This is a genomic window from Herbidospora sakaeratensis (assembly GCF_001570525.1).
GTDB classification, from domain to species: Bacteria; Actinomycetota; Actinomycetes; order Streptosporangiales; family Streptosporangiaceae; genus Herbidospora; species Herbidospora sakaeratensis.
Map to the genome: position 1 here is coordinate 783,247 of NZ_BBXC01000008.1, position 114,620 is coordinate 897,866.

Sequence of the window (114,620 nt, forward strand, 5' to 3'; positions counted from 1 at the left end):
GGACCGTCCCGCGCTTCCACTGGCGCTCTTCGGCCGCTCCAGGCCCGATAGGTGTGCCAAGCGCTCCTTACCGGAACGCGGCGCGGTTCCGCGGGCGGTCTAGGGGAGGTAAATGCCGATGCAGGGCGGGATGTCCCGTCATACGCTGTTTGCGTGGACTTTGATCAGTTGACGGTGGAGCAGGCCCGGAAACGTGACGGGACCAAGTGGACTCAGGCCGAGGGTGACGTCATCCCCGCCTGGGTGGCCGACATGGACTTCCCCGTCGCCGGCCCCATCCGGGACGCGATCATGCACCGGGTCACCACCGACATGGGCTACCCCGACTGGCCCTGGGAGCAGCCGGGCCTCCCGCTGCCCGAGGTGTTCGCCGAGCGGATGGCCGCCCGTTACGGCTTCCATCCCGATCCCGTCCACGTCAGGACGTTCACCGATCTCAACCAGTCCCTCCAGGCCCTGCTCGACGTGCTCACCGAACCGGGTGAGGGGGTGCTCACCCATACGCCGACCTACAACGCCTTCCTGATGACGCTGGAGGCGATGAACCGGCCCCCGGTCCCGATTCCGCTGGTCCCCGACGGGGAGAGCTGGCGGGCGGAACTGCCGGCCGACCCGCGGGGCGCGCGGGTGCTGTTGCTGGTCAATCCGCACAATCCGACGGGGCGGTGCTTCACCCGTACAGAGCTGGAGGAGATCGCCGAATACGCCGATCGGCACGATCTCACGGTCATCTCCGACGAGATCCACTGCGATCTCGTGTTCGCGCCGCACGAGCACATCCCCTTCGGGCTGCTCCGTCCTAAGCGCACGGTGACGATCACTTCGGCCAGCAAGGCCTTCAACATGGGCGGGCTGCACTGCGCCATCGCGCACGTCGGCTCGGCGCGGGCCCGGGAGGCGCTGGCCACGCGGCCGCCGGCTCTCTACGGGCAGCCGAGTGTGCTCGGGGTCGCGGCCACGGTGGCGGCCTGGCGGGAGTGTGACGCCTGGCTCGACGGGGTCGTGGCCGTGCTCGACCGTAATCGCAAGACGCTGGCTCAGCGGTTGCCGGCCGGGTGGAGTTACCGGGTGCCGGAGGCGACTTATCTGGCCTGGATCGATACCGGCATTCCGGACGCCGCTGCCTTTCTGGAACGAGAAGCCCGGGTGAAGGTCGCGCCGGGGTCGATCTACGGCGCGTCCGACAGCTGGATCAGGCTTAATTTCGGCACGTCGGGGCCCATTCTGGAGGAGATTCTCGACAGAATACGAGGGTGACCGACGTTTCTCACTATCTCGGGCTTCTCGCGGACGAATGGCCGTCGTCCCACTGGGGCACCATCACCTGGATCTCCGGCCTCGAGCCCGAGACCGCCCTCGACGTTCTCGGCGGCGAGCCCGAATCCGAGCTCTCCCTTTCCTTCGAAGACTGCCATTCCGCGGCCTTCAAGCATTTCCAGCTGCGCGGCGACTCCGGCAGCGAGATCCTGCTCGACCGGGCCGGTCCGTGGCTGGTCTGCATCGAGCCCTGCGCGGACGGCGGCGCCATGACGGGCACGCTGCTGGAACTGTCGAGAAAGGGAACGGCTTTCTCGTTGCAATTCCATCCGCACGAATTCCACACCTTCAGCTATGCCTCCGACGGAGAGGCGCTGGTGGTCGTTCGCCGGATCGGCGAGCCCTCGGTCGAAGGGCCGATCTCCCTCGAAGAGGTCGCCGGGGAGCTGTCGTCACTGGGCGGCGACGTCGAGCCCGGCGCCTGGGCCGCGCACGCGCTGCACATCGCCGAACGGCTGACCGGGTTCCGCCTCACCGCCGAATGGCTGCGGGCCGAACACCCCTGTTTCATCAGCATGCGCCGAGCAGCGCGGGTTTGAGTTCGTCCCACGCTCTCACCTCCTCCGCCAGGTCGGCCGACTTCAGCAGGGGCAGGGCCGACCGCACGACGTGGATCTGGCTTCTCAGCCTCCGGGCGAGCCGGATCTCGTCCGGGGAGCGGCCGGCCAGGCCACGGGCCTCGTCCAGAGAAGGGCTCGCGGCCAGCCAGCGGGTCACGGCCTCGTCCATCCCCTCGGTTTCGGCTCTTTCCACCAGCGCGGCGATCAGGGTGACGGCGGCGAGGTCGGGGGCGTCGAGGCCGCGTTCGGCCGCCTGGCGGTCGAGGGTGAGGCGGAGCCGGAACCAGTCCGGGTCATCCGCGGGGTGGTGGGCGACCGTTCGGCGGAGGTGGCTCCACCAGTCCTGGTCCGCGACGGATTCGCGCCGGTCGAGCCAGGCTGCGATCTGCGTTTCGTCGCGGGTGAGCAGGTGCCGGGCGTGATCGGCGAACTCCTGGTCGCGGCCTTGGAACCGCAGGTAGACGTTGCGTCTCGTCGGTCCGAGGATCTTGAGGACGGTGCCGGGTGGTTCGTCCCACACCTCCGGGTCGAGCTGGACCAGGATGCCCATCCGCGCGGTCGGCTCCCAGTACTCCGCGGTGCCCTCGTTGATCGGAACGTCCTCGGTCAACGTGAACCCTCGCGCCTCCACGACCGCGCGGAGATCGGCGAAGTTCAGCCGGGTGGGGAAAGCGCCGTATCTCCCGGTCAGCGCCGGTTCGACGTCGCCGTGTTCGACGAGGTGGGGCAGGCGGTGGGCCTGAGGGCCGAAATAGACGCACTGCCACGGGTCGCGGCTCCGTCGACGCCACCACCCGAACTCGATCAGGCCGAAACTGTGGATCATGTCCTTCGGCCGGTCGAGCGCGGGCCCCTCCCCGAAGACCTCCTCCACCTCCGCCGGCGTGCTCGTGTGGTCCAGGCCCAGCACGGTTCCGGTCGTCACCAGGTCGGCGAAGAAATCAAGCCCGCTCATCGGTCCGGATTTCGCCGAGCGGGACGTCGGGGGTTCTCCTGCGGGGTCTTTCGGCCCATACCTCAACGATCCCAGCGCACCCCGAAGGCGGCCAACGGGTTATCCCGCTGACCGGCCGCGGGAAACGGCCGGTCAGCGGTCACCTCGTCAGCTGCAGGTGATCGGTGACGGCACCGCGTTGGCGCCGTTCCAGGTTCCGTTGAAGCCGAACGTCGTCGACCCGTTGGCCGCGATCGAACCGTTGTAGTTCAGGTTGTTCACCGTCACCTGGGCACCGGAGACGGTGTGCTGACCACTCCACAACTGGGTGATCGTCTGCCCGTTGGCGAAGTTCCACCGCACCGTCCACCGGCTGATCGCCGCCGACGACGGCCGCACGGTCACCTCACCCTGGAACCCGCCCGGGTACTGGTTGATGATCCGGTACGTCGCCACACACCCACCAGGAGACGGCGACGGCGACGGGGAGGGCGAAGGAGAAGGTGAAGGTGAAGGCGAGGGGGACGGCGAGGGCGACGGGCTGGGCGAGCCCGACGGCGACGGGGAGGGCGACGGCGTCGTGCCCGGCGGCACCGGGGCGATCAGGTAGGGGCTCAGGATGTTCTGCTTGGCCGTCTGGACCGTCACCCAGTCGTCCAGGACGATCCCGCCCGTGTCACCCGAGTTCGGGTTCCACGACCAGTACGTGAACGACATCCCGTTCACGCCCGTGCCCGTGTACTTCATCAGCTCCGTCAACCAGATCCGGTCGACGTTCGACGTCATCGTCGTGCCGAACTCGCCCATCATGATGGGCGCGATGTTCTGCTTGTACAGGTAGCCCCAGTACCGGTCCCAGATGGCCGGCATGTTGGCGGGGTAGGTCGGGTCGGAGAACCACGACTGGTTGTAGACGGACGTCGCGTACTCATGCGGCGAGTACACGAGCCGGTTGGCCACGTTGAGCCGAACCGGGAACTGTCCGGCCTTGGAGAGGTTGCCGCCCCACCATCCGCAGTCCTCGTCGTTGGACGTGTCGTTGTCCCACACGTTCGACAGGCCGCCCGACGGGCACGAGACGCCCTCGACGAAGATCAGCCAGTTGGGCTGGACGGCGAGGATGGCGTTCCCCGCGCGTTCGGCGGCCAGCCGCCAGTCGCGGGTATCGACGCCGCAGCCCCAGCAGGCGCCGGTGGCGTTGGGGTTGGTGCCGTCGGCGTGGGGTTCGTTGTGCAGGTCGGCGCCGATGACGGTGGTGTTGCCGGCGTACCGCTGGGCGAGCATGCGCCAGTCGGCGATCCAGGTCGCCTCCGAGACCGTGGACGTGTACCAGAGGGCCGACTGGCCGGCGCTGGTCGGGCGGTGGCGGTCGAGGATGACGCGCATGCCCTTCGAGCCGGCGTACTCGATGACCTTGTCGAGGATCTGCAGCGGTGACAGGCCGACGAGGTCGGGGTTGGTGAAGTCGTTGATGCCGGTCGCGACGGCGCCGGGCTTGAGCGCGTCGTTCGAGAACGGGATGCGCAGGGTGTTGTAGCCGAGCTGGGCCATGTGGTCGAGCTGGGAGCGCCACGTGACGCTGGCCCACAGGCCGTGGAAGGTCTTGTTGTCGGTCTCCATGCCGAACCAGTTGATGCCGGTCAGGCGGACCGTCGCGCCCGTGCTGTCGACGATCTTGTTGCCGTTGGTCCGCAGGTAGCCGGTGCCCGTGCCGGCCGCGTTGGCGGGGGTGCCGATCGCCACGAGTAATCCGGCGATCAGCGTGATCCCCGCCAACCAGGCGGTGATTCTGGACAAAGGTGCCTCCAAAGCGGGGGCACGCCTGGCCGTCGAGCCGGAACGGGTTCAGGCATGCCTCACCGAGGCATGCCCGGACCGCACGCCCGACGATGTTCGAGATATCGGCTCGGGCGTCAATGCTGCTCCTACGGCACGATGTTGACCAGCTTGGGGGCCCGCACGATGACCTTGCGGGGGGCCCCGTCGAGGTGGGCCTTGACCTTCTCGGAGCTCAGGGCCAGCACCTCCAGATCGGTGTCCGAAATGTCCGGTGAAACTTCCAGGCGGTCGCGCACCTTGCCGGCCACCTGGACGACCGCGGTCACCGACTCCCGCACCAGCAGCGCCGGGTCGGCGACCGGCCACGTGGCACGGGCGACCGACGGCTGGTGGCCCAGCCGCTCCCAGCCTTCCTCCGCCGTGTACGGCGCCACGATCGACAGCATGACCGCCAGCGCCTCGGCCGCCTCGCGCACGGCTGGGTCGGCGGCCCCGGGGCCCGAGTCGATCGCCTTGCGCGTGGCCGAGGTCAGCTCCATCAGGCGGGCGACCGCCACGTTGAAGCGGTGGGTCTCGACCAGCTTGGTGACCTCGTCGATGGTCCGGTGGACGACCTTGCGCAGCTCCGGGTCACCGGCGGCGACGTCGGTCCCGGCGCCGGACGCGTCGGTCATCACGCGCAGCGCGCGGGCCAGGAACTTCAGCGACGCGGCCGGCGAGACGTCGGCCCAGTCGATGTCGTCCTCCGGCGGACCGGCGAACACCATGGTCAGCCGGACCGCGTCGACGCCGAAGTTGTCGATCTGCACGCCCAGGTCGACGCCGTTGCCCAGCGTCTTGGACATCGCCTTGCCGCCGTTGATGACCTGACCCTGGTTCAGCAGCCGCAGGAACGGCTCGTCCCAGGTGATCATGCCCATGTCGTAGAGGACCTTGGTGAAGAACCGGCTGTACAGCAGGTGCAGCACCGCGTGCTCGACGCCGCCGACGTACTGGTCGATGGGGCCCCACTTCTCGGCCTTGGCCAGGTCGAAGGGGCCGTCGTCGAACTTCGGGTCCAGGTAGCGCAGGAAGTACCACGAGCTGTCGACGAAGGTGTCCATCGTGTCGGTGTCGCGCTTGGCGGGGCCGCCGCACGCGGGGCACGGCACGTTGACCCAGTCGGTGGCCGAGGCCAGCGGCGAGACGCCCTTGGGCGCCAGGGCCTCGCCGCGCAGGTCGGGCAGCACGACCGGCAGGTCCTCATCCGGTACGGGGACCTCGCCGCAGGCGCCGCAGTGGATGATCGGGATCGGGGTGCCCCAGAACCGCTGGCGGGACAGCAGCCAGTCGCGCAGGCGGAAGTTGACCGTCGCCTTGCCGGTGCCGCGCTCGGCCAGGATCTCGATGATCTTCTCGATGCCCTCGGCCTTGCTCAGGCCGTCGAGCGGGCCGGAGTTGACCAGCTTGCCCTCGCCGGGCGTCGCCTTGCCGGTCTCGCCCGGGTCGGCCATGCCGGTGTGCACGACCACCTTCACCGGCAGATCGAACTTCAGCGCGAAGTCGAGGTCGCGCTGGTCGTGGGCCGGCACGGCCATGATCGCGCCGTGCCCGTAGTCGGCCAGCACGTAGTCGGCGGCCCAGACCGGGATGCGCTCGCCGTTGACCGGGTTGATGGCGTGCACGCCCAGGAAGACGCCGGTCTTCTCCTTCTCGGTCGACATGCGCTCGATGTCCGACAGCTTGGCGACCTCGGCGCGGTAGGCCTCCAGGGCCGCCCGCCGCTCCTCGGTGACGATCTCGGCGGCCAGCGGGGCGTCGGCGGCGACGACGAAGAAGGTCGCGCCGTACAGGGTGTCGGGGCGGGTCGTGTAGACGGTGACCGGGTCCTTGCGGCCCTCGATCTCGAAGTCGACGTCGGCGCCGGTGCTGCGGCCGATCCAGTTGCGCTGCATGGTCAGCACACGGTCGGGCCAGCCGCCCTCCAGGCGGGCCATGTCGTCGACCAGGCGGTCGGCGTAGTCAGTGATCTTGAAGTACCACTGGGTCAGCTCGCGGCGCACGACGTCGGCGCCGCAGCGCTCGCACCTGCCCGCGACGACCTGCTCGTTGGCCAGCACCGTCTGGTCGTTGGGGCACCAGTTGACCAGGCCGCCCTTGCGGTAGGCCAGGCCGCGCTCGAAGAAGCGGGTGAACAGCCACTGGTTCCACTTGTAGTACTCGGCGTCGCTGGTGTGCAGGCGGCGGGTCCAGTCGAAGGAGATCGCGTAGCGCTGGAAGCTGGCGGCCTGCGTGTCGATGTTGCCGTACGTCCACTCGGCCGGGTGGGCGTTGCGCTTGATGGCCGCGTTCTCGGCGGGCAGGCCGAAGGAGTCCCACCCGATCGGGTGCAGGACGTTGTAGCCCTTCAGGAACCAGTAGCGGGCCACCACGTCGCCGATGGCGAACACCTCGGCGTGGCCCATGTGCAGGTCACCGGAGGGGTAGGGGAACATGTCGAGCATGTAGCGGCGCGGCCGAGGGTCGGCGTCGTCCTCCACGACGGCGAAGGGCTTCAGCTCCTCCCAGCGGGGCTGCCACTTGGCCTGGATCGCCTGGGGGTCGTATACCTGCTCGTCCACGTATGATCTCCTGAGTTCATCGACACCTGCCCATAAGAAAACCCCCCGGCGTGAAGCACGAGGGGCGGCCGCGTCGAGGCTGCTGTCAGCTCGCTCGACGCGGCCCGGTAAGAAGCAGGTTCGCGGCACGCATAGGCCAAGGGTAGCGCAGAACGCAAGGGGCTTAGACGAATAGGCGAGGATCTTACACCGAGAGTAAAGTGGTGATATCGGATGGTGATAGATCCATTGTGACCTCGGTTGTCCCTTTCGTTTACCCTCATCTCGTGAACCCTGTCGACCCGAGGCATGGCCCGGACTTCCCGCAGGCGGACCTTCCGATGCAGGATCCGCCGACCGACCCCACGGGCGAATCGTTCAGGGGGCTCTTCTCCAGTTTGGCTGCGCCGCCCCCCAGCCCGCATGAGATCATGCCAAGCACGTCTAATTCGGGCATGATCTCGGGAGGTTCCATGCCCTCGGAGCACAGCGATCCACGGCGCGGCCCGGCCTGGCCGGAAGTCCCGCCAGCCTGGCCCGAGGTGCCGCCGCCCGCCGCCTCGTACCCGCCGAATCCGGTCGCCGCACCCCACGGCCGGCCTGAACCCGGCCCCTTCGGCGGCCCCGGCCCCTCGCCCGGCGGGTCGTTCCCGCCCAGCCCGGTCGCCGCGCGGCACGAGCCCCGGTCCGACCACCAGACCGGCCCGCAGAGCCCGCCGATCCCCCAGGCCCCGTTCCAGGAGCACCCGCCGTTCCCGGTGCCGCCTCCGCCGCCGCCCCCGGTGAGCCCGTTCGGCCCGGCCGACGACTACCCCGCCTTCGGCGCCGCTCAGGCCCAGGAGTTCCCGCCCGTCCGGGCCGGCAGCGGGCCGGTGTTCCCCCCTCCGATGAACCCGCCGGGCTTCCCCGAGCCGCAGCAGCCCGCACGGCAGCCCGCCCGCGCGAACACCGGTCCCGGCTTCCCCGAGCTCCCTCCGGAGGAGGGGCCCTGGGCCTCGGCGCCCAACGTCTTCCCGCGCGCCGACGACCGTAACCCGTCGTTCCCGCCCCGCCCGGTCGAGCCCGCGCCGCAACAGCAGCAGCAGCCGTTCTCCTACCAGGAGCCGGCCACCACGTTCGGCACCCCGCGCGGCCCGTTCGACCCGCGTGTGCCCCAGCCGCCGATGGACCAGCAGCCGTTCCCGCCCGCCCAGGCCCAGGCCGCGCCCGCCACCGACCGCACGGTCACGATGGGCCCGCCCGGCCAGCCCGCGCCCCCGCAGCCGGCCCCGCCGATGAACCCGCCGATGAACCCGCCGATGAACCAGCCGGCGGCCCCGCAGCAGCCGCAACAGCCGCAGCACGGGTACGGCGGCCCCACCACGGGCGAGCACCTGGTGCAGCAGCTCCCCGGCGACGACCCCTACAAGCCGTTCGTCACGGCGGGCCAGATCAGCGGCCCGAAGACGCCCCCGGCGGCCCGGCAGCAGGAGCTGTGGGAGACCGTGTGGGGCGACGGTCAGCACACGACCGACGATGACGACGACGAGAAGGGCAAGCCGGTCTGGTTGTTCGCGCTCGTCGGCTCGGTGCTGGTCGCGCTGATCGTGGCGCTGCTGTGGGCGTTCCTGGCCGGGCCGCTCAGCTCGGCCGCCGAGACCACCGCCGCGCCGGCGGCCAAGCCCTCCGCCAAGCCGTCGGCCACCAAGCCGGCGGCGGCCGCGGCGTCGGGTGGCATCCCCGAGTACGACGGCGAGAAGTCGGCCGTCAAGGGGACCGTCACCGACGAGACCGCCGGGATCTCGGTCTCGCAGCTCGGCGGCCAGTGGAAGACCGACGCCGACACCCAGACGGTCATGTCGACCTACGGCTACTCGACCCGCCAGTTCGTCAGCGCCGGGCTCACCTCCAAGGGCAAGCCGTGGTTCGCGACGGTCATGACGGGCAAGCTGCCCGCCGACCTGGCCTCGCAGTACAAGTCGCCGACCGACATGCGGCCGGTGCTGAACGGCGTGGTCTTCAAGGCGCGGCAGACGATCTTCCCGAGGCCCAACAAGGTCTCGAAGGTCGGCGCGCAGAAGCTGCCCGACGGGCTCGGCCAGGCCGCCGCCTACAAGGTGACCGACGACGGCGGCGGGACCCTGGTCGTGGTGGCCGCGGTCAACACCGGCGCCGAGGTCCCGTCGATCGTCTACATGCAGGTTCCGGATCTGCGCGACGACCTGCTGCCCGACGTCAACACGATCCTCGACTCGATCAAGAAGTCCTAGAACTCGCAGGTCATGTGCTTGGTCCCGTTGATGAAGCTGGAGAACAGCCGCTCGGGTGAGCCGCCCTCGATGGCGGGCACCCGGGTGAGCAGTTCCCGGAACATGACGGTGATCTCGCGGCGGGCCAGGTGGGCCCCGAGGCAGAAGTGGGGCCCGGGGCCGCCGAACCCGACGTGCGGGTTGGGGTTGCGGCCGATGTCGAAGCGCAGCGGGTCGTCGAAGACGGCGGCGTCGCGGTTGGCCGACCAGTAGTAGAGGACGACCTTCTCGCCCTTCTTGTACTCGTTGCCGTTCATCACGTGGTCGCGGGTGACCTTGCGGCGCATGTAGTTGACCGGGCTGGCCAGCCGCACGATCTCCTCGACCGCGCCGGGCGCGAGGCCGTCGACGTCGGTGAGCCAGCGCGCCTTCTGGTCGGGGTTGGTCGTCAGCAGGCGCAGGCCGTACGAGATGGCGTTCCTGGTGGTCTCGTTGCCGGCCACCACGAGCAGGATGAAGAACGAGCCGAGCTCCTGCAGCGTGAGGCGCTCACCGTCGATGTTGGCGTTGACCAGCGACGAGATGAGGTCGTTGGTGGGGTTCTGCTCCCGGTGGGCGGCCAGTTCGCCGACCATCTGCTGCAGTTCGAGGCCGGCGGTGAGCAGCGCGGTGCCGACCGCCTCGATGTCGCCGACGTATTCGGGGTCCTGCGCGCCGAGGATCATGTTCGAGCGGTCGAAGACGAACCGGTAGTCCTTCTCCGGGATGCCCATCATGTCGCAGATGATCTTCAGGGGCAGCCGGGCGGCGACCTCCTCGACGAAGTCGCAGCCGGGGCCCTTCTCCAGCAGGTCGTCGACGATCTTGGTGGCGGCGAGCGCCACGTCGTCCTCGAACTGCTTGATCATCTTGGGCGTGAAGGCCCGGGAGACGATGCGGCGCAGGCGGGCGTGCCGGGGGTCGTCCATGCTGATCATCGAGCCGAAGTACTCGACGAACTCCGGCGGCATGTCCACGATGTTGGTCGCGCCGCCGTCACCCGAGCAGAAGACCTCGGGGGTGCGGCTGGCCTCCAGGATGTCCGCGTGCTTCACCAGCGCGTGGTAGCCCATGCCCTGGCTGGCGAAGGAGACCTGCGGCTCCTCGTAGAAGGCGGGTTTGTCGAGGTCGCGCAGCAACTGGAAGGAGTGTTCCCGGTCGGCCATCGGCCGCTTCCAGAACTCCCAGTCGGACAGGTCGACATCGGCGGCCGAGGCGATCGGCGGCATCGTCATGATGGAGCCTCCGGGGGAGGAAAACCAGAATGGTATTCGGTATCAATGCTGCCATATCAACTCTGCCGCGCGCTCGGCGATCATGACAACGGGGGCGTGGGTGTGGCCGCGGTTCAGCGTCGGCATGACCGACGCGTCGACCACCCGCAGCCCCTCGACGCCGCGCACCCGCAGTTCCGGGTCGACGACCGACTCCTCGTCGGCGCCCATCCGGCAGGTCCCGGCCGGGTGGTAGAGCGTCTCCGACTTGTCGCGCACCCACTGGGCCATCTCGTCGTCGGTCTTCGGATCGGTGTACGGCTCGATCGTCCCGTCGACATAGGGCCCTAACGCCTCGGCGGCGCCGACGCGCAGGCACGCCTTGAGCCCGTCGACGAGCCGGCACAGGTCGGCGGGCGCGGTCAGATAGCCGGGGTCGATGACCGGGTCGCGGCCGTCGAGCGTCACCCGGCCCCGCGACTCCGGCTGGAGCAGCACCGCCGCGACCGTCAGGCCGTGCCCGGCGGGTGGGGTGCGGCCGTGGTCGACGAACACGGCCGGCGCGAAGATGAGCTCGACGTCGGGCGCCGGTTCGGCGTCGGAGGTCCTGATGAAGGCGACCGCCTCGGCCACGTTCGAGGTCAGCATGCCCTTGCGGCCGACCAGGTAGCTGAGCAGGTTCGGCACCGTCTCGGCGCCGCTCATCGTGATGGGCTTCGGGCAGCGGAAGTAGGCGCCGGTGGCCAGGTGGTCCATCAGGTTGGCGCCGACGTTCGGCGAGGCGTGCACCAGCGTCACGTCGTTGCGGGCCAGCACGTCGGGGTCGCCGATGCCCGACAGCATCAGCAGGTGCGGCGAGCCGACCGCGCCCGCCGACAGGATCACCTCTTTGCGGGCGGCGACCCGCTCCCCCGAGCCGTATTCGACCGCGACCGCGCGGCCGTCCTCGACCACGATCCGGTGCACGTGCGCGGCGGTCAGCACGGTGAGGTTGCCGCGCGACAGGGCCGGGCGGAGGTAGGCGTCGGCGCAGCTCCAGCGGTGTCCCCGGTCCTGGGTGACGGGGGTCGGGCCGTAGCCCTCGGTGGCGCCGCCGTTGAGCTCGTCGAGCCGTGTCATGCCGAGTTCGGCGCACGCCTTCAGGAACGCGCCGGTCGCCTCGTTGGGCGAGCGCAGCTCCGACACGTGGATCGGGCCGCTGGTGCCGTAGACGCCGCCGGCGTTGGAGCCGACGCGGTGCTCGGCCCGGCGGAAGTAGGGTTCGACCTCGTCGTACGACCAGCCCGGCAGGTCCCACTGGTCGTAGTCGAGCGGGTTGCCGCGCAGCCACATCATGGCGTTCATCGACGAGCTGCCGCCGAGCATGCGGCCCCTCGGCCAGTAGATCTCGCGGCCCGCCAGGCCCGGCTGGGCCGCGGTGGTGAAGTTCCAGTCGTAGCTGGTGCCGAACAGTTTGCTGAAGGCCGCCGGCATGCGGACCTCCAGCTTGCGGTCGCTGCCGCCGGCCTCGATCAGGGCGACGGTGACCGACGCGTGCTCCGACAACCGGGCGGCCAGCACACAACCGGCCGAACCCGCTCCGACGATGACATAGTCGAACTCCATCCCTCGTACTTACTCCTCCCATTCCGGCCCGTCCAGGTTTTAAGGTGACCTACGTACCGGTAGGTATGTCGATCCCCCAAAAGCGAGACGCGGACGGCCGAAGGCCGGCTGCGGCTCGCGCCGGGAATCTGCCCCCAAACAAGGAGTGGGCCATGCTCAACCTGTCGATCGTGCTGGAGGACAGCGCCCGCGAGGCGCCCGACCGCACCGCCGTCGTCTTCGGTGATCTGCGGTTGTCCTACTCGTTCGTCAACACCGTGGCCAACCAGGTGGCCAACCTGCTGGTGTCGCGCGGCGTCGGGCGGGGTGACAAGGTCGCCCTCGCGTGCCCGAACTCGCCCTACTTCCCTTTCGTCTACTTCGGCATCCTGAAGGCGGGCGCGACGGTCGTCCCGCTGAACGTGCTGCTGCAGGGCCGCGAGATCGCCTACCACCTCGACGACTCGCAGGCCAAGGCGTTCTTCTGCTTCGAGGGCACCCCCGAGTTGCCCCTCGGCGAGCGCGGCAGGGCCGGGTTCGAGGCGTCCGGCGCCGAGATGTTCTTCGTGCTGCCGGCGACGCCGCTGGCCACCGAGTCGGAGTTCGGCGAGACGCTCTGGGCCGCCCTCGGCGGGATGAGCGGCGAGTTCGAGCCGGTGCAGACCGACCCGTCGGACACCGCGGTCATCCTCTACACGAGCGGCACCACCGGGCAGCCCAAGGGCGCCGAGCTCAGCCACCAGAACATGCTGCTCAACGCCATGGTGTCCGACACGATGTTCCCCTCGGCGGGTGAGGACGTCTACCTGGCGACGCTGCCGCTGTTCCACTCGTTCGGCCAGACCGTCGTCATGAACGGCGGCTTCCGGCGGCGGGCCACGCTGGTGCTGCTGCCCCGGTTCGAGCCGGTCGAGGCGCTGCGGCTGATGAACGCCGAGGGCGTCACCCTGTTCGCCGGGGTGCCCACCATGTACTGGGCGCTGCTGACGACCGTCCACGCCGGTGGCGGGCAGGTGCCCACCACGCTGAAGACCGCCGTCTCGGGCGGCGCGGCGCTGCCGGTCGAGGTGCTGAAGGACTTCGAGACCACCTTCTCGGTGCCGATCCTCGAGGGGTACGGCCTGTCGGAGACCTCCCCCGTCGCCTCGTTCAACCAGCCGGGCAGGGTGACGAAGGCCGGCTCGATCGGCACCCCGATCTGGGGCGTCGAGATGAAGCTCGTCGACGCCGCCTGGAACACCGCCGAGGAGATCGGCGAGATCGCGATCCGCGGCCACAACATCATGAAGGGCTACTACAACCGGCCCGAAGCGACCGCCGAGGTGATGAACGACGGCTGGTTCCGCACCGGCGACATCGCCACCCGCGACGAGGACGGCTACTACTTCATCGTCGACCGCGCCAAGGACATGATCATCCGCGGCGGGTTCAACGTCTATCCGCGCGAGATCGAGGAGGTGCTGATGACCCACGAGGCCGTTTCGCTGGCCGCCGTCGTCGGCGTCGCCCACGAGTCGCACGGCGAGGAGATCAAGGCGTACGTCATCCTCAAGCCCGAGGCGACCGTCACCGAGGAAGCCCTGGTGGAGTGGGGCAAGGAGATGATGGCGCAGTACAAGTACCCGCGCGTCGTCGAGTTCCGCGACGCGCTCCCGATGACCGCGACGGGCAAGATCCTCAAGCGTGAGCTGCGCTGAGACGCAGCGGAGGCCGCGCCGGTTCCGTTCCGGCGCGGCCGTTTAATGCCGGATTTTGGATGATTCCGCTGTGGCGAAGCGGGTAGGGAGGCGCGCGTGCCGCCGTAGTCGATGTCGGGGAGAGACAACTCCATGCGCGCGCTCACCGGTTCGTTACTGCTGCTCGTGACCGGCGCACTCATCACCGGATCGGTGATGGTGCCCGTGTCCACGGCCAGCACCAGTACACCCGCCAAACGCACGACACCGTATGTGAAGGGAATCCGGTACGAAGCCGAGACGGCCGCCATATCCCGGGGCGTGGTCCAGAAACGCGTCTGGGGCTACAGCGGGCGTGGTTACGTCAACGGCGCCGACCGCCGCGGCAACTTCGTCGAGTGGACGGTCACCCCGCTGAAAGCGGGCGACAACCACATCCACGTCCGCTATCTGACCAGCCGGACCCTCCAGGCCGACTTCGTCGTGAACGACGAGGTCGTCGCCGAGGACGTGAAGTTCCGGCCGTCCCGCTGGTGGCGCACCCTCGCCCTGGCGGTCGACCTGCCCGAGGGCGAGTCGTCGATCCGGATCGTCGCCACCACGAGGCGGGGCAACCCCCACCTCGACAGCATCACCCTCTACCCGGTCCCAACGCCGCCCACGGCCGCGCCCACGCCGGAACCCACCCCGGAGCCCACGCCGACCCCGTGCGTCGGCCCGATGGAGCCGGGTGGTGAGACGCCGCCTCCCGCGCCGGAGCCCAGCCCGCCCGGCGACGGCTGCGTCGTCCCGGAACCGTGCCCGACCTGGAGCCCGGACCCCACGCCACCGGCGCCCCCGTCGGAGACGCCGACCGCGATCCCATCGGAATCGCCTTCGGCGACCCCATCCGTGACGCCCTCCGAGACGCCCACCACCCTGGCGGATGTGGCCGCGCGCACGCAGACCGAGGCGACCACGGGCCCGCTGCCGCCGGCCCCGGAGCCCACGCCGACCGTGACCTGCACCCCGCCGCCGCCGTGCGACCTGGAGGTCATCCAGCCCATCGACACGGTGCCCGGCTTCCCGGAGACCACCGCGCCGCTTCCGGCCCCCGAGCCGATCCCGTCGGGCCTGCCGGAGGGCACCACCCCTGTCCCGACGCCGGACATCCCGACGCCGACCCCGTCGAGCGGGCCTTCGGGTTCGCCGGAGCCGACGCCGACCGTGACGGTCACGCCGACCGCGACGCCGACCTGCACTCCGCCGCCGCCGTGTCCCACCGTCCCGGTGGAGCCCCCGGTGACCGAGACCGCGACGACGTTCACCACACCGGAACCGGCCCCGTCCGTGACACCGAGCGAGACGCCGACCGAGACGCCGACAGTGCCGCCGAACGAGACGCCCACCGGCATTCCGACCGTTTCCGAGACGCCGACGCCGACGCCGACCGTCACCCCGACGCCGACGCCGACCTGCACCACTCCCCCGGCCGAGACCCCTCCTGCGACTCCGACGCCCGAGCCCACCCCTCCGGCCGAGACACCGCCCGTGGACCCGACCCCCACCGTTGAGCCGACGCCCACCGTTGAGCCGACGCCCACCGTTGAGCCGACGCCCACCGTTGAGCCGACGCCCACCGTTGAGCCGACGCCCACCGTTGAGCCGACGCCCACTGTGGAGCCGACGCCCACTGTGGAGCCCACGCCGACGCCCACGCCCACCGCTCCCGGTGGCGGGGGTGGCGTGCCCGGGACGCCCGAGGTCGTATCCGAGCAGTGGACCGTCCCCTGGGACGTCGCCTGGTCGCCCGCGGGTGACGTCGCGCTGGTCACCGAGCGGGACAGCTTCAAGGTCTTCCGGGTGACCAAGGAGGGCGCCAAGACCGAGGCCGGCACGGTGCCGGAGTCGGTCGGGACCGGTGGTGAAGGCGGCCTGATGGGTGTGGCCTTCTCGCCGGGGTGGAACGGCGACGGCGACAAGGACGTGTTCTTCATGCACTCCTCGTCCGACGGCAACCGCGTCGCGAAGATGCAGTACGACGGGACGACCCTCTCGGCGTACACGCCGATCCTGACCGGGATCAGGAAGAGCACCTACCACAACGGCGGCCGGCTGAAGTTCGGCCCCGACGGCTTCCTCTACGTCTCCACCGGAGACGCGCAGGAGACCAGCCTGTCGCAGGACCCGAACTCGCTGAACGGCAAGATCCTGCGCATCACCAAGACCGGCGAGGCGGCCGAGGGCAACCCGGACGGGTCCCGCGTCTACTCGCTCGGTCACCGCAACGCGCAGGGCCTGGCCTGGGACTCCGCGGGCCGTCTGTGGTCGGCCGAACTGGGCGCGAGCACGACCGACGAGCTCAACCTGATCGAGCCGGGCAAGAACTACGGCTGGCCGGCCTGCGAGGGCCCGTGTGACGAGCCCGGCATGACCGACCCGAAGAAGACCTGGTCGACGGCCGAGGCGTCGCCGAGCGGCATCGCGATCGTCGACGACGTCGTCTACATGGCGGCGCTGCGCGGCAAGCGGCTCTACGCGATCCCGCTCACCGGCACCGAGGCGGGCGACCCTGTCCCCTACTACGCCGACGCCTACGGCCGCCTGCGCGCGGTCGAACGGGTGCCCGACGAGCAGGCGATCTGGATCACCACCAGCAACGCCGACGACAACGGCGGCCAGCCCGACGGCGCCGACCGCATCGTCAAGGTGAACCTGAACTCGTAGGAGAAAGGAAGAAGACCCCCGGGCCGCGAAGCCCGGGGGTCTTCTTCTTGCACGGTCAGGGCCAGTCGAGCGAGGGCCGGAGCGCGACACCGGACTTACGGTCGTCGCCGAGCTTGACGCCGAGCACCTGGTGGAGCTGGACCTTGTTGCGCTCGAAGCCGACGATGCAGCCGGCCATGTACAGACGCCACACGCGGGCGGTGCCCTGGCCGACCTCGGCCACGGCCTCGTCCCAGTGGTCGTCGAGGTTCCTGCACCAGTCGCGGAGGGTCAGCGCGTAGTGCTCGCGCAGGTTCTCCTCGTGGCGGATCTCGTACCCGAGGTCCTCCATCTCGCGGACCAGCGTGCCGACCGACTCGAGTTCCCCGTCGGGGAAGACGTAGCGGTTGATGAAGCCGGTGCGGTTGATGGAGCGTTCTTTTCCGGACGGGCGGGTGATGCAGTGGTTGAGCAGCCTGCCGCCCGGCTTGAGTTTGTCGTACAGGAAGGAGAAGTAGCTCTTCAGCTGGTTGGCGCCGATGTGCTCCGTGAGACCGATGGAGCTGACCACATCGAAGTCGCCTTCCGGAACGTCGCGGTAGTCGGAGAATCGCACCTCAGCGAGGTCTCCGAGGCCTTCTTCCGCGATGGCCTTCTGCGCCCACTCGGCCTGCTGCTTCGACAGCGTCACGCCGAGCGCCTTCACTCCGTACTCCTTGGCCGCGTGGCGGACCATGCTGCCCCAGCCGCAGCCCACGTCGAGCAGCCGCATGCCGGGCTTCAGGTCGAGCTTCTTGGCGACCAGGTCGAACTTGGCGAACTGGGCCTCCTCCAGCGAACTGTCCTGCTGCGGGTAGACCGCGCAGGTGTACGCCATCGAGGGGCCGAGCACCCATTCGTAGAACGTGTTGGACACGTCGTAGTGGTGGTGGATGGCCTCGGCGTCACGCTGTTTGGCGTGCCGGCTGCCGAGTTTGGCCATCGCCGACTTCCGCACCTCCTGCGGGGGCAGCGGCACCCGCATGAGCAGCGGTTTGGGCCCGAGGGCCCGGATGGCGGCGACCTTCTCGGCGAGCGGCAGGTCGTTGATCGTCAGCGACCACATCCGGTCGAGCAGGGTGTACATGTCGCCGTGCACGTCGAGGTGCCCGGAGACGTATGCCCTGGCCAGCCCCATTTCGCCGGGGGCCTGCGCGAGGTAGGCCACCGCGATGGGCGACTTCACCTCGATCCGGACGTCGGCCATCGACGGGCCCGCCTTGCTCCCGTCGTAGGCGTGGAACTCGATGCCGGCTCCCGTGCCGACGACCTTCTCGAAGATCTCGGCGAGTGTCATGCGTGCATCACCTTCCCCGTACACACTTCTCATACAGGTCAAGGAGCCGACCTCCGGGGTCGTACGCCCGCTTGACCGGCCAGTAGGCCTCCCCGTTGTAGAACTCCCAGAACTCCTCGCGCTCGTAGTAGGACGACGAGTAGAGGGATTTGTGTCCTTCGAGCTGGTGGACGGCCTGCTCGATCGCACGGTTGTAGTAGCCGTCCTGCTGGCCCCGGGGCAGGGCCACCATGCCCCAGAATCCGAAGTTCACGTAGAGGCGACCGGTCTCCAGCGGATAGAGGGACCAGTCGCGCGTCGCCCTGAGCGGGCACATCCACACGGGGGTCATCCCGACGTGGTTGACATAGAAGTCCAGGAACTCGGCGCCGCGATCGATCGGCACCTCGATGTCCTGGATCACCGACTCCTGCGGGGGGTTGCCCCGCCAGCGGTCGATTCGGGCGGTGATGCCGTGCCGCTGGTCGAGCCCGACGAGCTTGCGGTAGACGTCGGACCGCATCCAGCGCTTCGGCATCAGGGAACGTACCAGCGGCTGCTGGACGCCGAACGCGCGGGAGCACCAGAACCAGTCGGTGTCCCAGCGCCAGAGGTAGTCGCGGACGGTCAGCCAGTCGCGGCTGCGGCTGCGCATCGACTGCCAGTAGATGCGCATGCCGGTGTAGTCGGAGGCGTAGGGCGCCCGGTCGGCGAAGGTGCCGACGGTGACGTACATCTCGTCGCGCGAGTGGTAGGTGCCGTCGACGAAGTCGACCTTCTCGCCCTCGTGCTCCATCCGCTCGCAGATCTCCTGCATGGCCAGCATGCACTTGGCCGCGTCGGTGAAGCGCAGGTGCGTGAGTTTCACGTACGGCTTGACCGGCGCCAGCCTGATCTTGATGCGCAGGGCGTAGCCGAGCGTCCCGTAGGAGTTCGGGAAGGCGTTGAAGAGGTCGGCGTACTCGTTGTCCGCGCGGGCGACGAGGATGCGCCCGTCACCCGTGAGGATCTCCAGTTCCTCCACGGATTCGTGGGGCAGGCCGTCCTTGAAGCTCGTGGACTCGATGCCGAGTCCGGTGACCGCTCCCCCGAGCGTGATCGTCTTGAGCTGCGGCACCACGTAGGGCATCAGGCCGTGGGGCAGGGTGGCGTCGACGAGGTTCTCGTACGTCGTCATGCCCTGGACCTCGGCGGTCATCGTCTCCGGATCGACGTGGATGACCTGGTCGAGGTCGCGCGCCGAGAGCTTGGCGCCGCCCGCCGGCTCGCGGAAACGGAAGAGGTTCGTGGTGGCTTTGGCCAGGCGCGGGGCCGAGCCGTCGGGAATCGCCGCGTAGGAGTCGCGAATCTGCTCGACCGCTCTCCTATGGGTGGTCATACTGGTCATGCGCTCGGGCATGACGCCACCCCCATGTGTAGTCGTGATAGAGATCTTCCCAAGCGCACCATATCCCCCTAAACCCCCGCATACCAGACTCGACACGTTAAGCCCCGGGAAACTGTCCACAGCTGGTCAACGGCGTTTTACGACGGGATTCACCCCGTTCACCACGTTGATGACGGGCGCCCCGCCGACCGCCGCCGCGAGGTTCCCGACCACACACTGGACCAGCCGGGTCGTCGACTGCGGGGTCACCCCGGCGGCGTGCGGCGACAACAGGATCCGCTCGTCCGACCGCAGCGGGTCGTCGGGCGGCAGCGGCTCGGTCGTGAACACGTCGAGCGCCACCCCGGCGAGGTGGCCCGCCTCGATCAGCGCCTTCTCGTCGACGATCCCGCCCCGGGCCGCGTTGACCAGGAACGAGCCGGGCTTCATCATCGCCAGCCGGTTGGCGTCGAACAGGCCGCGCGTCGCGTCGGCCAGCGCGACGACGATCACCACGATGTCGCTGCCGGCGACCAGCCGGTCGAGGTCCTCGTAGACCGCGCCGTAGGTGTCCTGCTTGGCCGAACGCGACCAGTAGGCCACCTCGCAGCCCATCGCCCCGAACATCCGGGCGCACGCGGCCCCTATCGGGCCGAACCCGACCAGGCCGACCTTGCACGACGAGAGCTCCCTCGGCTGGAGGGTGAGCTGCGGCCACTCGCCCGCCCGGACCGCGGCGTCGCCCTGGGCCAGCCGCCGGACCAGCGCGAACGCCGCCGCGACACACCATTCGGCGACCGCGATGGCGTTCACCCCGGCCGTGTTGGCCAGCGGCACCCCGGCGTCGGCCAGGGCGCCGAGGTCGTGCCCGTCGACCCCGACGGCGGGCTGCTGGACGAACGCCAGCTTCGGCGCGCGGGCCACCGCCTCGGCGTCGAGGACGAGCTGGGAACTCCAGTCGCCGACGACGATCTCGGTCTCGGGGAGCAGGTCGAGCACGGCGGCCCGATCCCGGGTCTCGGGGGTGACGACGTCGATCCGGTCGCCCAGACCGGACAGGAGCCCGCGAACCGCGTCGGCGGGCAGCGGCGGCAGCGCCAGCAACCGCCAGGGACGCCCTAAGTCGGTCATGCGCTCAGCCTGCCATGCCGCGTCCGACACGCCACGACCGGGTTGCGAGTCGTTGCCGAATGTTGTTCTACTGAGCTTCGTGACCATGGACACGGGCGGCCCGCTGGCCGGGATCCGCGTGCTCGAACTCGCCGGGCTCGCCCCGGGCCCGTTCGCCGGGATGATGCTGGCCGACCACGGCGCCTCGGTGTTGCGCGTCGACCGGGTCGCGGCGGTGACCGACCAACCCCGGCGCGACGTCATGGACCGGGGCAAACGCACGATCGGGCTCGACCTGAAGTCGCCCGACGGCGTGGCGGCCTTCCTCGACCTGGCCCGGCACGCCGACGCGGTGATCGAGGTCTTCCGCCCCGGCGTGGCCGAACGCCTCGGCATCGGCCCCGCCGACCTGCACGCCGTCAACGAGCGCCTGGTCTACGGGCGGCTCACCGGCTGGGGGCAGGACGGCCCGCTGGCCCCGCGCGCCGGGCACGACATCGACTACCTCGCGATCTCCGGCGTGCTCTCGCAACTGGGCCGGGCCGGCGAGAGGCCCACGCCGCCGATCAACCTTCTGGCCGACTTCGCGGGCGGGGGGCTGATGCTCGCGTACGGCATCCTGCTCGCCCTGCTCGAACGCGAGCGCACCGGCCGGGGCCGGGTGGTCGACGCCGCGATGGTCGACGGCGCGGCGGTGCTGTTCTCGATGTTCTACTCGCTGACCCGGTCGGGCTTCTGGGGCCCGAGGGGCACCAACCTGCTCGACGGCGGGGCCCCGATGTACGACACGTACGAGACCGAAGACGGGAAGTACCTGGCCGTCGGCGCCCTGGAACCCCAGTTCTACGCCGAACTGGTCCGCGGCCTGGAGCTGACCGACCCGCCCGACCAGAACGACTGGCCCGCGCTGCGCGCCCGGCTCACCGAGGCGTTCAAGACGCGCACCCGCGCCGAGTGGGAGGCGGTCTTCGCCGACTCCGACGCGTGCGTGGCGCCCGTGCTCGACCTGGCCGAGGCGCCCGGCCACCCCCACAACGCCGCGCGCGGCACCTTCGTCGAGGTCGGCGGCGTGACGCAGGCGGCCCCCGCGCCGCGCCTGCTGGGCGCCGCCACCGGCGACCTCGCCCCCGCCACCCGCCTCGACGACCTGACCGCGTGGGGCCTGCCCGAAGAGACGGCGACCCGCCTGCGAGCCCAAGGAGTACTGGCCTGATGGACCTGCTGGAGGCCCTCTACACGACCCGCGCGATGCGCCGGGTCAAGCCCGACCCCATCCCCCTCGACGTCCAGAAGCAGATCATGGACGCCGCCGTGCGCGCCCCCAGCGGCGGCAACGCGCAGGGCTGGCGCTTCCTGCTGGTCGACGACCCGCAGGTCAAAGAGCAGCTGGCGCCCCTCTACCAGGACGCGCTGGCCCGCCTCTACGACGGCCACTACAAGCGCCAGCGCGAGATCGCCGAGGCCGCCGGCGACCAGCGCTCGCTGAACGTCATGAAGTCGTCGCAGCACCTGGCCGACCACTTCGCGGAGTATCCGCTGCTGCTGTTCGCCTTCACCCGCAACGACCCCAGCGGCGGCTCGATCTTCCCGTCGGTCTGGAACGCCCAGCTCGCGGCCCGCGGCCACGGCGTCGGCACCGCCCTCACCACGGTCATGGGCCTGTTCCACGGCGCGGAGGCGATGAAGATCCTCGGCGTGCCCGAGGGGAAGGGCTGGGAACTCGCCTGCACGGTCACCTTCGGCTACCCGACGGGCAGGTGGGGCGTGGCCCCCCGGCGTCCGGTCCACGAGGTGAGCTATCGCAACCAGTGGGGCGAGCCGGTCGGCTTCGAGGCCGACGAGCCCCTGTGGGGCTACCCGGCCTCGGAGTAGGTGGGCCGGGCCGCGACGTAGAGGTCGACGCCGGCCTGGTGGTGGACCTCCAGGTCGGTGGTGAAGGCGCGGCGGTCGGGGTGCTGCCAGAGGAACTGCCAGGCCTCGATCAGGGTCTGGGGCAGCGGGCCGCGTACCTCCAGATGGAGGCTGGGCACCCCCGGCGCCCGCACCGCGACCATGCCCTCGGGCAACCGCGCGGCGGTATGGACGGCTATGCCGATAACCTGGGTATATGCCCCGGTGTGGTCGCTCTCGTAGTCGGTCAGCACGGCGTAGATGTTCTCGTCGACGCGTCCCGGCACGTGGGCGAAGGCGCCCGGGGCACCGGCGCGCTGCCACAACCCCGGAAGCGCGGCGCGCTCCGGGTCGGCCTCGGCCTCGTTGGTGGTGCGGATGGCGTAACCCACGACGAGCAGCTCAGGCCTGTCGGCAATGATCAAGATCGTTCCCCTCGACGAATGGTGATCAGCCGCAATACTACGGAACGCCTCGAACTACTAGTCTGGACAGACGTGCGATTCCTCAACGACATGACCCCGCCGTACGACCTCACCTACAGCGACGTCTTCATGGTCCCATCGAGGTCGGACATCGGGTCGCGACTCGCCGTCGACCTGTCCTCGCCCGACGGCACCGGCACCACCATCCCGATCGTCGTGGCCAACATGACCGCCGTCGCCGGCCGCCGCATGGCCGAGACGGTCGCCCGGCGCGGCGGCATCACCGTCATCCCGCAGGACATCCCGATCGACGTCGTCTCCGACGTGATCTCCTGGGTGAAGAGCCGCGACCTCGTCCACGACACCCCGATCACCCTCACCGCCCACGACACCGTCGGCGAGGCGCTGACCCTGCTGCCCAAGCGGGCCCACGGCGCGGTCATCGTGGTCGACCTCGACAACCGGCCCGTCGGGGTCGCGACCGAGGCCGACTGCCAGGGCGTCGACATGTTCACCCAGCTCGGCGAGGTGATGACCCCCTCACCGCAGGTGCTTCCCGAGGGCATCGACCCTCAGACGGCCTTCGACCTGCTGCACGACCGGCGGCACAAGCTCGCCCCGGTCGTCGACGAGGAGGGCCGCCTGGTCGGCGTGCTCACCCGCACCAACGCGCTGCGCGCCACCCTCTACCAGCCCGCCGTCGACGGCACGGGCCGGCTGCGGATTGCGGCGGCGGTCGGCATCAACGGCGACGTCGCCGCGAAGGCCAAGGAACTGGTCGAGGCCGGGGCCGACGTGCTCGTCGTCGACACCGCCCACGGCCACCAGGACAAGATGCTCGCCGCCCTGCGCGCGGTGCGCGCCCTCGACCCGGGGGTGCCGGTGGCGGCCGGCAACGTGGTCACCGCCGAGGGCGTCCGAGACCTGGTCGACGCGGGCGCCGACATCGTCAAGGTCGGCGTCGGGCCAGGCGCGATGTGCACCACCCGCATGATGACCGGCGTCGGCCGCCCGCAGTTCTCCGCCGTGCTCGAGTGCTCCCGCGAGGCGCGCCGCCTGGGCCGCCACGTGTGGGCCGACGGCGGCGTGCGGCACCCGCGCGACGTCGCGCTCGCGCTGGCCGCCGGGGCGTCGAACGTGATGATCGGCTCGTGGTTCGCCGGCACCTACGAGTCGCCCGGCGACACCCGCACCGCCGCCGACGGCCGCCGCTACAAGGAGAACTTCGGCATGGCCTCGGCCCGCGCGGTCAAGCTGCGCACCGCCGAGGACACCCCGTTCGACCGGGCCCGCAAGGCGCTGTTCGAGGAGGGCATCTCCACCTCGCGCATGTACCTCGACCCGGCCCGCCCGGGAGTGGAGGACCAGATCGACGCCATCGTGGCCGGCCTCCGCTCCTCCTGTACGTACGCCGGCGCGACCAGCCTCCAGGAGTTCCACGAGCGGGCGGTCGTGGGCGTGCAGAGCGCCTCGGGCTACAGCGAGGGCATGCCGCTGCACCAGAGCTGGTGATTCCACGGGCCGTGCGGGTAGTGGCGAGAGTCTTCCACCACGAACTCTGAGGAGAAGGCTCTGATGTACGAAACGCCCACGCACGGCCCGGCCATGCCTCTGGCGGACCGGCGCCTGCTCGTCAGCTACGACCGCTACACCGCCGCCCAGAAGACCGTCGACACGCTCTCGGACGCCGGCTTCCCGGTCCAGGAACTCGCCATCGTCGGCACCGACCTCCGCACGGAGGAGAAGGTCACCGGCCGCTTAACCAACGGCCGGGCGGCCTTGACCGGGGCCGTCAGCGGCGGCGTCTTCGGCCTGGTCGTCGGCCTGTTCCTGGGCCTGTTCACGACCACGTCCACCTCGTTCGTGGCGCTGGTGCTCTGGTCGATCCTGTGGGGCGCCGTCGCCGGTGCGGCGTTCGGCTTCACCAGCCACATGTTCCAGGGCGGGGTGCGCGACTTCACCTCCCGCAACTCGATCGTGGCCGGACGCTACGACGTCCTGGTGACGGCCGGCGTCTGGGAGCGGGCGCAGACCATCCTCCAGGGCGGCCTCGCCCCGGCCGACACGGTCGTCGTCGAGCGCCCGCCGAGCGCGGGCCCGGTGCCGCCCGCGACCTCCGACGTCCCCACCACCGACGGCACCACCGCCGAGCACGAGATCCCGGCCCAGCGCAGGGCCGAGGACGCCGACGCGGAAACGGGCACCAAGCACCGGTGACCTTCCTCGGCGGAGGGCTCGGGGGTGCCGGTAGGCTCGTGCGGTCCGGCCCGCAGAGCGGTCGGCGGCCGGTCGGGGGCGGCGCGTCACTCCGGCCGGCGTGTCCGGGCGAACCGAGCGGCGCGCCATGAACCAAGGAGACCCACGTGGCACTCGAGAAGCCAGAGATCGACTTTCCGGAGGGCAACGCGCCCGCCGACCTGGAGATCGTCGACCTGGTGGTCGGCGACGGTCCTGAGGCCAAGCCGGGGCACACCGTGACCGTGCACTACGTCGGCGTCGCCTTCTCCACCGGCGAGGAGTTCGACGCCTCGTGGAACCGCGGCGACACCTTCCAGTTCCCCCTCGGCGGCGGCCGGGTCATCGCCGGCTGGGACCAGGGCGTGGCCGGCATGAAGGTCGGCGGACGCCGCCGCCTCACCATCCCGCCGCACCTGGGCTACGGCAACCGGGGCGCCGGCCGGGCCATCAAGCCCGGAGAGACCCTGATCTTCGTCGTCGACCTGCTCGGCGTGAGCTGACGTTCGCCCGTTCGTCACGGCCCGGTTCCCGCGAGGGTGCCGGGCCGTGGCATTGGAAGGTCGGGTACGGCAGGATTACGGTGTGTTGCTGATCGATCTTGCCAGGACCTCCGCGGCCGTCGCCGCCGACTCGGCCCGGCTGGCGAAGATCCGCCACCTGGCCGAACTGCTCGCCCGGGTGGGCCCTGACGAGGCCGAGATCGCCATCGCCTACCTGTCGGGCGAGCTCCCCCAGCGCCAGATCGGGGTCGGCTGGCGCTCCCTCCAGGATCTTCCCGAACCCCGGCTGGCCGCCACGGCCACCCTCACCCAGATCGACGCCTTCCTCGAACGCATCAAGGCCCAGTCGGGCCCGGGTTCGCAGGCCGCCCGGCGCGGCCTCGTCACCGACCTGTTCGGCGCGGCGACCCGCCAGGAGCAGACCTTCCTGAGCCGCCTGCTGACGGGCGAGCTCCGCCAGGGCGCGCTCGACGGCGTGATGATCGAGGCCATCGCCAAGGCGGCCGACGTGCCTTCGGCCGAGGTGCGCCGGGCCCTGATGCTGCGCGGCTGGTTGCCCGCCGTGGGGGCGGCCGCGCTGGCCGGCGGCGTGACGGCGCTGCGCGACTTCCACCTGGAGGTCGGCCGCCCGGTCGCCCCGATGCTGGCCCAGAGCGCGCCGACCGTGACGGCCGCCCTGGAGAAGATCGGCGGCCCGGCCGCGATCGAGTGGAAGCTCGACGGCATCCGCGTCCAGGCCCACCGGTCGGGCGACGAGGTGCGCGTGTTCACCCGCACCCTCGACGACATCACCGAGCAGGTGCCCGAACTCGTCGAGGCGGTCCGCGGCCTGTCGGCGACCGACATCGTGCTCGACGGCGAGGTCATCGCGCTGCGCGACGACGCGAGCCCGCTGCCGTTCCAGGTGACCTCCAGCCGGGTGGCGACCAAGGTCGGGCCGCGCGAGGTGCCGCTGAGCGTCTTCTTCTTCGACGCCCTGCGCGTCGACGGCGCCGACCTGCTCGACCTGCCCGACGCCGACCGCCACGCGGCCCTCACGGCCGCCGTGCCGCCGTCGCTGATCACGCCCCGGCTGGTCACCGCCGACGCCGAGGAGGGCGAGGAGTTCTTCGCCGAGGCGGTCCGCAAGGGCCACGAGGGCGTGGTGGTCAAGGCCCCCGCGACGGTCTACGCGGCCGGGCGGCGCGGGGCGGGCTGGATCAAGGTGAAGCCCCGGCACACCCTCGACCTGGTCGTGCTGGCGGTCGAGTGGGGCCACGGGCGGCGCGAGGGGAAGTTGTCGAACCTGCACCTGGGGGCGTACGACCCCGAGACGGGCGGGTTCGTGATGCTCGGCAAGACCTTCAAGGGCCTGACCGACGAACTGCTGGCGTGGCAGACCGAACGTTTCCTCGAACTCGCCGACGGCCCCACCACCGAATGGACGGTGTCCCTGAAGCCGGAGCAGGTCGTCGAGATCGCCTTCGACGGGGTGCAGCGGTCGACGCGCTACGAGGGCGGCATGGCGCTGCGGTTCGCGCGGGTGCTGCGCTATCGGCCCGACAAGCGCGCGGAGGACGCCGACACGGTCTCGGCGGTCCGCGCGCTGCTGCCCCCTACTTGATGAGCCGGACGGTCAGCGGGTAGCGGAAGTCGCCGTCGGCCAGCGCCGACGCGCCGCCGACGACCGACAACACGATGCCGAGGACCCAGAACAGCGGCACCAGCACGATGCCCACGACGGTGAACGGCAGCAGGATCGTGGCGCCGAAGACCGTCAGGTGGAAGTTGAGCGCCTCCATGGCGTGCCGCCGGACGTAGGGCGAGGTGCGGCCGGCGGTCAGCAGCATGATGAGCGGGCCGACGACGAACAGGCCGGTCAGCGTGATGAGGTGGGCGGCGGCGCCGGCCACGCGGTCGGTCCCGTCGGCGGCGCGGGCCGGTTCGTCGTGGGGCTTGGGGTAGGCCGTCATCGCGGGCGCGCGGTTGTAGAGGTCGGCCATGATGGGCGCCAGTTCGGCGTGGGTCTGGGCGGTCATCGCGTGGTCGAGCCGCAGGTCCATCTCGTCCTTGTCGAGGCGCCCCTCGGCGTAGGCCGCCTTGACGTGTTCGACCACCTGGTCGCGGTCGGCGTCGCTCACGCGGAGGTGGGCCGGTGGTGGGACGGGCCGGTGCCCCGGCGCTGCGGGTGAGAACGACGTCGCCATGAAACCCTGCCCTTCTCCGAAGAAGCGTCTCTTTCCGAGTCTGCCTCCTCCCATCCTGGCCGACACCGGCGCGGCGCAGAATCGGGGATGACCCCGACGCGTCCCGGAGATCCCTCAGGGGGACGCGCTCTGCCCGATCGGACGGTATACAAGGGGTATGAGATGGCGTGACCGCTACGGACTACGGCGTAACCGGGGTCCGAAAGTGCAGCGTTTCGACCGGGAGGCCACCGATCAGGACATCGAGTCGCTGATCGAGTTCGCCAAGTCCCGCATCGGCGTGGAGTTCTACGTCGAACCGGAAACCTTCGCCACCGACACCACCGCCGTCGCGGTCGCCCACGACGGCGAATGGACACGCCGCCGCGTGGGCTCCCCCGCCGTCATCAAGAAGGTCGCCCGCGACCTGCGGCTGCCCGTCTACGACGTGCAGCTGACCGGCTACCCGGCCCGGATGAGGGCCTACAACGAACGCCGCCGTCAGGCCGACGGGGTCTAGTCGCCGATCCTCCGCAGCAGCGGGGTGAACCAGCTCATCAGCGGCGGGCCCATCTCACGGTCGAGCTGTTCGGGGGTCGGCATGCGGTCGCCGACGTCGCCGGGGGTGAGCAGCCGGGCGATGGCCTCGGTGAGGATCAGCGCCATCGTGTAGCGCGGCTCGGCCGCGAGCGCCCGGTCGAGCGCCATCGACGCCAGCGCGCAGTCGCCCGTCCGCCAGGCCGCGGCCGCCAGCAGCGCCGCCGCCGGGGTGACCAGCCGCGGCGACAGCCGCCGGGTCAGATCACGCCACAACGCCAGGTGGGCGGGGTGGTCGTCGATGAGGGTCCACGCCTCGTCGCGGACCCGGATCATCCAGAGCGCCAGCCCCAGCCGCGCGGCGTCGTCGTCGGACAACCGCCCGCCGCGCTCGTAGCACTCGACCGCCGACCGCACCCGGGCGAGGCCGTCGGCCAGGTAGCCGGCCGGGTCGGTCTTCTCCACCCAGCGCCACACCTCGCGCTCGGCCCGCCCGGTCGCGCGGTCCATCGCCGCGCGGGCGGCGCCGGTGACGGGCGCGACGGTCAGTTCCAGCGCCGCGCGGTCGGGCAGCGCGACCATGCCGCGCACCACCGCCTCGGCCGCGACGGGATGGGCCGCGGCGTCGTAGTCGATCCCTGTCGGCGGGCACGGGTGCAGGTGGGACCAGTAGCGGCCCTCGTGGGTGCGTAACGCGTCGTGGACGGCGACGCCGGCCGCCGTCAGGAAACGCACCGCGTCGTCGAGGGCGGGCGCGGTCAGGGCCGCTTCGCCGAAGGCGGCGAGCACGGTCGCGCCGGCCTTCTCACGCGCGAGCAGCGGGCGCAGGTCGTCGAGGGCGCCGGGGAGCAGCGGCAGGTCCCAGCGGGTCGCGACGCGGACGGCGGCGTGTTCCAGGCCGATGACGACGAGACTGTCGGCGGGGTGGAAACCGAGCAGGTAGGGGATGGCCGCCAGGATGTCGGCCGGGGACGACAGGCGGAGCCGGTGGGCGATGGGCATGGGGCGATCGTGGCGGCGTACGGGGCATGAGAAACGGACCTGGATCCGGTTGTGGAAAACCGTGTTCGCTGTGGGCATAGCTCTGGAAACCGCAAAACGAACCGCGCGGCATGGGACGGTTGTGCGTCGAGGGGAGCAGCGTTGACGGGCATGCGAGATGTTCCGGTCACCGACGGATGGTCCGGCCACGAGCGGGCCCGGCTGGAGAGCCTGCTGGCCGGGGAGACGGTCATCGTCAGCATGAACCGCCGCCGCGGGCATCCCAACCTGATCGCGTGGGCGCGGACCGCGGGCCTCTACGTCCGCATCGACACCCGCAGCGACTGGGCCAACCCCCACGAGAAGGACGACGTGCTGCGCGGCGAGCAGCTGCGGCGCTTCGAGTCCTACCTGACCGAGCGGCCCGAGCTGCTGGCCCGCGTCACCGAGTTGCGCGGCAAGGCCCTCGGCTGCTGGTGCGTGCCCGGGCCGTGCCACGGGCAGGTGCTCAAACGGCTCGCCGGCGGCGTGGTGGCCATGCCGTCGTTGTCGCCCACCGAGCGGGCCGCGCTGGCCGAGGCCGAGGCCGAGATCGAGGCGGCCGGACTCGGCGGCCTGGGCCGGGTCGGCCACGCCCTGACCCGCATCCGCGACCTGCGGCTCTACCGGGCCGCGTACGCGGGCTTCGACGACTACTGCCGGCAGCGCTGGGGCTTCACCCGCCACCACGCCAACCGCCAGATCGCCACCGCCGGGCTGATGGCCAACATGGGCCGCAAGCCGGAACCTCGCCTGACGGCCGTACGCGACCTGATGGGCGAGCTCGAGGGCGAGCCCACCCCCGAGGCGATCCGCCGGTGGATCGGCCTCGTCGACGAGGGGATCGCGGAGCTACAGGCGGTGCGGCGGCGGCTGGAAGGCCGGCTGCCCCGGCCCCTGAACTAGCATCCGGTCGCGCACCATGATCGCCGCCCCGGCGACCGCGCACGGCATCGCCGCGATGGCGAGGAACGGCACGAGGAACGTCACGAAGACGGCGACGCCGAACCCGAGCGACATGCCCCGGTTCGCCTTGAGCACGGCGAACCGGAACCTGCGCCGCACCCCGCGCCGCTCCATGGCGAGCGCGGTGAGCTCGACGGTCAGGAAATATCCGGACACGAGCGCCCCGATGACCGGCACGACCGTCTGCCCCACGAACGGCACGAACCCGAGGACGAACAGCGGGATCGTGAACATGAGCACGTAGCCGAGGGTGACCAGGCTGTCTTTGATCGACCGCAGGATGCCGAGCACGAGCGGCGTGTCGTCGTGGTGCACGGGCCCGCCGAGACTCTCCTCGACCTGCTCGGAGATCTTCTCGTAGAACGGCTCCCCGATCGCCAGCGAGACAGCCGTGAACAACACGATCGAGAGCAGCGCCCCGACGATGACGAGCAGGACCCCGACGAGCGTGCGGAAGAGGTCGCGCCACCCCCAGTCGTCGGCGAACGGCGTCATCCACGCCGCGACGTCGGCCGCGTTGACCGCCAGCAGCACGAGCAGCCCCGCGAACAGCGCGAACGCGATCAACGCCGGGATCAGCCCGAACAACCACCAGCGCGGATGCCGGGCCATCCACCCGATCCCCCGCAGGTAGCACCCGACACCATCGAAGAACCCACCGGCCTGCCTGCGCACCGGCCCACCACCGACCATGAGGGCGAGGCTAGCGAATCCGTGGTCTGACCGCGATCTACCGGCTTGTCCAGAGCTGGGTGACCTCGACGTCGAGTTCGGCGAGCAGCCGGCGTACGAGAGGGAGCGAGATGCCCAGCACGTTGCCGTGGTCGCCCTCGATGCCGTCCACGAACCAGCCTCCCAGCCCGTCGAGGGTGAACGCCCCCGCGACCCTGAGCGGTTCGCCGCTCGCCACGTAGGCCGCGATCTCCGCGTCCGACGGCGTGCCGAAGCGCACGGTCGTGGCGCAGGTCTCGGCGGCCTCGCGGCCGGTGGCGACGTCGATGACGCTGTGGCCGGTCAGCAGGCGTCCGGTTCGTCCTCGCATGGAGAGCCACCGTTCCGTAGCCTCGCCGGTCGACGCGGGTTTCCCGTAGGCCACCCCGTCGAGCTCCAGGACGGAGTCGCAGCCGATCACCAGGGCGGGGCCCGTGATCGTGTCGGCGACCGCTCTGGCCTTGGCTTTCGCCAGCACGAGGGCGAGGTCGGACGGGGTCGGGGCGGTGATCGCCTCTTCGTCGACGCCGCTGACGATGACTTTGGGCTCCAGCCCGGCGGCGCGCAGAACGCCGAGGCGGGCCGGGGAGGCGGAGGCGAGAATGAGCTCGGTCACGTCAGCCCACCTTAGTCCCGAAGTCGTTTTCATCGTTTGTCAACCGATATGCGGGCTGATGGTCATGAGGGGTACCTTGTCCGGGTTGATCGGCGGCGGGGAGGCCACGTGGCGAAGGCGAGTGTGCGCGAGAGGGCGCGGTACTGGTTCGACAACACCATGTCCCGGGGGACCGGGGCACTGATCGGCTGGCTGGCCGCGTTCTGCGCCGCGCTGGTCGTCGGGGCCGCGATGCTCGCCGTCTGGCTGACGCCCGGCGAGGTCAAGAACGGGGTGCCGGGGGCGCTCTGGGCCTCGCTGATGCGTACGCTCAGCCCGGGGAAGATCGCCTCCGACCAGGGCACCGCGCCCTATCTGGCCATCATGCTCACCGCCTCGCTGGGCGGGCTGTTCTTCGTGTCGCTGTTCGTCGGCCTGCTCTCGGCCGGCCTCAAGACGAAGGTCGAAGACCTGCGCAAGGGCCGGTCGCGCATCATCGAGTCGCAGCACACCGTCATCCTGGGCTGGTCTGACCAGGTCTTCACGATCGTCGCCGAGCTCGTGAAGGCCCGGGAGCAGAAGTCGGTCATCGCGATCCTCGCCGACAAGGACAAGGTCTCGATGGAGGACGACCTGCGCGACCGCATCCCCGACACCGGGCGGGTCCGGGTCGTCTGCCGCACCGGCCGGCCGACCGAGTCGGCCCACCTCGACCTCATGAACCTCGGCGCGGCCAAGTCGATCGTCGTGTTGTCGCCCTCCGGCGACGACCCCGACGCCCACGTCATCAAGACGCTGCTCGCCCTGGCCAAGCGCCGGGGCCAGCATCCGCCGGTCGTGGCGGCCATCGCCGACTCGGGCAACATGGCCGCCGCGCGGCTGGCGGGCGGGCCGGGCGTGCACCTGGTCGACTCCGACGACACGGCCGCGCGGCTCATCGTGCAGTCGTCGCGCCAGTCCGGCATGTCGGTGGTCTGCATGGACCTGCTCAACTTCGACGACGGCGAGATCTACCTGCGCAGGGCGTCCTCGCTGAAGGGCCGGACCTACGGCCAGGCGCTCAGCGCGTTCGAGAACGCCACGCTCATCGGCCTGAAGCGGGCGACGGGGGTCGAGCTCAACCCGCCCACCGAGACGGTCATCGCCGAGGGCGACGACGTCATCGTCATCGCCCAGGACGACTCCACGATCAGTCTCGCGGCGCGGCCGGCCGCCGTCGACGAGACGGCGATCGTGAGCGCGGGCCGTACCAGGCTGGAGCCCGAGCGCACACTGGTGCTCGGATGGAACGGCCGCGCGGGCACGATCGTGCGCTATCTCGACGGTTACGTCGCACCGGGGTCGGTGCTCGACGTGGCGGCGGGGCATCCCGAGGCTGGCGCCGGGCTCGGCGGGCTGCGCAACCTCACGCTGAACGTGAAGGAGTGCGAGACCACCGACCGCTACGCGCTCGAATCGCTCAGCGTCGGCCTCTACCAGCACGTCATCGTCCTGTCGGACGACCGCTTCGAGCCCCACCACGCCGACACGCGCACGCTCATGTCGCTGCTGCAACTGCGCGACATGCAGACCGTCATGCACGAGCGGTACTCGATCGTCAGTGAGATGCACGACGAGAACAACCGCGAACTCGCCGAGGTCACCGAGGCCGACGACATCGTCATCAGCGACACCGTCATCGGCCTGCTGCTCGCGCAGCTGGCCGAGAACCGGCACCTGTCGGAGGTCTTCGGCTACCTCTTCGACTCGCGCGGTTCGGAGATCTACCCGAGGCCGGCGAGCGACTACGTCACCGAGGGCCGTCCCGTCACGTTCGCGACGGTGATCGAGTCGGCCCGCCGCAGAGGCGAGACGGCCATCGGCTACCGGCGGGCCGATCGCGTCAGCGAGGCGCCCCACTTCGGTGTCGTGCTCAACCCCGCCAAGTCGGCCGAGCTCGAGTTCGCGGCCGGTGACAAGGTGATAGTGCTGGCGGAGCGTTAGACGCGCTGGCCCCGCTGCGGCTTGTTCTTCGGCTTGGCACCACCCTGCGCCTGAGCGCCACCGAAGATCTTGCCGAGGACACCGCTGAGCATGTCGCCGAAGCTGCTCGTGCTCATCGCCGACTCCTGGCGGCGGAGCTCACGGGCCATGGCCGTGGCGTCCATGTGGTTGGCGTCGATCCGCTGGGCCATCATGGCCATCGCCATCGGCGCGACCATGGCCATCATCTTCATGATGGCGCCCGAGTTCATGCCCATGAACTGGGCGATGCCCTCGGCGGCCTGACGGCTGCCGGGGACTCCGAGGACGTGGGCCAGGATGCGCTGGCCGTCCTGGTCGTTCGCCAGGGCGGCGATGTCCCGGAAGGGCTCGGCGGACGAGTGGTCGTCCATGGCGGCACGCAGCGACTGGGCCCCCTTGGGCTCGCCGCAGTTGCGGGCCATGCCGCAGATGACGGTGGCCAGACAGGCCTGGATGGCCGGCTTGGCCGACTCGGCGTCGGTCCCCAGGAGGGACGCCATCTGCTGGATCCCCTGCGGGCCCAGCTTGGAGATGATCTCTTCGTGCATCGACTGACTCGACTGACTCACGGTCGGTTCTCCCCCGTTTCAGAAGTGTTCCGCGAGTGATCTGCCCTGCCCGATTTAGGGGTAATGCCTGCTTTGCACCAAAAGACCGCTTTTAGCTACCGAGGCCCGCCTGTCTCGCCCGCACCACCGCCTGGGCGCGGTCGGCCACCTGGAGCTTGGCGAAGACGTTCGTCAGGTGGTTCTTCACGGTCTTCAGGCTGAGGAACAGGGCCCGGGCGATCTCGGCGTTGCTCTTGCCGTTGGCCAGCAGGTCGAGGATCTCGCGCTCCCGCTGGGTCAGCTCGGGGAAGGGACCGGTGCCGGGGCCGGTCGTCAGGAAACGGCGGATGCGCCTGGCCACGGCGGGGCCGTACACCGCCTCACCTCGGGCGACCGCGGCGACGGCGGCGAGGAAGTCCTCGCCGGCCGTTCCCTTCAGCACGTAGCCGCGGGCGCCGGCGCGCAGCGCGGCGAAGACGGAGGCGTCGTCCTCGGACATGGTCAGCACCAGGATGCCCAGGTCGGGGCGCTGGTCGACCAGCCGCCTGGTGGCCTCCAGGCCGCCCACGCCCGGCATGACCAGGTCCATCACGACGACGTCGGGGTTCAGCGACAGGGCCAGCGCGACGGCCTCCTCGCCGTCGGAGGCCTCGCCGACGACCTCGGCGCCGGCCACCTGCTCCAGGAGGGCGCGCAGGCCGTGCCTGAGGAGGGGATGGTCGTCGGCGAGGAGTACTTTCACAGCGGGAGCACCGCCTTCACTGTCGTGCCGTTCCCCGAGGTCCGGCGCAGGGTGCCGCCGAGTTCGGCCGCGCGGTCGCGCATGCTGCCGCTGCCGACCCCCTCGACCAGCGGGTCGGGGAGGCCGCAGCCGTCGTCGGCGACGGTCACCGTCAATTCTCCGGCCTCGGCGGTGGCGCTGATGTCGATGCGGCCGGCCCGCGCGTGCTTGAGGGCGTTGGCCAGCGCCTCCTGGACGATCCGGTAGGCCGCCACCTCCACCGCCGCCGACAGTTCCGGCAGCTCCGACACGGTGACGGTGACCTGGGGGCCGATCGTGTCCAGCGCCAGGTCCTCCAGCGCGCCGGCCAGGCCCAGTTCGTCCAGCGCGGGTGGCCGCAGGCCCTGGACGATCCGCCGGACGTCCGCGACCAGCGTCTGGGTCAGCTCGCGCACGTTCCGCACCTCCTCGCCGGGAGAGGCCGCCTCGATCAGGTAGAGGCCGATGCCGATCGCGGCCAGCCCCGGGCCGAGGCCGTCGTGCAGGTCGCGGCGCAGGCGGCGGCGCTCCTCCTCGCGGGCCCTGACCAGGTCGGCGCGCGACTCGCGCACCTCGCGCGCCAGCCGCGCCGCCGCCAGCGCGACCGCCAGGTGCCGGGCCAGGTCGGTGAGCACGGCCAGGTCGGCGCGCGACAGCGGCTCCCCCGGCGAGCGCGGGGCCGCTCTCAGCTCGCCCTCGTGCCGCCCGCTCGCCGTCAGCGGGAGCTGTACGGCTTCGCCCACCCTCCGGCCGGTCTCGGACACGGTCACGCCGCCGGCCGACACCACCGCCACCCACGGCAACCGCAGGGTCGAGGCGACCGTTTCGGCCGCGTCGTCGAGGAGCCGAGTGGGGTCGGCGGCGGCCTCCAGGCGTACACCCAGCTGGTTGAGCGCGGTGACCGGGTCGCCGCGCTGGCCGAACAACCACCGGCCCACCGCCTTCTGCAGCGCGGCCCGCAGCGGCGCGAACGCGACCGCGACCACAGCGGTGGCCACGAGGGTCTCGGTCGAGGCCACCAGCGCGTGGGCGGTGGCGACGACGCCGAGGTAGACGGCCAGCAGCAGGCCGGTGAGGAGCGTGTAGACGAGGGTCCGGCGCAGCAGGACCTCGATGTCGAACAACCGGTAACGGAAGATCGACACGGCCGTGGCTACGGGCACCAGCGGCAGCGCCACCGCCAGCAGCACCACCCCGATCTCCGGCTGGGCGGCCAGCAGCGAGTCGGCGACCACCGCCGCCGCGAGCGTCACCACGGCCGCGAAGACCGGCAGCAGCCGCCGCAGGTCCCGCCGCAGCCGGGTGGCCAGCGCCGCCGCGCCGCCGACGCCCAGCACCGTCACGACGACCGCGAACGCGGTGGTGGCGTGCGGCTCGGTCGGGATGAACCCGAAGGGGTTCGGCCGCTCGGCGCCCCAGACCCAGACGCGGTCGCGCAGCATGAGCACGACGTGCAGCGCCGCGAGCGCGCCGATCATGAGGCCGGCCGGCAGCCGCCAGCGGCGCGACGGGAGGCGGCCGTCGGGCAGGTAGAGCGGCAGCAGCAGCAACGACCCGAACCCGGTCAGGAAGACCCAGTTGGTGATCCAGGTGGCCGCGAGCGTGCCCGGCCACCCGTGCGCCTCCCCGAAGGCGGCGTAACCGCCCGCGAGCGCCTGGAGCGCCATGCCCGCGCCGCCGAGGCAGAACAACCAGCCGACGGGGTGCCGGGGCCGCGCGGCGGCGATGAGCGCGCCGGTCAGCGGATAGGTCAGGCCGACGACGGCGTCCAGGACGAGGTAGTCGGTGTCGGCCAGCTCGACTCCGGCGGTCAGCACGACGCCGACCACGACGGCGACCGCGCAGAGCACGGGCACGATCCAGGGCCATCGGACGGTCGGCATGGGGCAATTGTGGGGGTGTCCGCAGGTGGAGGGAATGGGACCAGGGTCCCGGTCACCCGGGACCTGCCACGGAACGGGATATCTCGACGCGGCCCGGCGGCGGATCCCGCTCACCGGATCCGAAGGCGTGCCGTTGTTCGGCCCGCGACGTGCGGCTCTTCGGGACTTCGGGACTTCGACGGGACCGTGCGTTCAGGCGCCCGGGACCGCTCGCCGAGTGCACTTGTCTCCGTGAAGACCGACACCTCCCGGCAGATCGCCACGTTCGCGCTCGTGCTGCCCGTTCTCGTGCTCCCCGCCGTCGCCTACGCCGTCTCCCAGGGGGTCGATCTCGATCGTGTCGGGGAGGCGCCGATTCCCGCGCAGATCGCCCTCTACGGGCAGGCGCTCGCCCCGGCGCTCGCGGCCGCCGTCGCCTTCCGGGGGCGCGGGTTCCCGTGGGGGTTCGGGAAGGCCCCGCCGACGACGTTGCTGACGGCGTGGGCGATCCCCGTCATCGGGGCCGGGGTCGCCTACGGGACCGGGTGGCTCACCGGGCTGGCCTCGTTCAGTGCTCAGGGGTTGCCCATGCCGCCGGTGCTCACGCTGCTCGTCGGGCTGGTGCCGGGGTTGGTCCCCTATCTGGTGCTGGCGCTGGGCGAGCAGCTCGGGTGGAGTTCGCTGCTCGTCACGCGGCTCGGGGAGCGGCACTCCGCCGACGTCGTCGCGGTGATCGTCGGGCTCGCGTGGGCGCTGTTCCACGTGCCGCTGATGCTGTTCGTCCCGGGGGCGGTGGATCCCGGCGTGCCGATGGCCTACGCGCTGTTCTGGTTCGCCGTGCAGTCGGTCGTGCTGGCGTTTCCGCTGGTCTGGTTCCGGCTCAGGACGGGGTCGATCTGGCCGGTGCTGGTCCTGCACGCCACGTTCAACGCCGCCACCTACTTCGTCGGCCAGGCCATGACGCAGCCGCGGGCGCCCTGGCTGCTGGGCGAGGGCGGGGTGCTGACGACCGCCGGGATCGCCGTGGCGGTGGCGGCGACCGCCCGGTGGTGGCGTCAGCCTCGGGTGAGCCCGGCCGCGGCGTAGGCGTCGGCCTCGTCGAGGGTCTCCTGGTCGAGCAGGGCCGCGACGATGCCCTCCAGCCGGTGGCGGTTGTCGGAGATGAGGCGTTGGGCGTCGGCGTAGCACTCGTCGACGATGCGCCTGGCCTCGTCGTCGACGGAGGCCAGCGTGGCCGAGGCGGCCTGCGGCGGGCCCTCGGTCGGCAGGATGGTCAGCGGGCCGATCAGCGGCGACATGCCCCACCGGCCGACCATGCCCCGGGCGATCGAGGTGACCTGTTCGAGGTCGTTCTCCGCGCCCGTGGTGACGATGCCGAACACCACCTGCTCGGCCGCCATGCCGCCCAGCGCGCCGGTGATGCGGCCCCGGAGGTAGCGCTCGTCGTAGGCGTACCTGTCGTCTTCGGGGGTCGACAGGGTCACGCCGAGGGCGCGGCCCCGGGGGATGATCGAGATCTTGCGGACGGGGTCGGCGCCCGGCAGCAGCATGCCCAGGAGGGCGTGGCCCGCCTCGTGGTAGGCGGTGCGGGTGCGTTCCTCCTCCGGCATCACGATGGCGCGGGCCGTACCGAGCTGGAGTTTCTCCAGGGCGTCGGCGAAGTCGGCCGGGGTGACGGCGTTGTGGCCGCGGCGGGCGGCGAGCAGCGCGGCCTCGTTGACGAGGTTGGCGAGGTCGGCGCCGGTCATGCCGGGCGTGCTCTTCGCGATGGCCGGGATCTGCACCGCCGGCGACAACGGCACGCCGCGGGTGTGCACGCGCAGGATCGCCATGCGGCCCTGCTGGTCGGGGGGCGCGACGACGATGTTGCGGTCGAAGCGGCCCGGCCGCAGCAGCGCCGCGTCGAGGACCTCGGGACGGTTGGTGGCCGCGATGACGATGACACCCTCGTTGCCGGTGAAGCCGTCCATCTCGGTCAGGACCTGGTTGAGGGTCTGCTCGCGCTCGTCGTGACCCCCTATGGTCGAGGCCCCCCGGGTGCGCCCGATCGCGTCGATCTCGTCGATGAACACGATCGACGGGGCGACCTTTCTGGCCTCGTCGAACAGCTCCCGGACGCGGGAGGCGCCGACGCCCACGATCATCTCGATGAACTCCGAGGCGCTGGCCGAGAAGAACGGCACGCTCGCCTCGCCGGCCACCGCCCGCGCGAGCAGGGTCTTGCCGGTGCCGGGCGGGCCGGTGAGCAGCACGCCCTTGGGCAACTTGGCCCCCAGGCGGCGGTACTTCCCCGGCTCCTTCAGGTAGTCGACGATCTCGATGAGCTCGTTCTCGACCTCGTCGATGCCGGCGACGTCGCTGAAGTTGACCCGGACCTTGCCGCTCTCGACCGGTTTGGCGGCGCGGTTGCGGCCGATCCCGCCGAGGCCGCCGCTCCCGCCCATCATGCTGCCGGCCCGCCGCATCAGCCACACCCACACGCCCGCGAGCAGCAGGATGGGCAGCAGCGAGAGCACCAGGTTCCAGAAGGTGCCGCGCTGGTCGTCGGCGGGTTCGGCCTGGATGGTCACGTTCTGCTGGGTGAGCTGCTGGTAGATCTGCTCCTGGTTCGCGAAGACCGGGATCACCGTGGCGAACTTGGTGAAGGTGTCCTTCTGCTTGTCGCCGGGGATCGGCTGCGCCTTCTTCAGGTCGCCCTGGATGGACGTGCCGGTGGCGTAGATGTCCTGCACGTTCCCGCCGGTCACCTGGCGGGTGAACTCGGTGTAGGAGATGGTCTGGCGCGGTTCGCCGTCGAAGAACGAGCTGATGATGAAGAAGGCCGCGTAGGTGAGCGCCATGGTCAGCGCGAACCGCCACCAGTTGATCTTCGGGCGGTTCGGCCTGGGCGGGGGCAGTCCTTCGGACCGCCAGGGCTTCGGCTCGTCCCCGTTCTTCTCGGGACGGCTGTCCGGGCGGTCGCGGTCCCCCTCCCGGAAGTCGTTCGGCGGCTCACCCACGTCGGCTCCTCGGCTCTATGGCAGGCGTCAGTGGTGGCGGGCCGCCTCGATGGCCTCCTTGAGCTGGTTCTCGGCCTCCTGGGTCAGGGACGTGTGGATGATGCGCCCGCCCATGGGCGCGACCTGGGGCAGCACCTTGTCGCGGGTGCTGTCCTCGACGAGCAGGAACAGGGCCGCGCCGCCCGGCCTGAGGCCCTCGGCGACGTCCTTCATGAACTTGTCGTCGACCCCGATGTCGGTCTTGGCGCCGACCAGGGCGCCGGTCGCGGCGCCGACGGCCGCGCCGACCAGCGGCATGAAGAAGATGAGGCCGATCAGGCCGCCCCACAGGGCGCCGCCCGCCGCGCCGGTCGCGGCCATGTTGACGGCCGGCTTCATCTTGATCTTGCCCTCGGTCGTGTGCTCGACGATGGCGGCGTCGGTGAGCGTGATCAGATGCTCCTGCTGGAGCTGGAACAGCTTGTCCCGCACCTGTACGGCGGTGCCGAGGTCGTCATACGCGATGGCGATCAACGTAGCCATGATGGAGCTCCCCCCGAAGTCCAGATAAGGGGATATTTCCCCAGATGGGACCGGGTCTAAAGCACCTTGATCTTGCCCATCACCGTGTTGATGTCGCGGTAGCTCTTCTTCTGGCTGTCGGGGATGCTGATGAAGACCAGCGCGGGCTTGGCGCCGGGCACGTCCACGAGCGCGATGGCGGCGGCCGACTTCCGCTTGTCGCCCTTGATCGTGTAGCTGACGTCGTAGCCGAGCACCCAGGCCGGACGGTCGTCGATCTCGGTCAGGTCGGCCGACGTCCACTTGATGGTGGCGCCGGCGGGGTGGTGGTTGAGCGTCCAGCGGGCGGCCAGGAAGGCGGTGTCCTTCAGGTCGTCCTGCACCTCGATCGGCACCGGGCAGGAGACCAGCAGGCCCCGGTAGGCCGAGCCCTTGACCTTGGGCAGCAGCTGGCGGGACGCGAACGGCGAGGCCGAGGCCAGGTCCCAGTCGCCGGCGAAGCGGGGGAAGGCCACGCCCGACCGTTCGTCCTTGACCGAACCGCGGATCTTGGCGCTCCTGCCCGCGAAGGCGCGCAGCTTCTCCTGGCCGTCGGGCAGTTCGGGCACCCGGGGGTCGTCGAGCGCGTCGGTCATCGCGGTCGAGAGCGGGCTGACCGAAGGGGACGGGCTCGGGAGCGGCGGGGTGGGCGAGGGCGGCGCGGCGGTCGTCGCGGCGACCGTCACCGGGTCGGCTTTCGGCGCGGGCGCGGCGGCGGCCTCACCGGGGTCGTTGCGGGTGAGGACGACTCCCGCGGCCACCACGCCGAGGGCGGCGACGACCGTCACGACGGCGGCGGTCCGGTAGACGAGCCGCATGGGCAGATCGCCCAGACCTTTGGTCGACGGCGGGGGTGGCGGGTCCGGGATCGTGATCTTCGGTAACGGGCTGGTCTCCGCTTCCGCCGCAACGTACGAAGGAGTGGCCTTCGTCCCATAGTCCCCAGGTGGCACGTCGGCGAGCGTACGGCAAAACACGGCAATTCGGGTGCGATAGCCATCACACTTCGGGAACGAGGTTTGCGGCTCATAATGACTGGGTGCAGGTAGAGCTCCGGTTCGCCCCGGGATCGGCGATCCATCACGATCTTTCCGCCGTGCGCCAGGACGGCCGCTGTCTCTGGGTCGCCGGAGACGAGTGGGCGGGGGTCGAACGCCTCACGTGGCGCGACGGCGCCTTCCAGGACCATCGCACCTTCCGGCTGGCCGAGTTCGTCGACCTGCCCGCCGGTCCCGACGACGAGGCCGACATCGAGGGCCTGGCCCGCGCCGACGGCTGGCTCTGGGCCGTCGGCTCCCACAGCCTCAAGCGCAAGCGGGTCAAGCCCGGCCAGAACGGCGACAAGGCCCGCAAGCGGCTGGCCACGGTCGTCCGCGAGGAGAACCGCTTCACGCTCGTCCGCCTCCCCCTCGTCGAGCGCGACGGCCTGCCCGAACCGGTGCGGGCCGACGGCGCGCGGCGGGCCGCCATCCTCAGCGGGCCCGGGCGCAACCTGGCCGACATGCTCGAACACGACCCCCACCTGGCGCCGTTCCTGCGGCTTCCGGGCAAGGACAACGGCGTCGACGTCGAGGGCATCGCGGTCGTCGGCGAGCGGGTGTTCGTCGGCCTGCGCGGGCCGGTGCTGCGCGGCTGGGCGGTCATCCTGGAGATCCGCCCCGAGCCCGACCCCCACGACCCCGGCCGGCTGCGTTTCGCCCCGGTCGGCGACGCGCGTTACCGCACCCACTTCGTCGACCTCGACGGCCTGGGCATCCGCGACCTGTGCCCGATCGGCGACGAGGTGCTGATCCTGGCCGGGCCCACGATGACCCACGACGGCCCGGTGAAGATCGTGCGCTGGACGCCCGGCAACGGCTTCGCCGACCCGCCGATCCACGTCGCCGACCTCACGACGGGCGTCAGGGACGACCGCCCCGAGGGCCTGGCGGTGCTGGGCGACGGGCGGCTGATGATCGTCCACGACAGCCCCTCGCCCCTGCGGCTCACGCCCGAGGGGGTCTGGGCCGACGTGCTCACCATCTGACGTGATTCGTATGCGCCTTTACAGCCGCTGAACACGATCGTCATAGTGTTCCTATCGTGTTCCTCCTGACATTTCGTGCCGGGAGCCGAGTTGAAGCGCAGGAGCAGCGTTCGCGCCGATCTGTTCAAAGAACTCGCCATATCCCTCATCAGCGGGCTCATCCTCGCGGCGGGAGCGAGTCTGCTGCCCGTCGCGCGTCCCGGGAGCGTGCTCGGCTCCATCCCCCTGTGGGTGTACGTCGCGACCGCGGCGACCCTCGCGGCGCTGCTGGCGTTCCTCGTCGCCAACCGTCTGCGGCGCGGCCGTCAGGCCTTCGTCATGATCTCGGCGATCGCCGAGACACGATGGCTCGCCGACCTGCTCTCCGACCTGTCGCGCGCCCTCGACCGCCATGGCGTCGACCTGGTCGTGAAACTGCCCGTCCACGACCACACCGGGCGCAGTCAGCTCCAGTGCCTCGACTCCCTGCGGCGTGAACGCCGGTCCTACATGGGCGGCTTCATGGTCGTCGACCAACTCCACCGGATGCCGCAGGAGTTGTCGGAGGCCTGCCGTCACCTCAGGCATCCCGTGGTGTTCCTCGACCGGGATCCCTTCGCGGACGAGGCGGACTTCCCGCCGCGCACCGCATTCGTGGGCACCGATCCCGCGGAGATCGGCGAGATGGTGGCGAACCTGCTGGCCAAGCACCTGATCGAGCGCGGCGTCCGGAGTCCCTCGGTGCTCGTCATCGCCGGTGACGCGCAGGGCCCCCGAGCGGAACGTTTCGAGACCCGGTTCCGCGAGCTGATGCCCTCGGCGCGCATCGAGACGAGCACCCAGGGCCAGTTCGTCCGCGAACGCGCCCGGGAGATCACCCTCGCCCGCCTCGCCCGCGGCGGTCCGGCTCCCGACGCCATCTTCTGCACCAACGACGAGATGGCGCTGGGCGCCGCCGACGCGGTTCAGTCCCGCTCTCCGGCGGCCGACCCGATGATCATCGGGGTCGACGGCATTCCAGAGGCGCTGGCGGCCATCGGCCTGGGCACCGGACCCTTCCGGGGCACGGCGGTCCAGGACACCCGCCGGATGGCGGAGGTCGCCGTCGACGCCCTGATGCGCCTGCGCGCGGGAGAGCGGCCTCCCACGAGACTCCTGGTGCCCACGTCTCTCTATCCGCTGAGCTGACCTGGGCTCACGTGTTTCTCAGCGGGCCCCGGATCGCCGGGCGGAAGCCGCCCTCGCGCAACCACGGCGCGGTGGCCACGACCGTCACCGAGCCCGGCGCGATCTCGGTGAAGCCCGCGTCACGGACCGCCGGCAGGTCGGCCTCGGCCAGCTTGGCCCAGTCGTAGGGACTGGCGGTCCGCACCGACACGGCGAACCCGGTCTCGGCCCACGCCGCCCGGTCGGACGGCGCGGTCGCCCACCACGCCAGCTGGGCGGCGTGGCCGGCCTGGGCCATCGCCTTGCCGGCGGTCATCTCCAGGTGGGGGTTGATCCACAACACGCAGGGCGCGCCGGGCGGTCCCGGCGGTTCGGGGTCGTCGAGGTCGGTGCCCGACACCTGCAGCCGCGACAGGTCTTTGGGCCAGCCGTCGAGCGGGACCGGCGGGTGGACGCGGACCAGCGCGCTCCCGGCCGACACCGTCTCGCCGGGCAGCTGGAGCACCCGCGTCCATTCGGCCCCGCGGGCCCGGCGCACCACCTTGCGGATGCCGTGGCTCTCCCAGCCCCGGACCGCCTGGGCCCACTCGCCCTCGCCGCCCGAGCGGTGGTCGCTGACCATGCGCAGCACGGCCAGCGCCGCGGCTTCAAGCGCGTCGGTACGCCGTGGCGGGGTCGCCCGTTCGATCCGGACCACCAGCGGCAGCACGTATTGGCTCACCGGCCAATACTGCCAGCCCCGCGCGCGATCCGTATCGACATGACGGCGGCGAGTGCGCACAGGCCGCCCGACACGTACCAGGCGAGGTCGTAGGTGCCGAGGTGGTCGCGGGTCACCCCGGCCAGGGTCGCGGCGAAGGCCGCGCCGATCTGGTGGGAGGCGAACACCCAGCCGAACACGATCGGCCCGTCGTCGCCGTAGATCTTGCGGCAGAGCGCCACCGTCGGCGGCACCGTGGCGACCCAGTCGAGGCCGTAGAAGACGATGAACACGATCATGCTGGGGTGGGCGGAGTCGCCGAACAGCTGCGGCAGGATCAGCAGCGACGCACCCCGCAGGGCGTAGTAGACGCCCAGCAGCACCCGCGCGTCGATGCGGTCGCTCAGCCAGCCCGACAGGATCGTGCCGGCGATGTCGAAGATCCCGATGACGGCCAGCAGGCTCGCCGCGACCGGCTCGGCCATGCCGTGGTCGTGGGCGGCCGGGATGAAGTGGGTGCCGACCAGGCCGTTGGTGGACGCGCCGCAGATGGCGAACCCGCCGGCCAGATACCAGAACGACCGGGTCCGGGCGGCCTCCCGCAGGCTCCGCAGGGCGCGCGTGGCCGGTCCGACCGTGGCGGGCGCGGGGGGCGGCGGGGGCTCGGTGGCGCCGTACGGGAGCAGCCCCACGTCGGCGGGGTGGTCGCGCAGCAGGAAGAAGACGAGCGGGACCACCGCCAGCGCCGAGGCCGCCACGACCAGCGCGGCGGTCCGCCAGCCGCTTCCCTCGACCAGCAGCGCCAGCACCGGCAGGAAGATGAGCTGCCCGGTCGCTCCTCCGGCGGTCAGGATGCCGGTGACCAGGCCCCGGCTGCGCACGAACCACCGCTGGGTCAGCGTCGCGGCGAAGACCAGCGCCATCGAGCCGGTGCCCAGGCCGACGAGCACGCCCCAGCAGAGCACGAGCTGCCAGCTCGCGGTCATGAAGACGGTCACGCCGCTGCCGAGGGCGACCAGCGCCAGGGCGTAGGTGACGACCCGGCGCATGCCGAAGCGGTCCATCAGGGCGGCGGCGAAGGGGGCGGTCAGGCCGTAGAACATCAGGTTGATCGACACGGCGAACCCGATGGTGCCGCGCGACCAGCCGAACTCCTCCTGCAACGGCGTGATCAGCACGCCGGGCGTGGCCCGGAACCCGGCCGCGCCGATGATCGCGATCAGGGCGATGCCGCCCACGATCCAGGCCCGGTGCACGCGTGCGGGCCGGGTCACCCCCCGAGTGATGGTCATGCCGGACATCCTGCCGACCAGGGGCTTAACCCCACCAGTGGCCCATAAGCCAATATGTGAAAGAATCGGGCCATGCCCCATCGTGTCGCCATGCTGGTCCTCGACGACTTCGCGACCATGGACGTCGGCATCCCCGGCCAGTTCTTCGGCATCGCCGAAGACGCCGACCGGCGGAAACTCTACGACGTCAGGACCTGCACGCCCGACGGCGGGCCGGTCCGCTGCGCCGCGGGCTACGCCATCGTGCCCGACCACGACCTGTCGCTCCTCGACGACGCCGACACGGTGATCATCCCGGGCGTGCACGGCGGGCCGCCGTTCGAGGGCTCCCTCGACCCCCGGGTGGCCGAGGCGCTGCGGGCCGTCCACACCCGCAAGCGCATCGTGTCGATCTGCACCGGCGCGTTCGTGCTGGCGGCGGCCGGGCTGCTCGACGGCCGCCCGGCGACCACCCACTGGCGCAACGCGAACCGGTTCCGGCGGCTCTACCCCGGCGTGCTGCTCAACCCCGAGGTGCTGTTCGTCGACGACGGCGACATCCTCACCTCGGCCGGCGTCGCGGCCGGCACCGACCTGGCCCTGCACATCATCAGGTCCGACTTCGGCACCGAGGTCGCCAACCGGGTGGCCCGCCGCTGCGTGACCGCGCCGTTCCGCGAGGGCGGCCAGGCCCAGTTCATCGAACGCCCGCTGCCGCCCGCCCAGGGGGCCTCGACCGAGTCGACCCGGGCCTGGATGTTGTCACGGCTGGCCGAGCCGCTCGACCTCACCGCGCTGGCCGCGCACGCCCGCATGAGCGTGCGCACCTTCACCCGCCGGTTCCGCGAGGAGACGGGCCTGTCACCCGCCCGCTGGCTCAACCGGCAGCGGGTCGAGCACGCCCGCCGGCTGCTGGAGACGACCGGGCTGCCGGTCGACGAGGTGGCCAGGGAGGCCGGGTTCGGCACGGCGGTGTCGCTGCGCCAGCACCTGCACGCGGCGGTCGGGGTCTCCCCCATCGCCTACCGGCAGACGTTCCGGCCTCAGGCCGCCCTGCGCAGCACCACCAGCGCGACGTCGTCTTCGTGATCGGGGCGCATCATCGCGTCGATCACCCGGTCGCAGTAGGCCTCCAGGTCGTCCTCTACGGCGTCCGACAACTCCTGGAGGCGGGCCATGCCCTCCTGGAGGGTCAGGTCGCGGCGCTCCACCAGCCCGTCGGTGACCAGCACCAGCGACTCCCCCGGTTCGAGCGTGAACCGCGCCTCGCCGGGCCGGTGCAGGCGGGCGCCGAGCAGCGGCCCGGGCATGCTCAGATAGTCGGCACGCCGCTCCGAGACCAGCAGCGGCGGCAGGTGCCCCGCGTTGCACATCACGATCTCGCCGGTCGACGGCGTGAGCAGCAGCAGCGCGACCGTGGCCAGCTCACGCGGCAGGAACCGCAACATCAGCAGGTTGACCTGCCGCAGGATCTCGTCGAGGGGATGGCCCTCGCTGGCGTAGGCGCGCACGGCGTGCCGGATCTCGGCCATCACGGTCGCGGCGTGCAGCGAGTGGCCCATGACGTCGCCGATCGCGACCATGAGCTTGCCGCCGATCTCGATGACCTCGTAGAAGTCGCCGCCGATCTCGGCCTTCGCGCTGGCCGGCACGTAGCGGGCGGCCAGCTCGACCCCCGCGACCGAGGGCAGTGACCGGGGCAGCAGGGCCCGCTGCAGGGTGAGCGCGATGCGCCGCTCCTCGTCGATCGACCGCAGCGCCTCCACCGCCAGCGCCACCCCCATCGAGAGCTGGCTGAGCACGTGGGCGTCGTCGTCGCCGAAGGCCAGCGCCGCCTCGACCAGCACGCCGACGGGCGGCCGTCCCTGCACCCGGGCCAGCGCGACCTTCACCTCTTCCCCGACCACCGACGGCGCCAGCACCCCGGCCCAGTCGGACCCGGGGGTGGTGCGCATCGTCGGCCCGCGCGGCACCCCGCCGGGGTCGAGCAGCGGCGAGTCGCCCGCCACCGTCCCGCCGGAGTCGCAGGTGACGTAGCGGCTGCCCTCCTCGGTCGGCGCGAACACGGTCGCGGGGCCGCCGAACATGCGGACCGCGCCGTCGGCCGCCGCCCGGAGCAGCTCGTCGAGGGTGCCGGCCATGTTGAGGGCCAGGGTGGTGTCCGAGAGCCCGGCCAGCCGTCCGGCCAGCCGTTCGGCCTGGCGGCGGGCGCGGGCGTAGCGCAGGGTGGCGTTGACCGTGGCCAGCAGCACCTCGGGTTCGACCGGTTCGATCAGGTAGCCGTCGGCGCCGCGGGCGAGCCCCTGCGTCCGGTCGCCGACCCCGACCGCCGAGGCGGTCAGGTGGATCACCGGCACGGCCGCGCTGACCGGGTCGGCCTTGATCCGCTCGCACACCTCGAACCCCGACATGTCGGGCATGCGGACGTCGAGCAGCACCAGGTCGGGCAGCGACTCCTTGATGAGGCTGAGCGCCTCGCCGCCCGAGGCGGCCTCGACGACCGCGTACCCGGAGTGCTGGAGCCAGGTGGCGATGACGTAGCGGTTGGCGCTGATGTCGTCGACGACGAGGATTCGTTCAGGCATCGCGTTTTCCGATCTCACCGACCGCCCGGAGCAACTCCCCCCGGGTCAGGCGTGACTTGTCCAGGGCCACGCCGTCGATCCCGCCCGTGTCGGCCGAGGTGACCACGATGACGGGCGTGGCGGCCAGGGCGGGGTCGGCGCGCAGTTCCCCGATGACCTCCTCGCCGGTCAGGCCCGGCATGCGCAGGTCGAGCAGCAGCAGGTCGGGACGGGCCCGGCGGACGGCCGCGAGGGCGGCGTAGCCGTCGGGGGCGTCCTCGATCTCCTCGGCGACCCCGTGCAGCAGGCCGCGCAGCATGGTGCGGAAGGCCGCGTCGTCGTCGGCGACGACCACCCGGCCCAGGTGGAGGCGGTCGAGGCGCGGGAGGCGTACCTCGAAGACCGTGCCCTCCCCCACCACGCTGCGGACCGTCATCTCGCCCCCGAGGATGGCGACCAGGCTCCGGGCGTAGGGCAGGCCCAGGCCGGTGCCCGTCACCGACGCCTGGATGGGGCCTCTGACCTGGTGGAACTCCTCGAAGATGCGCTCGATCTCCTCTTCGGGGATGCCGATGCCGGTGTCGGCGACCCGCAGCAGCACGTGGTCGCCGTCGGCGTGGGCGCCGACCCTGACCTCGCCCCGCTCGGTGAACTTCAGGCCGTTGGTGAGCAGGTTGCGCAGCACGTGGGTGAGCATCAGCTCGTCGGTCTGCAGGATCTCCACGCCGTCGGGGTCGTCGACGACCAGCGTGACCCCCTCGCGCGCCATCGGCCCCAGGGTCTCCTTGAGGCGGCGCAGCAGGCCGCGCAGCGACACGTCGACGACCTCGGGTTCGAGCCGGCCCGACTCGGCCTTGGCCAGGTCGAGCAGCTCGTTGACGAGGTTGAGCAGGTCGCGGCCCGACTCCCGGATCAGCTCGGCCTGGCGGCGCTTCTCGTCGTCGAGGGGTTCGCCGAGGTCGAGCAGCATGCGGGCCAGGCCCAGGATCGAGCTGGCCGGGGCGCGCAGCTCGTGGCTGACGCTGGCCAGGAACCGGGTCTTGGCCTCGTTGGCCTCGCGCAGCCGGGCCGACTTGTCCTCCAGCTCGGCGTAGAGGGCCACCACGCCCTGGTTGGTGCGTTCGAGCTCCTCCGACAGCTGGGTGTAGAGGGCCATCACGCCCCGGTTGGTCTCCTCCAGCTCGTCGCGCTGCGACTGGACGTCCTCCAGCGCCGCCATCAGGTCCTGGTTCTGGGCCCGCAGTTCGTCGAGCGGGCTCGTCTTGGCCAGACCGGCCAGGGTGGCGCGCAGGTCGCGCAGCCATTCGCCGGTGTAACGCCCGGGGGGCAACCCCTTGCTCAGGATGACGTCCTCCCCCTCGCGTGTGACCTCGTCGACCAGGCGGGCCGCCGCCGCGAAGCCGGGCGCGGCGGGGCTCAGCGGGCCGTAGCCGCGCACCCTGACGCGGAGCGGCCCGTCGATGGAGAAGGCGATTCTCGCGCCTCCGGCCTGGTTGAGCACCTCCCGGCCGACCTCGCTGAGCGCGGTCGCCAGGCGCACCTGGTCCTGCTGGTCGAGGCCGGCGGCGCCGGCGACCACACGGGCGTGCTGCCGCAGTGTGAACACGTCGCCCTCGCCCCTGACCTCGATCGACAACAGCTCGCCCGACGTCATGACGGCATCCTGGCGACCAGCACGCCGGCGTCGTCGCGGCGGACGCCGAGATCCCGGAGGAGGGTCCCGGCGATCACCAGGGGACGGCGGGTGACCAGGCCCGGATAGTCGCCGAAGGTCCAGCGCTGCCGCAGTCCGTCGGTGTGCATGACGATCAGTGCCCCGGGAGGCAGGGGGTAGTCGTACTGTCTGATGGCCGCCGCGCGGTGCCCCGCGATGCCCGGCAGGGAGACCAGCCCGCGGTGGTCGCCCCGGTGGACGACCGTCGCCGCGATGTTGCCCAGCCCGGCGAAGGTGAGGGCGCCGCCGTCGGCCTGCGCGATGGCCACCGCCACGCCCCGGGTGTGCGAGATCTCCCCGTGGACGTGCTTCACGAGCTGGACGGGCGGCCCCGCGGGGGCCTCCTCGAAGGCCCGGACCGCCGCGCCCGCCGCCGAGGCGGCCAGCGGCCCGTGCCCGAGCCCGTCGCAGAGCATCAGGGTGATCGTCTCGCCGTCGGTGCGCCAGGCGTAGGCGTCTCCGCCGGAGTCCTCGCCCGGCATCGGCCGGGTCAGGCCCGCGACGTCGAGGGGACCGGTCTCCCCGATCCGGACCGCGAAGACGGTGCCGAAGCCCGGCCGTGAGTAGACGTCGGACCAGTCGGACAGGCGCCGGATGGCGCCCAGCCCGATGCCCAGCCCGCCCCGGCTCGAGAGCCCCTCGACCGGCGGCGGGTCGAAGCCCGGCCCCGAGTCGAGGGCGACGATCTCGACGCGTCCCGGGCCCCGCCGGACCAGGATGCGCCCGCTGCCCGCGTGCCGCTGCACGTTGGCCGCCAGCTCGGCCGCCACGATGGCGACCTCGGCGACCCGCTGCTCCGGCAGCCCCGCCGCCGCCGCCCGGTCGGAGGCCGCGCGGCGGACCGCGCCGACCGCGCTCTCCTCCGTGACGTCGATCCAGACGTCGGTCAGCGGGCCCACTTGACCACCGTCACGGTGGTTCCGTCGCCGGGAGCGGTCTCGATGGCGAACTCGTCGACGAGCCGGCGGGCCCCGCCGAGCCCGAGCCCCATACCCGAGCCGCTGGTGAAGCCGTCGGTCAGCGCCTGCGCGACGTCGGCGATGCCCGGCCCCTTGTCGCGGAAGACCGCCCGCACGCCCTTGCGGAGCCCGTTCTGGACCTGTTCGACGACGGCGCCGCCGCCCCCGCCGTAGGTGAGGGTGTTGCGGGCCAGCTCGCTGGCCGCCGTCACCAGCTTGGTCTGGTCGACGAGCGACAACTTCGCGTCGACGGCCGCCGCGCGCACCGCCTGGCGGACCCGGACGACGTCGGCGTCGCCGGCGATGGGAAGTTCCTGGACGGTCATCTCGCCGAGCCGCCGGCCAGGCTGAGCAGCCGCATGCCGCGCTCCACGTCGAGCGCCGTCTTGATCCCGTCGAGGGAGAGCCCGAGCTCGACCAGGGTGATCGCGACGGCCGGGCGCATGCCCACGACCACCGTGTCGGCGTCGAGCACCCGCGACAGGGCCGCCATCGTGGCCAGCATCCGCCCGGTGAACGAGTCGACGATGTCGAGGGCGGTGATGTCGATCACGACGCCCCGCGCCCCGGTCTCGACGATCCGGTCGGCCAGGTCCTCCTGCAGCGCGACGACCATGTCGTCGCGCAGGTCGACCTGGATGGAGACCAGCAGCATCTGGCCGATCTTGAGAATGGGGAGGCGTTCCATCACAGGCCGCGCTTGGACATCTCGGCCGTGACGTCGACCCCGATGCGGCCCAGGGCGAGCAGCAGCGCGTCGGCCAGCGTGGCCTTGGTGGCGATGTCGCCGAACTCGATGCCGAGCGCCACGATCGTCTGCGCGATCTGCGGCCGGATGCCCGAGATGATGCACTCGGCGCCCATCAGCCGGGCCGCCACGATCGTCTTCAGCAGGTGCTGGGCGACCTGCGTGTCGACCGCCGGGACGCCGGTGATGTCGATGATCGCGTACTCGCTGCCGGTGTCGACCAGCGTCTGCAGCAGCTTCTCCATGACGACCTGGGCGCGCGCCGAGTCGAGCGTGCCGACCAGCGGCAGCGCGACCACGCCCTGCCAGAGCTTGACCACCGGGGTGGCCAGTTCGAGCAGCTGCTCGGCCTGGTTGGAGATCACCTCTTCGCGGGCCTTCGTGTAGGTCTCGAAGGTGAACAGCCCGAGCTCGTCGATCACGTCGGAGAAGGCCGTGAACTCCGGCCCCACCCCGACCGACTCCCGCACCGCCTTCTTGAGCGCGAAGACGCTGATCGCCGTCTCACGCGGGCTGAACCCCTGCAGGGCCCGTCCCCGGGACAGGTCGACCAGCAGCGCCCGGACCTCGCCGTAGGCGGACGAGCGGGTGTCGGCCCCGTCGGCCGCGCTCATCGACGACAACACGGCGTCGAGGATCTCCCGGAGCTCCTTGTCGAGCTCGATCTCCGAGATCCGCCCGCGCAACGACGCCGCCACGTCGGCCCGCCAACGGCGGACGAGGTCTTCCTCCGCCGCCCGGCACCGATCGATAAGGTCACCGAAAGGTTCCGAGGTCATGTGCCCCTCCAAGTCGTACCGGATACGCATTATTCGCGACCCCCACCCTAGAGAAGTCGCCGGGACTGCGACATGTTTCTGAATAGAGGCCTCTCTGTGGTAGGTCTTATGCGGTTACGAACAGAGGGAGATCATGGACAACCTCCGGGTTCACGTGGCTCCGTCGGGGGCCTACGCCGTGATCACCGTGGCCGGGGACGTCGACGCCACCACCACAGGGCAACTGCACGAGGCCGTCACCCGGGCCCGGGAGATCTCGGCCCACCTGGTGCTCGACCTGGCCGGCATGACCTTCATGGACAGCGCCGGCATCCGCGTGCTCCTCGACGCCTTCCACCACACCCAGACCGAGGGCGGCAGCGTCGCCCTGACCGGCCCCCGGCCCTCACCCCGGAAGGTGATGGAACTGGTCGGCCTGGCCGACCACATCCCTATCTACGACTCGCCCGCTGAGGCTGTCGCCGCCGGCCCGGCCTGAACCGGGCGTTCTCCTCGGCCTCCCTGGCCTTCCGCCGCCGCCTGCCGAGGAACCATCCGGCCCCGAGCACGGCCAGGCCGAGCGGGGTCTTCGACAACCAGCGGGTCGCGAACACCTGCAGAATTCTCTTCATGTGTACCGCCCCTGCCCTGAATCTCCGCAGGTAGACCCGACGACACGAGATGGAACGCCCTCCTGTACGCCGAGGGCGAGGTCTTCATCGCACGGGTGAAGTGGTGCCGGAAGGTGACCGGGCTGTCGAACCCGCAGGCGGCCGCGACCTCCTCGACGGGAGTGCCGGTCCCCTCCAGGAGGGGCAGACTCGCGGCGACCCGCTGCGCGATCACCCATTTGAGCGGGCTGGTGCCCGACTTGCGGGCGAAGTGCCGCAGGAACGACCGTTCCGACATGGCGGCCTCCCGGGCCATCTCCCGCACGGAGATCGGCCGCCCCAGCCTCTGGAGGGCCCACTCCATGGCGCGCCCGACGGCGTCCTCCTCGGTCGGGGTGACCGGCGTCTCGATGAACTGCGCCTGCCCGCCCTCCCGGTGCGGCGCGACGACCAGGCGACGGGCGACGGCGTTGGCGACCGTGGGACCGTGGTCGGTCCTGACGAGGTGAAGCAGCAGATCGAGCCCCGCCGCGCTGCCCGCGCTGGTCAGGACATCGCCGTGGTCGACGTAGAGCACGTCGGGCGTGACGGTGACGGCGGGGAAGCGGGCCTTGAGCAGGGGGGCGTACCGCCAATGGGTGGTGGCCTCCCGCCCGTCGAGCAGCCCGGCGGCGGCCAGCGCGAACGCGCCCGAACAGATCGAGACGACCCTCGCCCCTCTGTCGTGGGCGGCCCGGAGGGCCTCGACGAGCGCGGGCGAGACCTGCCGGCGCACGTCGCGCACCCCCGGGATGACGACCGTGCCGGCCCCCTCGAAGGCGTCGAGGCCGTGGGACGGGGTGATCGTGAACCCGCCGACGGCCCGCAGCGGTGACGTGGTCTCGGCGCAGACGGTCAGGTCGTACCACTCGACGCCGTCGGGCCGGGCGACGCTGAAGATCTCGACGACGCACCCGAGCTCGAACGGGGCCATTCCGTCGAAGGCCAGGACGGCGACACGATGGGGCATGGCGGAATCTTAACGAAAGGGGGCGTTTCCGCCACTCCTACCGGTGTGGGGTGGTGCGGCAGGCTTTGCCGCATGTCAGCGATTCTGCGTACCCCAGCCGCCTCCCCCGCCGTCGCCTTCGCCCACTTCGCGGGCCGGTTGGCGGTGGAGACCGACGTGGCCGACGTGGCCCGCGACCTGGCCGAGGGGGTGAGCGGGGTGGTCGTGGTGGACGTCCGCAGCAAGGAGAGCTGGGACCAGGGGCACGTGCCAGGGGCGGTGCACATTCCGGTCAGCGAGATCGCCTCGGCGACGTTGCCGTTCGACCAGGTGATCGTCGTCTACTGCTGGAGCCCGGGGTGCAACGGGGCCCAGCAGGGCGGAGCCGCTTTTGCGCGGCTGGGGTATCGGGTCAAGGAGATGATCGGGGGGTTCGAGTACTGGGCCAAGGAGGGGTTCCCGGTCGAGCTGAGGGACGGGACGGTTCGGCGGCGGGCGGTGGATCCCCTGGTCGGGAACCTGTCAGCGGAGGGTGCCGAAGGTCCAGTGGGGGGCGTAGGGGTGGGGGTGGCCGGCGGGGGTTGAGCGTTGCCTGTAGGTGGTGTGGTGACGGGGGAGGTCGCGGAGCAGGGCTGCGATGCGGGTTTTGACGGTGGTCGTCATGGGGGTCCTTCGGTGGTCACGGGGCGCCGGCTCTGGCCGGTCTTCTGGCGCGGCGCCGGTCTGTCGGCTGTCGCGCGGTCTCCCGTCTGGGCGGCGGGGACTTAGGTAGAGGATGCGGGGCCTGACTTGGGGCGGGTTTGGTCTCCGCTTGATGAGGACTGGGAGGGCCGGTCGGGGCGCTTCCCCGTCCCAGGCACCCTCCTCAGTCCGATAGACTCGTCTCACACCTTCGGGGCTATAGCGCAGCTGGTAGCGCACCTCCATGGCATGGAGGGGGTCAGGGGTTCGAATCCCCTTAGCTCCACGGGTAACGGGATGGCTCGTGGTTGTTGGCCCTTCGGGACCAACTGTCACGAGTCATTTCCCGTTTCTGCACACGGGGGGACGACCCCCCGAACCCCCCGATACGAGAGGGCTGTCGCCCCCTCGCGCTCCCCCGGCCGCTTTGCGGCCCTGCGTCGCTTTGCTCCGGGTCGCTTCGCTCCTGGCGAAGGGCTTCGCCCCTCGCGCTCCCCGATAGGGCCTCGCTCCGCTCGGACTGATCTCGCTTCGCTCGTTATTGGCTTTCAAGCCACATCCGCTCACGCTTCAGGGAGATATCTTTTATTGACGAAAGCCGCCGCGTGCAATATTTCGTCATCATCAAACCTTGCATGAACGCCTGATCGGGGGACTCTCGACCATTCCTCGTCGGGCCTACGACTCAACCTATTCCACGTCTTCATTTATGTTTTACACATAGCGATAACCTCGGACAGTTTCGCGAGCCCGTGGCCATCAACCCCCTAGAGGCTCGTAGGCGAGGTCCGATTCGTTGAGCAGAGTGAAATCAGGAAGTGCGAGGGCCTCCAGCAACCGACTCAGTGCCTCCTCTGTTGAAGGGATCCGCAGACTGAGGAGTTCGGCAAGGCGGGCACGGGACGCGTTGATATCTGCATGATCGAACTCGGTTTCCAGCGCGGCTGTGGCTGATGCCATTGCCACTGCTCCATGAGGGGAGAACGCCAGGCAGTCTCTCCAGTACGGGACACACACGATCAGTTCGAGTGTGGAGGTCAGATCGTGGCCTATCACGCCGGCCTGACCTTCCGAGTCGGCGAACAGGACGGGACGGTTGTCCGCAGCCTGGCCGCAGAGGAAGAAGGTTCCGCCGGAACCGTCACCGGCGATTGGCTCAAGGGGAGTACCGGACTCCAGGTGGACCGGCTCCACCGGATCGGTACGGGTGATGTCGAAGTCGAAAGGCCAGGCCAGTAGGGCTGCGGCATCCGGAGTGCGGTGGATGCGGTCCAGAAGGGAATCTTGGTGCGGCATGGGGGGACGGTAACAGGCTTGGGCGAGGGCCGACGCACGGAAAGATCACGTGTGGGGAGATCGCCTGTTGAGTCGACGTCATCTGGATATCAGTCCAAAAATCCGTCATGGTCTGATGCTGAACTTCACACCTCTCACGATCGTCGAGGTCCGATCGTGTTCGAGTAAGCCAGCGTTAGCTCCACTGGTGAATGGATGGCCCGTGGTTGTCGCCCCTTCGGGGCACCTGCCACGGGCCATTCACCATTTGCGCACACGGGGGGACGACCCCCCGAACCCCCCGACACGAGAGGGCTTCGCCCCCTCGCGCTCCCACTGGTCCGCTTTCGCGGCCCTGGCGTCGCTGTCGCTCCGGGTCGCTTCGCTCCTGGCGAAGGGCTCCGCCCCTCGCGCTCCCTGGACGGGCCTCGCTTCGCTCGGTTCGATCTCGCTTCGCTCGGTTACTGGGCTCAACACCGGTTCAGGCAGGGGAAGGGCGGCTCGACCCCAGCCGGACAGGTCTCGGCCGTCAGCCTTGCACCTCACCAGGAAGGTCTGAGGACTCGTCAGCTTCTCCGGAGCTCGTTCGCCCTTCGACGCACTCCAGATTCAGCGCCCGAAGCTTCTTGGCGATCTCGGTCGCATCGTCGACTTTGCCGGTGGTGACGGCAATGACCAATTCTTCAGCGGCGTCGGCATCGGTGCCCACGAGGGTCTCGCCGTTGAGTTCCAGGAAAACGACGGCGCAGGTCCAGCCCAGCCGTTTGTTGCCGTCAACCAGAGGGTGGCCGATGATCAGGCTCTGCATCAGGGCCGCTGCCTTGGTCCACACATCGGCGTACGCGTCCTGGCCGAAGACACTGGTCTGCGGGCGTAGAACGGCCGCGTGCAGGAGACCACCGTCACGCAGCCCGACCGAAGGCAGGATTTCCTCGGCGATGGCCAGAACGTCGGTCGTGGTCAGATAGACCGTCATTGGGACAGACGGCGCAGAAGTTCCGCGTCCCGCTGGGCGACTTTACGGGCGATGGCCCGCACCGCGCTCGTCTGACGGCGGGCCAAGTGCTCCTCGATCGCGATCACGATCTCGGTGTTCAGGCTGTTGCCGTCCTCTTCGGCCACGGCCCGCAGCCGACCATGAACCTCATCAGGCAGCCTCAGTCGAAGTTCCATTCCATGATGATACCTCCAAGCGGTATCAAATAGTGGGGTCACCTCGGACGCGGCGAAGTGCCGGGTTCGACCAAGCGAGCGTTAGCTCCACTGGTGAATGAATGGCCCGTGGTTGTTGCCCCTTCGGGGCACCTGCCACGGGCCATTCACCTTTTGCGCACACGGGGGGACGCCCCCCCGATACGAGAGGGCTTCGCCCCCTCGCGCTCCCTGGACTGGCCTCGCTTCGCTCGATCGTCTGGATCGAAGGTCTCCATCGGCTACACGTCAATGCTTTGGTCGGCTTTGGCGCCGGACCGGAACTCGGAGCCGAGCTTGTCTTGCTCGTAATGTGAACAACCATGTCAGGCGCAATAACTTTTGCGACCCATTTTCGGCCTGCCTATTCAACTTCATTGAGCGAGCGGAGCCCTATCGCGTCCGCGAATACTGGGTCCATTCGCTGGAGGGTCGTATATCGTAGATGGCAGGATCCGCTTTTCAGAAGTTACGGGTGGACGCCCCCTGTCCACGGTCAACTATAGCGCCCTAAGTCGTTGGGCTCTTCTTTCTCTATGGCGATTGATGGGCGCGCGGAGCCAAACAGGAGGCAACGGCTCTTCCAACGATCACGGGCTTGAGCCGGTGATACGGGCGACGGAATCGGGATGGTTGCGATCGCCACTCATGTTCGAGACGAACGATTGACGGACTTCGCAAGGGACTTGGTCATCTTCGAGGTTCCGCTGGGTTGCGGGGCGCCCCTGCACGGAGCGACATCACCGGAGGGACGGTCTCTGTCGTGTGAATTTCCGTGTGAGCTCCCCCTTTCCGCATTCGGTAATACGACGTACTCCGGCGGTGACGGCACCGTTGTACTCCTGGCGTGACAACCGTCGCATTTCCCAGGAAGGCAACAATCGTGACAATCAAGAACGGTCTCCGCGCGCTGGCAATGGGAGCTCTGCTCGCCATCCCCCTCGCGGCCGTCAGCGCCACGCCCGCGATGGCCGCCACCAATGTGGTGGCGTCCGGCGGGCAGTTGTTCGTCAGCGCGGGGTTCGCCGGCGACGACATCTCCATCAACGTCGAAGACGGTTTCCTCGTCGTCAGGAACTTCAACGACGCCATCTTCGCGGGCAGCGTCACCTGCACGAACGTCGACCCCCGCACGGTCCGGTGCGCTGGCACGGGCATCACCAAGATGCTGGTGCGCACCAACACGGGGGCCGACACGGTGCGGAACAACACCGCCCTCCCGACCCAGGCCTTTCTCGGGCCGGACGGCGACCTCTACTACGGCGGCTCGGCCCGCGACCTCGTCTCAGGCGAGGGCGGCAACGACCTCATGGACGGCAACGGGGGCAACGACGTCCTGATGGGCGACGAGGGCGGATTCGACCAGGTCTTCGGCGGTCCGGGCACCGACCTGTGCACGGCCGAGAACGAGACCACCTGCGAGGGGGACGCATAACACCGAAGGACATCGGGCTGGACCGGCTCCCCGGGTCGCCGAGGGCAGGCGGCCTCGCTTGAACCGGGCTGTCGGCCGATCTCGTCGCCGCCCCGGGGTTCGCGCGGCTCGACCCGCAGTGTGGCGTGTTCACTCCGGGCCAGACGCCATCATTCATGAGACATCTCGATCCGGCTGATCCAAGTGAACGAGCGTCAGCTCCACTCTCGGAACGGCTCGTGGTTGACGCCCTTGGGGCGGCTGTCACGAGCTGTTCCTCGTTTACACCGAGCTCGCCCCCTCGCGCTCCCCTGCGCCGCATTCGCGTCCCGGCGTCGCTCCGTTCCGAGGTCGCTCTCGCTCCCTGACAGGGCCTCGCTTCGCTCGTTATTGGGTCCCAGGTCAGGCGCGCGTTTACTCAGACGATTTGTCATGACTGACGTTTGGGACTTCGTCGTTCTCGACGTACTTACGGCCAGGCCATCGCCATGCGTTGCCGCGACGTCGGGAAAATGAAAGCATCAGTTCAGGCGGAATGATCGCTGTCCGGCGAGCGTGGACTGTTCGCGGGAGGCGACGGGCGAACTCGGCCTCGTCCTCGAAATCCCAGTCGTCGCCGTGAGGTGACGCCGGGTGCTCCGTCTCGATGCCGGGGAGCAAGGGAAACCTGCTGTGTGCTCCCTTCGACTCCGCGCGTTCATACAGGTCGTCTCGGCCGGTCGCTTTCTTATAGGCGTGGAGGGCGGCGTACTGCATCAGTTCGAACTCGGGATATTCGTCGTACGCCCACGGGTCCCGGCGGGTCTTGGTGATCCTGATCAGCCGGAAGGCTCCTCCCCTCGACCAGGACGTATGCCGGTGGCCGTGGAAGAAGAACTGTTCGAGTTCGAGGAGACGGCGGACTTGCGGGAGGTCGATCAAGGCGTCCGGGTCGTCGGCGACGGACTCGTAGGCGTTGCGGCCCAGGCTGATCAACCAGGAAACGAAATATTCGAACCCATTGGTGCCAGGCAGGCCCAGAGTCGACCAGGCCGACGCCCACATGTCGTATGAGCAGGCGCGATTGGCCATCGCGATCCATTGGCATCTGAAGTCGACCATCTCTTCGGCAGGTAGGGCGACGAGGCGATCTTCCAGAACACGAAGCCGCTCGGCGCGGTTCCTGGACTCGCGCGCGGAGTCTTCGATCAGATCCCAGAAGCCGTTGACGTCCATGAGAGGAGATTGTGCAGGAAACCCCGCGCGAAGCCGGCCCGTGGAAACGAACCACGTTTTGCGTAATCTGCGGGAATGGCCGTCCATTTCGCCCTCGAACTCCCTCGCTTCGCTCGATTGCCGTTGTGCAGGTAGATCCGAATAGCGCCGTACCCCGCCTTCGGTGCACACTGCGCGCGGGTCCGAGGTTCCGCGCGCAGCAGCACCACGATTCGCGTCACGCCCGATCGTCTACCTCGGCGGCCGCGGCGTCGTCGGCAGGCAGGCGCGCACGCCTCCTTCCGCCCCCCGGTTGAAGAAGGCGATGCGTTGCTCGGCGGAGCCGTGGTCGCCGACGTCGGTCCACGGGGTGCGGTCGCCCATGCGGCGCAGGGCGGCGCGGAGTTCGGCCACGTCGCCGTCCTCGAAGAGGAGCGTCTTCTGGGCCGCGGCGCCGAACAGTACGGCGCCGGCGAAGCAGTCGGCCTGGAGTTCCTGGGCGCGGGGTACCAGGGAGCGCTGGATCCTGGCCTGGACGGCGTGGCCCCACTCGTGGGCGATGACGAGGTAGACCCAGGCGTCACCGGAACGGTAGCCGCTGGCCATGAGGTCGAAGTCCCAGGCGATGAAGTCGCCGGGCACGCAGTAGAAGGCGTTGCCGAAGCCGGTGCGGCTACCGCCGCAGGCCGGCGGCTGCCGTACGCCCCGCCGGAAGGAGCCGAAGACCTTGGGGGGCTGATAGGCGCCGGTGAAGAAGCTGGACCAGTTGCGGGCCCAGTAAGCGTTCGTCACGTTGATCGCGGTGGTCATGTCGGCGTTGATGTCGTCGGGAACGCGCGGCGCCGCGTTCGCCGGGGCGGCTATGAGCAGGGACGATGTCAGGAGTGCGGCAAGGGCCGCCGATCGGATGCGCATGGAGGTCCCGGTGTCCGTGGGGGAATGGGACTCCATTGGAAACGACCTCGCGCAGAGGCGAATGTGGCGTTTTTCATAGATGCGCGAACGATGTCAGATGCGCATCGATGGTTTCACTACAACACGGGGAATTCGGGGCGGCGGCTGATTCGTTCGCGGACGGCGGTGGTGCCGAAACGCTGGTCGATGAGGCGTGCCGCCTCGGCCCACTGCTTCATGGTCTTCACCCCGCTCAGGGCGTTCGTGACGAAGGGGTCGCTCCATCGGGCCTTCGCGCGTTTCCACAACACGTCGGGGGGATCGCTGAGAACGTTTCCCACCGTTCCCTCGTAGATGGGCATCGCCCGCACCTCTCCGTCCGGTTCGATTTGCAGGACGTTGAAGACGATGCCGCGGGCCACCAATTCGGGGTGCATCTGCAGGATGCGGTTGTCGGTCGTGCCCACCGTCACCGAGGCGGGTGCGAGGGCTCGTAGCCGCTGGGCGTGGCCCGGGTCGTTCAACTGCTTGATCTGTTCCTCGGTGAGCAGTTCGTGTTCGTCGAATCGTGCACGGCTTGCCAGGCCTCCCGGTACGGCCGCTCCGAAGGCGACGAATCGGAGATGGCCGAACCGGGGCGCGATGGTCTCGCAGAACAGCTCCATCTGCTGGAAGTTGCTCTGCAACAGGATGCAGTCGATGCCGAAGTTGAGGGGTCGCTCCGCGCCGACCTCGTCCAGAATCGTCAGCGCGCGCATCGCGCGGGAGAACGAGCCCTGCCTGCCGCGGATGCGGTCGTGCACCTCGGGGGTCGCGCCGTCGACGCTGACCACGATCTTGTCGCAGACGTCGGCCAGTTTCCGGGCGGTGTCGTGGTCCATCAGCCAGCCGCTGGTGTAGACGGCGACCTTCAGGCCGGCGGCGGCCATGCGTTCGATGACCTGGATCAGGTTCGGGATCAGCAGCGGTTCGCCTCCGGCGATCGAGACCCCGTGCGGCCGCATGGCGGCGATGGCCTCGGCGACGCGCAGCATGCCGTCCTCGCTCAATCGTCGTGCGGGCCGCCGGCCCGACTCCGAATAGCAGTGGACGCACCGCAGCGGGCAAGCGTAGGTGATGTCCCAGATCACCTCGTCGGGGCCTTCGTGACTTTCCATTTCGTTTCTCCTTGAGCTGCAGTCGGTTGATCGCCGGGGGTGAGCAGGAAGTCCACGACCTCGTCGAGCAGGGCCCGGCCGCCCCGGCTGGTCAGCGGGTAGTGCGCTCCGCCGGCTATCTCGCGGTAGACGAACCGGCGGTTCGCCGTCAGCCGCTGTGCCAGGGCGCGCGAGTGCTCCACCGGGATGACGTGGTCCCGCTCGCCGTGGATGACCATGGTGGGCGCCTGGATCCGGGGGCCCAGGCGGAGCAGGTCTCGTGGGCCGAGGTCGTCGTCGAGGTCGGTACGGCCGCCCAGCCGGTCGAGCAGCGACCGCACTGCGGGCGAGCCGTCGGCGTACAGGCGGGAGCCCGACAGGAAGGGGCCGACCACCACGCACCTCGACCACGTCGGCGGGTCGGCGGCGGCGGCCAGCAGGGCCAGGAACGCGCCGTACGACGCGCCGAACAGCAGGGGCGCCCTGCCGACGGCGGCGGCGAGGTGGCGGATGTCGGCCAGATCGGGGCCGCCCCACTGGTCCACGATGGCGGCTCGATGCGCGGGCCCGTAGCCGGTGCTGCCGCGCTGGTTGGGCGCGATCACGCTGATTCCGGCCTGGGCGAAACGCTGGAGGGTGGGGTCGAAGCCGAGGTCCCAGGCGGCTTCGGGGCCGCCGTGCAGCGCGATGAGCACGTGTTCGGCTCGCCGCCAGTCGGGACCGTAGACGACGGCCTCCATCGTCCCGGCGGGCCCGTCGAAGCGTTCGAGCCGGGCGTCGCACCAGGGCGTGTCGTGTCCGTCCGCCCACTCCGCGACCCCGGACGGGTCGACGGCGAGCACGCCGGAGGGATGCGCGGGGGCGGAGTAGCCGAAGCGCAGCGTGTCCTTGGTCCAGGCGCTCGCGAACCCGATCACCCCTGGTGGAATCGGCTGCTCGCGCACCTGGTCGGCACGCCGCTCGTGGATCAGCAGGCGGGAACGTGCTCCGTCGGTGACCTTCAGCGCGAGCCGGTCCCCCGACGGGTCGACGGCCAGCGGCGACACGGCGCCCCTGATGTCGTTCAGTTCGCGCGGCAGGTGAACATGCGGGTCGCCGGGGGTGAGCCAGCCCAGCCGCACGCCGTCCGTGACCAGCACGTCCCCCGTCGCGGGGGACGACAGCAGGACCGCGCCCCCGTCGTGGGCGAACGGGGTCACGGCTCCGCTCGTCAGATCCAGGACGACGGCCCGGCGTTCGCCGTCGACGATCTGATCGGCCGCGAGCCGGCGGCCGTCAGGCGTGAGGCGGCACTCCTTCGTGATCATCCCCGGCAGGCCCAGGACCGGTTCGAGGCCCTCGCCGGTGAGCCGCTGGATGACCGTGTTGCCGTTCGTGTACGCCACCAGCATGGCCGCCACGTCCGGATCGGGGCTTGGAAAGGCGCGCAACCTCTCGGCTCGCACCGTGGCCACCCGATGCGCGACGTGGCCGCCGTCGGACGGGGTGATGACGGTGACCTCATGGGCGCCGGATCCGGGCCGCAGCAGGACGATCTCTCCGTCCTCCGCCGGAGTCACCTGCGCCGGTAACCCGGTCGTGGCGACCCGCCGGACGTCCGCGTGCCCCCGCTCGAACGACCACGCCTCAACGGCGATCCGGCCGTCGCCGTCGATGGTCAGGCAGGCGGCGTGGTCCCCCCGCGCGGAGAATCGCAGGCTGACTCGATGAACCATGTCGCCCCCTTCGATGGATTCAGGAGGTGCCGGTCTCTCCCGAGCGAGAGACCGGCACGATAAGAATTCCGGCTAGATCGTCGAACCCTGGTATTCACAGGTGATGATCAGACACGTCGCGAAGCACGGGTAAAGGCCCACACCCGTGGGGTCTTCAGCCGGCAGCGTGTCCAACGCCATGATGTCGATCTCCATCAGAAATCACCTCCCTCCCTGCTGAGATTCGGAACCGCGCCGCGAAAGCGGGCAACGGGGAACCATGGCCGCGGACCGCCGTGCCGCAGCCGAATGAGAAAGCACAGAACCCCGGAAAGGCCGTTGCCGAAGTAGGCGTAGCTGTCGGTGCCGGACACATCGGGGAGCACCTGGCGGCCGTTCACGTGAAAACGCCGCAGATGAGCTACTCGGACGAGCTCGTGCGCCCATTCGCGATAACGCGGATTCCCGGTGGCCTCGGCCAGGTCGAGCAGGAACTCACCACCGCCGGCCAGGCCGCAACATTGGCCGAGCATCGTCGACCATTGAGATCGGCGAATCGCCGTGGCGGCCTGGTCGAGCAGCGGGTGAATGTCTTTGTCGCCGGTCTGTCGCCACATCTGGAGCAGGAAGGCCGCCACGCCGCTCGATCCGCTGCACCAGCGGGTGTGCGGGGTTTCGTCGCCGGGGCCGACGCCCCAGTAGGCGGCGTCGTCCTCTATCCGCGCGGCCGACACGAGCGTGTCAGCCGCCTCGGCCGCGAGGTCGACGTACAGGCTGTCGTCGAGTGCCCGCCCTGCGGCGAGCAGGAAGGCCGCGATGCCCGCCGTCCCATGGGCGAAGCCGTAGTGGACGACGCCCGCCAGGGAAGAGGTGAAATCCCGCGGGATCGGCCACAGGATCTGGCCGTCTCGACGTTGGGCCGCCGTCAGGAGCGCGTCGGCCGCCGTCCGCGTCCGGGCGAGGAACTCGTCGTTTCCGGTCCTCTCCCAGAATCGCAACTGGGCGAGACCGGCCCCCGCGGTGCCGTGGCAGACGTCGGGATTGGGCCAGGCGAGGGGCACACGCAGCGCGAGGTCGGTCGCGACGTCGACCAGTCGCCGGTCGTCGAGCAGCCGGCCCGCGTCCAGCAGCGCCCACGCCGTGCCCGACCGGCCGAACTGCAGGCCGGGCAGCAGGCGGGGCTCCCATGGCACGGCACGGCGGATCCAGTTCGCCGCGACGGCGACGGCCTCCTCCAGCGCCGCGCTCGGCCGAACCTCATGAGCACGGGTGAGCACGCCCAGCACCCCGCCGGCGCCGTGCTGCACGTTGAGCGGATCGGTCGCCCGCTCCCTCGGCGAGGCCGGCCACAACCGTGCCTCGTTCTCCGGCTCCATGGTCGCGATCAGGTGATCGATCCCGTCGGCGATCAGCCCGTCGATGATCTGCTCGGGCTCCGGCGAGGCTTGAAAAGCCTGAGTTTCCTGTACGAGGCCGCGTGCGGCCGCCGGCCCGGGACGCCGCCCCGGGTCCTCGTCCATGAGCGCGAGAATGACGGCCGCCAGGCGGCGCACGACCGGATTGCCGATCGACATGTGCGCCAGCCAGTCACGCAGGCGCTCGTGCGCCGTCCGCACCTGCGGCCGCTCGGGCGCGAGCAGCGGGTCGACCCCGCCGGCCAGGTAGAACAGCGTCGCGCCCAGGCCATAGAGATCGACCCTCTGGTCGGGCGCGGGGCCCAGACCCGACACCGGCACCTGCTCGGGAGCGCCGTAGGCGGGGGTGAACGCCCGCACCGTCGTCTCGCCGGGGCGGGCGGCGACCTCCACGTCGATCAGGCGCAGGTCGCCTTCGGGCCTGACCATCACGTTGTCGGGAGTGAAATCCTGGAAGACCAGCCCGCGCCCGTGCACCGCCTCCAGCAGGTCGATCAGCCGCCCGGCCAGCCTCACCGCCTGGTCGGCCGGAGGTCCCCAGGCGACGTCGTCGGCGAATTCCAGGCGGGTCCGCACCCATTCGCGGAGGGTGACACCGGCGACCGCCTCCTGCACCAGGAACAGGTCGCCTTGTTGCTCGAACAGGCCGACCAGGCGGGGCGTCACCGCCGACGTGCCCAGCGTCTCCAGCACGGCCGCCTCACGCCGGAGCGCGTCGCGGGCGTCCCTCCCGGTCAGGTCGCCGTTGACGTGGGCCCTGGCCTGCTTGACGATCACCCGCTCGCCGGTCACCTGATCCGTGGCCCGGTAGACGCCGCCCCTGAAGGCGTGCCTGACGGCGGCGGTGACCGCGTACCGTCCACCGAGCAGGACCGCCGTGGGCGCGGCGGCCGGGCCGGCCGGCGCGGACCGGAAGGGATCGCGCGGCGCCCAGGCCGGCGGGGTGAACCACGCCTTGCGCTCGTCGAGAACCGGCTCCCCCTCGGGGTTGACCAGCATCGCCTCATACGACCCGTCGTTGCCGAGCATCGGCAGCCCGTGGAACACGCCGAACCGGTAGTGCACCAGGCTGCCCTCGCGGTAACGGCGGTCGGACAGGATGCCGGGACCCGGCAACCCCGCCGTCGCCTCGTGCAGCTCATCGGCCAGCAGGCGCAGCCGCTCCTCATCACCGTGCGGGTAGGCCGTGATGAACTTGCCGCCGCCGCCTCGGTCGAAGCGCGCCGACGTCAACTGCCGCACGGCGTCGAGGGTGTGCGCGAACTTGAACGCGCAACCGTGCCGGACCAGCACGTCGGCGGCCCGCGCCAGAACGTGGGGCGCGGACAGGACCGTCGCCGACAGGTGCAGCTTCCATCCCTGGACGGCCTGCCGTCTCGGTTCCCGGCCGGGGCGCACGGTGCACCAGAAGTCACCCGGCTCCACCCGCCATTCGACGGCTTCGTGGCGGCCGATGATGGCACGGACACAATCCTCCAGAATCGTGTCTTCAATCTTGGTCATGCTCGTTCTTCCGTCCTGTGCTGAGCGTGGACGCGCATGACGGCTCCCTCCGAGGCTGCTGGTGATCAGGCTGCGCAGGCCGGAAAGAAAGGCGTGGCGGCGTGATGAGCTGCTGGAGCACTAGTTGTAATCGGGCGTTCATGGCAAGGTCCGCGTCGTTGTGCACAATGCGCACTTTTCACCCTTTGATAGCGAGTGATTTCGCCCTGAGCCGACCATGCAGTCGCCCACGTCTCGTATGAGCAGGCGCGAATCGGAGACCTTCGTGATCAGTGCATTTTTTGTGCGCGTCGGCGAAAAAGCCGTGTCGGCCGTTTGGCCGTCACCCTGGCTGACCATTCAGCCGGCTTTCGCGTGGTTCCGAAGGCCGCCGTCACGGTGAAGATCAAGAAGATCGTCGACGGTGACACGGTCGACGTCATGTACAAGGGGCGGACCGAACGGCTGCGCATCTGGTCGGGCGCATGCGACGGCGGCACCCCTGCTCCCAAGCCCTCCCCCAAGCCGTCGCCCACGCCCTCTGGCGGAGGCGGCGGGAGCAAGCCGACCTCCAGCCCGACGCCCTCGCCGACGCCTTCAGGCGGATCGGGTGGCGACGACCCGAGGTTCGACACGTGCGCCAAGGCAAACGCGGCCGGATACGGCCCTTACCACAAGGGCACCGACCCGGAATACGCGTGGTACCAGGACCGCGACGGCGACGGCATCGTCTGCGAACGCTGAGCGGTGCCGCGCCGCAGTCACGGCCGCCGATGGTTCACGAGGCGAGCGCCTACTCCTCTGGCGAATGAACGGCTCGTGGTGGTCACCGGCACGCGGCGGTCCTCATTCGCTGCCGCGCATGGCGAACTCACCTGATCCACTGCCGGTCGCGCTGTGCGGCCCATTGAGGCAGCGTGCCGTTCATCGCGCTCGCCGCGAACGTGACCCTCTTCTCCATGTCGGCGCTCATCTCGCCTCTCGTGAAGGTCTCCCACAACCCGTCAGGTGTCGGAAACCGGTTGGCGTGGTTCGTGCCGAGTTTCCCGTCCAGGTACAGGAGAGCGCCGAGGGCGTGCGGCTGGTTGTACCGCTTCTCCGTCTGGGGAAGGTAACGATCGAGATAGGCGCACAGGATGCCCGCGTCTTCGGCCTCGCCCAACCGGGCCAGTGCCACGCAATATCCGGCGCCCGCGTACACGAGTTCGCTTTCGAGCAGCAGCACCGCCAGCCGGTCTCGGAAGAGCACCCGGCGCTCCAGCGCGATGAGCCAGGCGGCGGTGAGCCGGGCCCGCCACTCGCCGTCGAGCAGGACGCCGAGTTCATGGTCGGTGATGCGGCGGGCGTCCTTGGCGAGTGCGCGCCCGAACCTGATCGCCTCGTGGTCGGGAAAGCGCAGGAAGGCTCCCGGCAACTTCAGGTAGCGCCGGTACTCGCACCATCCCGGAACGACGAAGCGCCGCGCCAGATCGATCATCTCGTCATCCGGTGGAGACGGCATGCGCACGCGGCCATCATGCCTGATTCGTCGCGGTCGCCCGGGTGAACCGCTCCGCCACCAAACGCAGGTGCTCGACCAGCTCCGGCGGGCCCGACACCTCGAACTCCAGGTCGAGCAGCCCGAGATGCACTGCCAGGCTGGAGATGTTCTCCGCGCCCGTGTCCAGCACACACGTCCTCTCGTCGACCGCCTCCACCACCCCCACGGCCGGGTTGACGCGCTCCGTCACCACGTCGGCGGCGGCGTGCACGACGACCCGGGCCCGCCAGCGCCAGGCCGCCGACGAAACGCCCCGTGCCACGTAAGCGGCCGCACCCCCCTCAGGCGGGTCGCGCGGCGGAAAGCGCGGACCGGTCGGCGTGCGCGGCGCGAGGCGGTCGACGCGGAAGGTCCGCCAGTCGTCGCGGTCCACGTCCCAGGCCACCAGGTACCACCGCCGCCCCCACGACACGATCCGGTGGGGCTCCACCACGCGCAGGGTGCTCGACCCGTCATGGGACCGGTAGTCGAACCGCAGTCTCTCCCGGTTCCGGCACGCCGTCGCGAGGGTCGACAACACCGCCGCGTCGACGGCGGGCCCCGGACGGTCGGCGGGGACCGGCTCCGTCGACGCCCGTAACGCGTCGACCCGGTGCCGCAGGCGGGACGGCAACACCTGTTCCAGTTTGGTCAGCGCGCGGGCGGAGGTCTCCTCGATGCCCGGTACGCCGTGCCGCAGGCCGATCGCGACGGCGACGGCCTCCTCGTCGTCGAGGAGCAGGGGAGGCATGGCCGTGCCGGCGCCGAGGCGGTAGCCGCCGTCGGTGCCCCGGCTCGCGTGGACGGGGTAGCCCAGCTCGCGGAGGCGTTCGACGTCGCGGCGGACCGTGCGGTCGCTGACGCCCAGGCGGTCGGCGAGGTCGCGGCCGGGCCAGTCGCGGCGGGCCTGCAGGAGTGACAGCAGGCGCAGGAGGCGGGCCGAGGTTTCCAGCATGGACGTCACATTGCCACTCCTTCCGGACAGAGGTTGACCGGAAGTCCCCGTAGCGTGATGGTCATGAACCCCTTCCGGATCGACATCCCCCAGGCCGTTCTCGACGATCTGCACGACCGGCTCGACGCCACGCGCTGGCCCGACCAGATCCCGGGCACCGACGGGGACTACGGAGTGCCGGTGACCTACGTGAAGCGGCTGGCCGAGTACTGGCGGCACGGCTACGACTGGCGGGCATGGGAGGCGCGGCTGAACGCCCACCCGCAGTTCACGACCGAGATCGACGGGCAGAACATCCACTTCTTACACGTCCGCTCGTCGCGGGAGGACGCGCTGCCGCTGCTGCTCACCCACGGCTGGCCGGGGTCAGTCGTCGAGTACTTGGACGTCATCGGGCTGCTCACCGAGCCGCCGGCCGGGGAGCAGGCGTTCCACCTGGTGATCCCGTCGCTGCCGGGGTTCGGGTTCTCCGGTCCGACGCGGGAGCGGGGGTGGAACCGGTTCCGGACCGCGCGGGCGTGGGCCGAGCTGATGCGGCGGCTGGGATACGACCGTTACGGCACCGCCGGGAACGACGCCGGGTCGCTCGTCGCGCCGGAGCAGGGCCGGGTCGACCCCGAGCACGTCGTGGGCGTGCACGTCACGCAGATCTACTCCTTCCCGTCGGGCGACCCCGCGGAGTTCGCGAAGATCACGCCGGAGGACCAGGAAGCGCTGAAGGTCCTCTCGTGGTTCCGTGACAACAAGATGGCGTTCAGCACCCTGCATTCGCAGCAGCCGCAGACGCTCTCCTACGCCATCACCGACTCCCCGGCCGGGCTGCTCGGCTGGCACGCCCAGCTCCTGGGGGAGGATCTCGACCCCGACTTCGTGCTGACCAACGTCATGCTCTACTGGCTGACCGGCACCGCCACGTCGGCCACCCGCTTCTACTACGAGGACGCCAGGGCCGAGGCGCCGGCCGGGCCGACCACGGCGCCGATCGGGGTGGCGATGTTCAAGGGCGACTTCGTGTCGATGCGCACCTTCGCCGAGCGCGACCACACGAACATCCGGGCGTGGCGCTCCCACGACGAGCCCGCCGGGCACTACGCGGCGCACCTGGCGCCGGAGGTGCTCGTCCAGGACCTTCGGGACTTCTTTCGGGAAGATCACAACTTTCGCTGATTCGCGCAAAAGACCCTGGGCAAGTTGACGATCTAGCTCTATATTACGGCGCAGAGCAGCATTAATACGGCTGTGTTACGGCCGTCACCCCCCTGCGCCGCCCTGACCGCGGCTCCCTCATCGAGATGGGACTGGCCATGCGGAAAATACCCCTCTTATCCGTCTCAGTGCTCACAGCGCTCTCCTGTCTCGTCGTGCCCGCCCAGGCCCAGGCGGCGGTGCCGCCGCAGCAGCCGGGCGTGACCCTGCGCACGTACGACGTCCAGGTCGAGCTGAACAAGCTCTGCACGCTCAAGCCCGGTCAGACGCCCAACGTCGACAAGCTGATGCCCACGATCGACTGGACGTCGGACGCCGACTTCGGCCTCGTCGACATGTTCGTCACCGAGGTCGTCGGCAATATCAACATCGCCACCGCCGGGTCCTACGACTTCCGGCTGACCAGCGACGACGGCTCCCGGCTGCGCATCGACGACACGGTCGTGATCACCAACGACGGGCGGCACGGCGCGATCGCCGTGGACGGCACGATCAACCTGACCACCGGCTACCACGCGCTGCGCGTCGACCACTTCGAGCACCTCTACGGCCAGCAGCTCAAGCTGGAGTGGAAGCCCCCGGGCGCCTCGCAGTTCACCCTCGTGCCGAACTCGGTGCTGAGCACCGACGCCGACGTCGTGCGGGTCACCGGCCCCGGGCGCAAGGAGTGCGAGAGCGGCGCCGACTCCCCCGGCGACGGGCTGCCGCTGACCTCCGTCCACCCCGACTTCGCGCTCACCGACCTGCGGCCCGCCGGCTTCGAGCCGCAGGTCTCGGCCATGGACTGGCTGCCCGACGGCCGGCTGGCCATCGCCACCTGGGGCGGCTCGAACAACCGGCTCGGCGAGGTCTACCTGCTCGGCAACGTCACCGGCGCGACCTCGGCCGCCCAGGTGACCACCAAGAAGATCGCCAGCGGGCTGCAGGAGCCCATGGGCCTCAAGTACGTCGACGGCAAGATCTACGTGTCGGAGAAGTCCCGGCTGGTGGAGCTCAACGACACCAACGGCGACGAGGTCGCCGACAACCTCCGGACCGTCGCGACCTGGCCGTTCGGCGGCAACTTCCACGAGTTCGCGTTCGGGCTGCTCTACCGCGACGGGTACTTCTACCTGAACCTGTCGGTCGCCATCAACTACGGCGGCGCGACCACCGACCCGCAGCCGGCGGCCGACCGGGGCACCACCATCAAGGTCAACAAGGACACCGGCGCGATCGAGTACGTCGCTGGTGGTCTGCGCACCCCGAACGGGCTCGCCTTCGGTCCGGGCGAGGACCTGTTCGTCATGGACAACCAGGGCGGCTGGTTGCCGGCCTCGAAGCTGGTGCACGTCAAGCCGGGCCGGTTCTTCAACCACTACACCAACCCCGACGGCCGGTTCGACAACAACGTCGTCACCAAGCCGGTGCTCTGGCTGCCGCACAACGAGATCGCCAACTCCCCCAGCACGCCGCTGCTGCTGAAGCAGGGCCGGTTCGCGGGACAGCTGCTCTTCGGTGACGTCACCTACGGCGGCATCCAGCGCGGCTACCTGGAGAAGGTCGACGGCGAGTACCAGGGCGCGGTCTTCCGGCTCACCCAGGGCCTCGAAGCGGGCGTCAACCGGATCAGCCTCGGCCCCGACGGCGCGATCTACGCCGGCGGCCTCGGCGCGGGCGGCAACTGGGGCCAGGAGGGCAAGCTCACCTACGGCCTGCAGAAGCTGACCCCGGTCGACGACAAGGCGTTCGACATCCTGCGCATGCGCGCCATCGCGGGCGGCTTCGAGCTGGAGTACACCCAGCCCCTCTCCGAGGCGACCGCCACGTCGCTGGCGGCCAAGTACCAGATCACCCAGTGGCGCTACGCCGCGTCCTCCACCTACGGCGGCCCCAAGGTCGACGAGGAGCCGCTGACCGTCACCTCCGCGGACCTCTCCGACGACGGCAAGAAGGTCACGCTGAAGATCGCGGGTCTCAAGGCCGACCGCGTCGTGCACCTGCGCTCGCCGCGCCCGTTCGCCTCGGCGTCGGGACAGCCGCTCTGGAGCACCGAGGCCTGGTACACCCTGAACACGCTGGTCGACGGCCCGCAGACCGACACCGTCTACGAGGCCGAGAGCGCCTCGCACAGCGGCGGCGCGAACCTGGCCACCGACCACCTGAGCTACACGGGCAGCGGCTTCGTCGCCGGCTACGGGACCCAGGGCGCGGCCACGCAGTTCGCCGTCACCGTGCCCCGGCCCGGCACCTACCACGTCGGCCTGCGCTACTCCAACGGCCCGAACCCGGCCCCCGGCAACAAGTCGGTCAGCGTGTACGTCAACGGCACGAAGATCCGGCAGGTGCCGCTGCCCAGCACGGTGACGTGGGAGCAGTGGGCCACCCGGGTCGAGCCGCTGCAGCTGAACGAGGGCGTCAACCTCATCACGTACAAGGTCGACGCCGGTGACACCGGCCACGTCAACCTCGACTCGCTCACCGTGGCCGCGCAGCGCGTCTTCGAGGCCGAGAACGCCACCCTGGCGGGCGGCGCGAAGGCGAACACGAACCACCCGGGCTACACCTACAAGGGCTTCGTCGACGGCTACTGGAACCAGGGCGCGAGCACCTCGTTCTCGGTGTGGTCGGACACCACCGGCCCGCACAACGTCAGCCTCCGCTACGCGGCCGACACGGTCCGGTCGTTGAGCGTGTACGTCAACGGCGTCAAGGTCCGGCAGACGCGCCTGGCCTCCAGCGGCGGCTGGGACAGGTGGGCCGTCCAGACCGAGCGGCTCAACCTGAACCGGGGCACCAACGAGATCACCTACCGGTTCGACGCCGGCGACGGCGGCAACGTCAACCTCGACCACGTCTCGGTCTCGCTCGCGCAGCGCATCACGCTGTTCGACGGCACCAGCCTGGCGGCGTGGGAGAAGCGGGCCGGCGGCGCGGCGACGTGGCCGATCGCGAACGGCTCCGTCGAGTCGCTCGGCGGCGACATCCGCACCCGGCAGACGTTCGGCGACTTCACGCTGCACGTCGAGTGGCTGACGCCCGACTACCCGGCGAACGTGACCGGGCAGCAGCGCGGCAACAGCGGCATCTTCCTGCAGGAACGCTACGAGGTGCAGGTCCTGGAGTCGTCGGGTGACCCGGCGCCCCTGATCAACGGGGCGGGCGCGATCTACAACAAGCGCGCGGCCGACAGCAACAGGGCCACCGCCCCCGGCACGTGGCAGACCTACGACATCACCTACCGCGCGCCCCGCTACACCAGCACGGGGGTGAAGGTCGACAACGCCCGCGTGACGGTCGTCTGGAACGGCCAGGTCGTGCACAACGACGTGTCGATCGACGGCGGCACGGGCGACAACATCGCCGAGAGCGTGGCGTCGGCGGGCATCCGCCTGCAGGACCACGGCGACGCCGGCGAGAACCCCCGTTTCCGCAACGTGTGGATCGAGCCCGTCTCGTAACACACACCCGAGAAGGGGTTCCGGCGCCGATCCGGAACCCCTTGTCTCGCGGAGGACCGCGGACGGCCCGGGAGTGGCCGTCCGCGGCCTCAGTGGAGGCGCCGCGTCAGCTGCGCAGGCTCCACTGCTGGTTGGGTCCGCCGTTGCAGGACCACAGGATGATCCGGGTGCCGTTGGCCGTGCCGCCGCCGGAGGCGTCCAGGCACAGGCCCGACTGCACGCCGGTGATCGTCCCGTTCGCGTTGACGTTCCACTGCTGGTTCGTCTGGCCGTTGCAGTCCCAGATGATCACCTGGGTGCCGTTGGCCGTGCCCTGACCGGAGGCGTCGAGGCACTTGTTGCCGTAGACCTGCAGCTGCTTGCCCGAGGTGTGCGTGAACCGCTGGTTGGTGCCGCTGCCGCAGTCGTACAGCTGGGCCTGGGCGTTGTTGGCGGTCGAGCCGCCGGCGATGTCGACGCAGCGGTTCGACTGGCCGCCGACGATCTGCTGGCCGCCGCCGCTGTTCCCGCCGCCGCCCTGCCTGACGAGGGACACCGACGCCGCCGAGCGGTTGCCCTGGGCGTCCACGACGAAGAGACGGTACTCGCCGTTGGTGGTCGGGACGGCGATGGACGTCGCGGTGCCGCCCGCCCTGGTCATCGTGGCGCCGGCGGTGAAGGACGTCGTGCCGTTGGGAGCCAGCCAGACCGACTTCGACGAGTCGCCGGTGCTGCGGATCGGGATCGAGGTCTGGCCGCTGCTGGTGTACGTGCTGGCGGGCAGCACGTAGTCGGGCAGCGACAGGTTGCTCTGCGGGATGACGCTCCGGTAGGCGTCCTCGAGGCCGGAGTTCACCGCGATGCCGTAGGCCGGGGTCGGCCAGACGTAGTCGGACGACACGATGATGTCGTGCACCGTGCTGTTCGGCAGGACCTTGTTGGAGACCTTGTTGATCGGCCCGTAGGTCTGCGTGATGCTCAGGTCGTGCTTGCGGCCCCAGTCGTCGGAGTTGACGAGCCACGTGATGTTCTTGTCGACGCTGAGGACGTTGTCGCGGAACACCATGTTGCCCGAGCCCTCGTCGGGGTGGAGCCCGTACTTGTGGCCTGAGGGCACGCCCTGCATGTAGTTGTTGGTGATCGTGGTGCCGGGCTGGTTGCCCAGCGTGTAGACGGGCGCGGTGTCGCTGAGGCGCTGGACCGTGTCGACGAAGTGGTTGTGGCTGATGGTGTTGTTCTTCGCCACGGTGGTCGGCACGTTGGGCCGGATCGAGCCGGACGACCCGTCGAAGTTCCACCAGCCCCAGCCGAGCGTGACGCCCGACCACGGGGCCTTCTCGATGCGGTTGCGCTGGATCGACAGCGTGTCGGCGAAGTAGGCCGAGATGGGGCTGTGACCCCAGAACAGCACCGCGCTGTCGTAGAGGTAGTTGTTCTTGATCTCGATGTTCTTCGGCGCGCCCTCGACCGCGGTGGTGTATTTCTCGCGGTTGGACGAGGTGTAGTCGCCGATGTAGACGTGCTGCGGGTGGCCCACGGTGATCGCCGAGCCGGCGATGTCGTTCGTGTAGTTCCCGATCAGCTGCGAGTTCACCACGTCGTTGACCATGTTGATGCCGTCGACGCCGGTGTGCTGGATGCGGTTGCCCTGCAGCAGCAGGCCGTCGGCGTTGTCGATCTGGATGATGCCGGGCGCGGTGTCCACGTTGCGGTAGGTGTAGGCGTGGAAGTTCTGCTTCGCGTAGGCGAGCGCGCCGAGGTTGCCCTGCTGGGCCTGCTTGAGCACCGAGCCGGCCACGTTGAACAGGTTCCAGTCGGAGTGCTGGACCGTCAGGCCGGTGAAGGTGATGTTGCGGGCGCGGGCGCTCGTGGAGCTGCCGGCGACCTTGATGAGGGTCGTCACGTTGTTGGGCGCGAAGACCGTCGCGGTCGACATGTTCTCCGAACCGGCCTTGTAGTAGTAGAGCGTCTTCGTCGTCTTGTCGAAGAAGAACTCACCGGCCGTGTCGAGGAACTCGTAGGCGTTCATGAGCTTGTGGGTGCCGCCGACCTGGGCGTTGCCGTTGAAGGCGCCCTGGGCGATGGCCGCGCCCGGCTGCTGGAACGTCGCGATGCGGTTGGAGCCGTCGGAGGTGACCGTGCGGACGCCGACGATGGCGGTGGTCCAGGTCGTGCCGGTCTCGATCTCGATGTCGTCCTGGTTGCTCGCGACGGCCGGGAAGTCGTTCAGGCTGTACCGGGACCCCGCGCACTGCGAACCCGACTCCCACGCCCACGACGCCTGGCCGGCCGTGACGTTGTAGGTGCCGGTGCACCCGCCGGAGTTGACGGTCTTCGTGGCCATGAACGCGCGCTTGTCGTTGACGTACAGCGCGCGGAGCTTGTTGTTGCGGTTCAGCGGCGCCTTCCAGATGTTGCCGCTGTGCTGCGTCCACCCCGTGACCTGGACGCCGCCGGTCAGGACCGGCGTCTCGTTCGGGTAGGCGGAGTAGACGACCCGGAAGCCGTTCGTGCCGGAGTCGGCCGTCGTGAAGTCGATCGTGCTGCCGATCGAGTACGTCCCGCCGCGCAGGTAGACGTAGATGTCGCCGGTCATGTTGCCGTTCACGGTGCGGACGACGTCCCTGGCCTTCTGCACGGTCTTGAACGGTGCTGCGAGCGTTCCGGGGTTGGCGTCGTTGCCGTCGGGGGCGACGTAGTAGGTGGCCTGGGTCGCCGCCGAGGCGACCCCGCCCGCCAGGCTCGGGAGCACGACGGCGGCGACGAACACCGCGAGCGCTGCCAACACCTTCCCGGTGGTGGATAAGACTGACTTCACGCTCTTTTCCTTTCGCTGGTTCATCATCTGTCGCGAGGTCGTCCGCCCCGTGCCACGCCGACGAAGACCAAACGTATGACGTATGCCGACTGACGTCTGAGGTAATGTTGCACCAACAGGGGTGTCTGGCAACAGTGGGCAATCCGGGGGCCGCCGTGTTCACGGGCGGTGTGCGGCCCGGCCCGGCGTCGCGATGAAACTTTCAGGAACGGCGCAGCCCCGCCGTCACCACGGCGACGAGCCGGTCGAGCGCGGCGGGATCGGCCAGGTCGGCCGCCAGGCACCCCGCCATCAGGGCCTTGACGTCGGCGTAGGTGACGTCGGGCCGGACCTCCCCCGACTCCTGGGCCGAGGCGAGCAGGGCGCGCAGGCGGGCGCTCACGTCGTGGCCGGCCTGGGCGGCGGCGGCCTCCACGTCGAACCCGGCCCCGCTCAGCGCCTCGGCCAGCCCCCGGTTGGCGGCCGCCTCGCGGACCAGCGTGGCGAAGAAGGCGAAGAAGGTCAGCGCGTCGGCGCGGTCGCAGAGCTCCCGCATACGGTCGAGGAGGACGGCCGCGAACAGGTCCTCCTTGGTGGGGAAATGGCGGCTGACGGTGCCGGTGCCGACCCCGGCGCGGCGGGCGATCTCGTGCACGGGCACGGACAGGCCCTCCGAGGCGAAGACCTCCGCCGCGACCTCCAGCACCCTGGCCCTGTTGCGCTGGGCGTCCGCGCGCATGGCACTCCCTCGTTGATAAACGGGATGACCGTCCCGTATATTCGAAACCGGGACGACCATCCCGATTCTAGGGGGACACCATGCCTTGGACCGCCTCGAACATCCCCGACCAGACCGGCCGCACGGCCGTGGTGACGGGGGCCAACACCGGGCTCGGTTACGAGACGGCCCGGCTCCTCGCGGAGAAGGGCGCGACCGTGATCCTGGCCTGCCGCGACCCGGAGAAGGCCCGCCGGGCGGCCGCCCGGCTCGGCTCGCCGAGGGTGCGCACGCTCCACCTCGACCTGGCCTCCCCGGCCTCGATCCGATCGGCGGCCGGGGAGCTGCGCGGCGAGCGCGTCGACCTGCTCGTCAACAACGCGGGCGGCATCCGCCCCCGCCACGCGGTGACCGAGGAAGGCCACGAACTGACCTTCGCCACCAACCACCTGGGCACCTTCGCCTTCACCGGCCTGGTCCTGGAGTGCCTGCTGCCCGTCCCGGGCTCGCGCGTGGTGACGGTCAGCAGCATCGGCCACTGCCGCGGCACCCTGAACCTCGACGACCTGCACTTCGAGCGCCGGTACGACTACCAGAAGGCCTACTTCCAGTCGAAGCTCGCCAACCTGCTGTTCGCCTACGAGCTGCACCGCCGGCTGACCGAGGCCCGCGCCGAGACCGTCTCGCTCGCGGCCCATCCGGGCAACGCCCGCACCGAGTTCGGCCGCGACATGTCACCGTTCGTCCGGCTGATGATGCGCCCGGCCCTGCGTCCCCTCACGTGGTGGCTGATGCACGACCCGCAGGTCGGCGCCCTGGCGGCCCTGCGCGCGGCCGTCGACCCCGCCGCGCGCGGAGGGGAGTTCTACGGCCCACCGGGACGCCTGCAGTTCACCGGCCACCCCGAACGCGTCGAGTCGAGCGCGGCGTCGTACGACACCGAGGCGCAACGCCGGTTGTGGTCGGAGTCGGAACGGCTGACCGGGGTCACGTACGACGTCGAAGTGCGCCGATTTCGCACATGATCTCCCCATCATCATCGCCACCTCGCCTCGGGTGACGGCTGCAATGGCGGGGTGAGGTTCTTCGTCGCGCAGGTGCTCCGGTTCGCGTGGGCCGAGGCGAAGGCGTGCGGGTTCGCGGTGGGGTTGTTCGCGGGGCTGGCCCTCTCCTCGGTGCTGCCGCTGCCCGTGCCGCGTTATGACGCGCTGTTCCTGTACGCCGTCGCGCTCACCGTCGTCTTCCGGGCGATGCGGTGGGAGACCAGCGAAGAGGTGGCCGTGATCGGCTGCTTTCACCTGGTCGGGCTGGCGTTCGAGCTGGTCAAGGTGCGGCTCGGGTCGTGGAGTTATCCCGAGGACGCCTACACGAAGTTCTTCGGGGTGCCCCTCTACAGCGGGTTCCTCTACGCCGCCGTCGGGAGTTACGTGTGCGCGGCCTGGCGGATCCTGTCGCTCAGCCTGGTCGCCTACCGGACGGTTCCGGTGACGCTGCTCGCGGTGGCGGTCTACGTCAACTTCGTCAGCCACCACTGGTGGGCCGACCTGCGGATCCCGCTGGCGGTCCTGCTGGTGGTCGTCACCTGGGGGACGGCGGTGCGGTTCACCGTGGGCGAGCGCCGCTACCGGCTGCCGCTGGCCCCGGCGCTGCTGCTGACCGGGTTCTTCCTCTGGGTGGCGGAGAACGTCGCCACCTACTTCGGCGCGTGGCAGTACCCCCACCAGCGGGACGGCTGGCGGCTCGTCCACACCGGGAAGATCGGGGCGTGGGCGCTGCTGGTCACCGTCAGCTTCGTGATCGTGGCCTCGTGGCGGGCGGCCCGGGAGCGGCGGGTCACGGCCGGGTGAGGCGCGTCTTCAGCGCCTTGACGTCGGCCGGGTCCATGCCTCCGGCCAGGAGATACGCCTCCGCGTCGAAGCCGTCGAGGGCGTCGTGCACGGCGGCGTGGAGCGTCGTCTTCTTGGTGCGCAAAATCTGCTCGATCTCCGCCGTCTGGTCGGTGATGCCCCAGGCCGCGTATAACGGCACCAGTCGCGACGTGCTCAGTCCGTAGTCGTCGGCGATGGCCTGCGGGGTCACCCCCGCCAGCGACAGCAGCAGCATGACGATCAACCCGGTCCGGTCGCGGCCCAGTTCGCAGTGGACGAGCACGCCGCCCTCCGGCGCGCGGGCCACCGCCGTCGCCGCGGCCACGCACTGCGCCGGCTTGGACTCCAGGAAGTAGCGGTAGTAGAGCGGCGTGCCGTCGAGCTCGTTGTCGAAGATGTGGTTCCAGACCGCCTCGTCGGCCATGTCGTCGAGGTCGATCCGGACCGTCGTCAGGTGGGCGGGCCGGAGGTCGGGGCGGTGCGCCTCCCGCAGGTCGACGACGGTCCGCACCCCGTGGGCGAGGGCGGCCGTCCAGCCGGCCGCCGTCAGGCGTTCGGGATTGTCCGAGCGGACCAGCGCGCCGAACGGTGTTTGGCCGCCGTCGTGGAGTGGGAGACCTCCCAGGTCTCGGGTGTTGTGACAGCCATCCCAGGACAGATGAGACATAGCACATCCTTTCACGACCATAAACCGACATTTATCTGACTCTCGGCATTGACCTACCCGACACGTCCAGTCAACGTCGTTGTCGCAGGTCGCCAGCGTGAAATGTCAATTTAACGCAGATATATCTTGACTTGTGAGCCCAGAGGGCCTATCACTTGGTGGGCAGAAGTCGGCGATCTCCCATATGGCGGCATGATGACAACTGAATCCGGTTCGGCTCAAAGTCGCGACGAATACCGGGCTATGCAGGCCGAGGCGTTCAACCGCATCGGGTCACGATACGACGATGCCTTTCCCCACAAGGAGGGGCAGATCGCGGCCGGGGAGTGGCTGATCAAGCAACTCCAGCCGGGCGCCCGCGTGCTCGACGTCGGGTGCGGCACCGGAGAGCCGACCGCCAAGCAGTTCGCCGACGCGGGCTGCGAGGTCACCGGGATCGACATCTCGCCCGTCATGCTCGACCTGGCGCGCAAGAACGTGCCCGAGGGCACCTTCCTGGAGCGCGACGTCACCGAGATCGACTCCTCACTTGGTCGATTCGACGCGGTGGTGGCGTTCTTCTCGCTGCTGATGCTGCCGCGGGCCGACATCGCGACGGCGCTGCAGAAGATCCACGACGTGATCGTGCCCGGCGGGCTGCTGGCGCTGAGCATGGTCGAGATCGACCTCGACGACGTGCCGTTCCAGTTCCTCGGCGCGCCCGTCCGCGTCACCGGCTACCTGCGCGAAGACCTGCGGGCCCTGGTCGAGGAGACCGGGTTCACCGTGGTCGTCGAGACCGACATCTCCTACGCGCCGGCCACCACGCAGGCGCCACCGGAGATCCAGCTGTTCCTCAACTGCCGACGGAACCAGTTCTGACGGCGCAGTGATCGACACCGAGGGTCTGGCGTTTCTCGGTGACACGGCACGGGCGATCGGCGAGTGCCTCGATCCGGAGCAGGCCGCACGGCTGCTCTGCGAGGCGGCCGTGCCCCGGCTGGCCGACGCCGCCGCCGTCTACCTCGACGGGGGTGCCGTGCACCGGCTCGATCCGCGGGGGCGGTTGCCCTCGCGCTGGTCGGGCGATCCGGCGGCCACGGTCCCCGAGCTCGTGGGCGGGCGGCTGCTGACCGTGCCGCTGCGCGCCTACGGCGAGGCCATCGGCTGCGCGGTGCTCGCCCGGGATCGTGAACGCGCCGAGTTCGACCAGGACGACGTGCTGGTCACCGGGCAGCTGGCGGTCCCGGTGGCGTTGACGATCTTCCACGGGCGATTACACCGCCGTCAGCTTGAGACGCTGGAGATCCTGCAACGCGGGATCCGGCCCGGTCAGCCTCCCTCCCTGCCCGGTCTGGAGATCGCGTTCCGCTACCAGCCCGCCGCCGCGCGCGTCGGCGGCGACTGGTTCGACGTCATCCCGCTGCCCGGCTCGCGGGTGGCCCTGGTCGTGGGCGACGTCATGGGCCACGGCCTCGACGCGGCGGCGATCATGGGACAGTTGCGCATCGCCGTACAGACCCTCGCCTCCCTGGATCTGCCGGCCGAGCAGGTGCTGCAGTCGCTCGACGAGATGGCGCAGCGGCTGGCCGCCCAGACGATCACGACCTGTGTCTACTGTGTGTACGACCCCGTCCTGCGCCGCTGCACCATCGCCAGCGCCGGACACCTGCCCCCGGTCCTCGTCAGCGCCGACGGCAAGGCCGAGGTGCTTCAGCCGCCCGCGGGCACCCCGATCGGGCTCGGGCGCAACGCGTTCGAGACGGTGGAGATCGCCGCCGACGACGACAGCGTGCTGGTCCTCTACACCGACGGCCTGGTCGAGGAGCGCGGCGAGGACATCGGCGTCGGGGTCGAGCGCCTGCGGCGCGGCCTGGCCGGGGTGCGGCCGCTCGAAGAGGTCTGCGCGAGCGTGGTCCCGGCCGCGCCGATGCGCGACGACGTGACCATGCTGGCGATCCGGTTCACCGGCATCCCCAGCGAGGACGTCGCCCAGTGGTTGCTGGAGCCGCAGGCCCAGACCCCGTCGCGGGTGCGCGGGCTGGTGCGGCGCACGCTGGCCGGCTGGGGGCTGCACACCCTCATCCCGACGGCCGAACTGCTCGCCTCCGAGCTGGTCACCAACGCGGTGCGGGCGACGGCCCGGCCGATCACCGTACGGCTGCTGCGCACCGACCACCTCCTGTGCGAGGTCAGCGACGACGACCACCGCATGCCGCGACTGCGCGAACCCGGCCGTTTCGACGACGAGGGGCGCGGCCTGTTCGTGGTGAGCCAGCTCGCCGACCGGTGGGGCACGAGCCGCGTCGCGGGCGGGAAGACGGTCTGGTTCAGCCTGCCGGTGAAGGGCGCCTGAAGACCAGGAAAGCCCGGCCGGCACGCGCTTCGCCCGGAAGGATGGCAACCGTGAAGCGCCTGCGGAATCTCGTCCACGACGACAATCTCGACCTCTACGCGCTGGCGCTGGTCGCGCTGGTGTTCACCGCGCTCGGGGTCGTCGGCCTGGCCGACACGGCCGCGCTCATCTCGGGCACGCTCGCCCTGCTGGCGTTCCTGGCGTTCTCGCAGATCAAGTCACGCCGCCAGGTCGCCGGGCTGGTCGCCGACCGGAACTTCCTGCGCGAGGACTTCCCGAAGGACCTGGCCGACCGCCGCGCGCGGGCCCGCGACTACCTGTTCATCGGGCGGTCGATGGCCCGGACGTTGAACACGGCCCGCGGCGAGCTGCGGACGATGTTGCTCAGCGGGGCGCGAATCCGGGTGATGATGGTCGACCCCGACGACGAGGCGGCCATCGCGGCGGCGTCCCTGCACAGCTTCAGCGGCTCCGATCCGAGGTTGCTGGTCCAGCGCATCCAGAGCGCCCTGGCCGAACTCGACTCGCTGCGCGCGAAGACCGGGGGGAACCTGGAGGTCCGCCTGGCCCGGTTCGTCCCGGCGCTGGGCGTTCAGGTCATCGACGGCACCTACCTCTGCGCGCAGCGGTTCGAGTACCTTCCCCCCGGTGAGAGCGGGCCGATCCTGGCGCTGGAGCCGCGTGACGGCGTCTGGTTCCACCGCTTCGCCGCCGAGGCCGAGCGGATGTGGGACGACGGGATCCCCTGGCCGAAGTAGTGCCGATCCCCTACCCGGTCTGAGTACGAGAGCGGTGCCCGCCATCGCCTCCAGGGAAGATCCTTTGGGGCATGAAATGGTGGATTTTCCTGGTTTCCCTGACTTTCGCGATATTCGCCGCCTGGTTGACCTTCTCGACCGGCGTGGCCCCGAGCACCGTGCTGGCGATCGGCGTCGGCGCGGTCAGCCTGATCTGGTTGCTGGTCCTGCTGACGGTGCCGTGGAACCTGTACTTCTCGGCCCGCCGGGTCGTCCACGAGACCGCGTTGTCGCGGGAGCGCGGCATCGAGGTGCCCCAGGCCCGTGAGGACGAGGCCCGGGGCATCGCGAAGCGGATGTTGCGGCTGGCGGTGCTCGGCCACGTGGTCTCCGCGGCGGTGATCGCGACGGTCACCTACTTCTCCGGGGAGTACGTCGGCTACTACTTCGCCGGCTTCTACCTGCTGGCCACCCTGTTCCGGCCCACGGGCGCCTACCTGGCCCACCTGAAGGACCGGGTCGGCACGCTGATGGAGGAGCTGCACTACCCGCGCCAGGACGTGGCGACGCTGCGCGCCGACGTCAAGGACCTGGTCGAGGCCCGGACCACCCTGGAGGCGTCGATCGAGACGCTGACCGAGGAACTGCGGCAGGTGCGCGGCGAACTGGCGGCGGCGCGGTCGGTGCTGGAGGACGCCGACCACGACCTGAACCGGCGCATCACGTCGATGACCCGAAAGTTCGACGAGACGGTCGACGGGCTGAGCGACAACCAGGAGCTCATCACCGGCCTGAAGGCGTTCCTCCGCCTGGTGCGCACTAGCTGACGGCCGGCATGGTCCGCAGTTCCCGCCCCTGGAGGGAGCCCAGCAGCCAGCCCTGCTCGTAGGGCACCACGTTGGCGGGCGCGGGGTCGAGGCCCGACAGGCTGCGCTCGATCCGGCCGCCGGGACCGATCACCAGGATCGAGCCGGCGATCGGGTCGTCCTCGTCGGCCAGCAGGGAGGCGGGCAGGCGGGCCGCCAGGCGGCGGGTCCAGGTGTTCGGCAGGATGCGCTCGTCGAGGAGGGGCACCCTGTCGTACACGGCCAGGAGCAGGCGGCCGTCGGGGAGCCGGGTGAAGCCGTCGCCGATGCCGGGGAGGCGGTCGAGGAAGGTCGTGGTCGTGCCGTCGGTCAGCGAATGGCGGGTGACGCGGTAGCGGGTCGACTCGACCACGAGCAGGGCCCGCTGGTCGTCGGTGACGACGATGCCGTTGGGGAAGTAGAGATCCCCGGCCAGGACGGTGGTGGTCCTGGTCGACGGGTCGTAGCGGAGGAGCCTGCCCCGGGGGCGGCCCTCCAGGAAGTCGTACACGGAGAAGGCGGATCCCGGCAGGGTCGAGTTGTTCAGCCTGCTGTTGGAGTCGGAGAAGTAGACCGTTCCGTCGGCGGCCACGGCGAGGTCGTTGGCGAATCTGATCGGCTCGCCGCCCGCCTGGTCCGTGAGCAGGGTGACGGCGCCGTCGGGCGCGACCGACTGGAGGCCGACGCCGTGGTTGGCGACCAGCAGGTGCCCGCGCGCGTCGAACGCCAGCCCCAGGGGCCGCCCGCCGACCTCGGCGAAGGGTTCCGGCCGGCCGCCGGGACGCAGGCGCACGACCCGCCCGTCGAGCAGACCGGTGTAGATCCACCCGGAGGCGTCGACCGCGAGGTCCTCCGGGCCGGGCAGCGTGCCGAGCGAGGCGACCCCGGCGGCGGGCGTGACCCGCGGGATCTTCGCGGGCGGCCCGGGGTCCCAGGCGACGGGGTCGAAGGGGTCGACGGGCGGGCGGAGGAACACGAGGAACGCGCCGGTCAGCAGCGCCACCGCGCCCAGCCCGATAAGGGCCGATCTCTTGAGGTTCACGCCGCCGAGTCTCGGGCGGGGGTCGGCGGCGCGGAAGCGTGCCCGCACGCATGCGGGGTGCGGCTGGCCTCACCCGTTCAGGTAGCGCAGCACCGCCAGGACCCGCCGGTGGTCGTCGGGGTGGGCGGGCAGGGTGAGCTTGGCGAAGATGCCCGAGCAGTGTTTCTCCACGGTCCGTTCGGCGATGCCGAGCCGGGTCGCGATGGCCTGGTTGGTGCGGCCTTCCGCCATCAGCGACAACACGGCCCGTTCGCGTTCGCTGAGCCCGTTGAGCGGGTCGCCGGGGCTGTCCCGGCGGCCGACGAGCTGGTCGATGACGACGGGGTCGAACGCCGCCCCGCCACCGCCGACCTGGCGCACCGCGGCGGCCAGGTCGGCCAGGTCGGTCACCCGGTCTTTCAGCAGGTAGCCCACGCCCTTCGCGCCGCCGTCGAGCAGTTCGACCGTGTACGTGAGGCGGACGTACTGGGAGAGCACGAGCACCCCCGTACCGGGATGGAGCCGCCTGATCCGGCCCGCCGCCCGCAGTCCCTCGTCGGTGCGGGTCGGCGGCAGGCGGATGTCGACGATCGCGACGTCGGGGCGGTGGTCGGCCACCGATTTGAGCAGCCCGGCGGCGTCGTCGTGGGCCCCGACGACGGTGAAGCCGGCCTCGGCGAGCAGCCTGACCAGGCCCTCGCGCAGCAGCGTGTTGTCCTCGGCGAGGGTCACCCGCACGGCAGCACCGCCCGGACGACGGTGCCGGCGCGGCCGTCCACGTGGAAGGTGCCGCCGCAGACGGCGACCCGGTCGGCCAGCCCGCGCAGCCCGGTGCCGCGCGAGGGGTCGGCCCCGCCGACGCCGTCGTCGCGGATTTCGACCGAGAGCACCCCGTCGGCCGCCTCGACGCGCACGGCCGCCTCGGTCGCTCCGGCGTGTTTGCGCACGTTGGCCAGCCCTTCGGCGACGACGTAGTAGGCGACGGTCTCGACCTCGGGCGGCAGGTCGCCGACGCGGGCCGTGACCCGCACGGGCACCGGCGACAACGCGGCCAGTTCCCCGACCGCCCCGGCGAGGCCCCGTTCGGTGAGCATCGGCGGGTGGATGCCCTGGGTCAGCGCCCGCAGGTCGCCGAGCACCGCGAGGAGGGTGTGCCGGGCCTCCCTGATCAGCGGCGCGGGATCGCGGGACGCCTCGGCCAGCGACAACGTCATCGGGATCGACAACAGGCGCTGCTGCACGCCGTCGTGGAGATCGCGCTCGATCCGCCGCCGTTCGGCCTCGGTCGCCTCACCGGCCTGCCGGATGCGCAGGCGCAACTCGGCGGCGAGCCGCTCGTTCCACAGCGCCAGCCCGGCCGCCGCGCAGGCGGCCTCGATCAGCTCGGGCTCCTCGAAGAGCAGGGGGTCGTGGACGAGCACCGCGAGCCGCTCCCCCGCCCGGTCGACCCGCGTGGCCCTGCCCTCGGGCACGTCGACGACCCGCCCGCCGAGGTCGACATAGCGCCCGGCGGCCCAGTAGCCGACCCGGAGCGTCGGATCGCGCAGCGTCGCGGCGAGCCCGGCCTCGATGCCGTCGGCCGGGACGTCACCCAGCCGCACCACGAGATCGGCCACGGCGACCCGCCGGTGCAGGAGCCCGGCCAGGTGGCCGACGGGCACCAGCCCGAGCGCGACCAGCAGCAGAACGCCGGCCAGGGGCTGGGTCGCGGCCACCGGCTTCAGCCCCAGCACCACCACGACGGCGACCAGCCCCGTCAGCGTGACCGGGTTGAACACCCGCCGCCGCGCCGCCGCGCTGCCCCGCCACCGCACCGCCTGGACCGCGATCACCGCCGCCCCGCCGACGGCCAGCCCCGCGAGCGGCACGAAGGCCGCCACCAGAAGCGCCCCGTAGACGACACCGACCCCCGCCCGCCGCGCGGCGGTCTCGGCCCGGCCGGTCGGGAACGTGATCAGCCAGTGCCCCAGCACGGCGGCCCACGCGCCGCTCACGACGGGCACGGTGGGCCCCAGCTTGGCGAGCAGCCAGAGCGAGCCGACCCCCACCAGCAGCGGCCCCGCGCGATAACGCGGCTGGACGGCCCATCCCACGATCCCGGCGACGAGGTAGGCGGCCCCGACGAGTAATTCGCCCACACCGGGAGTCTAGAAGCCACCTCGATGGACATCACAAAGTAAGTCAAGCCTTACCTTCCGTATCCCTCGTCTCCATACTTGGGCGGGTGGAAACCGAACAGCAGATCGTTGACGGCCTGTACGACCGCCTCGACGCCGCCGTCTCCGACACGCTGGCCGCCCGCGACCGCGCCCTGACCACCTCCGACGACCTGCACGCCCGCGACGTCGAACTGTCGCGGCTGACCCGCAGGCTCGGCGAACTCCGGGCCGCCGAACGTTCGTTGTGCTTCGGCCGGATCGACACCCCGGCCGGAGAGTCCCTGCACATCGGCCGGGTCGGCCTGCGCTCCCCGGACGGCGAGGTCGTCCTGGTCGACTGGCGCGCCGACGCCGCCCGCCCCTTCTACGCCGCCACCCCGGCGACCCCGCTGGGCCTGCGCCGGCGCCGCCACCTGCGGCTGAACAACCGCCGGGTCGTGGACGTCAGCGACGAGATCCTCGACGGCTCCTCCCCCACGCCCGACGACGTGGTCGGCGACGGCCCGCTCACGGCCGCCCTCAGCCGGGCCCGGACCGGCCGCATGCGCGAGGCCGTCTCGACGCTCCAGGCCGAGCAGGACGCCATCGTGCGCTCACCGCACCGGGGCGTCACCATCGTGGACGGCGGCCCCGGCACCGGCAAGACCCTGGTCGCGCTGCACCGGGCGGCCTACGTCCTCTACGCCTTCCCCGCCCTCGCCGGGCGCGGCGTCCTCGTGTACGGCCCCAACAGCCGCTTCCTCGACTACATCTCCGACGTGCTGCCGTCGCTGGGCGAGAACGACGTCCGGATGGCCACGCTGACCGACCTCGTGGGCCAGACCCCGGCCGACGCCGAGCCCGAGGAGGCGGCGCGGGCCAAGGGCGTCGCGGCCGTGGCCGCGGCGCTGGCCGGGCGGGTGCGCGCCCGGCAGCCGCGCGGGGTGCCGCTGGAGGTCAAGGTCGGCCAGGAGAGCCTGGTCCTGACCCCGGCCGAGGTCGACGCGGCCCGCCGCCACGCCGTGCGCGACGGCCTGGCCCACAACCCCGCCCGCGCCGTGTTCCTCGAGCACGTGGTCGACGCCCTCGTCGACCTGCTGGAACGGCGCACCGCCGAGGCGCTGGCCCGGCTCGACGCCGAGGTGGCGTCCATGCTCGGCGTCGACCTCGACGAGGCGGTGGCCGGCGACCTGCGCTCCCTCGGCCTCGACGACGCCCCGGCGGACGGACCGGAGTTCGACTGGGACGCCGTCCGCGAGCAACTCCTCGACGACCCGGCCGTCGACCGGGCGGTCGAGGCGGTGTGGCCGCGCCTGCGCCCCGAGGACGCGCTGGGCCGGGCCGCCCGCACCCGCGCCGACCTGGCGCTGCTCGACGAGGCCCGCGCGCTGGTCGACGGCCCGCCCGAGGAGGTGTACGGCCACATCGTCGTCGACGAGGCCCAGGAGCTCACCGAAATGGAGTGGCGGATGTTGCTGCGCCGCTGCCCGTCGCGCTCGATGACGGTCGTGGGCGACTTCGCCCAGTCGGGCTCGGCCACCACGGTCCGCTCCTGGCCCGAGGCCGTCGGCGAGCGCTTCGTCCACCACACGCTGACCGTCAACTACCGCACCACCGCCGAGATCCTCGGCCACGCCACCCCGCTGCTGGCCCGCATCGCCCCCGGTCAGCGGCCCTCCCGCTCGGTCCGCCACGGCGAGCCGCCGCGCACCGTGACCGGGGACCTGGAGACCGTGCGGGCCCTGGCCCGGGAGGAGGGCCACGGCCTGGTCGGCGTCATCGCCCCGCCCGGCGTGGCCGAGGCGCTGGAGGGGAGCGGCGCGATCGTCGTCGCCGCTCCCGACGCCCGTGGGCTGGAGTTCGACACCGTGCTCGTCGTCGACCCCGCCGCCATCGAGACCTACCGCGAGTCGGGCCCCAGGGACCTGTACGTCGCCCTCACCCGCGCCACCCGGCGGCTGATCGTCGTCACGCCGGCCGCAGGCTGATCGCCTCGCGCGGGCAACATTCGGCCACCTCCTCCGCGAGGGCGAGGTCGGCCGGATCGGTGAGCTCCTCCGCCCGCGCGACGGCCACGCGGTCGGCGCCGAGGGTGAACAGCCCCGGCGCGGTCGCCGAGCAGAGCCCCGTGCCGAAGCAGAGCGCCCGGTCGACCTCCAGCCGCCGCCCCATCAGAGGATCACCGGCAGGGCCCGGTAGTCGTTCAGCGCCCAGACCTCGTGGCGGCGGACCTCCTCGCGCGGGATCGCCAGCCGGATCCCGGGGAACCGCCCGATGAGCGCCGCCAGGGTCATCTCGCTGATGAGCCGGGCCGCCGCCGCGCCGAGGCAGTTGTGGATGCCGTGACCGAGCCCGAGATGCCGGGCCCCGGCGCGGGTGAGGTCGAGCCGGTGGGGGTCGTCGAAGACGGCGGGGTCGCGGTTGGCCGCCGCGACCATGACCATGACCGGCTCCCCCGCCCCGATGACCTGGTCGCGGACGCGGATGTCCTCGGTCGGGAACCGCCAGGGTGTGGAGGCCACCGGCGACTCGTACCGGAGCAGCTCCTCGACCCCCGTCCCGCCCAGGATGCCCGGATCGTCGGCGATCAGTTTGAGCTGGCCGGGGTGGTCGAACAGGGCCAGCATGGCGTTGGTGAGGAACATCTTGGTCGTGCCGACCCCCGCGATGATCATGATGATGACCAGCGCGTCGAGCTCGTCCCGGGTGATCCGCCCCTCCTCGTCGGCGGCCCGGATGAACGCGGAGGTGAGGTCGTCGCCCGGCTCGGCCCGCTTCAGCTCGACCAGCTCACGCCCGTAGGCGATGATGCGCTCCCGCGCGCCGGGGATGCGCGGGAAGTCGGCCGGGTCGGTGGAGATGAGCAGGTCGACGTCGCCCGCGAGCTGCTCCCGGCGCTCCAGCGTGAACCCGAGCCGCGTCGAGACGACCCGCGAGGGGATCAGCGCCGCGAACTCGGCGACGAGCTCCCTTTCCTGACCCGGCGCCCAATCCCGCATGGTGTCGTCGACGATTCCCCGGATGTCCTCCCGCCACCGGTCGACGCTGCGCGGCGTGAACGCGCTCATGGCGCAGCGGCGTACTTTGCCGTGCTGGGGCGGGTCGAGGCCGGGAATCGTCTGCGAAAGGACCGTGCCCGCGCTGACGGAAAGGCCGGACGCCTGGAATTCGGCGCTGCCGCGCCACTCGGCCGTGCTGAACCGGGTGTCGCCGAGGATTTCCATCGCGTCGTCGTACCTGGTCACGACCCACATGGGGACGTCGCCTATGGGGAAGACGTATCGGTGGACGGGCGAGTTCTCGCGCAGCCAGTCGAGGGCTTTATAGGGGTCACGGAAATAGTCGGGACTGAACAACTCGAATGGGACGACCGTATTCGACATGCGGTTTCCTTTTACGTTGATCAGGTCGCCCGCATCGTACATTCACGACTTCACCGGGAGAACGCCCCATGAAGAAACCACTGGCGTCGGACCCGCTGACGGGTGACGCCCTGACCGCCTTCGTCCCGGCCGCGCTCGGCGTCCCCGACGACGCCCCGATGCCGGCGGCCCTGGTCGTGGTCCGGTGCGGCGACCATCTGCTCCTGGTCCACGACCGCTACCGCGCGCAGTGGGAACTCCCCGGTGGCCGAATCGACCCGGGCGAGGGGCCGCACGAGGCGGCCGTCCGCGAACTCCACGAGGAGAGCGGCCTGCGGCTGCCCGCGCTCAGCCTCGCCGGCTACGCGCGTTTCGAGCTCACCCGACCGGTACGCACCGAATATGCCGCCATCTATGTCGCCGAGGTCCCGGCGCGCCACGACGACTTCACGCCCAACGAGGAGATCGCCGCGATCCACTGGTGGGACACGACAGGTCCGCCGCCCGAAGGCGCCCAGGACATCGACGTGACCTTGGGGCTCCTGCTCATTCGATGACGACCTCGGTGGTCCAGCGGCGTTCGTCCGCGCCGAGCAGGGTGATGCGCCGCAGGAGCCCGTCCGGGTCGACGCCCTTGGCGTCCACGCACACGGTGAGCCCGGCGGCGGCGCGGCACCGGCCTCCCGGCATCGTCAGCGGGCTGACCTGGATGGTGACCGACGCCCCGTCGGGGCCCGCGTAGAACATCGCCAGCTCCCACGTCTCGTCGTCGGTGAAACCGGGACGCCAGAAGTGGACTTCGGTGACGTCGAGACCGGCCGGCAGGCCCTCGATGCGCAACGGCAGCGGCACGGGCCGGGTGCCGATCGTCACGTCCGCCGCGACGCGCAGCAGGACCGCCCCCTGATCGGCCTCCTCCATGTAGTAGCCGTGCAGTTCGGCCCACCGGCCGTCGGGCACCCGCCATCGCAGGAAGGCGTCGCCTCCGTTGAGGGGATCGCGCGGATCCTCGGTGATCCAGTACGCGCGCCGCCCGTTCACCGGGGGCGCGGGCAGCGCGGTCCGGCCGTCCTCCAGCGGCGGGTCGTCGTCGGCCTCGTACATGCGGAGCCACAGGCGCATGCCCCATTCGCCGCCCGCGCGGGCCATCACCTGGTCGCCGTGGGCGCCGACGGTGTGGCTGACGCCGATCACCGAATCGGGCAGCCAGCCGAACGCGGCATGGGCCAGGAGAGGGTCGCGGCCCTGGGAGAGCGAGGCGACCGCGACCGTCACGTCGTCGCCGCCGTTCACGACCGCCACGCCGCCGAACAGCACCCCGCAGGCCAGGACCCCGCCGGCCACTCGTACGGCCCTGCGCCGCCGCCGGCCCGCGGCCCGGACGGCCGGTACGTCCAGCCGCATCGGCGGAGCCGGCGAACGGGCCAGTTCCCGCAGGCCGGCGGCGAGTCCATCGGCGTCCAGGGTCATGATGTGACCTCCTCGGCGCTGGGCTGGAGTAGGCGGCGCAGCCGGTCGATCCCCCGGGCCGACTGGCTCTTCACGTTGCCCTGCGAGCACCGCAACGTGACGGCGGTCTCCTCGACCGACAGGTCGCAGTAGTACCGCAGCACCAGCACGGCCCGCTGGCGGGGCGGCAGGCTCGCCAGCGCCCGGCGCAGGTCGAGCACGCCGTCGAGGTCGCCGCCGGCGGCGGGCCGCTCCTCCTGCCCGCCGAGGGGGATCACCCGGCGGACCCACGACGACCGGCGTTCGGCCAGGTAGGCGTTGACCAGGACGGTGCGCGCGTAGCCGTCGGGGTTCTCGACCGCGCGCACCCGCGACCAGTTCAGGTAGAGCCGGGTGACGGCGACCTGCAGCAGCTCGTCGGCGCCGTGCCAGTCGCCGCACAGGAGGAAGGCGACCTGCCGCAGCCACGCCGACCGGGTGTTCACGTAGCCGGTGAACTCCTCGTCGTGCGCGGACGGTCCCGCCACTCGCCTTCACCTCCTCGTGTCATCGATCTAATGCGCCGGACGGGCCCGAGGTTGCACGGGACTTGTCGTCCCCCTTCTCTAAGATCACGTCGCATGTCCCCCGATGGCTTATGGCGGAAGATCAGGATCGGCGTCGTCGGTCTGCTCCTCGCGGCGGCGGCCGCGGGTCTCGTGCTCGGCGACACCTGGCTCTGGGTGGCCGTCCAGTGGTCGCCGCCGCCCTTCATGGGGTTCTACGCCACCGACGAGTTCGACCCCGCGACGGTCGCCGCGCTGGTCGGGGCGGCGGTGCTGAAGGCCGCCTTCGTGTGGTCGATCCTGCGGGCGCCCTCGCCGGGGCCGGTGACCGGCCGCGAGAAGGCGCTGCGCCTGCTGTTGTACGGGGCGGTGGCGTACGGCCTGGTGTTGTGGCTCCCCTTCGATCTGCTGCCCGGCCCGATCGTGACGGCTTTGCTGCTCGTGTGGTGGACCGCGATCGACGTCCTCCTCCTGCTGGTCGTCCGGTGGCGGTCGCGTGTGCTGCGGGCGGCGGCGGGGGTGGCGTTCGCCGTCGAGGTGGCCGGGCTCGCCGACGAGTTGCTCGACGCGCTCAACCTTCCCCAGCTCGGGCCCCGCCCCTACATCGACCTGGTCTGGCTGGTGTCCGGCCTGGCGGTGACCGTCGTCACGCTCGCCGGGCAGCGGCGCGACGGCCGCTGGAGCGCCGGCACCCTGCTCGCCGGATGGGCGTCGCTGGGCGTCCACGCGCTGTCGGTCGTGTACCAGTTCGCCTCCGGCGGCCGTTTCCCCGGCGGGCCGCTGTCGGTGACGGTCCTGCTCGACGCGGCGGGCTTCGTCACCCTCGTGTGGCTCGCGGGCACCGCCCGTGAGATGTCCGCCGACGCCCTCCCCGCCGTCCCCTCGCCCGCACGGCGGCGGCTGATGCGCGCGGTGGCGGCGACCGTGGCCGTCGTGCCGGTCGTGGCGCTGGTCCACCCGGAGCAGACTCCGCACCTGACCTTCAGCGGCTGGTCGACCGACTGCTACGACGGCTCCCACTTCGGCGACCTCGACCCCGCGGAACGCGACGCCATGTTCCTGTGCCGGGCCCGCAGCCAGGAGGGCGGGGTCCCGCCCCTGTTCCCCGACACCCTGTCCGACCAGGGCGTGCTCGGCTACGGGCGCACCCTGTGTCACGCCCGCGACCGCGCGGAACAGGAGGCGATCCTGCGGCGCGCCGGCAGCGAGCGGCCCGGCGCGAGCGCCGACCCGTGGGACCTCGTGTACGTCTGCCCGGAGGTCGTCGGCGTGGCCAACCCCGAACTGCTGCACACGGCCGAGGAGGCGGAGGCGGCCGACGCCGCCGCCCTCGCCGCCGAGAACGCCCGCTGCCGCGACCCGTGGCCCCAGAGGAAGGGCGTCGTCCAGGCGTCGGCGAAGTACTTCCTGTTCGCCGACGGCGACCCCGGCTACATGATCTACGACCCCGAGGACGAGTCTCCCGGGCCCGGCATGGACGATCTCTTCGCTACCGACGACACGATCGTGGTGGCCGAGGGCAGCGCGGCTCTCGTCGGCCACGTGGCCGACGTCGTCGACCTCTGCCTCACGGTGAAGGCCTTCCGCAGCCCGCCGCCGAAGCGCACGGCCGGCTGGGACCACGTCGCCGAGGTGCCGATCCTGAGCCCCACCGGGCAGCTGACCCTGCCGGAGATGGCCGACGGCGTCGGCCCGGGCGCCCCGATGCCGAACCTGGCGGTCGCGGGCAAGGGCCGCTACCGGCTCCGGGTCCACGTGCGGGTCCGCGGCGGGGAGGAGGAACACCTGGTCGTCGTGTTCCCCGGCCGGTCGGGGAAGAGGCTCACGCTGAGGTGACCGGCTCGGGCAGCCTGCGGAACAGCACAGGGCCGGCATGACCACGAGCGGGCCCAGCGCGACCTGGAGCGAGGTCGCGTCGGCCAGCGCGCCGATGGCCGGGGTCACCAGGCCGCCGACGCTGACCGCCAGGCCCAGGGTGATCCCGCTCGCGGTGCCGACCCGGGAGGGCAGGTAGTCCTGCCCGAGTGTGACCTGCAGCGAGAACGGGATCGACAGGCTGACCGACGTGAGGGCCACGAAGAGGAAGAGGCCCGGTCCGGGCACCAGGACCACCCCCGCCACCCCGCCGCCCGCGACCGTGCCGGCCGCGCCGCCGAGGTAGAGCAGGAAGAGGGCCACGGTGCCCGCCGTGGCGCCGCCGGCCGGGGTCCTGCACGCCCACCAGGCCCACGGCGACCTGGAAATTCACCTGGTCGGGCTGCCCGCGACCGACAACCCGCTCGGCCTCGGCGCGCCGACGGTGCTCGCGGTCGGCCCGCTGCCGCGGGAGCTGATCATCGCCTACACCCGGACGCCCGGCGACGAGGGCCCCGAACGGGCCCGGCTGCGCGCCGTCCTGCTCGACCAGCTGCGGGCCTCACCCGAGCAGCCGCTGCACCTGCCCATGCCGACCTCGCCCCTGCTGGCCGAGGTGTGCGGGACCTTGCTCGCCGAGCTGGGCCCGTCAGGTCGGGGCGAGCGACCGCACGCTGAGCCGCCTGTTCCACGACGACCTGGGCATGACCTTCCCCCAGTGGCGCACCCAGCTGCGGCTCCAGCACGCCCTGGTCCTGCTGGCCGAGGGCCATCCGGTGACGGCCGTGGCCCATCGGTGCGGCTGGTCGTCCGCGAGCACCTTCATCGACGTCTTCCGCCGGACGTTCGGCCGCACCCCGGGCCGCGGATGAGGGCGGCCCGGGGGTTCTCGCGGGGTCAGCCGACGAAGACGGGGGCGCTCTCCGGCGCCTTCTCCTTCTCCGGTACGGCCGCCAGCAGCAGCTCCACCAGGTGGTCGGCGATGGCCGAGATGGTGGGCTGCTGCCACAACAACGTCGTGGGGAGGCGGCGGCCGAAGCGCTTCTCCAGACGACGCCGGACCATGATGGTCATCACCGAGTCGAGCCCCTGCTCGACCAGCGGACGCCGAAGAGACAGGTCCTCCGGCCCCAGCCGCATCACCGTCGCGATCTCCGCCCGGATCTCCGGCAGCACGCGTTCGCGCAACTCCTGCGGCGTCACGCCGGCGTACGACTCCGCCGGGCCCGTGAGGTCCTCCTCGTTCTGGAGGGGGGCGTCGATCACGGGGTAGCGCAGGCCGGTCAGGTGGCCCACGACCCTCCCGTCGAGGTCGGCGATGACCGCGCGGGCGGTGTCCTCAGCCGACGGGTCGACGGCCGCGTCGATGATCACCGTGGTGGGGGGTGTGCCGGTCAGCACCATCTCGTCGATGTGGACGACCATGCGCAGCACCGGGTCTCCGGGGAAGACGCAGGGGGCCACCGACATGACCGCGTCGAGGGCCGGGGCCCAGCCGGTCGCGCCGTCGGTGCGGACCGTGGCGCGCAGGGCGCCGTCGCCGCCGAGCAGCGTCTCGATCGTCCAGTCGAAGCCCGTCGACGGGACGCCGACCGTGGCCAGGCGCTGGTGGACGAAGCCCGGGTCCATCGGGGTCAGGCCGCCCGCGTCCGGGAGGACGTCGGGTTTGACCTGGCCGGGGGCGGCGACGTTCGCGGTCACGTGGACCAGCCACGCGGGGTCTGGCTCGTCGGGGGCCGCGGGGGTGCGGGCCGCGAGCCGGACCGCCGGGGGTTCGTGCACGACCTGGATCTGGCGGCGTTCCGCCGTCATCAGGGGGTGCATCATCTCGACGTCGGTGAGGGTGACGTCCTCGTCCTCGGCGGCCTGCAGGAACGTGTTGACCAGCACGGCGGCCGGCACGATCTCGACGCCGTTGAGGGCGTGGCTGCCCGGGTAGGGGCGGTTGGCGTCCTGCACGCTGGTCCGCCAGACCCGGGTGCGGCTGCCCGCCAGGGTGGTCACGGCGCCGAGCAGGGTGTGGGAGTGCACGTCGTGGCCGCGGTTGTCGGTCTCGGTGTACGACTCGCGCCAGTGGCGGCGGTGCTGCCAGGCGTACGGCGGCAGGTCGGCGAGGCCGCCCGACGGCTGGAGCCTGGTCCAGTCGACGTCGACGCCGTGGCAGTGCGCGGTGCCGACCGAGGCGCGGAAGGTCGGCAGTTCCGGCTGGTTGCGGCGCAGCGACGTGCCGACGAAGACGTCCTCGTAGCCGTGCTCCGAGAGCGTCTCGGTCACCGAGTGGGCGACCACCGGGTGGGGGGAGATCTCCAGGAACACGCGGTAGCCGTCCTGCGCGGCGGCGGCGGTCGCGGTGGCGAGCCTGACGGGGTCGCGGAGGTTGGCGGCCCAGTACGTGCCGTCGAGGACGGGGGTCGAGCGGGGGTCGGCCAGCGCGGTCGTGTACATCGGGATCTTCGCGGGCCCGAACGTGAGGTCGCCGACCCCGGCGGCCAGCGCGACGGCCAGCGGCGTCATCTGCGGGCTGTGGAAGGCGACGTCGGAGGCCACCCTCCGGGTCACGATGCCCTCGGCCGGCCAGTCGTTCAGCACCTCCTCGACCGCGTCGACGTCGCCCGACAACACGGTCGAGCCGGGAGCCGAGGAGATCGCGGCGACCAGGTCGGTGCGGTCGGCCAGCCGGTCGGCGGCCTCCTCGAAGGACAGGTCGACCATGACCATGGCGCCCTTGCCCGCGGCCTGGCGCAGCAGCGCCGAGCGGCGGCAGATGAGGCGGGCGCCGTCGGCGACGCTCATCGCGCCGGCGGTCACCGCGGCGGCGAGTTCGCCGACGGAGTGGCCGATGACGGCCGTCGGGGTGACCCCGTGGGCGGTCCAGAGCCGGGCCAGGCCCAGCTGCATCACGAAGATCATGGTCTGGACGCGGTCGATGGTGTCGAGGTCGCCGTCGATCAGCACCTGACGCGGCGAGAAGCCGATCTCCTCGACGAAGATCGGGTCGACCTCGTCGACCAGGGACGCGAACTCCGGCACGGCGAGCAGTTCCCGCCCCATGCCGCGCCACTGGCAACCCTGGCCGGAGAACACCCAGACCGGCCCGGGGCCGAGGTCGGGCAGCACGTCGCCGGTGATGACCGACTCGGCCGGCACGTCGTCGGCGAGCCGGCGCAGCGCGGCGGCCAGGTCGTCGCGGTCTTCGCCGAGCACGACGGCGCGGCGGGGCAGGTGGGTGCGGCGCAGCGCCAGCGTGTGCCCGGCCGAGGCCAGGTCCGCGCCCGTGTCGAGGTGGCCGGCGAGCACGCCGGCGTACTGCCGCAGCGCCTTCTCACTGGCGGCCGACAGCGGGAACAGCCGCTCGCCCGTCGTCTCCTCCGCCTCGACGGCAGGGGCGGGCGGGGCCTGTTCGAGCACGATGTGGGCGACGGTGCCGCCGTAGCCGAAGCTGGAGACGCCCGCCCGGCGGGGGTGGTCGCGGGTCGGCCAGGCCGACTGCTCGGTGACCACGCGCAGGCCCGAGGTCTCCCACGGGATGGAGGGGTTCAGGCTGGTCAGCACGTTGGGCGGGATCGAGCCCCGGTGGAGGGCGAGCACCGCCTTGATGACGCCGGCGATGCCGGCCGCGCCTTCGAGGTGGCCGATGTTCGACTTGACCGAGCCGATGAGGCACGGGTCGTCGGCGGGCCGCCCGGTTCCGTACACGGAGGAGAGCGCGCCCGCCTCCAGGGGGTCGCCGAGGCGGGTGCCGGTGCCGTGGGCCTCGATGTAGTCGACCGTGGACGGCGACACGCCCGCCTGCTTGCAGGCCCGGTTCATCACGTGCTCCTGGGCCTCGCCACAGGGGGCCATGATGCCCTGGGTGTGCCCGTCCTGGTTCACCGCGCTGCCGATGACCAGCGCGAGGATCCGGTCGCCGTCGCGCTCGGCGTCCGACAGGCGCTTGAGCACGACCACGCCGACGCCCTCGCCGCGGCCGTAGCCGTCGGCCGACGCGTCGAACGACTTCGACCGGCCGTCGGGGGCCAGCGCGCCGGCCGTGCCGAGCGTGAGGGTCTGGCCGGGGGTGACGACGAGGTTGACGCCGCCCGCCAGGGCGACGTCGTTCTCGCCGAGCCGCAGGCTCTGGGCGGCCAGGTGCAGCGCGACCAGCGACGCCGAGCAGGCGGTGTCGATCGCCATGCTGGGGCCGCGCAGGTCGAGGGAGTAGGAGATGCGGTTGGCGACCGCGCAGGTGGCCGCGCCGATGCCGGTCCACGCCTCGATCTGGGGCAGGTCCTCCAGGAGGCGGGCGCCGTAGTCGCCGGTGCAGACGCCGACGAACACGCCGGTGTCGGTGCCGCGCAGCCCGTGGGGCGGCAGGCCGGCATGCTCCAGGGCCTCCCAGGCGGTCTCCATCAGGATCCGCTGCTGCGGGTCCATCAGTTCGGCCTCGCGGGGCGACAGGCCGAAGAACTCGGCGTCGAAGCCCTCGACGTCGTCCAGGAAACTGCCGAAACGCACGGCGTCACGCAGCGCGGCGGCGTTCTCGGGGCTCCGGTTCTCGTCCCGGCGCCAGCGGTCGGCGGGCAGCGGGCGGGTGGTGTTCCGACCGGCGGTCAGCAGGTCCCAGAACTCGTCCGGTGAGTGGACGTCACCGGGAAGGCGGCAGCCGATCCCGATCACCGCGACTGGTTCGACCATCTGCGTTGGTTCCCTTCGGTTCAGACCCACGGAGGTGTGTCAACGATCTTGATCACGGCGCTGGAGACGGTCACTCCGGGCCCGGTCCCGAGCATCAGCATGTGGTCGCCGGGCTTCAGCTGGCCGGTCAGCAGCAGGTGGTCGAGGGACAGGACCTGGTCGCTGGCCCCGCAGTGGCCGATGGTGCGGCCGTAGTCCCAGGTCGAGCGGGACATGGGCAGGTCGAGCATGGCCATGCAGCGCTGCTCGACGATCTCTTCCGAGTAGTTCATGAACGCCACCCGGGTGAGGTCGGCGGGTTTGATCCCGCTCTCGTCCAGGGCGCGCTCGACGACCTCCATCAGCGCCCGCTGGATCTTGAACAGCGCCGCGGTGGCCTCGCCCTTGGGCATGACCTGCTGGCGGAACTGCTCGTTCCTGGCCGCGAAGCTCATCTTGCGGCCGACGGTGACACCCGGCGGGAACAGCGGCTCGCTGCCCCGGTGCAGTTCCTCGGCCTCGGTCACGGTCGTCGTGCAGACCGACGTGAGCTGGGCGAAGCCCGGCTCCCTGGTGAGCACGAGCGCACTCGCGGCGTCGCCGCCGATGTACCCGGGGCCCATGCGCCAGCGGTCCATCAGCGGGGTGCCGTAGTTGTCGGCGGCCACCAGCAGCGCGGCCCGCCGGCCCGGGACGGCGGCCAGGTGACCGGCCGCCAGCTCCAGGGCGAGGAACACGCCGTTGCAGCCCTGCCGGATCTCGGTCGCGAGCACGTCCCCGCCGACGAGCTGACGCTGCAGGTAGGAGTGCGGGGGCCAGCCGTCGGGACCCTGGTGCCAGGTGGAGGCGTACAGGAGGAGATCGAGGTCGGCGGGCGCGCGCCCGCTGCGCTTGATCGCGCTCCGCGCCGCGTGCAGCGCCATCTCGGGGGCCGGCAGGTCGCCGGCCACCACCGCTCCGGCCAGGTTGTGCAGCTCGGCCTCTTCGGCCGGATACCAGCCCTTGGCCACGGCCTTCTCGACGCTGACGACGGTCCGCGGGACGAAGGCGCCCACTCCGCCGATGTACGTGTCCGGGTAGCGCATCAGACGGTTTCGAGCTCTCTGACCATCGCCGCGATGGTCACGACGTCCTGGAAGTTCTCGGAGTCGAGCTTGGCGGCGGGGATCGGGACGCCGACGTCCTTGCGGAGGAAGTTCAGCAGCTTCGCCGTGCGCAGCGAGTCGAGCAGGCCCGACGTCAGGAGCGGGGTGGTCTCGTCGACGACGAGGTCGTCGCCCTCCTGGACCAGGTTCTCCTGGATGAAGTCGACGAGTCTGCGGTTGAGCTCGGTCATGCGCGCGGCCCTTCCTTGATGACCTTGAAAACTGCGGCGGCGCACGACGTGCCGGAGCCGAAGCCGACCATGAGCAGGTGGTCGCCGGGCTTGAGGCCGCCGGTGGCGAGCAGGTGCTCGAAGGCGATGAACTGGTCGACCGCGCCGCAGTGGCCGACGCGCCGGCCGTAGTCCCAGGTCGTCTGGTCCTCGTCGATGCCGAGCCAGGACATCTGGCCGTCGAGGTCCTCGCGGCGGCCGTGCGGCAGCGCCACCTTCGTGATGTCCGACAGGCCGATGCCGGCCTCGTCGAGGGTCTGCTCGACCTGCTGCATCATCGTCTTCTGGATGGTCAGGTGGATGCCGGTGCCCTGCTTCTTGAGCAGCTTCTGGCGGAACTCCTCGTGCCGGTCGCCGAAGCTCAGGCCGACGCCGACGGTGGCGTCCGGGGGCCAGAGCGGGTAGCCGCCGTCGTTGACGGCGTCGGCCTCGGGGATCACGGTCGCGTTCACCGACAGGAGCTGGGCCATGCCGTGCTCCTTGCCGAGCAGCAGCGCGGCGGCGGCGTCGCCGATCAGCGCGCCGGGCGTCATCCGCCAGCGGTCGACCAGCGGGGTGCCGTGGTTGTCGGAGGAGACGACCATGGCCGTCTCGCGTTCCGGCAGCGCCATCAGGTAGCTGGCCGCGAGTTCGAGCGAGCTGATCATGCCGACGCAGCCGCTGCGGATCTCGTACGCCGGCACCGGGCCGCCGAGCAGGTGCATCTGCAGGTAGTGCTGCGGCTGCCAGCCGTTCGGGCCCTGGTGCCACACCGACGGGTAGAGCAGCAGGTCGAGATCCTTCGGGGACGACTCGCCGTAACGCTCGTAGGCGTCCAGGACCGCGAGCCGCGCCATCTCGGGGGCCGGCATGTCACCGGCCACCGCGGCGCCGATCTGCCGGAACTTCTCGGCGTCCTCGGCGGGATACCAGCCCTCGCGGACCGCGTGCTCGACGCTCACGCTCTCCGGCACGTGAACACCGAGGCTCCTGACGAACATGTTGGGTGTACGCACACGTCCCCTAACTCATGAAAGGAAGCGTCCGAATAATCGCGGGCCCGGGATATCAAGCACCTCGGCCGTTCAACGAAAACGGCGAAAAATGGGCCGGCGGGCCGCCAGGGGCAACACTAGGGGCGCGCCCTCGGATAAATCAATGTTTCTGGTCGGCGACATTCCGTTAGCCGAACCCAACAGTACGTGTTGAGTTTCGGAAATGCGTCACCGACTTCACCGCATGGTTTTTCCGAAATCAAACGGCGCCGGGCCGTCGCCATTCGGGTCGGGCCCGGCGGGGTTCGTCTACGGCACGCGCGTGCAGACGATGTTGTTCATCTTGAACTGGGCCGGAATGGCGTTCGTCCCGGTGGCGGTGGCCGAGAAGCCGAAACTCTGGCTGGAGCCCGGGCCGATGTAGGAGTTGTGGCCGGCGTCCTTCGCGGTGACCGCGGCGCCGGTCTGGGTCACGGTGGCGTTCCAGGCGCCCGTGATCGCCTGGTTGCCCGACCACGTCCACTGGACGGTCCAGTTCTGGACCGGGGTGGTGCCGGTGTTCTTGACGACCACGCCGCCGTTGAAGGCGCCGTTCCAGGTGCCGGTGGAGTAGGTGACCTCGCAGGCGTTGCCCAGCTTGAGTCCGCTGCGCACCCACGCGATGAAGTTGGCCCAGCTGGGGTGCAGCGTGCCGGTGCTGACCGTCTCACCGCAGTTGGCGGTGGTCTTGACGGTCTCGTTGCCGTACTGCGCGGGATCCATGATCTGGACCATCATGTGGTCGGCCGCGGGCACCGAGACGAAGGTGGCGTTGCCGCACTGCGCCTTGATCCGGTTGAACAGCAGCACGCTCTGGCCGTGCGGCACCAGGAAGTCGGCCTGGCCGTGCAGGAACAGCAGCGGCGGGTCGGCCGAGTCGACGTAGGTCATCGGGTTGGCGGCGGCCACGGCGGCCGGGCAGGTCTGGATCGGGCAGCCCACCAGCAGCGACTCGGGCGAGGCGGGCGAGTTGTGGTCGAGCCCCCCGGTCGGCAGGTTCTGCGCGTTCATCTGCAGGAAGTCGGTCGGACTGTAGAAGGCGAGGCCCACGTGCACGGCGCTGGAGACGCCGGTCGTGCCGACGGTCCCCTCCAGCGCGGTCACGCCGCCCGAGAACACGGCCATCTGCGTCAGCCACGCGCCCGACGAGTCGCCCGCCATCGCGAAGCGGTTGGGGTCGAGCTGGTAGGTGGCGGCGTTGGCGCGCAGATAGCGGATGGCCGCCTTGATGTCGTGCACCTGGGCCGGGAAGATCGCCTGCGCGCTCGACCGGACGTTGACGACGGCCACCGCGAAGCCCAGCGGGTTGAAGATGGCCGCGATCTCGGCCCCCAGGGGCTTGCTGTCGTCGCTCGTCCACGCCGAGCCGCTGTGCCAGATCAGCAGCGGCCGGGGCGTCATCCCGGTGGACGGGAGGTAGATGTCCAGCAGGTGCCCCCTGCTACCGGCCGGCTGTGCGGGCGCGTAGGCGATGTCGGAGATCACCTGCGCGTGCGCCGGCGGCGCCAGGGCCACCGACACGCCGAGTGTGGCCAGCATGGTCATCACCATGCCGGCGACCGCGGCCATGTGTATTCGAACTTGCATAGTGCGACTCCGGTCGGTCGGATGATCGCCGCTCCCCCGGCAGCGACGTCCTGCACGAGTGTCGCGGCTTCCATCGATATGGGCGGGGAGACGATATGACACATAAGTCGGGATGGTCAAAAAGTTCTTAACTCGTTTTTCAGAGCGGCATAAACCGGACATCCCACATCGACATGGCGCTTAGAAGTACAGAAGACGCTTGCCCTGCACGGGCCGTCGGATACGCACCTGCGAGGCTCTTCAAGGCCGCCGTGTACGCAACGGGACAGCCCCCCGGAAAGTAATTTCGCATTCACCGACGGTGAATGCGCGCGAACAAACGCCACTTCAACGCGGCAACGGATGAAAGTTTCACGGCCGGTTGCGCTCGGATACCGGCGTGACAATTTTCCTAACGAGCGGTGAGTGATAATGTCCGCCGTCATGATCTCCACGTTCCCAGGAGGACGAATGCGAAAGGCACGCGCAGTTCTCGTCTCGGCCGTCGTGGTTCTCGGGGCCTCCTTGATGATCGGCGCCACCCCCGCACAGGCCGACACGCGGCTCGCCGGTGTCTTCAGGACGTCGGCGGAGTGCGAGCGGATCGGCGCCCACGGCGTCGCCCAGGACTGGTGGAACGACTACTCGTGCGTGTGGGAGGGCCGCTACCGCTACTACTTCCTCTACGCGTGACCCTGAAAGACGACCAGTAGCGGCGGTGTCGGTCGGGACACCGCCGTGGAAGTCTCCTGCTTTCCCCCGGAAGGCGGGCTGACGCTCACAACCGCACTTCGTCGCCCGGCCAGCGGGCGCGCAACCACCGGTCGTGGCTGGCGACCACGATCGCGCCGGGCCCCGCGCCCAGGGCCTCCTCCAGTTCGTCGCAGAGCCGGGGAGACAGGTGGTTGGTGGGCTCGTCGAGCAGCAGCAGCTCGGGCGGGTCGGCGACGAGCAGCGCCAGGGCGAGCCGCCGGCGCTGGCCGACCGACAACTCCCCGACAGGCCGGTCGAGGTCACGCGGCCCGAGCAGGCCGAGCGACTCCAGCGGCGCCGACTCGGCGCGCCCGGCCCCGAGCTCCGATTCATAGGTCTCCCGCGCGGTGCGGCCAGGCCGGTCGAACGTGGTGTCCTGGGCCAGCAGGCCGACCCTCAGCCCACCCCGCCGCCGCACCTCTCCGGCGGCGTCCAGCCGCCCGGCCAGCACCGCGAGTAGCGTCGACTTGCCCGCTCCGTTGGCCCCCGTGACCAGCAACCGCGCCACGGCCGGCACGTCGAGCCGGCCGACCACGAGCCGCCCGGGCACCCGGACGTCGCGCAGCGACAACAACATCCCGTCGGCCGATTCGGCGGCGAGCGCGGCGGCGCGGAACCGCAACGGCTCCGGCGGCGAGGGCACCTGCTCGCGTTCCAGCTCCTCCAGCCGCCGGGTGGCGCTGCGCACCCGCCGGGAGACCTGGTTCTGCACCCGGCCGGCGGTGTGGCCGTACCCCATCTTCTCGTTGTCGCGTTTCACCCGCCCCGGCGCGACGTGGTGCGCGGTGACGGCCGCCGCGCGGCGCAGTTCGGCGAGCTCCTCCTGCTCCTCGGCGAACCGCCGCTGCCACCGCCGCAGCTCCGCCCGCTTCTCGGCCAGGTAGGCGGTGTAGTTCCCGCCATACCTGACGGGCCCGCCCACCGCCGGATCGAGGTCGACCAGGTCGGTGCAGACGGCGTCGAGAAAGGCCCGATCGTGACTGGCCAGCACCACGATCCCTGGCAGCCCGCGCAGCTGCTCCTCCAGGAAGGCGGTCGCCGCGTCGTCGAGGTGGTTGGTGGGCTCGTCGAGCAGCAGCGCCGTGGGCCGCCGCACCAGCAGCGCGGCCAGCGCGAGCCGCCCCCGCTGCCCGCCGGAGAGCGACCCGAGCACCCGATCGGCCTGAACACCACCGAGGCCGAGCCCGGCCAGCACGATGCCGGCCCGCCGGTCGGCGTCCCAGGCTTCGTGGTCCTGCGCGTGGTCGAGCGCCGCGCCGTACCGGCCGAGCAGTTCGCCGTATCCGGGCGAGCCCGGCGGGACGTCGGCGAGCTCGTGGGAGAGCCGGTCGAGTTCCGCGAGGTCGTGGCGGGCCTCGCGGAGCGCGTCGTCGAGCACGTCGCCGACGGTCGACGCGACGTCGAAGGGCATCTGCTGGTGCAGAAACCCCAGGTCGGCGGGCCGGACGACGTTGCCGGCGTCGGGCTCGTCCACCCCGGCGAGCAGCCGCAGCAGGGTGGACTTCCCGGCGCCGTTCTCCCCGATCAGCCCGATCCGGTGACCGGGAGCGGCGGTGAGGGAGACGCCGTCGAGCACTCGCCGGCCACCGAGGGTGCGAACGAGATCATGGGCGAGCAGCGGAGAAGAGGACATGTGACGGCCTACGGCGCGGCCGTGCCCAGGTCCGTCAACCGGCCTTCGGAGAGCCGCAACCGGCGGTCGACCCCGATCTCGGTGAGGAACCGCTCGTCGTGGCTGACCACCACGAACGCCCCTTCGTAGGCGGTGAGCGCACTCTCCAGCTGGGCGACGCTGACCAGGTCGAGGTTGTTGGTCGGTTCGTCCAGCAGCAGGAGCTGCGGCGCGGGTTCGGCGTACAGCACGCAGGCCAGGGTCGCCCGCAACCGCTCACCACCCGAGAGCACCCCGACGGGAAGATGGATGCGCGCCCCCCGGAACAGGAAGCGGGCCAGCAGGTTCATGCGCTGCGCCTGCGGCATCGCGGGCGCGAACGCCGCCAGGTTCTCCGCCACGGTCCGATCGAGGTCGAGCAGATCGAGCCGCTGGGACAGGTAGGCGACCCGCCCATCGGCCCGCCGGGTCTCCCCGCCGTCGAGCTCACCGTTGATCACCCGCAGCAGGGTCGACTTCCCGGCCCCGTTGGGCCCGGTCAGCGCGATGCGCTCCGGCCCCCGGATCGTCAGATCGGCCCCCTCCCCCGCGAACAGAGCCCGCCCGCCGTAGTGGACCTGCATGTTCTTGCCGAGGAACACCGTGCGCCCGGCCGGAACATTGGTTCCGGGCAGCTCCAGCGTGATCTTCTGCTCGTCCCGCAACGCCCGCCCCGCCTCGTCGAGCCGCGCCTTGGCCTGGCTCACCCGGGCGGTGTGGGTCTCGTTGGCCTTCCCCGCCGACTCCTGGGCGTTCCGCTTCATCGTCCCAGCGAAGATCTTCGGCAGCCCCGCGTTCTTGAGGTTCCTGGACGCGTTGCTCGCCCGCCGCTCGGCCCGCTCCCGCGCCTGCTGCAACTCCCGCTTCTCCCGCTTGACCTCCTGCTCGGCGTTGCGGACGTTCTTCTCCGCGACCTCCCGAGCGACCTTGACGGCCTCCTCGTACGCGGTGAAGTTCCCGCCGTGGAACTGAAGGTCGCCCTGGTGGAGCTCGGCGATCCGGTCCATCCGATCAAGCAGCGCCCGGTCGTGGCTGACCAGCAGCAGACAACCGCTCCAGCCCTCCAGCACTTCGTAGAGCTGGTGGCGGGCGTCCAAATCGAGATTGTTGGTGGGCTCGTCGAGCAACAGCACATCGGGCCGCTTCAACAGCTGGGCGGCCAGCCCGAGCGAGACGACCTGCCCCCCGCTGAACGTGTGCAGCGTCCGGTCGAAGGAGACGTCACCGAGCCCCAGCCGATCGAGCTGAGCACGAGTGCGCTCCTCGATGTCCCAGTCATTGCCGATCGTGGTGAAATGCTCCTCGCTGGCATCACCGGATTCGATGGCGTCCAGAGCCCTGATGACCGGAGCGATGCCGAGCACCTCGGCGACGGTGAGATCCCCGGCCAGAGGCAACGTCTGAGGCAGATACCCCAGCACACCCCCGACCGAGACCGATCCCGCGGCCGGCTTGAGCTCCCCGGCGATCAACCGGAGCAGCGTGCTCTTCCCCGCCCCGTTGGGCGCGACCAGCCCGGTCCGGCCGCCCGGGACGCTGAAGGAGAGATCCTGGAACACCGGAGTGTCGTCGGGCCAGGAGAAGGACAGGGTGGAACAGACGACGAACGCGTCGGACATGCGAGAAACCTCATGGGTGATCCGGGCGCGCGAAGGGGGCGCCCGGCAGGAAACAGGGGGACGACGAGATGGCCACGGCGGCTGCGCGAGTGCGCGCCTGCCAGCGGCCTATCGGGTCCGGTCTCAGCCGGAGATGTCGTCGTCTACCACCATGTCTGGTCTCCTGGTTTCTGATCACGCACAGGTCCGGCTCCCGGAAGAGACGCGCCGGGAGGACCTGTCCCTGTCAGCCTAAGGGCAGCCAGGGGATGAACGGCGACGAGTGTGCCAAAGAGGCTCAGCACCGTCAACCACGAGCCCCCAGCCGGCAGGCCTGAACACCGACAAGGCGATCGCGATCGCGGAACCGACAGCCCGCCGCCAAATCGGCGCGGTACTCGTCTTGGCCTGGACGGTCGCCCAGCGCGACGCCGAACTCCTGCACTGTTGGGTGAGCAGGCCCGCCTGATACCGCGATCGGAAGCAGCGGATGACTCCTACTACGCATAGATGAAAGTCATCACCCATCTATGCGTAGTGTCATGCGGTTTGGAATCGGCGTCCCGAGTGAGTGGAGCCACAGGTAGATGGTTTGCGGCGGGTATTCGAGTAAGTCGATCACCCATCTCGTGATCGGGACGCCTGATCGCTAAGATCCGCCACCATGACCTTGATCCTTAATGTCGCGATGGCCGTCTCGCTATTGGCGTCGGCGCCGACCGGCCCGGGGGCTCTCACCAAGAATGCGATCTACAAAGCCGGTGCACTGCCCACGGTCACCTGCACCGAAGAGACCTACTTCGCCGAATTCGATGCCGCGAAACGACAGGCCGAAAACGCCCTGACCTGCCTGGAACAGGCCTGGCGGCCCTTACTGGCCAAGGCGAAGATCCCCTTCAAGCGCCCCAAACTCGTCATCAGGGACGGCGACCGCGTCAAAGCATGCGGAGTTTCCGGCACGACATACGAGACGCTCGGCATGTACTGCCCGAAGAACAACACGATCTACGTCTGGTCCCCGGAGAGGTCACGGAAAGACGAACTCGACCGCCCGACTCTCCTGGTGAGCGTCGCGCGTGCCTACGCCTACCACATCCAGCAAATCACCGGAATACGTCCCGCCGCGCAGAATGCCTTCGACAAAGCCTCGAAGCGCGGCAAGAAGGACGTGAGCCTCCGGTTGGAGATGCAGACCACCTGCTTCACGGCAGCCTTCCTCGGCAGCGTCTGGGATTCCCTCGGGTACACCGCCGAAGACCACACCTCGGACTACGTGCTGTGGGTGCTGGTCAACATGCATCATGCGACGGACTTCAACAACGGCAAGGCCGCCAACGCCAGTCATTGGGCGACACGAGGGTTCAACACTCGCTCCCCCGGAGCATGTCAGACGTTCTCGGCACCGGCGAAGCGGGTCAGCTAGCCAGATGACACCGAGACACGATGCCGTACCCGCCGACCGGGCCGCCGCATCGGCCCACGTCGGAAGCTTCCGTGCCGAGATGCCGAGGATTCATCCGGGTCGTGGAGACAGGTTGCCGCACGACCCGGCACCACCGCCGTTGTGATGGTTCGAAATCATGAAACGCGCCTTATATGTGGCGGCGGCCGTTCTGGTGCCGCTGGCCGGATTGTTCACCTTGATCATGATTCCCATGTGGCGTGACGATGCCCGTCTCGACGCCTTGTAAGAGCGGGTGATCGCCCACCCGCTTCCGCCGGACACGCGTCGGGCTCACCCCGCGGCGGATACCGCGACATTGAGCGGCAACCTGTGGGGCGGGAGCGGACAATACTGTGAGTATCTGGTGACAATCACGTTTCTAACGTATCTGAAACCGCAGGACATACGCCGCTACTACCGCCAGGCCAAAATCCCAGGAGTAGAGGGAGACGTGAACATCTCTCTCTTCTTCAAAGAGCCTGTCGACGGCGAGAGCCAGGTCATCCTCGAGGCTTACGACTCCCATGGAAGCGACTGGGACTGGCGCTGCACTTGAAGCACATTTCCACAGGCCCGATTCACTGACTCAACGCCACCTATGAAGGGTTCTCGGTGAACGCGATCAAGGAACGCGTCGTCAATAGGGAGAAGTTCCGGGTTCGCCTCCTCGACGGATGATCACCACAGATTCTCTCGTGTACAGGAAACGATAATGACTCAATGGGCCGAGACCTTCGACTATTACCGCGCCCTGCTGGAGGCGGAGGAATGGCTCTCCTCCGCCATGTGCTGGACGGTCGTCGAAGGCGACCATTCGCTCGCGGAAACCGCGACCCGGCTCACCGGTCACCCAAACGTCGGTGATCCACGCCGCGTCGGTGACCTGCTCGGCGGACCACTCACGGTGAGCATCGGCCGGACGCCGTCGGAGGTCGTGCTCTTCGAACCGGGCGGTTTCCTCAGCAGCCACCCGCCGGTGCTGATACGGCTCAGCCGGGATTGCAATGTGTATTCCGTCTTCTGGGACATCGACGGAAACAACTACCTCAGCCGTGCCTCCGGAGGGAGGATCCTGGCCCGCCTCGATCTCACGGAACCCGAAGAATGGCCGGCCGAGGGTGTGGATACCTGGCCAGAACTCCGGCACTTCAACCACGCAGACGAAGACGACTGGCAGGCGGCCGGGCTCGCCGTCGCCGAACTCTCCACCGGGCGAAGATTCTCGCGAGAATGGCTCCAGGAGCCACACCGATTCATCCAGGTGAGCTGGCCTCTTCCCGACGAGAACACGGCACCCCCGGCATCCGGCCAGGAGCCCGGATTCGACACGAAGGCGCGCCTCGTGGAGGCCCTCATCGCCGATTTCGACTTCGGCGGCTTCCCCGCGGCCCACGAGGCCTTGACGCTGCTCCGGGCCGGCACTCACGCGCCGGATGACCTGATGACCCGCGTGCGCGAACTCGACCAGGTGATGGTCGCCGACTTCCGCGCCCACGACGAGGGAGAAATGGAAGACAACCCCAGGTGGCGAAGGATGCAGGCGGCCTTTGCATTGTCGATGGCGGTTGAGGAGCCCGGAATCCGGCCACCGGGGTTCGGCGTGTTCAACCACGCGGAGAACGCATACGGCGACCGCTGGCCCGAGATGCGTCGGCGGCTGATCGACCGGTAGAACCGGATACCCCAGCGGTTCGGCCAGGTCGAGGCTGTGCTCCTCCAGCGCTTCGAGGGCCGATCCGTCGCGTCGAGTCCACCAGTCCCCCGTCGGCATAGCCGCGACCCGTCATCACCCGAGAACAAAGCAAGCACATCTCTCCGTCGCGATGCGCAGTCTCTGACTTAAGCCGTTCGCCTCATCGATCGCGTCGGCCGTCGATGCCTGCGGCCTCACGTAGAGGGCTTTCACGGCACTTCCCAGACCGTGCTGGCGATCTTCCAACGCGACAAAAGCCAAATACGAGCGAAGCGAGCTCGATCCGAGCGAAGCGAGGCCCTGTCAGGGAGCGAGAGCGCCCCCGGAGCGAAGCGACGCCAGGGACGCGAAGCGGACCAGGGGGAGCGCGAGGGGGCGAAGCCCTCTCGTATCGGGGGTCCGGGGGTCGCCCCCCGGCGCAAACGAGGAACGGCTCGCGAAAGGCGCCAAAGGCGCCGCCCACGAGCCGTTCCGAGAGTGGAGCTTACGCTCGTCTACTCGATTCGATCAGCCGGATCGAGATGCCTCATGAATGATGGCGTCTGACCCGGAGCGAACACGCCACATTGCAGGTTGAGCCCCGCGAACGCCGGGGGCTGCGACGAGACCGGTCGACAGTCCGGTCCAAGCCGGGCCGCCTGCCCTCGGCGATCCGAGGAACTGGTGGAGCCCACTGAGTCCGATGTCCTTCGGTGGTACGCATCGCCCTCGCAGGTGGTCTCCTTCTCGGCCGTGCACAGGTCGGTGCCCGGACCCCCAGAGACCCGATCGAACAGGGCCGAAGTGGCGATGGCGTGTCCCGCCGAGGTAGCCGGGGAAGCAGCTCGAAGGCGGCAGCTCCTTCATCGACAGCGTCCTCTAACCCGCATCGTTGATTGGCGACCATGTCCGAACTCAACTCTGCGACGCCTCTCAGGACCCCTGCAAGTCCTTGGATTTGAGCAACGCCACGAGCTCGTCCATGTTCTTCGGCTTCGCCCACGGAGAAGCGGTCCCGAGGTCGATGCCATGCATTCCGCCCAGCAGAGAAGACCCAGCATCGGGCGACAGCCTCGCTAGCGCCGGGTCTTCCAGGACCAGGCCCTGTGGGGGCGCTATCATTCTTCGAGCGGCGGAGGGAAGAGCGATCCCGGAATATTTGATCCGGCCCTCTTCGATGATGTCTTCTTGCCCGAAGAACATGATGCGTGTGCCAGGCGGCACGGCTTTCTGGAAGTCCTCAACGGATTCTCCCGGCGACCATTCTGAGGGCTTCTTTGATTCGTCTCGGACGACTGGCCCCTGGTATATTCGAATGTACAGATCGCCGCCTGCAGCAGCGAGGTTCCCCTTGGCCCCCTTCAGTACATCGGTGACCGTCATTTTCAGCAGCACGTGATGCAGTAGCGGCCCACCGGGAGCAATTTCCAGACCAGGCCCCTGGTCCCAGCCTGCGACTACCCCAACCGCCACCACCGGGACAGAAATCGCCAGCTCTTCCGGTGACTCTTTCACGTCAAAATCTGCGTCCGTGTATCGGAGTAATGATACGTCCAAGGACCCGGCGATGGTTGCCTTCGGCGTTGCGGGGGTTGCTGAGGGAGCTGTGGCATTGGTCGTGACGGTTCCACCACATCCCGCGATGGCGAGAGAGGATGCGACCACCAGTCCCGCAAGGGCTGTCTTTGTACTAGCCGCATAGTTCATCTTTACCACCATGCGTTGATGTGGGCGATGTGATGACTGTTGTACGTGTACGTCCATGACCCTGTCGGCTCGTCGTAATCATCGACCGACTGGCTGGCCATGCAGTCGAGCACTCCGCCTGGCGGAAAGTCGGGTATTGGGGCCTGTGGGTAATAGTGGTCAAGTCCAACGGTATGCCCGAGCTCATGGCAGGTGGTCTTCATCATCTGATGCTGCCAGTGGTTGACATTCTGGATGTTCGTGACATTGAGCGATACCAGTCGCTGATCGCACACGCTGCTGTCTGAGGCGGTCCTCACGGCGCATACTGCGCTTCCGTAGACAGGATCCGAGAACTGTGCCCATGCCACATCGGTGGCAGGGTCTCCATCCTGGTTGGAATTGAGATAATCACAAGTGGCGTGCTGCGGGATTCCTGGAATATCAGTGGTCCAGTACAAGTAGTCCATGGCTTCGGGTATATAACTCCGAACCAAGGATCCCGCCGTGGGGGTGTAGCACCAACTGTGGGTGCTTTTATCCGGCGGGATGCCGTCGAACGGCCAGGGATTGGCCCGCGCCGGCACCGCGGAGACCGAGATGAGTGTGATCAGTGATGCGAGGATTGCAGCCAGTCGATTTCCCGATCGGCGCACGCGACTCCATTCTGTCGAAGCACTCGATGTGAGGGGATTGACTCCTTGATCTTGAACGCAGAAAACTCCATCAACAAGCCTTGATCTTTTGCGCGCCGCAAACTATCCTTCACACGTTCGCGATCAAAGTAATCCAGATTCGTTCGGTGCTTACTGAGTAGTGGTCAGGTGAAGCCGCAACACCTCATCGCTGTTATATAAATGACGGGACCAGTGACTTGGCTTCAGTGGTGTTCTTGCGAACACACTCAGTGGCTACTGATCGCTCAACCACGCCACCCCCATATCGATGGGTGCTGGCACAGCGCCCAACATCAAGTGCGAGCGAAGCGAGCTCCATCCGAGCGAAGCGAGGCCCTGTCAGGGAGCGCGAGGGGCGAAGCCCTTCGCCAGGGAGCGAGAGCGACCCCGGAGCGAAGCGACGCCAGGGACGCGAAGCGGACCAGGGGGAGCGCGAGGGGGCGAAGCCCTCTCGTATCGGGGGTCCGGGGGTCGCCCCCCGGGGTAAACGAGGAACGGCTCGCGAAAGGCGCCAAAGGCGCCGCCCACGAGCCGTTCCGAGAGTGGAGCTATGGGGATTCGAACCCCAGACCCCTTCCATGCCATGGAAGTGCGCTACCAGCTGCGCTATAGCCCCGCCGCACTCGTTCCGTCTGAGTGCTGTGCCAGCATAGCGGATTCCGGAACGAGGGGTGAACGCGTCCGCGTCCCCCCGAAATCCCTTCGCATACCGCCACATCCCACCCGTAACGTTGATCCTGGTGCCGGCAGGTCAGGGGCGCCCCGGGTATCGCCGGGTCGTGTTCCCCGCATCGCGTCGGCATCTCCTCTCTGGCAGGTCGCCACGACCTTGGGTTCGATTCCCTGCGGCGACCTCCGGCGGGTCGTGTTCGATGCGGTCGCCTGGGCCCTGCGGGCTCCCGTCCCCGACGGGAACGCCCCCGCCCATGGCTCCGTGACGGCCCGCCGGAGGCCGTCCTCGGCGAAAAAGCGGGTGATGCGAAATGGCGAAGATCACGGTCATGGAGTGGGAGCGCGTGCTGGCCTTCCACGACGGGCGGTTCGAGCGGGTGCACGGCCCGGGCCGGCACCGTTACAACCCGCGCCGCACGACCCACGTCACCGTCGACGTCAGGCCGCAGCTCGTGCAGGTCCCGGGCCAGGAGGTGCTGACGCGTGACGGCGTCACCGTCCGGGTGTCGGCGACGGCGTCGTGGCTGGTGAGCGACCCCGTCGCGTACACCAACGGGGCTTCGAAGCCGGTCCAGGTGCTCTACGCCGCGCTCCAGGAGGGCATGCGCGCCAAGGTCGCCCAGCTCGATCTTGAGTCGCTGATCGCCGACCGGGCGGCGCTCGATCTCGACGGGGTACGCGCCGAGGTCGCCCCCCTCGGCATCGAGGTCACCGATTTCCGCATGCGTGACCTGATGCTGCCGGGTGAGCTGCGGCGGGCGGCGATGGACGCGGTCGTGGCGCGGGAGCGCGGTAAGGCGGTGCTGGAGGAGGCGCGGGCGGAGGCGGCGGCGCTGCGGTCGCTGGCGAACACGGCGCGGCTGCTGGAGGAGCACCCGGCGCTGCTGCAGCTGCGGACGCTGCAGGTCGCGGCGGAGCGGTCGACGACGCTGGTCATCGACCCTCGGCGGTCAGCGGCCGAGTAGGCGCCGCCACCACGAACGGGCCGGTGGCGGCGCCGTCAAGGGCTGAACAGGGGGCGGGTGGGCGGCGCGCCAGGCGGCGACCACCTCGTCCTCGTCGATGAGGGGCACGATGACGGGCGGTCCGGCCATGGGGTGGCGGACCGCCTCTTTGATGCGGTCGTTCATCTCGGCGACCAGGGTGCGGGCCTGGTCTTCCGACCGGGCCGCCACGGCGGCCTCCCTGACCTTCTCGGCTTCGCGTCGCAGGCCCAGGCCGCCGGGCAGAGGGAACTCCAGGCCCTCTTCGTCGAGTTTGCGCTTGATCCAGCCCATCTCGTCGTCGCGCCCGCGGGGCAGCGGCTTGCCGGCTCCGGGCAGGTCGTCGAACTCGCCGCGGGCGGCGGCCTCGCGGATCTGGCGGTCGATCCAGGTCTCGAAGTTCATCCCGCCGGGTTTGCGGTCGGTCACACCAGCCTCCGGAGCAGCTCCCTGAACTCTTCGCCCTCGGCGGGGCCCCCGAGGACGGCGATCACCTCTTCCTGCAGCGTATCGGCCGACGCCTGGGCCGTTTCGACGCGCTCCATGCCGAGCGGGGTGAGTTCGAGGGCGTAGCGCCGCCGGTCGAGCGGGTCCTGCCCGCGGGCCACCAGGCCGGCTTCGGCGAGTTCGTCGACAACCTGGGCGGCGGCGGCCTCGGTGTAGCCCATGACCTCGGCGAGGCGCTGCTGGGGGCAGGGGCCGAGGCGGCCGATGGTCATCAGGGGGCCGACGAAGCGCATCTTCATGCCCGTGTGGGCGAGCAGGGCGTCGCCCCGGCGGCGCAGTTCGAAGTGGGCGCGGGAGATCAGGTGTTCGACGCTGCCGGACGAGCCGGCCAGGCGGCCGAGCAGTTCGGTGAAGCGGTCGCGTTCGGCGGGGGTGAGGGCGGCGGTGAGCCGGCTGTCGCGGGCGGCCGTGGTGGCGCGCAGCCCGTCGAGCGCCTCGCGGCCCTTGGGCGTGACGGAGATGACGTGGGAGCGCCGGTTGGCGGGGTTCACGGTGCGGACGACGAGCCCGTCCTCCGACAGGCGGTCGATCAGCCTGACCATGATCGTCCGGTTGATGCCGAGCCGTTCGGCCAGCTCCTGCTGCGACCCGGCGGCCTGGTCGGCCAGCGTGTCGAGGATCACGTAGTCGCGGGGGCCGGAGCCGTCGGACGCCAGGCGGGCGTACAGGGTCCGCAACAGATAGCCGATGTACTCCCGCACCTCGACAGCATAAGATACTTAAGTCATTGACGGTTAAGCATGTTGATAATAAAGTCCGCGACATGAGCATCGATCTGACGATGATGTACGCCTTCCACGACGCCCTGCGACGCGAGCTCGACCGCATCGCCCGCCTGACCGAGACCCCCGGGAACCTGCTCAAGGCCACCGTGACCTGGGATCTGTTCACCACCTACCTGCACATCCACCACACCTCCGAAGACGAC

At 70.3% G+C, this 114,620-nt stretch carries 101 protein-coding genes, 2 tRNA genes and 1 pseudogene (1 of these 104 running past the window's edge); 42 read left to right on the forward strand and 62 right to left on the reverse strand.

Annotated elements, in window-relative coordinates:
• Positions 1–153 precede the first annotated feature (153 nt).
• Entirely contained in the window at positions 154–1,257 is a 1,104-nt protein-coding gene (locus AW271_RS09330; protein ID WP_062334939.1) for a MalY/PatB family protein, read from the forward strand.
• Entirely contained in the window at positions 1,254–1,856 is a 603-nt protein-coding gene (locus AW271_RS09335) for a DUF6461 domain-containing protein (RefSeq protein WP_062334941.1), read from the forward strand. The genes AW271_RS09330 and AW271_RS09335 overlap by 4 nt, the downstream gene beginning before the upstream one ends.
• On the opposite strand, the gene AW271_RS09340 is transcribed toward AW271_RS09335, so the two are convergent.
• The 3 genes from AW271_RS09340 to leuS form a co-directional block, all read right to left on the reverse strand.
• Positions 1,828–2,832 (reverse strand): hypothetical protein, encoded by a 1,005-nt coding sequence (locus AW271_RS09340; protein ID WP_062334943.1) that lies wholly within the window; start codon positions 2,830–2,832, stop codon positions 1,828–1,830. The genes AW271_RS09335 and AW271_RS09340 overlap by 29 nt on opposite strands.
• A gap of 147 nt (positions 2,833–2,979) precedes the next feature.
• Entirely contained in the window at positions 2,980–4,608 is a 1,629-nt protein-coding gene (locus tag AW271_RS09345; protein WP_218007998.1) for a cellulase family glycosylhydrolase, read from the reverse strand.
• A 128-nt stretch (positions 4,609–4,736) separates the two neighbouring features.
• Positions 4,737–7,190 carry a leucine--tRNA ligase gene (leuS, locus tag AW271_RS09350; protein WP_062334945.1) on the reverse strand — a complete coding sequence of 818 codons (2,454 nt, stop codon included), beginning with the start codon at positions 7,188–7,190 and terminating at the stop codon, positions 4,737–4,739.
• Between the two features lie 452 nt (positions 7,191–7,642).
• Here leuS and AW271_RS09355 point away from each other — a divergent pair, with 452 nt between their 5' ends.
• A complete protein-coding gene (locus AW271_RS09355; RefSeq protein WP_157553992.1) occupies positions 7,643–9,418 on the forward strand; it encodes a hypothetical protein in 1,776 nt (591 codons plus the stop codon).
• Here the strand turns inward: AW271_RS09355 and AW271_RS09360 are convergent.
• Together AW271_RS09360 and AW271_RS09365 are read right to left on the reverse strand one after the other, a co-directional pair.
• Complete coding sequence (locus AW271_RS09360; protein ID WP_062334951.1) at positions 9,415–10,671, reverse strand: cytochrome P450; 1,257 nt, start codon at positions 10,669–10,671, stop codon at positions 9,415–9,417. The genes AW271_RS09355 and AW271_RS09360 overlap by 4 nt on opposite strands.
• Positions 10,672–10,713: 42 nt before the next feature.
• A complete protein-coding gene (locus AW271_RS09365) occupies positions 10,714–12,255 on the reverse strand; it encodes a GMC family oxidoreductase (RefSeq protein WP_062334954.1) in 1,542 nt (513 codons plus the stop codon).
• Between the two features lie 152 nt (positions 12,256–12,407).
• Here AW271_RS09365 and AW271_RS09370 point away from each other — a divergent pair, with 152 nt between their 5' ends.
• Both AW271_RS09370 and AW271_RS39575 read left to right on the forward strand, forming a co-directional pair.
• A complete protein-coding gene (locus tag AW271_RS09370) occupies positions 12,408–13,931 on the forward strand; it encodes a long-chain-fatty-acid--CoA ligase (RefSeq protein ID WP_062334957.1) in 1,524 nt (507 codons plus the stop codon).
• 132 nt (positions 13,932–14,063) lie between these two features.
• The gene (locus AW271_RS39575; protein ID WP_169806301.1) at positions 14,064–16,616 is read left to right on the forward strand and encodes a PQQ-dependent sugar dehydrogenase; all 2,553 of its coding nucleotides are present in this window, start codon (positions 14,064–14,066) and stop codon (positions 16,614–16,616) included.
• A 55-nt stretch (positions 16,617–16,671) separates the two neighbouring features.
• On the opposite strand, the gene AW271_RS09385 is transcribed toward AW271_RS39575, so the two are convergent.
• The 3 genes from AW271_RS09385 to AW271_RS09395 form a co-directional block, all read right to left on the reverse strand.
• Positions 16,672–17,931, reverse strand: a complete 1,260-nt coding sequence (locus AW271_RS09385; protein WP_062334966.1) for an SAM-dependent methyltransferase — start codon at positions 17,929–17,931, stop codon at positions 16,672–16,674.
• A gap of 7 nt (positions 17,932–17,938) precedes the next feature.
• Positions 17,939–19,288 (reverse strand): FAD-binding oxidoreductase, encoded by a 1,350-nt coding sequence (locus AW271_RS09390; RefSeq protein WP_439648965.1) that lies wholly within the window; start codon positions 19,286–19,288, stop codon positions 17,939–17,941.
• Between the two features lie 135 nt (positions 19,289–19,423).
• Entirely contained in the window at positions 19,424–20,407 is a 984-nt protein-coding gene (locus tag AW271_RS09395) for a 2-hydroxyacid dehydrogenase (protein ID WP_062334968.1), read from the reverse strand.
• An 85-nt stretch (positions 20,408–20,492) separates the two neighbouring features.
• Between AW271_RS09395 and AW271_RS09400 the strand changes: the two genes are divergently transcribed.
• Complete coding sequence (locus AW271_RS09400; protein ID WP_062334970.1) at positions 20,493–21,599, forward strand: CaiB/BaiF CoA transferase family protein; 1,107 nt, start codon at positions 20,493–20,495, stop codon at positions 21,597–21,599.
• Positions 21,599–22,258, forward strand: a complete 660-nt coding sequence (locus tag AW271_RS09405) for a nitroreductase family protein (protein ID WP_062334972.1) — start codon at positions 21,599–21,601, stop codon at positions 22,256–22,258. Before AW271_RS09400 ends, AW271_RS09405 begins: the two co-directional genes overlap by 1 nt.
• On the opposite strand, the gene AW271_RS09410 is transcribed toward AW271_RS09405, so the two are convergent.
• Entirely contained in the window at positions 22,240–22,701 is a 462-nt protein-coding gene (locus AW271_RS09410; protein WP_062334974.1) for a GyrI-like domain-containing protein, read from the reverse strand. The genes AW271_RS09405 and AW271_RS09410 overlap by 19 nt on opposite strands.
• 72 nt (positions 22,702–22,773) lie before the next feature.
• Here AW271_RS09410 and AW271_RS09415 point away from each other — a divergent pair, with 72 nt between their 5' ends.
• The 4 genes from AW271_RS09415 to AW271_RS09430 all read left to right on the forward strand — a co-directional run bounded on the left by AW271_RS09415 (position 22,774) and on the right by AW271_RS09430 (position 27,042).
• Positions 22,774–24,213, forward strand: a complete 1,440-nt coding sequence (locus AW271_RS09415) for a GuaB1 family IMP dehydrogenase-related protein (RefSeq protein ID WP_062334976.1) — start codon at positions 22,774–22,776, stop codon at positions 24,211–24,213.
• 63 nt (positions 24,214–24,276) lie between these two features.
• Positions 24,277–24,918: a YflT domain-containing protein gene (locus AW271_RS09420; protein WP_063817919.1), complete on the forward strand. Its 642-nt coding sequence runs from the start codon at positions 24,277–24,279 to the stop codon at positions 24,916–24,918.
• A 146-nt stretch (positions 24,919–25,064) separates the two neighbouring features.
• The gene (locus tag AW271_RS09425; protein WP_062334978.1) at positions 25,065–25,439 is read left to right on the forward strand and encodes an FKBP-type peptidyl-prolyl cis-trans isomerase; all 375 of its coding nucleotides are present in this window, start codon (positions 25,065–25,067) and stop codon (positions 25,437–25,439) included.
• An 82-nt stretch (positions 25,440–25,521) separates the two neighbouring features.
• The gene (locus tag AW271_RS09430; protein ID WP_062334980.1) at positions 25,522–27,042 is read left to right on the forward strand and encodes an ATP-dependent DNA ligase; all 1,521 of its coding nucleotides are present in this window, start codon (positions 25,522–25,524) and stop codon (positions 27,040–27,042) included.
• On the opposite strand, the gene AW271_RS09435 is transcribed toward AW271_RS09430, so the two are convergent.
• A complete protein-coding gene (locus AW271_RS09435; RefSeq protein ID WP_245653001.1) occupies positions 27,035–27,559 on the reverse strand; it encodes a DUF1707 and DUF4870 domain-containing protein in 525 nt (174 codons plus the stop codon). The two genes, AW271_RS09430 and AW271_RS09435, sit on opposite strands and share 8 nt — an antisense overlap.
• A 223-nt stretch (positions 27,560–27,782) precedes the next feature.
• Here AW271_RS09435 and AW271_RS09440 point away from each other — a divergent pair, with 223 nt between their 5' ends.
• Positions 27,783–28,124 (forward strand): hypothetical protein, encoded by a 342-nt coding sequence (locus AW271_RS09440; RefSeq protein ID WP_062334982.1) that lies wholly within the window; start codon positions 27,783–27,785, stop codon positions 28,122–28,124.
• On the opposite strand, the gene AW271_RS09445 is transcribed toward AW271_RS09440, so the two are convergent.
• Positions 28,121–29,143: a DUF4192 domain-containing protein gene (locus AW271_RS09445; protein ID WP_062334984.1), complete on the reverse strand. Its 1,023-nt coding sequence runs from the start codon at positions 29,141–29,143 to the stop codon at positions 28,121–28,123. The two genes, AW271_RS09440 and AW271_RS09445, sit on opposite strands and share 4 nt — an antisense overlap.
• A 150-nt stretch (positions 29,144–29,293) precedes the next feature.
• Between AW271_RS09445 and AW271_RS41420 the strand changes: the two genes are divergently transcribed.
• Positions 29,294–30,067 (forward strand): DUF4326 domain-containing protein, encoded by a 774-nt coding sequence (locus tag AW271_RS41420; protein WP_062334987.1) that lies wholly within the window; start codon positions 29,294–29,296, stop codon positions 30,065–30,067.
• Here AW271_RS41420 and AW271_RS09455 read toward each other — a convergent pair.
• A complete protein-coding gene (locus tag AW271_RS09455) occupies positions 30,014–30,820 on the reverse strand; it encodes an EI24 domain-containing protein (protein ID WP_062334991.1) in 807 nt (268 codons plus the stop codon). The genes AW271_RS41420 and AW271_RS09455 overlap by 54 nt on opposite strands.
• Before the next feature lie 37 nt (positions 30,821–30,857).
• Positions 30,858–31,454 (reverse strand): Maf family protein, encoded by a 597-nt coding sequence (locus AW271_RS09460; protein ID WP_218007999.1) that lies wholly within the window; start codon positions 31,452–31,454, stop codon positions 30,858–30,860.
• A 108-nt stretch (positions 31,455–31,562) separates the two neighbouring features.
• On the opposite strand from AW271_RS09460, the gene AW271_RS09465 reads away from it, so the two are divergent.
• Positions 31,563–33,416 carry a CASTOR/POLLUX-related putative ion channel gene (locus AW271_RS09465; protein ID WP_062334996.1) on the forward strand — a complete coding sequence of 618 codons (1,854 nt, stop codon included), beginning with the start codon at positions 31,563–31,565 and terminating at the stop codon, positions 33,414–33,416.
• On the opposite strand, the gene AW271_RS09470 is transcribed toward AW271_RS09465, so the two are convergent.
• The 3 genes from AW271_RS09470 to AW271_RS09480 form a co-directional block, all read right to left on the reverse strand.
• Complete coding sequence (locus tag AW271_RS09470; RefSeq protein WP_157553994.1) at positions 33,413–34,006, reverse strand: DUF937 domain-containing protein; 594 nt, start codon at positions 34,004–34,006, stop codon at positions 33,413–33,415. The two genes, AW271_RS09465 and AW271_RS09470, sit on opposite strands and share 4 nt — an antisense overlap.
• A gap of 91 nt (positions 34,007–34,097) precedes the next feature.
• Positions 34,098–34,727, reverse strand: coding sequence for a response regulator (locus tag AW271_RS09475; protein ID WP_062335001.1), 630 nt, complete (start codon positions 34,725–34,727; stop codon positions 34,098–34,100).
• The gene (locus AW271_RS09480; protein ID WP_062335003.1) at positions 34,724–36,628 is read right to left on the reverse strand and encodes a sensor histidine kinase; all 1,905 of its coding nucleotides are present in this window, start codon (positions 36,626–36,628) and stop codon (positions 34,724–34,726) included. The genes AW271_RS09475 and AW271_RS09480 overlap by 4 nt, the downstream gene beginning before the upstream one ends.
• A gap of 231 nt (positions 36,629–36,859) precedes the next feature.
• On the opposite strand from AW271_RS09480, the gene AW271_RS09485 reads away from it, so the two are divergent.
• Positions 36,860–37,693, forward strand: coding sequence for a CPBP family intramembrane glutamic endopeptidase (locus AW271_RS09485; RefSeq protein ID WP_062335005.1), 834 nt, complete (start codon positions 36,860–36,862; stop codon positions 37,691–37,693).
• On the opposite strand, the gene ftsH is transcribed toward AW271_RS09485, so the two are convergent.
• The 3 genes from ftsH to AW271_RS09500 are packed head-to-tail and all read right to left on the reverse strand — an operon-like array spanning position 37,663 to position 40,964.
• Complete coding sequence (ftsH, locus tag AW271_RS09490; RefSeq protein WP_062335007.1) at positions 37,663–39,606, reverse strand: ATP-dependent zinc metalloprotease FtsH; 1,944 nt, start codon at positions 39,604–39,606, stop codon at positions 37,663–37,665. The two genes, AW271_RS09485 and ftsH, sit on opposite strands and share 31 nt — an antisense overlap.
• Before the next feature lie 27 nt (positions 39,607–39,633).
• Positions 39,634–40,128 carry a DUF1269 domain-containing protein gene (locus AW271_RS09495; RefSeq protein ID WP_062335009.1) on the reverse strand — a complete coding sequence of 165 codons (495 nt, stop codon included), beginning with the start codon at positions 40,126–40,128 and terminating at the stop codon, positions 39,634–39,636.
• A 56-nt stretch (positions 40,129–40,184) separates the two neighbouring features.
• Positions 40,185–40,964: a hypothetical protein gene (locus tag AW271_RS09500; RefSeq protein ID WP_062335010.1), complete on the reverse strand. Its 780-nt coding sequence runs from the start codon at positions 40,962–40,964 to the stop codon at positions 40,185–40,187.
• Between the two features lie 221 nt (positions 40,965–41,185).
• Here AW271_RS09500 and AW271_RS09505 point away from each other — a divergent pair, with 221 nt between their 5' ends.
• The gene (locus tag AW271_RS09505) at positions 41,186–42,172 is read left to right on the forward strand and encodes a DUF3616 domain-containing protein (protein ID WP_062335012.1); all 987 of its coding nucleotides are present in this window, start codon (positions 41,186–41,188) and stop codon (positions 42,170–42,172) included.
• Between the two features lie 90 nt (positions 42,173–42,262).
• A complete protein-coding gene (locus AW271_RS09510; protein ID WP_062335015.1) occupies positions 42,263–43,339 on the forward strand; it encodes a sugar ABC transporter substrate-binding protein in 1,077 nt (358 codons plus the stop codon).
• 7 nt (positions 43,340–43,346) lie between these two features.
• Here the strand turns inward: AW271_RS09510 and AW271_RS09515 are convergent, their stop codons facing one another.
• Both AW271_RS09515 and AW271_RS09520 read right to left on the reverse strand, forming a co-directional pair.
• Positions 43,347–44,039, reverse strand: coding sequence for an aminoacyl-tRNA hydrolase (locus AW271_RS09515; RefSeq protein ID WP_062335017.1), 693 nt, complete (start codon positions 44,037–44,039; stop codon positions 43,347–43,349).
• The gene (locus AW271_RS09520; RefSeq protein WP_218008000.1) at positions 44,036–45,310 is read right to left on the reverse strand and encodes an MFS transporter; all 1,275 of its coding nucleotides are present in this window, start codon (positions 45,308–45,310) and stop codon (positions 44,036–44,038) included. The genes AW271_RS09515 and AW271_RS09520 overlap by 4 nt, the downstream gene beginning before the upstream one ends.
• Before the next feature lie 72 nt (positions 45,311–45,382).
• Here AW271_RS09520 and AW271_RS09525 point away from each other — a divergent pair, with 72 nt between their 5' ends.
• Entirely contained in the window at positions 45,383–46,378 is a 996-nt protein-coding gene (locus AW271_RS09525; RefSeq protein WP_062335020.1) for a GlxA family transcriptional regulator, read from the forward strand.
• Here AW271_RS09525 and AW271_RS09530 read toward each other — a convergent pair.
• The 6 genes from AW271_RS09530 to AW271_RS09555 are packed head-to-tail and all read right to left on the reverse strand — an operon-like array spanning position 46,333 to position 52,053.
• Entirely contained in the window at positions 46,333–47,874 is a 1,542-nt protein-coding gene (locus AW271_RS09530) for a fused response regulator/phosphatase (protein ID WP_062335023.1), read from the reverse strand. The genes AW271_RS09525 and AW271_RS09530 overlap by 46 nt on opposite strands.
• Positions 47,867–49,507, reverse strand: coding sequence for an ATP-binding protein (locus tag AW271_RS09535; RefSeq protein ID WP_062335026.1), 1,641 nt, complete (start codon positions 49,505–49,507; stop codon positions 47,867–47,869). Before AW271_RS09535 ends, AW271_RS09530 begins: the two co-directional genes overlap by 8 nt.
• Positions 49,504–50,466, reverse strand: a complete 963-nt coding sequence (locus tag AW271_RS09540; RefSeq protein ID WP_062335028.1) for an ATP-binding protein — start codon at positions 50,464–50,466, stop codon at positions 49,504–49,506. The genes AW271_RS09535 and AW271_RS09540 overlap by 4 nt, the downstream gene beginning before the upstream one ends.
• On the reverse strand, positions 50,454–50,852 hold the full coding sequence (locus tag AW271_RS09545; RefSeq protein ID WP_062335030.1) for an anti-sigma regulatory factor: 399 nt from the start codon (positions 50,850–50,852) through the stop codon (positions 50,454–50,456). Before AW271_RS09545 ends, AW271_RS09540 begins: the two co-directional genes overlap by 13 nt.
• The gene (locus AW271_RS09550; RefSeq protein ID WP_062335033.1) at positions 50,849–51,214 is read right to left on the reverse strand and encodes an STAS domain-containing protein; all 366 of its coding nucleotides are present in this window, start codon (positions 51,212–51,214) and stop codon (positions 50,849–50,851) included. The genes AW271_RS09545 and AW271_RS09550 overlap by 4 nt, the downstream gene beginning before the upstream one ends.
• Positions 51,214–52,053: an STAS domain-containing protein gene (locus tag AW271_RS09555; protein WP_062335036.1), complete on the reverse strand. Its 840-nt coding sequence runs from the start codon at positions 52,051–52,053 to the stop codon at positions 51,214–51,216. The genes AW271_RS09550 and AW271_RS09555 overlap by 1 nt, the downstream gene beginning before the upstream one ends.
• 133 nt (positions 52,054–52,186) lie before the next feature.
• On the opposite strand from AW271_RS09555, the gene AW271_RS09560 reads away from it, so the two are divergent.
• Positions 52,187–52,531 (forward strand): STAS domain-containing protein, encoded by a 345-nt coding sequence (locus tag AW271_RS09560; RefSeq protein WP_062335039.1) that lies wholly within the window; start codon positions 52,187–52,189, stop codon positions 52,529–52,531.
• Here AW271_RS09560 and AW271_RS43100 read toward each other — a convergent pair.
• Both AW271_RS43100 and AW271_RS09565 read right to left on the reverse strand, forming a co-directional pair.
• The gene (locus AW271_RS43100) at positions 52,485–52,664 is read right to left on the reverse strand and encodes a DUF6203 family protein (protein ID WP_369408337.1); all 180 of its coding nucleotides are present in this window, start codon (positions 52,662–52,664) and stop codon (positions 52,485–52,487) included. The two genes, AW271_RS09560 and AW271_RS43100, sit on opposite strands and share 47 nt — an antisense overlap.
• Positions 52,665–52,716: 52 nt before the next feature.
• Positions 52,717–53,652: pseudogene (locus tag AW271_RS09565) on the reverse strand (helix-turn-helix domain-containing protein); the annotation flags it as partial.
• 72 nt (positions 53,653–53,724) lie between these two features.
• Between AW271_RS09565 and AW271_RS09570 the strand changes: the two are divergent.
• A complete protein-coding gene (locus AW271_RS09570) occupies positions 53,725–54,216 on the forward strand; it encodes a rhodanese-like domain-containing protein (RefSeq protein WP_063817921.1) in 492 nt (163 codons plus the stop codon).
• A gap of 309 nt (positions 54,217–54,525) precedes the next feature.
• Positions 54,526–54,598, forward strand: a tRNA-Ala gene (locus AW271_RS09575).
• Positions 54,599–55,071: 473 nt separating this feature from the next.
• Here AW271_RS09575 and AW271_RS09580 read toward each other — a convergent pair.
• The 3 genes from AW271_RS09580 to AW271_RS09590 form a co-directional block, all read right to left on the reverse strand.
• Positions 55,072–55,608, reverse strand: coding sequence for a hypothetical protein (locus AW271_RS09580; protein WP_062335042.1), 537 nt, complete (start codon positions 55,606–55,608; stop codon positions 55,072–55,074).
• A 508-nt stretch (positions 55,609–56,116) separates the two neighbouring features.
• Positions 56,117–56,563 (reverse strand): type II toxin-antitoxin system death-on-curing family toxin, encoded by a 447-nt coding sequence (locus tag AW271_RS09585; RefSeq protein ID WP_063817922.1) that lies wholly within the window; start codon positions 56,561–56,563, stop codon positions 56,117–56,119.
• Positions 56,560–56,760, reverse strand: a complete 201-nt coding sequence (locus tag AW271_RS09590) for an Arc family DNA-binding protein (RefSeq protein WP_062335044.1) — start codon at positions 56,758–56,760, stop codon at positions 56,560–56,562. Before AW271_RS09590 ends, AW271_RS09585 begins: the two co-directional genes overlap by 4 nt.
• A 901-nt stretch (positions 56,761–57,661) precedes the next feature.
• Between AW271_RS09590 and AW271_RS09595 the strand changes: the two genes are divergently transcribed.
• Positions 57,662–58,213, forward strand: a complete 552-nt coding sequence (locus AW271_RS09595; RefSeq protein WP_157553995.1) for a hypothetical protein — start codon at positions 57,662–57,664, stop codon at positions 58,211–58,213.
• A 393-nt stretch (positions 58,214–58,606) separates the two neighbouring features.
• Here AW271_RS09595 and AW271_RS09600 read toward each other — a convergent pair whose 3' ends face one another.
• From AW271_RS09600 to lanL, 6 genes are all read right to left on the reverse strand, one after another.
• Positions 58,607–59,407, reverse strand: a complete 801-nt coding sequence (locus AW271_RS09600) for a DUF4240 domain-containing protein (RefSeq protein WP_062335047.1) — start codon at positions 59,405–59,407, stop codon at positions 58,607–58,609.
• A 231-nt stretch (positions 59,408–59,638) separates the two neighbouring features.
• Positions 59,639–60,196 (reverse strand): neutral zinc metallopeptidase, encoded by a 558-nt coding sequence (locus tag AW271_RS09605; protein WP_157553996.1) that lies wholly within the window; start codon positions 60,194–60,196, stop codon positions 59,639–59,641.
• A gap of 221 nt (positions 60,197–60,417) precedes the next feature.
• Positions 60,418–61,437, reverse strand: coding sequence for a radical SAM protein (locus tag AW271_RS09610; protein WP_063817923.1), 1,020 nt, complete (start codon positions 61,435–61,437; stop codon positions 60,418–60,420).
• Positions 61,407–63,131, reverse strand: a complete 1,725-nt coding sequence (locus AW271_RS09615) for an alpha/beta hydrolase family protein (RefSeq protein WP_062335051.1) — start codon at positions 63,129–63,131, stop codon at positions 61,407–61,409. Before AW271_RS09615 ends, AW271_RS09610 begins: the two co-directional genes overlap by 31 nt.
• 72 nt (positions 63,132–63,203) lie before the next feature.
• Complete coding sequence (locus AW271_RS41425; protein WP_218008001.1) at positions 63,204–63,326, reverse strand: ALQxL family class IV lanthipeptide; 123 nt, start codon at positions 63,324–63,326, stop codon at positions 63,204–63,206.
• Entirely contained in the window at positions 63,326–66,028 is a 2,703-nt protein-coding gene (lanL, locus tag AW271_RS09620; protein WP_062335052.1) for a class IV lanthionine synthetase LanL, read from the reverse strand. The genes AW271_RS41425 and lanL overlap by 1 nt, the downstream gene beginning before the upstream one ends.
• Positions 66,029–66,382: 354 nt before the next feature.
• Here lanL and AW271_RS09625 point away from each other — a divergent pair, with 354 nt between their 5' ends.
• Positions 66,383–66,751, forward strand: a complete 369-nt coding sequence (locus AW271_RS09625) for an excalibur calcium-binding domain-containing protein (RefSeq protein ID WP_062335054.1) — start codon at positions 66,383–66,385, stop codon at positions 66,749–66,751.
• Between the two features lie 127 nt (positions 66,752–66,878).
• On the opposite strand, the gene AW271_RS09630 is transcribed toward AW271_RS09625, so the two are convergent.
• Both AW271_RS09630 and AW271_RS09635 read right to left on the reverse strand, forming a co-directional pair.
• The gene (locus AW271_RS09630) at positions 66,879–67,484 is read right to left on the reverse strand and encodes a DUF6000 family protein (protein ID WP_062335055.1); all 606 of its coding nucleotides are present in this window, start codon (positions 67,482–67,484) and stop codon (positions 66,879–66,881) included.
• 37 nt (positions 67,485–67,521) lie between these two features.
• Positions 67,522–68,481, reverse strand: coding sequence for a helix-turn-helix transcriptional regulator (locus AW271_RS09635; RefSeq protein WP_062335057.1), 960 nt, complete (start codon positions 68,479–68,481; stop codon positions 67,522–67,524).
• A 63-nt stretch (positions 68,482–68,544) separates the two neighbouring features.
• Between AW271_RS09635 and AW271_RS09640 the strand changes: the two genes are divergently transcribed.
• Positions 68,545–69,648 (forward strand): epoxide hydrolase family protein, encoded by a 1,104-nt coding sequence (locus AW271_RS09640; RefSeq protein WP_218008002.1) that lies wholly within the window; start codon positions 68,545–68,547, stop codon positions 69,646–69,648.
• 167 nt (positions 69,649–69,815) lie between these two features.
• Entirely contained in the window at positions 69,816–73,127 is a 3,312-nt protein-coding gene (locus tag AW271_RS09645; protein ID WP_218008003.1) for a 3-keto-alpha-glucoside-1,2-lyase-like domain-containing protein, read from the forward strand.
• 106 nt (positions 73,128–73,233) lie between these two features.
• Here AW271_RS09645 and AW271_RS09650 read toward each other — a convergent pair whose 3' ends face one another.
• Together AW271_RS09650 and AW271_RS09655 are read right to left on the reverse strand one after the other, a co-directional pair.
• On the reverse strand, positions 73,234–75,924 hold the full coding sequence (locus tag AW271_RS09650; protein WP_062335063.1) for an RICIN domain-containing protein: 2,691 nt from the start codon (positions 75,922–75,924) through the stop codon (positions 73,234–73,236).
• A 202-nt stretch (positions 75,925–76,126) separates the two neighbouring features.
• Entirely contained in the window at positions 76,127–76,642 is a 516-nt protein-coding gene (locus tag AW271_RS09655) for an SbtR family transcriptional regulator (RefSeq protein WP_062335065.1), read from the reverse strand.
• Between the two features lie 80 nt (positions 76,643–76,722).
• Here AW271_RS09655 and AW271_RS09660 point away from each other — a divergent pair, with 80 nt between their 5' ends.
• Together AW271_RS09660 and AW271_RS09665 are read left to right on the forward strand one after the other, a co-directional pair.
• Entirely contained in the window at positions 76,723–77,646 is a 924-nt protein-coding gene (locus AW271_RS09660) for an oxidoreductase (protein ID WP_062335067.1), read from the forward strand.
• Between the two features lie 51 nt (positions 77,647–77,697).
• Positions 77,698–78,468, forward strand: a complete 771-nt coding sequence (locus AW271_RS09665; protein WP_062335069.1) for a DUF817 domain-containing protein — start codon at positions 77,698–77,700, stop codon at positions 78,466–78,468.
• Here the strand turns inward: AW271_RS09665 and AW271_RS09670 are convergent.
• Positions 78,455–79,156: a tyrosine-protein phosphatase gene (locus AW271_RS09670; RefSeq protein WP_062335071.1), complete on the reverse strand. Its 702-nt coding sequence runs from the start codon at positions 79,154–79,156 to the stop codon at positions 78,455–78,457. The genes AW271_RS09665 and AW271_RS09670 overlap by 14 nt on opposite strands.
• Before the next feature lie 195 nt (positions 79,157–79,351).
• Here AW271_RS09670 and AW271_RS09675 point away from each other — a divergent pair, with 195 nt between their 5' ends.
• The 4 genes from AW271_RS09675 (at position 79,352) to AW271_RS09690 (ending at position 83,055) form a co-directional block, all read left to right on the forward strand.
• Complete coding sequence (locus tag AW271_RS09675) at positions 79,352–80,017, forward strand: class I SAM-dependent methyltransferase (protein ID WP_062335307.1); 666 nt, start codon at positions 79,352–79,354, stop codon at positions 80,015–80,017.
• A gap of 7 nt (positions 80,018–80,024) precedes the next feature.
• Positions 80,025–81,491, forward strand: coding sequence for an ATP-binding SpoIIE family protein phosphatase (locus AW271_RS09680; RefSeq protein ID WP_062335073.1), 1,467 nt, complete (start codon positions 80,025–80,027; stop codon positions 81,489–81,491).
• 50 nt (positions 81,492–81,541) lie between these two features.
• Positions 81,542–82,249: a hypothetical protein gene (locus tag AW271_RS09685; RefSeq protein WP_062335075.1), complete on the forward strand. Its 708-nt coding sequence runs from the start codon at positions 81,542–81,544 to the stop codon at positions 82,247–82,249.
• A gap of 71 nt (positions 82,250–82,320) precedes the next feature.
• A complete protein-coding gene (locus tag AW271_RS09690) occupies positions 82,321–83,055 on the forward strand; it encodes a coiled-coil domain-containing protein (RefSeq protein ID WP_062335076.1) in 735 nt (244 codons plus the stop codon).
• Here AW271_RS09690 and AW271_RS09695 read toward each other — a convergent pair.
• The 3 genes from AW271_RS09695 to AW271_RS09705 form a co-directional block, all read right to left on the reverse strand.
• Positions 83,048–84,115, reverse strand: a complete 1,068-nt coding sequence (locus AW271_RS09695; RefSeq protein ID WP_169806302.1) for an SMP-30/gluconolactonase/LRE family protein — start codon at positions 84,113–84,115, stop codon at positions 83,048–83,050. The genes AW271_RS09690 and AW271_RS09695 overlap by 8 nt on opposite strands.
• Before the next feature lie 69 nt (positions 84,116–84,184).
• Positions 84,185–84,832 carry a response regulator transcription factor gene (locus tag AW271_RS09700; protein ID WP_062335079.1) on the reverse strand — a complete coding sequence of 216 codons (648 nt, stop codon included), beginning with the start codon at positions 84,830–84,832 and terminating at the stop codon, positions 84,185–84,187.
• Positions 84,823–86,232, reverse strand: a complete 1,410-nt coding sequence (locus AW271_RS09705) for a sensor histidine kinase (protein WP_062335080.1) — start codon at positions 86,230–86,232, stop codon at positions 84,823–84,825. The genes AW271_RS09700 and AW271_RS09705 overlap by 10 nt, the downstream gene beginning before the upstream one ends.
• An 86-nt stretch (positions 86,233–86,318) precedes the next feature.
• Here AW271_RS09705 and AW271_RS09710 point away from each other — a divergent pair, with 86 nt between their 5' ends.
• Complete coding sequence (locus AW271_RS09710; protein ID WP_245653002.1) at positions 86,319–88,220, forward strand: HelD family protein; 1,902 nt, start codon at positions 86,319–86,321, stop codon at positions 88,218–88,220.
• Here AW271_RS09710 and AW271_RS09715 read toward each other — a convergent pair.
• The gene (locus tag AW271_RS09715) at positions 88,201–88,404 is read right to left on the reverse strand and encodes a ferredoxin (protein ID WP_062335084.1); all 204 of its coding nucleotides are present in this window, start codon (positions 88,402–88,404) and stop codon (positions 88,201–88,203) included. The two genes, AW271_RS09710 and AW271_RS09715, sit on opposite strands and share 20 nt — an antisense overlap.
• Positions 88,404–89,615: a cytochrome P450 gene (locus AW271_RS09720; RefSeq protein ID WP_063817946.1), complete on the reverse strand. Its 1,212-nt coding sequence runs from the start codon at positions 89,613–89,615 to the stop codon at positions 88,404–88,406. Before AW271_RS09720 ends, AW271_RS09715 begins: the two co-directional genes overlap by 1 nt.
• Before the next feature lie 68 nt (positions 89,616–89,683).
• On the opposite strand from AW271_RS09720, the gene AW271_RS09725 reads away from it, so the two are divergent.
• On the forward strand, positions 89,684–90,151 hold the full coding sequence (locus tag AW271_RS09725) for an NUDIX hydrolase (RefSeq protein ID WP_062335090.1): 468 nt from the start codon (positions 89,684–89,686) through the stop codon (positions 90,149–90,151).
• Here AW271_RS09725 and AW271_RS09730 read toward each other — a convergent pair.
• Both AW271_RS09730 and AW271_RS09735 read right to left on the reverse strand, forming a co-directional pair.
• Positions 90,141–91,064 (reverse strand): hypothetical protein, encoded by a 924-nt coding sequence (locus tag AW271_RS09730; protein WP_062335092.1) that lies wholly within the window; start codon positions 91,062–91,064, stop codon positions 90,141–90,143. The two genes, AW271_RS09725 and AW271_RS09730, sit on opposite strands and share 11 nt — an antisense overlap.
• Positions 91,061–91,570 (reverse strand): SigE family RNA polymerase sigma factor, encoded by a 510-nt coding sequence (locus AW271_RS09735; RefSeq protein WP_062335094.1) that lies wholly within the window; start codon positions 91,568–91,570, stop codon positions 91,061–91,063. Before AW271_RS09735 ends, AW271_RS09730 begins: the two co-directional genes overlap by 4 nt.
• A gap of 93 nt (positions 91,571–91,663) precedes the next feature.
• Here AW271_RS09735 and AW271_RS09740 point away from each other — a divergent pair, with 93 nt between their 5' ends.
• From AW271_RS09740 to AW271_RS42280, 3 genes are all read left to right on the forward strand, one after another.
• On the forward strand, positions 91,664–93,424 hold the full coding sequence (locus AW271_RS09740) for a DUF2339 domain-containing protein (protein ID WP_062335096.1): 1,761 nt from the start codon (positions 91,664–91,666) through the stop codon (positions 93,422–93,424).
• Between the two features lie 37 nt (positions 93,425–93,461).
• Positions 93,462–93,602 carry a hypothetical protein gene (locus AW271_RS41085; RefSeq protein ID WP_174553080.1) on the forward strand — a complete coding sequence of 47 codons (141 nt, stop codon included), beginning with the start codon at positions 93,462–93,464 and terminating at the stop codon, positions 93,600–93,602.
• Positions 93,603–94,140: 538 nt separating this feature from the next.
• Complete coding sequence (locus AW271_RS42280) at positions 94,141–94,314, forward strand: helix-turn-helix transcriptional regulator (RefSeq protein ID WP_245653016.1); 174 nt, start codon at positions 94,141–94,143, stop codon at positions 94,312–94,314.
• A gap of 25 nt (positions 94,315–94,339) precedes the next feature.
• On the opposite strand, the gene AW271_RS09750 is transcribed toward AW271_RS42280, so the two are convergent.
• From AW271_RS09750 to AW271_RS09770, 5 genes are all read right to left on the reverse strand, one after another.
• Positions 94,340–98,116 carry a type I polyketide synthase gene (locus AW271_RS09750; protein ID WP_062335099.1) on the reverse strand — a complete coding sequence of 1,259 codons (3,777 nt, stop codon included), beginning with the start codon at positions 98,114–98,116 and terminating at the stop codon, positions 94,340–94,342.
• Positions 98,117–98,136: 20 nt separating this feature from the next.
• Positions 98,137–99,180, reverse strand: coding sequence for a ketoacyl-ACP synthase III family protein (locus AW271_RS09755; RefSeq protein ID WP_062335100.1), 1,044 nt, complete (start codon positions 99,178–99,180; stop codon positions 98,137–98,139).
• On the reverse strand, positions 99,180–99,431 hold the full coding sequence (locus AW271_RS09760; RefSeq protein ID WP_062335102.1) for a phosphopantetheine-binding protein: 252 nt from the start codon (positions 99,429–99,431) through the stop codon (positions 99,180–99,182). Before AW271_RS09760 ends, AW271_RS09755 begins: the two co-directional genes overlap by 1 nt.
• Positions 99,428–100,465, reverse strand: a complete 1,038-nt coding sequence (locus AW271_RS09765; RefSeq protein ID WP_063817925.1) for a ketoacyl-ACP synthase III family protein — start codon at positions 100,463–100,465, stop codon at positions 99,428–99,430. Before AW271_RS09765 ends, AW271_RS09760 begins: the two co-directional genes overlap by 4 nt.
• A 288-nt stretch (positions 100,466–100,753) precedes the next feature.
• Positions 100,754–102,070, reverse strand: coding sequence for a cellulose binding domain-containing protein (locus AW271_RS09770; protein ID WP_169806303.1), 1,317 nt, complete (start codon positions 102,068–102,070; stop codon positions 100,754–100,756).
• Positions 102,071–102,520: 450 nt separating this feature from the next.
• On the opposite strand from AW271_RS09770, the gene AW271_RS09775 reads away from it, so the two are divergent.
• Complete coding sequence (locus AW271_RS09775) at positions 102,521–102,742, forward strand: hypothetical protein (protein ID WP_062335107.1); 222 nt, start codon at positions 102,521–102,523, stop codon at positions 102,740–102,742.
• Between the two features lie 85 nt (positions 102,743–102,827).
• On the opposite strand, the gene AW271_RS09780 is transcribed toward AW271_RS09775, so the two are convergent.
• Both AW271_RS09780 and abc-f read right to left on the reverse strand, forming a co-directional pair.
• Positions 102,828–104,435 (reverse strand): ABC-F family ATP-binding cassette domain-containing protein, encoded by a 1,608-nt coding sequence (locus tag AW271_RS09780; RefSeq protein ID WP_062335109.1) that lies wholly within the window; start codon positions 104,433–104,435, stop codon positions 102,828–102,830.
• An 8-nt stretch (positions 104,436–104,443) separates the two neighbouring features.
• Positions 104,444–106,072 carry a ribosomal protection-like ABC-F family protein gene (gene abc-f, locus AW271_RS09785; RefSeq protein ID WP_062335112.1) on the reverse strand — a complete coding sequence of 543 codons (1,629 nt, stop codon included), beginning with the start codon at positions 106,070–106,072 and terminating at the stop codon, positions 104,444–104,446.
• A gap of 643 nt (positions 106,073–106,715) precedes the next feature.
• Here abc-f and AW271_RS09790 point away from each other — a divergent pair.
• The 3 genes from AW271_RS09790 (at position 106,716) to AW271_RS09800 (ending at position 109,167) form a co-directional block, all read left to right on the forward strand.
• Positions 106,716–107,474: a neutral zinc metallopeptidase gene (locus AW271_RS09790; RefSeq protein WP_062335113.1), complete on the forward strand. Its 759-nt coding sequence runs from the start codon at positions 106,716–106,718 to the stop codon at positions 107,472–107,474.
• Positions 107,475–107,811: 337 nt separating this feature from the next.
• Positions 107,812–108,051: a hypothetical protein gene (locus AW271_RS41430; RefSeq protein WP_157553997.1), complete on the forward strand. Its 240-nt coding sequence runs from the start codon at positions 107,812–107,814 to the stop codon at positions 108,049–108,051.
• Between the two features lie 156 nt (positions 108,052–108,207).
• Positions 108,208–109,167 (forward strand): hypothetical protein, encoded by a 960-nt coding sequence (locus AW271_RS09800; protein ID WP_062335117.1) that lies wholly within the window; start codon positions 108,208–108,210, stop codon positions 109,165–109,167.
• Positions 109,168–110,100: 933 nt separating this feature from the next.
• Here AW271_RS09800 and AW271_RS39580 read toward each other — a convergent pair.
• The 3 genes from AW271_RS39580 to AW271_RS09810 all read right to left on the reverse strand — a co-directional run bounded on the left by AW271_RS39580 (position 110,101) and on the right by AW271_RS09810 (position 112,146).
• Positions 110,101–110,886: a hypothetical protein gene (locus AW271_RS39580; protein WP_157553998.1), complete on the reverse strand. Its 786-nt coding sequence runs from the start codon at positions 110,884–110,886 to the stop codon at positions 110,101–110,103.
• Positions 110,877–111,323: a zinc metalloprotease gene (locus AW271_RS39585; RefSeq protein ID WP_157553999.1), complete on the reverse strand. Its 447-nt coding sequence runs from the start codon at positions 111,321–111,323 to the stop codon at positions 110,877–110,879. The genes AW271_RS39580 and AW271_RS39585 overlap by 10 nt, the downstream gene beginning before the upstream one ends.
• Before the next feature lie 750 nt (positions 111,324–112,073).
• A tRNA-Ala gene (locus tag AW271_RS09810) sits at positions 112,074–112,146 on the reverse strand.
• A 367-nt stretch (positions 112,147–112,513) separates the two neighbouring features.
• On the opposite strand from AW271_RS09810, the gene AW271_RS09815 reads away from it, so the two are divergent.
• Positions 112,514–113,167 (forward strand): slipin family protein, encoded by a 654-nt coding sequence (locus tag AW271_RS09815; RefSeq protein ID WP_062335122.1) that lies wholly within the window; start codon positions 112,514–112,516, stop codon positions 113,165–113,167.
• On the opposite strand, the gene AW271_RS09820 is transcribed toward AW271_RS09815, so the two are convergent.
• Positions 113,153–113,614, reverse strand: coding sequence for a DnaJ family domain-containing protein (locus AW271_RS09820; RefSeq protein ID WP_062335124.1), 462 nt, complete (start codon positions 113,612–113,614; stop codon positions 113,153–113,155). The two genes, AW271_RS09815 and AW271_RS09820, sit on opposite strands and share 15 nt — an antisense overlap.
• The gene (locus tag AW271_RS09825; RefSeq protein ID WP_062335127.1) at positions 113,611–114,393 is read right to left on the reverse strand and encodes a MarR family winged helix-turn-helix transcriptional regulator; all 783 of its coding nucleotides are present in this window, start codon (positions 114,391–114,393) and stop codon (positions 113,611–113,613) included. The genes AW271_RS09820 and AW271_RS09825 overlap by 4 nt, the downstream gene beginning before the upstream one ends.
• Positions 114,394–114,455: 62 nt before the next feature.
• On the opposite strand from AW271_RS09825, the gene AW271_RS09830 reads away from it, so the two are divergent.
• A protein-coding gene (locus AW271_RS09830; protein ID WP_062335129.1) for a hemerythrin domain-containing protein crosses the window boundary here: on the forward strand, positions 114,456–114,620 show its beginning. The gene runs 426 nt beyond the window's last position; only the first 165 of its 591 coding nucleotides appear in the window; the start codon lies at positions 114,456–114,458; its stop codon lies beyond the right edge, outside the window.

Excerpts from the sequence above, each read along its gene's own strand:
- AW271_RS09340 (WP_062334943.1), bottom strand. The coding sequence starts at position 2,832 with ATGAGCGGGCTTGATTTCTTCGCCGACCTGGTGACGACCGGAACCGTG.
- AW271_RS09355 (WP_157553992.1), top strand. The coding sequence starts at position 7,643 with ATGCCCTCGGAGCACAGCGATCCACGGCGCGGCCCGGCCTGGCCGGAA.
- AW271_RS09360 (WP_062334951.1), bottom strand. The coding sequence starts at position 10,671 with ATGACGATGCCGCCGATCGCCTCGGCCGCCGATGTCGACCTGTCCGAC.
- AW271_RS09365 (WP_062334954.1), bottom strand. The coding sequence starts at position 12,255 with ATGGAGTTCGACTATGTCATCGTCGGAGCGGGTTCGGCCGGTTGTGTG.
- AW271_RS09370 (WP_062334957.1), top strand. The coding sequence starts at position 12,408 with ATGCTCAACCTGTCGATCGTGCTGGAGGACAGCGCCCGCGAGGCGCCC.
- AW271_RS39575 (WP_169806301.1), top strand. The coding sequence starts at position 14,064 with ATGCGCGCGCTCACCGGTTCGTTACTGCTGCTCGTGACCGGCGCACTC.
- AW271_RS09385 (WP_062334966.1), bottom strand. The coding sequence starts at position 17,931 with ATGACACTCGCCGAGATCTTCGAGAAGGTCGTCGGCACGGGAGCCGGC.
- AW271_RS09390 (WP_439648965.1), bottom strand. The coding sequence starts at position 19,288 with ATGACCACCCATAGGAGAGCGGTCGAGCAGATTCGCGACTCCTACGCG.
- AW271_RS09395 (WP_062334968.1), bottom strand. The coding sequence starts at position 20,407 with ATGACCGACTTAGGGCGTCCCTGGCGGTTGCTGGCGCTGCCGCCGCTG.
- AW271_RS09400 (WP_062334970.1), top strand. The coding sequence starts at position 20,493 with ATGGACACGGGCGGCCCGCTGGCCGGGATCCGCGTGCTCGAACTCGCC.
- AW271_RS09405 (WP_062334972.1), top strand. The coding sequence starts at position 21,599 with ATGGACCTGCTGGAGGCCCTCTACACGACCCGCGCGATGCGCCGGGTC.
- AW271_RS09420 (WP_063817919.1), top strand. The coding sequence starts at position 24,277 with ATGTACGAAACGCCCACGCACGGCCCGGCCATGCCTCTGGCGGACCGG.
- AW271_RS09440 (WP_062334982.1), top strand. The coding sequence starts at position 27,783 with ATGAGATGGCGTGACCGCTACGGACTACGGCGTAACCGGGGTCCGAAA.
- AW271_RS09445 (WP_062334984.1), bottom strand. The coding sequence starts at position 29,143 with ATGCCCATCGCCCACCGGCTCCGCCTGTCGTCCCCGGCCGACATCCTG.
- AW271_RS41420 (WP_062334987.1), top strand. The coding sequence starts at position 29,294 with ATGCGAGATGTTCCGGTCACCGACGGATGGTCCGGCCACGAGCGGGCC.
- AW271_RS09455 (WP_062334991.1), bottom strand. The coding sequence starts at position 30,820 with ATGGTCGGTGGTGGGCCGGTGCGCAGGCAGGCCGGTGGGTTCTTCGAT.
- AW271_RS09480 (WP_062335003.1), bottom strand. The coding sequence starts at position 36,628 with ATGCCGACCGTCCGATGGCCCTGGATCGTGCCCGTGCTCTGCGCGGTC.
- AW271_RS09495 (WP_062335009.1), bottom strand. The coding sequence starts at position 40,128 with ATGGCTACGTTGATCGCCATCGCGTATGACGACCTCGGCACCGCCGTA.
- AW271_RS09500 (WP_062335010.1), bottom strand. The coding sequence starts at position 40,964 with ATGCGGCTCGTCTACCGGACCGCCGCCGTCGTGACGGTCGTCGCCGCC.
- AW271_RS09520 (WP_218008000.1), bottom strand. The coding sequence starts at position 45,310 with ATGACCATCACTCGGGGGGTGACCCGGCCCGCACGCGTGCACCGGGCC.
- AW271_RS09525 (WP_062335020.1), top strand. The coding sequence starts at position 45,383 with ATGCCCCATCGTGTCGCCATGCTGGTCCTCGACGACTTCGCGACCATG.
- AW271_RS09530 (WP_062335023.1), bottom strand. The coding sequence starts at position 47,874 with ATGCCTGAACGAATCCTCGTCGTCGACGACATCAGCGCCAACCGCTAC.
- AW271_RS09535 (WP_062335026.1), bottom strand. The coding sequence starts at position 49,507 with ATGACGTCGGGCGAGCTGTTGTCGATCGAGGTCAGGGGCGAGGGCGAC.
- AW271_RS09545 (WP_062335030.1), bottom strand. The coding sequence starts at position 50,852 with ATGACCGTCCAGGAACTTCCCATCGCCGGCGACGCCGACGTCGTCCGG.
- AW271_RS09550 (WP_062335033.1), bottom strand. The coding sequence starts at position 51,214 with ATGGAACGCCTCCCCATTCTCAAGATCGGCCAGATGCTGCTGGTCTCC.
- AW271_RS09555 (WP_062335036.1), bottom strand. The coding sequence starts at position 52,053 with ATGACCTCGGAACCTTTCGGTGACCTTATCGATCGGTGCCGGGCGGCG.
- AW271_RS09560 (WP_062335039.1), top strand. The coding sequence starts at position 52,187 with ATGGACAACCTCCGGGTTCACGTGGCTCCGTCGGGGGCCTACGCCGTG.
- AW271_RS43100 (WP_369408337.1), bottom strand. The coding sequence starts at position 52,664 with ATGAAGAGAATTCTGCAGGTGTTCGCGACCCGCTGGTTGTCGAAGACC.
- AW271_RS09570 (WP_063817921.1), top strand. The coding sequence starts at position 53,725 with ATGTCAGCGATTCTGCGTACCCCAGCCGCCTCCCCCGCCGTCGCCTTC.
- AW271_RS09580 (WP_062335042.1), bottom strand. The coding sequence starts at position 55,608 with ATGCCGCACCAAGATTCCCTTCTGGACCGCATCCACCGCACTCCGGAT.
- AW271_RS09585 (WP_063817922.1), bottom strand. The coding sequence starts at position 56,563 with ATGACGGTCTATCTGACCACGACCGACGTTCTGGCCATCGCCGAGGAA.
- AW271_RS09590 (WP_062335044.1), bottom strand. The coding sequence starts at position 56,760 with ATGGAACTTCGACTGAGGCTGCCTGATGAGGTTCATGGTCGGCTGCGG.
- AW271_RS09600 (WP_062335047.1), bottom strand. The coding sequence starts at position 59,407 with ATGGACGTCAACGGCTTCTGGGATCTGATCGAAGACTCCGCGCGCGAG.
- AW271_RS09605 (WP_157553996.1), bottom strand. The coding sequence starts at position 60,196 with ATGACCACCGCGATCAACGTGACGAACGCTTACTGGGCCCGCAACTGG.
- AW271_RS09610 (WP_063817923.1), bottom strand. The coding sequence starts at position 61,437 with ATGGAAAGTCACGAAGGCCCCGACGAGGTGATCTGGGACATCACCTAC.
- AW271_RS09615 (WP_062335051.1), bottom strand. The coding sequence starts at position 63,131 with ATGGTTCATCGAGTCAGCCTGCGATTCTCCGCGCGGGGGGACCACGCC.
- AW271_RS41425 (WP_218008001.1), bottom strand. The coding sequence starts at position 63,326 with ATGGAGATCGACATCATGGCGTTGGACACGCTGCCGGCTGAAGACCCC.
- lanL (WP_062335052.1), bottom strand. The coding sequence starts at position 66,028 with ATGACCAAGATTGAAGACACGATTCTGGAGGATTGTGTCCGTGCCATC.
- AW271_RS09630 (WP_062335055.1), bottom strand. The coding sequence starts at position 67,484 with ATGATCGATCTGGCGCGGCGCTTCGTCGTTCCGGGATGGTGCGAGTAC.
- AW271_RS09635 (WP_062335057.1), bottom strand. The coding sequence starts at position 68,481 with ATGCTGGAAACCTCGGCCCGCCTCCTGCGCCTGCTGTCACTCCTGCAG.
- AW271_RS09640 (WP_218008002.1), top strand. The coding sequence starts at position 68,545 with ATGAACCCCTTCCGGATCGACATCCCCCAGGCCGTTCTCGACGATCTG.
- AW271_RS09655 (WP_062335065.1), bottom strand. The coding sequence starts at position 76,642 with ATGCGCGCGGACGCCCAGCGCAACAGGGCCAGGGTGCTGGAGGTCGCG.
- AW271_RS09660 (WP_062335067.1), top strand. The coding sequence starts at position 76,723 with ATGCCTTGGACCGCCTCGAACATCCCCGACCAGACCGGCCGCACGGCC.
- AW271_RS09670 (WP_062335071.1), bottom strand. The coding sequence starts at position 79,156 with ATGTCTCATCTGTCCTGGGATGGCTGTCACAACACCCGAGACCTGGGA.
- AW271_RS09675 (WP_062335307.1), top strand. The coding sequence starts at position 79,352 with ATGACAACTGAATCCGGTTCGGCTCAAAGTCGCGACGAATACCGGGCT.
- AW271_RS09690 (WP_062335076.1), top strand. The coding sequence starts at position 82,321 with ATGAAATGGTGGATTTTCCTGGTTTCCCTGACTTTCGCGATATTCGCC.
- AW271_RS09715 (WP_062335084.1), bottom strand. The coding sequence starts at position 88,404 with ATGGGGCGGCGGCTGGAGGTCGACCGGGCGCTCTGCTTCGGCACGGGG.
- AW271_RS09720 (WP_063817946.1), bottom strand. The coding sequence starts at position 89,615 with ATGTCGAATACGGTCGTCCCATTCGAGTTGTTCAGTCCCGACTATTTC.
- AW271_RS09725 (WP_062335090.1), top strand. The coding sequence starts at position 89,684 with ATGAAGAAACCACTGGCGTCGGACCCGCTGACGGGTGACGCCCTGACC.
- AW271_RS09730 (WP_062335092.1), bottom strand. The coding sequence starts at position 91,064 with ATGACCCTGGACGCCGATGGACTCGCCGCCGGCCTGCGGGAACTGGCC.
- AW271_RS09740 (WP_062335096.1), top strand. The coding sequence starts at position 91,664 with ATGTCCCCCGATGGCTTATGGCGGAAGATCAGGATCGGCGTCGTCGGT.
- AW271_RS41085 (WP_174553080.1), top strand. The coding sequence starts at position 93,462 with ATGACCACGAGCGGGCCCAGCGCGACCTGGAGCGAGGTCGCGTCGGCC.
- AW271_RS09750 (WP_062335099.1), bottom strand. The coding sequence starts at position 98,116 with ATGGTCGAACCAGTCGCGGTGATCGGGATCGGCTGCCGCCTTCCCGGT.
- AW271_RS09755 (WP_062335100.1), bottom strand. The coding sequence starts at position 99,180 with ATGCGCTACCCGGACACGTACATCGGCGGAGTGGGCGCCTTCGTCCCG.
- AW271_RS09760 (WP_062335102.1), bottom strand. The coding sequence starts at position 99,431 with ATGACCGAGCTCAACCGCAGACTCGTCGACTTCATCCAGGAGAACCTG.
- AW271_RS09770 (WP_169806303.1), bottom strand. The coding sequence starts at position 102,070 with ATGCAAGTTCGAATACACATGGCCGCGGTCGCCGGCATGGTGATGACC.
- AW271_RS09775 (WP_062335107.1), top strand. The coding sequence starts at position 102,521 with ATGCGAAAGGCACGCGCAGTTCTCGTCTCGGCCGTCGTGGTTCTCGGG.
- AW271_RS09780 (WP_062335109.1), bottom strand. The coding sequence starts at position 104,435 with ATGTCCTCTTCTCCGCTGCTCGCCCATGATCTCGTTCGCACCCTCGGT.
- abc-f (WP_062335112.1), bottom strand. The coding sequence starts at position 106,072 with ATGTCCGACGCGTTCGTCGTCTGTTCCACCCTGTCCTTCTCCTGGCCC.
- AW271_RS09790 (WP_062335113.1), top strand. The coding sequence starts at position 106,716 with ATGACCTTGATCCTTAATGTCGCGATGGCCGTCTCGCTATTGGCGTCG.
- AW271_RS09800 (WP_062335117.1), top strand. The coding sequence starts at position 108,208 with ATGACTCAATGGGCCGAGACCTTCGACTATTACCGCGCCCTGCTGGAG.
- AW271_RS39580 (WP_157553998.1), bottom strand. The coding sequence starts at position 110,886 with ATGGTGGTAAAGATGAACTATGCGGCTAGTACAAAGACAGCCCTTGCG.
- AW271_RS39585 (WP_157553999.1), bottom strand. The coding sequence starts at position 111,323 with ATGGACTACTTGTACTGGACCACTGATATTCCAGGAATCCCGCAGCAC.
- AW271_RS09815 (WP_062335122.1), top strand. The coding sequence starts at position 112,514 with ATGGCGAAGATCACGGTCATGGAGTGGGAGCGCGTGCTGGCCTTCCAC.